The organism is Vibrio echinoideorum, assembly GCF_024347455.1.
In the GTDB taxonomy this organism is placed as follows: domain Bacteria; phylum Pseudomonadota; class Gammaproteobacteria; order Enterobacterales; family Vibrionaceae; genus Vibrio; species Vibrio echinoideorum.
Map to the genome: position 1 here is coordinate 1,845,119 of NZ_AP025484.1, position 115,343 is coordinate 1,960,461.

The window sequence follows — 115,343 nt, forward strand, 5'->3', positions numbered from 1 at the left end:
GCGACTGCAAAATAAAGATTACCTCATTCAATCCATCAAGTTAGACGACCTCAATTGGCGTTTAACCTACCTCACGCCATTAACCAGCCTCAACCAAACCACTAACTGGATCAGCTGGAGTGTGGCGGTGGGCTGTCTTTTCATTCTGCTGTTGCTGGTTATTCTTTATCAAAGACGTCAGAAAAAGCTCAGTAATCTGCGAATTCAAAAGCTCATCGAAGAGTCGGAAAAACGACTGTCAGGAATGATTAATAAGACGCATGTCGGGTTGGTATTGATCGATAAACATGGTCATATCCACGATATTAATCTAATGGCGAAGAACTACTTTTGCCTTTCTGATTCGATGATCAGCAACATCAAGGCGTGGCAATTATTTGAAGCAGGTAACCCAAACTCAACCACCTTACAATTGCTCAAAAACTTAGAACAACACCAAGAATTGGCCGAGATCACCAGCGTCGAAACCATGGCAAGACGCAGTGATGGCAGCTACTTCCCAGTGTTATTTTCTATTAGCTCGTTCCCTTGGCATTCAACGCCTTATTATCTGTGCACAGTGATCGACATCAGCAAGCGTAAGAAAGCAGAAATTGCGGTACAAAACGCCAATAAGACGCTTCAACTGCGGGTAGAAGAGCGAACACAAGATCTCAAAGATGCGCAGCAAGAACTGGTGGAATCAAGCAAACTTGCCGCATTAGGGCGGATGTCGAGTGCGATCACTCATGAGTTGAATCAACCGCTTACTGGTCTAAAAACCCTGCTTTCAAGTAACCAGTTACTGATGGAAAGAGGCGAGACCAAGATGTTGAAAGCGAACATGAACTTAGTCATGAGCCTGATCGACAGAATGGCCAACATGACCAGTCAATTGAAGTCGTTCGCCTTTAAAAGACTTGAGAAGCCCTATCCAGTTTCACTCACCGAAGCACTGCAAGAAACCCTACGAATTCACCAAGCCGAATTAGACAACGTCGATATTCGCATACGTATCGCCTCTAATATTTCGATGGTGATGGGAGAAGAGGCACGACTTCGTCAAGTGCTTGGCAACCTAATCAGAAACGCTGTAGATGCAACTCAAAATCAAACACCCGCGACCATTGTTGTCAGCGCACATACCGATCAACAACGCGTGATCATCAAGGTGCAAGATAATGGCTGTGGCGTTTCAGAAGACCAACTCGAGACCATTTTCGAACCGTTTCATACCAACAAAAAAATGGGCGAAGGTTTAGGTCTCGGCTTGGCTATCACAGCAAATAATGTGCGGGATATGCAAGGCACCTTGATAGCGAAGAACAACCCAGATCAAGGCATGACATTCACGTTAACTCTACAGAATAGTGATAGTGATAGTGATAGTGATTGTAAGTAATCGCTTACATAGAATTTAGAAATCACACTCTATTGAGACGCTAAAACTAAAAAACCGCCCACAGAGGGCGGTTTTGATTCAGTTATTGGCGTGTGACTTATCAGCTAATCAGTTAAAGACTTACTCAGCTATCTGCTTCAAGAGTAACTCTGTTGGGCGAACAATCGCGATGATCGATTCATCGTAGATCTTCGCTGAATCAGACAATATCGCTTGGTAGGCATTCGCATCTGATGCTCGAACCTTTTCACCTGCTTGTGCTTTAGCAATCAAGGTTAACGCCAAGTCTGCGACTTCAACGGTTTTCTCTGCAACCACCACAGTCTCTACCGAAGATAAATTTCCGGCGAAGACAGTTTCAGCAGCGAGTGCAGCCGCTTTTACTTGTTGATAATGCTCTGCAAGTTGCTCAAGCGCTTGTTGATTATCCGTCGCGACTTCATTGACCAAATCTTGCATCTCGTACACAGCGTAACTTTCCACTGGTAGCGCATCAACGAAGCGATTTAGACGCTCGTACTGGCTGTATAAAGTGCCCTTAGGTTCAGTTGAGTTCCACTTCTCCCAGTTGCGCGCATAGTACTGTGCTGGTTCTGTGTATTTCGCAAGCACGCGCAGGTCGTGAATATCCTGCCCTTTCGCAATACGTTTTAACAGCATGTCAGCGTCCGCATGATGACGTAGCCCAACCGACACATCAGACCATGTATCCATCGCTTTCATACGCTTGTACATGCTGCGTTCGTCCGTCAACTCCGCATCAGACCAGAAGCGCTCTGCAATCGCATAGCTGCGCGGCCATAGGTAGTTTTCAACCGTGAGGCTGTCTTTGTTCTCTAGCCACATGGTGATCTCGCCGCCCAAGATAAGCTCTTTTTCTTTATCCGTTAATTCTGCTGGGTAACCACCATTCGGTTCAGGAATCACGCTGCCTTCAACATCACTGCTCGCAATCACTTCACCAGTGGTTGGCCAGCGCACATTACCGACCAACTGGTAACTGCCTTCTGCAAAACCCTTTGGATTTAGGTTTAAGTTGAACTCGGTGTACGACATGAAGTTATCGAAGTGGCCAACAAAGGTTTTGCCCGGCACATAATCAAGGATAAAGATCTCTTCGCGAGACTTACCGTTGTAATCACTGAAGGCACGGAAAGTACCGTCTTTCGCTTCAATGATGGTCAGTGTTCCCTTACGTGGGCCGCCTTTTGAACGTGGCTTTTCCCATTGATACGTCACGAATTTCTCGCCACTGTGCAGCTTATCGTCAACAGTGATACCGCTTGGCATTGGGTCATTGCGATAATGGTAGCTCGTCGGCTGAGGTTGATCTAGGTAGTAACCCGTAGAAAGAATACCTGGGTAGCCCTCTTTCGCCGCACGACCAATACTGTCGTGCCCTTGCCAGCTTTGAATCACGATTGAAGTCGGCAGATCTTTATGCCAAATTTCATCCCAACCGGTCATCTTCTTACCGCGCTCTTCGAGCATCTTCTCAACTTTTACATTGAGGTAAGACTGCAGACCACGCTCGCCATCGATATTGTTCTCTTCAATGAACTGTTGGTGCTTTTCGCTGTTTTTCCACTGCGCATAATTTGGCTCATCGCCACCAATGTGGAAGTACTCATCAGGGAACAGCTCGGTCACTTCATCAAACACATCACCCAGCATCTCATAGACTTCTGGGTTCAATGGGTCCATTAATGGTTCAAACACACCCCAGCCACGTTCTTGTTCGTAGCTTTGACCTTCACCACCCGACATCAAGCGTGGGTAAGCGTGAGCAACCGCAGAAGAGTGACCCGGAAGAGACACCTCTGGAATCACACGAATACCAAGGTTACGCGCGTATTCAACTAGGTAGCGCACTTGGTCTTTGGTGTAGTAATTACCATCGGCGGTTTCAGACCAAAGACGCGGCCAAGATTCAGTTTGAATACGAATGCCTTGGTCGTCCCAGAAATGCCAATGGAACACGTTCATTTTCGCCGACGCCATCGCATCTAACTGACGAATCAACACATCGAATTCAATAAAGTGACGTGACGTGTCGTAAGAAACACCACGCCAGCGGAAACGAGGCTCATCGACAATCGTAACAGCAGGAATATGGTAGCCAGTCGCAGTGGTTTCAACGAGCTGTAAAAGGGTTTCGATGCCGTGAATAGTGCCGTATGGGCTTGGTGAACTCAGCGTGATTTGTTCACCCTGAGTGGTAATTTTGTAGGACTCTACAGAGTCGATATTTTGTACTTCAGACTTTGGCGCCGCGTCGATATCAATGATCAGGTTCGCTTCGTCTGCACTACCAACCTGCCAATTTAGAATCGGCACACCCGTCTGACGCTCAAGGCGATCAATAAAGCGTTTCGCCGTGTACTCAACGCGATCAGAATTAAAGCCTTTGATGTAAACCTTGAAGTTACCGTCGACCTTAACTTGCCCAGCTTTCAGCTCGACCGTTTGTGGGTACGGCATTAAATTTAGATCGGTATTTGGAGCCATTGCTAACGCCATTGGGGACACTACTGAACCTGAAATCAATAGGGATAATATAGTTTTTTTCATTATTAGTTTTCCTATATAAATACGGTTCTGTTTTGTTTATCGGAGGCGATTCACAAAACAGAACCATCAGCCACTGCTGTTGCTCGTTATCGCTAATTCGAAAGCTTGTTATCGCTAGTTCAAAAGCTTATTGCTCGTTAACAAGAGCGACCGCTTCACGAACCAATACTGCAATCTCGTCCCATTGCTCATTCTCGATCATTTTCGGCGACACCATCCAAGTACCACCACAGCACACCACGCGATCCACTGCTAAGTAGTCATTCACGTTGTGTTTACCGATACCGCCCGTTGGCATTAAAGACACATCAACATATGGCGCTAACAGAGACTTCACCATGTTGATGCCGCCAGACGCTTCTGCCGGGAAGAACTTCAAGAAGTTAAGGCCAAGCTCTAACGCTTGCTCTACTTGGCTTGGGTTGTTTACGCCCGGAACGATTGGCATACCGATTTCTTGGCAACGTTTTACGGTGTTTGGGTTCAGGCCCGGAGCTACGATGAATTCGCTGCCTAACTCTTTCGCAAGGTCGATCTGCGCTGGCGTTAATACTGTGCCAGCACCGATACACATCTCTGGGTACGCATCGCGCATCGCACGAATCGCGTCTGCTGCCGCTTCAGTACGGAATGTCACTTCAGCAACTGGCAGGCCGTTTTCTACCAACACTTTTGCCAGTGGAATCGCGTGTTCAACCTTGTTAATTTGGATAACAGGGATAACTTTGAATTGCTTAAGTTTGTTGATCATTTCTTGAGACATAATAATTCCGCTTTTTATTTTATTTTTTAATCAGTTGGCTCATAGCGCTCACGGGGATGATTGCGCCAGAGTATTGAATAACGATGGAAGCCAGTTGGTGGCCAAGTTCGGCTGCGTCGGTGGCGCTCTCGCCAGTAAGACGCGCAGCTAAATAACCCGCGGCGAATGAATCGCCCGCAGCACAGGTATCAACCACGTTAGAAACACGAGTTGCTGAGACATAATTCTCAATAATGTTGCCCTGTTCAACTTGAACAATCTTGCATGGCTCGCAGCCACGTTTGATAACGATCTCTTGGCAACCCAAACGAAGGCAGCGTTGTTGAACGCTCTCTGAGTTACCCCATACAAGCAGATCGTCGTCTTCGGTAATCAAGGCGATGTCTACCAATGGCAGTAACTTGGCGTACCAATGTCGAGCTTGCTCAGTGCTCCAAAGTTGCGGGCGATAGTTATTATCAAAAATCACCTTGCCGCCTTGGTTTGAGAACACGCTAATGGCTTTGAATAAACGCTCGCGAGAGGCATCATCCAAGATCGCGATACTGATACCGCTGATGTAAATCGCACCGACTTGTTTCTCGGTCAGGGCAATTTCAAGCTTGTTTAAGTTATCGATTTGAAAGTAGAACTTTACTGCCGCATCGTTGCGCCAGTAGTGAAAATGTCGCTCACCCGTTTCATCGGTTTCTACCATGTATAAGCCAGGTAACTTGTTTGGAATGCGTTCAACGAAATTGGTTTGAATGCCCTCTAACTGCCAGCTATCAATCATATTTTGAGACAGTTCATCGCTACCAAGGCCCGTCGCGTAATGAACAAAGAGGTTTTGATGTTGGGTTAAGCGAGAAAGGTAAAGCGCGGTATTGAGCGTGTCACCGCCGAATTTTTTGGTTAATGGAGAGCCGCTGATTTCGACCATGCACTCGCCAAAGAAAGCAATATTGAAGTTAGAAGATGCAGGCATAGCCGATCCTAAAATAGAGATATAAATGGGGAAGAAGGCCCTACCGAGAAGCAGAGCCTGAGCTAGCTAAACCACTCCACAACTTGTTGTACTGAATTTGTTGTACTAACTAGCTGTGGAGCGTTTAGATTAGCTTGTTTGATTTGCTGGACGTTGAGAAGACGCGTCTTCTTCAAGCACACCTGAATCTGACAATTCCATTTCCATCAGAGCGCGCTCGTCATCAAGAATTGCTTTTGCCATTTCAGGTGTCACTTGGTTAGCCGGAGTACATAGGCTTACCAGCACACCAGCCGTTAGAGCCACTAGACAAGAAGGAATCACAGGGTTACCCCAGAAAGCCGTGTAGTCTGCGTTTAGCATTACAACAAATGAAGCCACAGATGCACCCGCTAGCGTAGCAAGCGCACCCTGCCAGTTGTAACGTTTCCAGAATCGACCCAACATACCGCACACAAACATGCCCGACATTACGGTTGAAATCATTTTCGTGATGTAGCCAATGATGTCGTTTGACGTCAGTGCGAACAACAGTGCAAAACCAATCACCACAATCAATGCCAAGCGAGAATAGTTCACCATTGACTCTTTGTTTGGTACGCGGCCAGTGAACATCACGTAAACATCACGCAGTAAGATAGACACACCAGCTATCGCATCTGAACTTGCGCTCGACATGGTTGCAGAAAGACCCGCGATAAGAACAATCATGCCAACGCCAACCGGAAGAACCGTTGCTGCAACATAAGGGAACGAGTAGTTCGGATTATCCAATGATGGATCAATGGCATGTGCTGCCATACCAATGATTGCAGGGATGATTGAGAAGAAAAGATACAACACACCCGATGCAACAAATGAGCGACGAACGGTTGATACATCTTTACCCGAGTAGATACGTTGACGGAATGAAGGCGTAGCTAGTACACCAACACCAATAACCACAGCCAGAGACACAGCAGGAAGAAGACCCAGTTTATCGATTGCTAAAAAGCTCGTAGCAGCAGGCTCCATGGCAGCGTAAAGGTTATCCATGCCGCCGATGTAATCGACTGACATAACCGCCATCAAGATGAAGCCAGCAAAAAGAATGACAGCTTGAATGGTATCGGTCCACACAACGGCTGTGTAACCACCGATCACCACGTAAATAGTGAATGCCGCTGCAATAATGATTTTCGCTAGGTTGAGGTCGATGTCTGCAATCCACGCTAAGTACATGCCACCACCCAGAATGTGAGCGCCTAACCAACCAATTGAAGCGACAAAGATCAGTACACCTACAACGTTTTTCACGATGCGGTTAGCGCCAACATAGTAAGCCAGCTCTTCACTCATGGTCATGAAGTTCAATTTACGAACCGGAGCAAACCAAAGCGCAAGTAATAGGATGCCTATCGCACCACCAATACCGTACAGAGCACCTGCCCAGCCATTTGCGTAGCCGAAGCCAACCGCACCCATACTAGAACCCGTACCAACCATCGTCGCTACTGTTGTACCAAGTACTAAGAACATAGGTAGGCCACGGCCACCTAATAAGAAATCTTCGCCAGATTTTTGATTACGCGAGACAAACCAGCCTAACCAAATTAAAAAACATACGTACACGCCGAAGCCTGTAAGAAAAAGTGTGCTGTTCATTTGACACCTCTCAGTGAAATATTGAGTTCATTCTTGAACTTTATTTATGATTCATTCATTTTATATTTCATATGATTACTTTATTGATTTTATCTTTTTTAATTAAAGTAATTTTTATAAATGTAGGGTGAGAGTATTAAAGGATAATAACAGGGATAACTAACCCCTAATACTCTCTAAGTAGGTAATTGTGATTAGGTTATTACTATCCGCGATCGGCGCGGTAGCAAGTCACATCCACTTCAACCTTCACGTCTACAACTAAGTCGCAAACCATGCAGATACGAGCCGGTGGGTTAGCACCGAAGAACTCTTTGAATACTTTATTAAAAGATTGGAAGTAACGAGAATCCGTTAGCACAACCTTTACGTGCATTACGTCTTCTAGGCCGTAACCCGCTTCAGTCATGATATCGACACAGTTTTGGATCGCTAGGCGAGACTGGTCAACAATTCCACCCTCAACCACTTCACCATCTGTCATCGGTGTCTGGCCAGAAACGTATAGGAAACCACCTGCTTCAGTTGCACGTGCAAATGGTAAATGTTGTCCGCCTGTACCTGTACCGCCTTCAACACCGTAACGTTTAATAGTCATTTTTTAACTCCACTTATTTATAGATAATATTGGCTTTCCAGATAAAACAATTTCTATTCCAATATATTTAAATTAATTCGCCATTTTTATAGCCATCTGAATTTAATAAATAATTTAAATTCTAGTTTCGGTAAATAAAAACGCCTGAACGATTATTTCTTACTTTTCCTTGCTGGTAAGTTAACTCACCATTTACAAATACACTTTCTATTCCTTGTGCAACTGAAATAGGATTTTCAAATGTTGCTGTGTCTTTAATATTCTTTGGATCAAATAAAACTAAATCGGCAAAAGCACCACAGCGAACTTCGCCTCGGCCGGCTAAGTTGTAACGCTGAGCCGACATTCCGGTCATCTTGTGAATCGCTTCTGGCAACGAGAACAATTTTTCATCTCGGCAGTAGTGACCTAGCACTTTCGGGAAGGTGCCCCACAATCTTGGGTGTGGATGCGGGTCATTGGGTAAACCGTCTGAGCCGACCATGGTCAGTTTGTATTTCAATACACGCTTTACGTCGTTCTCATCCATGCAGTGATAGACCGCGCCCGCTGGTTGAAGCGCTTTTGCTGCGTCCATCAGGGGTAGATTCATTTCATCAGCAATCTGCTTCAGCGTTTTGCCTGCGTGTTCTGGTTTTGATTCAGACCAAGTGATGAAGATGTCGAAATCGTCGGTCACTTGTTTCAAATCTAATGTCGAAGAGCTCGCTGAGTATGGGTAGCAGTCGCAAGACACATCTTGGTGCTCAGAAACCTTGTCCATCAAATCAAGAACTTCAACAGTTCTGCCCCAATTGCCCGCACCTGCACATTTAAGGTGTGAAATAACAACAGGCACTTTCGCGTATTGTCCTGTCTCAAACGCCTCTTCCATCGCGCTTAAGATCTCTTCAAATTCGGTACGCATATGCGTGGTATAGATGCCGCCATGGCCAGAAAGCACTTTCGCTAACTGCATCACTTCGTTAGCATTCGCTTGTTTCGCGCTTGCGTAAGCCAAACCCGAGCTCAAACCTAATGCGCCTTGCGCCATCGCCAAATCAAGATTGGTCTGCATCGCTGCAATTTCGTCTTCGTTTGCTGTGCGTTGTAAGTCGTCCATCACTTGGTTACGCAATGTCGTATGGCCGACTAACGCTGCGACGTTTACTGCTGGTTGAGCTTGCTCTACCGCTTGTGCATACGCTGAAAAAGTTGGGTATTTGAAATCAGCCTGAGCGCCTAAAAGATTCATTGGGTCAGGTGGGTCACCAGCCAAAATGGTTGGCGATGCGCTGATACCGCAGTTGCCAACAATCACGGTTGTGACACCTTGGCTGATCTTAGGCAGGCAGTCTGGGTAACGAATTACATTGGTATCGTCATGTGTGTGTACATCGATAAAACCAGGAGCCAATGCTAAGCCTGCTCCCTCAACCAACTGGCCACAATCTTCATGATCGATTTGACCAATTTCGGCTATTTTTCCATCTCGGATTGCTACATCGGCACAAAACGATTGTTCGCCGGTGCCGTCAAACACCTCTACATTTTTAATTATCGTATCGAACAACATTTTTCACTCTCTCAATCCACTGTGTTGATGGAGCTATATTAGAAATTCAGCCGATTATTTTCAGTGACAAAACACACATAATATTTTAATTTGTGTGATAGTTTCTACCACAAAACAGATTATGGATATATTTAAATATTAAATAACAACAACTTAAATCATGTTAGGAATCAGCAATGAAACATAACTCGGCACAAAAAGATGTTATAAAGTATCAAAACGATAGTTTTATCTTGACTGAAAAAGGCCAAAAAGGGAGAGCAATATCACAATCTGAGAACGGTATTTATCGACTGGTTGATGAAGATGTTTCACTTCCGGTTGCAGTTATCAAACAATCGGCATTGACCAATAACCTGAATTGGATGCAATCATTCGCCGATCATCATCAGGTTAAATTGTCGCCACACGGCAAAACCTCCATGACTCCTGCTTTTTTCCGCCAACAGCTAGAAAATGGCGCTTGGGGCATAACAGTAGCAACGCCTGCACAGGCAGAAGTTGCCGCAATGGCGGGTGCGAAACGAATCATCATGGCCAACCAATTGGTAGGTAAAACCAACATGGCGGTCATCGAACAACTTATTCGCGAGTTTGATGTCGATTTCTATTGTTGTGTGGATTCATCAGTAAACGTGCAGCAACTTAACCAATATTTCGCCAATACAAAGCAGACGCTAAAAGTACTGATCGAGTTTGGTGTACCGGGTGGTCGTTGTGGGTGTCGTTCACCACAAGAAGTTCTAGAACTGGCTCAAACCATCCAAGACACACCAGCCCTTTCGCTGGCAGGTATTGAGGTGTACGAGGGTGTAATTCACGGTGACAATGCAGAACAAGACATTCGTACCTTCTTAAATCAGGCGCTCACTTCGGTCGAAAGCCTCGCATCAGATGGCCTAATTGCAGGGCAACCTATCATCACTGGTGCAGGATCTGCTTGGTACGATGTAGTCGCAGAATGTTTGGCGAACCTAACCGATTATTTGGCGATCATCCGTCCGGGTTGTTATGCCATTCACGACACAGGCATTTACCTAGACGCACAAAGCAAGGTGTTGCAACGTGCCCAAGTCAACCAAGGCTACGCGTGCGAATTGGGAGGTGATTTAGAATCGGCACTTGAGGTATGGGCTTATGTAATCTCTCGTCCGGAACCAACGAAGTTAGTGGTTGGGCTAGGCAAGCGTGATGTGGCCTTTGATGCGGGTTTACCGATTGCCGAGCGCGGCTATCGCAATGGCAAAGCTATATCAGTGAAAGGCTTAACCTCTACTGCGGTGATGGATCAACATACCTTTGTGGAAACCGACGGTTCTTCTGAGATTGAAGTGGGCGACATGATTGCTTTCTCCACCTCACATCCGTGTTTAACCTTCGACAAATGGCGCTACATTGCCATCAGCGATGACGAACATCAGGTGACCAAATGGGTGGAAACCTGTTTCTAGGTCGATTTTTCAATAAGCTAGAATCAACGAAGCAATAAGATATACTAACGGGGCTAAGGCTTAGTTTTAAATGGATTAGTGCTAAATGGCTTGGTTCTTAAGAGCTAGGTTCTTAAAAACTAAGCAATACGATTAGCCCCATCAACAAAGGATCAGGATTCTTGAGTTTAGAAGTAGATATCATTTCACAGATAACAGAGCGTTTTCCTGTTCTTCGTGATGCAGAAAAGAAAGTCGCCAAGCTGATCATGGACGACATTGATTTTGCTGCCAATGCCAGCATTACAGAACTTGCTGAAGGTGCTCAAGTGAGCGAAGCCACCATTACGCGTTTTGCTAAGGCGATCGGCTGCAGCAACGTACGTGATATGAAGATTAAGTTGGCTCAGACACTAACCGTTGGCCAGCGCTTTATCCTTGAGCCTGTTGACCAAACGGGTTATCAAGGTATCTACGAATCGATCAAGCAGAGCCTAGACATCAACCGCACTCTGTTCAAAGAACAAGACGTTGAAACCGCAGTCAGCTGGCTGCATAACGCCAGGCAGATCATTGCTATCGGCATGGGTGGCGGCTCGACTATCGCCTCACAAGAACTGCAACACCGGCTGTTCCGATTGGGCTACCCAGTGGTGTCGTACAACGATGGCTTGATGTCACGTATGGTTGCCGCTACAGCCGATGCCAATGACGTGATGGTGATGATTTCAGCGACAGGCTTTACGCCCGTGATCACTGAAACCGCAGAGCTAGCTAAACAGTATGGACTTAAGATCATCGCGATTACGCCACAAGATACACCGCTAGCAAAAATTGCCGATATCTTGTTACCCATCAAGCATATGGAAACCGACTTCATCTACAAACCATCGGCTTCTCGCTACGCTATGTTGGCATTAGTGGATGTGCTTTCTATGGGAATCGCAGTCAATCACAAGAACCGATCGCGCGACAAACTGCGTCGCTTGAAGGTTGCGCTCGATTCCTACCGAGGCGGTGGCGACCGACAGCCTCTCGGTGATTAGCGAATCAAGGACAAGATGGGCTTAAAATCTGGGGCGCGACAATCTTTCACTAGCTCGTATAAGCTCATTTCCAATCCTGTAATTTGAATACCAGCATCCATTAGTCGACGGATTGCCAGATCCTTGTTGAGTGCCGTTCGCGAGCTAATACAGTCGCCAACTACCTGAACCTTGTACCCAAGAGCTAACAACCCCATTGCTGTTTGATAAACACAAATATGAGCTTCGATGCCGCACACTAACCACGTATCCACACCTTTGGCTTGCACTGCCTCAACAAACTGGGGCTCGTTACACGCGTTAAACGTAAATTTCGGTATCGGCTTAGCATCGCTCAGCAGGTCATTCAGCTCGTCGACCGTAGCACCTAACTTCTCAGGATTCTGCTCCAAGCTAACAATTGGCAACCCCAAAACCTGTACACCCTTAATCAACTTTCCACAGTTAGAGATCAGTGTATCGCTCTCATCAACAAGGCGTGCGAGCTTGCCTTGTACGTCCACAACCACCAAACCTGTGTTTGCTCTGTTTAACATCCAACTCTCCTTGTTATCACTAGAATCAACTCTCTAACTCAAACCAATAAATACTACAATACGATGTTAAGCTCATTGATTGAGCCTTATTTATCAATAGGTTAGATAAATGAAATTCCACCCAGACCATAAAAAACATCGTTTTATTTAGCAAATTTAACTATTTGTCAATATATGAATTTTATTTATAAACGATATAACCAACAAAAACCCCGTTAATGCTTGAAAACTCTAGGAGTACATACAATCGCACTATCAATGAAAAGATAGGTTTCATTTGTGAGGGTTTTATAAATCAAAAATCAGCGATACCGTGATTTGCATCACAGGATGAATTAACAAGGTATCATCATGAAAAAATCAGCATTAGCACTCGGATTAATCGGTTTAGTTTCACTTCCAACTTTTGCAGCAGGCACAGATGGCGGTGCGTATGTAGGTGGCGGACTTAGTGTTTATCAAGGTTCGGATACAGATGGCGCGCCAAGCTTAGATTCTAGCGGCATGGGCTATAACCTATACGGCGGTTACCAATTCAACCGTATCGTTGGCGTGGAACTTGGCTATAACGATTATGCAGACTACAAAAACAGCACAGACAAACTTTCACCAACGTCTATTTCTGTATCAGCAAACCTCGGTTATACGTTCGATAACACTATTCGCCCATTTGTGTTAGCAGGTTTAAGCTCTGTCGACCTTCACGCAAATAGCGCAGCAAATTATGATGACGATAGCGGTACTGGCTTCCACTTCGGTGTCGGTGTTGAATACACTCCTATCGAACACCTAACATTGCGCCTGATTTCTCAAGCAGATGCAGTAAGTGTAGAAGACAACTATTCCTACAGTAACGGTTCACTCAAAAGCGACGACCATACACTAGCATTCAACAGTGTTAGCTTCGGTGGTTCATACGACTTCTAATGTAATTGAACCACATAGAATAAGCTGAATATACTCATTCACTTTGCTGTACCACCTTGTCTTAAAGGTAACTCAGTAAAGTGAATTTTTTTATCTATGTAACGATTCAACTTACAAAGCCATACAGTAATACATACAAGACTACGGAATAATGGTCATCAACGGTCGAAAGGTCGCAAAACAAAAATAATTGATACTGGCATGACATTAAAGAGTGAGTAGGAAAAATGAACAAGATAACGAAATCAGCATTAGCACTGGGTTTAATCAGCGCAGTTTCTCTTCCAGCTTTAGCAGCAGGTACTGACGGCGGTGCTTACATTGGTGGTGGTCTTAGTATCTACCAAGATTCTGATACAGATGGTCAAGGCAGTTTAGATTCAGACGGTATGGGCTACAACCTATATGGCGGCTACCAATTTAACCGTATCGTGGGTGTTGAACTTGGCTACAACGATTACGCTGACTACAAAAAAGGGGCTGCAAAACTGGCACCGACGTCTATTTCTGTGTCAGCAAACCTAGGTTACACATTCGACAACACAATCCGCCCATTCGTATTGGCTGGTTTAAGCTCTGTTGACCTAAACGCAAACAAGAGCGCGGGTTACGATGACGATAGCGGTACTGGTTTCCACTTTGGTGTTGGTGTTGAATACACGCCAATCGAACATCTAACATTGCGCCTAATTTCTCAAGCAGACGCTGTGAGTGTTGAGAACTACTACATTGGCAACAACAGTTCATTGAAAACTGAAGACAAAACACTTGCCTTCAACAGCATTAGCTTCGGTGGTTCATACAACTTCTAATGTGATTGAACCACATAGAATAAGCTGAACATACTAATTCACTTTGCTGTTCCACCTTGTCATGAAGGTCACTCAGTAAAGTGAATTTTTTGTTTCTACACGCCCTACCGCGTCATTTCACTTTAACCAGTTTATCGCTCGTCACGCCTAATTGAGATTTATGCGTTGATATTAGAGCTTTCTTGGTAGCGAGACTAAAATAAAGGAATAAGAGACGCAGGAACTCAACTACGATGAATCTACCACGCTTAAATATGTCGATAAACAAACTCCCTTTCGTGCTGGCTGTGTATTACCTACTTGTCATTAACCTACCTATTGCGCGCGAGCTATTCAACATTCTGAGCGCCTCAAAAGCGGAGAGTATTGGGTTCATAATCTCAATTCCCTTTTTCTTTCTCGCTGCATTCAACTTTATCTTTCAAGTTTTTAACTGGCCGATATTCGCCAAAGCCTTTTTCATCTTATTACTGCTTACTTCCTCCTTGGTCAGCTATAGCATGTTCAGCTATGGCATTTTTGTTGACTATGGAATGATAGAAAACGTTTTTGAAACCAACAGCGGAGAAGCAGCAAGTTATCTAAGTCTGTATTCGATTTTATGGTTTGTTCTAATGGGTGGTCTCCCATCACTTATGCTTTTATTCACAAACCTTAAGAGGGAATCTTGGAAAGATTTTGCTATTTGGAAAAGTATCGGTCTGTTAAGTTCATTGATCGTAATCGCGATTATTGCAGGGTTATTTTACAAAGATTATGTCTCGATTGGTCGTAACAACTCTCACCTTAAAAAGATGATCATTCCGACCGAATACGTCGCTTCAACTGCAAAATACATTAACAATACTTACATAAAAAAACCGATTCCTTACCAAGAGATCGGCTTAGACGCGCAGCTAAAACCGGAAGCTAAACAAGCAACTAAACCAACGCTATTGGTGTTTGTTCTTGGAGAAACAGCGCGTGTGTATAACTACCAATATTATGGCTATGAGAAAGAAACCAATGCTCATACCAAGCCTTACAACCCGATATTTTTCTCTGATGTTCAGTCTTGCGGGACAGCCACCGCAGTTTCTGTTCCGTGTATGTTTTCTAACATGAATCGCAGCAACTACGACCGAGACAGAGCTTATAACCAAGATAACGTAGTCGACATTATGAATCGCGCGGGGATTCACTCTATCTGGCGAGAGCACGATGGTGGGGATAAAGCAGTCGCACACCGAATCAAAGAAATGACACTGGTTGCCAAAGACAGCGACCCTTTGTGTAATAAAGAAGTGTGTTACGACACAGCCATGCTAGAGAACTTCGGACAAGATACCCAAGATCTAACTGAAAATAACATCCTTTTCTATCATATTTCCGGTTCTCACGGGCCAGCTTATTATGAACGTTACCCTGAAGAACATAGGAAGTTCATGCCCGATTGCCCACGTTCTGACATCGAAAACTGTACCAAAGAGCAAGTCGTCAACACCTACGACAACACTATTTTGTACACGGATTTCTTTCTCTCACAGGCTATTCAAAAACTTGAAAAACTCACCGATAAATACAACGTGGCGTTAATGTATATCTCCGATCATGGAGAGTCTTTAGGAGAAAACGGCGTCTACTTGCATGGCATGCCCTACTCACTGGCACCGAAAGAGCAAACCCACGTACCAATGATTCTATGGATGTCTGATGGCTTTGCTACAGAGAAAGGGATCAATGAAACGTGCTTGCGTAAAGAAGGAAAGGAACAGAGCTTTTCGCACGACAACCTGTTCGATTCCTTACTTGGCTTGATGGACGTACAAACCAAAGAATACCGAGAGGAACAAGATATCTTCGCACCATGTCGGTAGTGCTTTTTTCTTGAACTTAAGTGCGAACTTGAATTTGAACTTGAATGAGTAACGGGTAAGCTCCTCTTGCCTTAACCAATAATTCATCACCTCTAAAAAGAAAAGGCCTCGGTCTTTTCTTTTTTTATCCATCGCTAGCGTGACGCTAGAGTGCTAATTTATAATCACGACACAATGAGCGATATTTGTTAGAAAAAACAAAGAGAGAGTCCATACTAGTCACAAAGACAATAAACTATCTCCTCATTAAACTGACTCAAGATGACTCTTAAATCGCGTCTTCATTGCAATCGTTAATTTAATAAAATCAAATGTTTATATCATTTAGAAGTTCAGCGATATCACTAAGGACAGCGAATGGACGCTTTCATAATTTCAAGCTGGCAATTTTCTGAGGGTGTGGCACATGAACACACCACCAGCCCAGCCCCATTCGAGCAATCAACTTGGTACCACTGCCAAAGAGATGCTGAAGGGTTGAGAGAATGGCTCCACAGTAATACGGTTCCAAATGCCATCATCGATTCATTACTCACAGACGACACTCGTCCTCAATTTGAGCAGTTTGGTCACGACTGCTTTTTGATGATCTTGCGAGGCATTAACCTAAACGAAGGTGCGAACCCTGACGATATGTTGAGCTTACGCATCTTATGGTACAAAGGCACTTTAATATCGACACGTAAAGTTCCTTCGAAAGCGGTCAGTAATCTAATATCCGATCTAAAACAAAACCAAGGTCCAACATCATTACCTGATGTCTTACTGGGAATGATCCGTGGAATTAACCATTACATATCAAGCTTCTTGACTCCCGTCGAACAACTGATTGATGAGCTAGAGTCTGAATCTCATATCGATATTAAGTCCATCAATGCTCTGCATTCAAGGCTACTTAGACTAAGGCGCTATTTGAAGCCACAGAAATACGTTTTTGAGGATTTAATGAGTGAACTGCCAACTCCATTGAGTAAGCACAACAGTCATATAAAGAACAGCCTTGATACCATCCTGAGAATTAATGAGTCTGTTGAGTTTTACATCGAACAAATTAATGTATTTTTAGCGAGCCTAAGTCAGCAACAAGCTGAGAAAATGAATAGAAATACATACCTATTTTCTATTATTGCGGGTATTTTCCTCCCTGCCGGATTTTTTACCGGTTTACTCGGGGTCAATATTGCTGGTATCCCAGGAACAGACAACCCCATGGCGTTTCCACTATTTTGTGTTGGACTGCTCGCGGTCGTAGCGATTGAAGTCATTATTTTGAAAAAATTGAGGTTTATTTAATGGTTGAGTTTTTGCAATCCAATATGTGGCTTAAGCAAGTAAGTTTAGGTTTACTGCTTATCGTTGTGTATTGGGTGATAAAACGCTTGGGGAAGAACTGGATAGAAACATTAGCGGAAAATAAGCGGGTCGAGTTGAAGCGGAAGCAGTTCGTGATTAAGTGTTTCAATATCGTTCTATTTCTACTCTTCATCGCTGTGTTTACGATTGTTCTTAACTTGGGCTTTGGTGATATTTCGCTGTTCTTGTCATCCATATTCGCGGTGTTGGGTGTCGCTTTATTCGCGCAATGGTCGATTCTAAGTAACCTCACAGCCAGCGTACTAATATTTTTTGTATTCCCTTATCGCATTGGCGACAGAGTAAGAGTCGCGGAGAAAGACGAAGACATCAGCGGTGTGATCATCGATATCACCATGTTCCACGTTATTCTTCGACACAGTTCGGGCAACATCATCACCTACCCTAATAACCTGATCCTACAAAAGGGCGTGATAAAGGTATTAGTTGATCCTGAGTTAAAGAGTGAAACTGTCGATACAAAACTCATCAAAGCTGAAGACTCAGGAAAGTAATGCGCCCTATTCAGCGTCCCAATCAATAAGTTCAGCAGAGGGCAAAATATCTTGCCCTCTTTCAATTAACATCAGCTCTTCTGTTAACACCCACACACCTTTCAAAACTGTCGTTTTTATTCAATACCTGCCTCAAGCAGTCGCCTACAATTGCTGTCATTGAAACGTGGTTCAGCTAATCAATTTATCTCATCGTCTATCGACGGACCTGAGAACCAGACCGCAACCACGCACTCTACCGAATCGAAACAACAGGAATTCAAACGATGTTAGGCATCAAAAAAATCTCCGCACTTAGCGACTTAAACGAACTTAAAACCGCTTACTTTACTGAATCAACAGCACCACTCGATGGTATGTGGCACTTTGGTTTTGTTCCTATGTCTGATCATTACGGCTTTTACGAAAACAACTCACTTGTGGGCTACTGTGCGGTCAATGGTGAAGGCTACTTGCTTCAGTTTTTCCTAGCACCAACAGCAAACCACAGTATTGAAGATTTATTCGCCCTAATCGTAGAAAATAACAGTTCTGTTATTAGTGAAATGAAGGGCGCATTCGTGAGCACAGCTGAGCCACAATATTTATCACTGTGTGTCGACAACACAGAGTCATTTAAAGTGAATGCGATGATGTACCGCCAAAACTTTCTAGCCAACTCTGATTGTGATTCAGGCCGAATTGAAGAGATAGAGATGAGCCTCGCGACGGAAGAACAACTCGATCAGTTAGTTGAATTTTCTTCAACAACAATCGGCGCGCCAAAAGAGTGGCTAACCGGTTACTATAGCAATTTGATTGCTCGTCAGGAGCTATGGGGCTACTGGGAAAATAACAATGTTCTGGCTACGGGAGAGTGCCGTAAGTTCGATGAGCATCAAACGCAGTTTGCCGACTTAGGTATGATTGTTTCTCAAGCAGAACGCGGTAAAGGCTTAGCAACGCGTGTTATTCACTTTCTAAAGCAACACGCTAATAGCCAAGGGTTAGAAGCTATGTGCTCTACGGAAAGCAGTAATATTGGCGCACAAAAGGCCATCACACGCGCGGGGTTATCATCAAAGCATCGCATCTTGCAGTTTGATTTTAGCGAGTTAAAGAAATAGCTTAGCCTTGATATTGGCTAAATATCAGGACTAAGCTGAAGGTTCAGTTCTGATAATAGAAGCTCTTAAAAACTGTCACCTCCAACGATACCCACATATAGTTGTGAGTGACAGTCATCTGAAACAGAAGGTCTAATGATCAATTGGTTACAGTCTCCAAAATCCCCTGTAGTTGCTCAGTTCATTGATTGCTACTGGCTGATTGAAAAGACGCCCGACGCTCAAACTCATCAATTTCCGATACTCAATCCCGATCCATCAGCGCACCTGATCTTATCGCCAAGCGAGCAGGCATATCACTACACGATTGAGCAACAGGTCGATCAAGGCTTTGGTTGCCATCTGCTGCTGCCACACCATAAAGCCATCGAATTGGACCACTCGAAGCCGTTTATTCATTTGGGCATCAAGTTCCATGTGGGCGCACTGTACTCTCTGGCTATCCCAGATTGCCCTCATCCTAGCCTAGGCCGCGTTAACTCTATCGACCTTTCAGGTTTGCTTAGCAGCTCAAATGCCGATGCTATATCATTGATTAAGCTTGCTAAAATCGATGTTGAAGCCTGTTGTCAGCAGTTAGATGATTTGCTGCTGCCTTGGCTATCGACAGGTAAATCCGATAGACACAGTCAACTCACGCACAAGGTATTAGGAGTGCTTGGCACAACACCGATTGCAGAGCTCGGCGACACACTGTTCTGCTCGCAACGCACTTTAGAAAGAAGCTTCAATAAGGTCACAGGACTGACACTAAAACAGTGCCAATCGATGAACAAACTCGAATCAATGTTGGAATACTTGTATAAGCGAAATCTTGATGACATTGATTGGATAGACGTCGCCTATCAGTTTGGGTTTAGCGACCAGCCACACCTGATTCGCTACCTTAAGAAAACCATCGGTCTAACACCCAATAATTACGCTAAACAAGGCGGCTTAACCATTGATGTGTATGGTGGCGTGAGATCGGAGTAACCACTCTTTGTCCATCAAGCACTCTTTATCTATAACGAGCACTCTGTCTATAACGTACACCTCTGTCTTTTGTGTCCCATTAGTAGCAAGTTTTATTGAGTTTAGATTTGCGACTAAATATACTGGAGATACCATCACACGGAGGATAAAAATGAATAATAAAAACAAACATATAGTTTTAATTCATGGTCTATATATGCCTGCGTTGATCATGCAGTATCTGGATAGGAACTTCAAAAAACGTGGCTTTACAACGCACAAATTTGCCTACAACTCTCTGCGTTTCCCCTCTGCTGCAAAGCGCCTTAATCGCTTTATAAATGCTCGGTTTGATGAGCATGATGAAGTCTACTTCTTTGGCCATTCACTCGGTGGCTTACTGATTCGTCATTACTTTAAATTCTACCAACCCAACTTTGCAGACACCTGCATTATTACCGCTGGTACACCTCACAATGGGGCAACCATCGCTAAAACGCTTTCTAACCATGGGCTTGGGTTTATATTTGGTTCGAGCAAAATGATCTTAAGTGATGGCTTAGGTGACTATGATATCGACGTGCCGATTGGTGTAATCACTGGCACCTACGACGCGGGAGTCGGACGCATTGTATTGGGCAAGAATCCAGGCGATGGCACGGTCACACTAGAAGATGCGAACCTGAGAGGCGCTACAGACACTTGTGCTCTCAAACTCAACCACACAGCGCTCGTATATTCGAAAGAAGTGGTCACTCTCTCTGCCCAGTTCATCGAACATAGAGCTTTCAAAGCCGCCTGATTACCTGATTTTCGTGTTCTTATGTTCTTATGTTCTTATAGCTAAAGAGGCCAACAGCCTAAAACTAAATACACTCTCTTCTAAAACAAAAATACCACCCTACAGATAGAGTGGTATTTAGAGATTCATTACTGAAAACCAGTAGCCAACTACAAAAGATTGACTCGTGTTGGCAAGAACACCTCACCCAACATGCATCGCACCGAACCACCACCAATGTCTTCTATGGTTTTTACATTGAATGGCAGTAGTTTTCCGTGTGTCGAAAGCTGAGCTAACTGCGCTGGAGAGAACGCATCGTAAGCCGATTGAGACATTGCGATCACCTTGTCGCCATTCACCGTTTCCAGTTGCAGGATGTTGCCACAGAAGCGGTTCATCTGATCGATTGAGATCGAGATAACCTGCTTATCCTTTGCAAGAGACTTTACGACAAAGCGACGCTCAAACTCAGGAATTACTTCATCACAAATCACGCAGAAGTTATCACCAATCGCCATCATTACATTGGTGTGATAAATCGGCTGACCCGATGGCAATGCCGTTTGAAAAGAGACAACTCGAGAATAACCTATGCGCTTTGCATAATCTTCTAGCACTTCACGGTCACAACGTTGAGAAAGCGCCGCATAAATCGTCTTATTAATATGGTCGATAACCATGACGCCTGTGCTCTCCAAATAAGAGCCTTGAGCAACATAAGACTCTAACGACTCATTGTGATTAACAATGCGACCAGAGGCTTCTAACGCTTCAATAAGAGCATGTGGCTTAACTTCATGTTGGCGGTTTTCACACGCCATAGGGAAGGTAAACAAACTACCGTCACTGCAAGTACTGAACCAGTTATTAGGGAAAACCGCATCAGGGGTTTCGACACCCAATTCCGGGTAATCAAACTCTACAACTTGCACACCTTCTTTGCGCAATGAAGCAACCATGGCTTTAAATTCGGCCATCGTCTCTAGCTTCACCTCAGCTTCGGTTAAATCCACTCGGTGTTGAAACTCGTTATCACGCGCAGTTTCTTCGTTAAAACGAAATTCTTTTGGTGGCACCATAACAACGCAATTAGCGTTTTGAACATTAGTAATGTGAAGTGATTTCTTGTGTAGGTTTAACATCTCAATCGTCCCTATCTTTTATTTACCTCAGAATTGTAAACAACTTGTTACGAAAAGATTCACTGAAAATAATAATGATTTGAATATTTATCCCAAACAATTACTGCAAAAATCAGTTTAATCGGTAATTTTTACTGCAAGATAACAGCGCATCAGAAAGAACCAACTGTTTGCATATTAGTTAAGGAAATTGCCGCATAAATATCCTGCCTTCATTCTCTAGCTAACAGCGAGTTTAGGTTACAATTTAATCCATTTAACGTTAGGATTATCACCGTTGCATAACCATCAATTACGTTTGAAATAAGTCTAACTTTTCCAGTCCAATTCAATCTAAAATGAACGTCATGAAAGACACTCTTTGAACCTTTCCTGCATCGCTTAACTAAAAGTTAAAACAAAAAATCCATCGAATGACTTAATGCTTATAAGAACTCATTAACACCGATAAAATTTCAAACCGAATTTATAAAAACAAAGCTGCGCTTACGATGCACTAACTCATAGATGCAGCAGCTTATAAAGGGAAATCTATGTACAAGAAATTTGAAGGCTTTACCGAAGCCTTTCCAAAGGGAGAGCCGATACAACCTCCTACTGGGATACTGGCGTTCTGTCGCCATTACACTCGAGGCTTTGAAAAACCGTTGATCGTACTCGGACTGATGAGCATGACCATCGCGATCATCGAAGTCGCGCTATTTGGTTACATGGGACAACTGGTTGATTGGCTATCAACAAGTAATCCAGAAACCTTCCTCGCGGACAACAAATCTACGCTGATGGGGTTGGGCGTTTTACTTCTGGTCGTGATGCCAATATTGATCAGTGCTTACTCACTATTGCTTCATCAAACTTTACTCGGCAACTACCCAATGTCTATCCGTTGGTTAGCCCACCGTTACCTTTTGAAGCAGAGCCTGTCGTTCTATCAAGATGATTTTGCAGGACGTGTCGCAACCAAAGTGATGCAAACCTCACTTGCGGTGCGTGAAACCGTGACCAAAATGGTCGATGTGTTCGTGTACGTCACCGTATATTTTACTGCGATGTTGTTCATGCTCGCAGAATCAGACTGGCGCTTAATGGCTCCGATGTTGGTGTGGCTGTTCATTTACGTCGGTATCCAACTGCACTTTGTACCCAAACTTAAAGACGTTTCTTCAGAGCAAGCTGACGCGCGATCGCTAATGACAGGTCGTATTGTTGATAGCTACACCAATATCGCAACCGTAAAGCTGTTCTCGCATAGCAAAAGAGAAACTGAATACGCCGAAGAAGGCATGGAAGGTTTTTTGGATACTGTACATCGCCAAATGCGCTTAGTGACCGGCTTCAACATCTGCGTTGAATTCGCTAACTACTTATTAGTGTTCAGCATTGCCGGTATTTCTATTTACCTATGGTTAGATAACGCGATCACCGTGGGTGCGATTGCGATTGCCGTCAGCTTGGCTTTGCGTATTAACGGTATGTCAAAATGGATCATGTGGGAAATTGGTGGCTTGTTTGAAAACCTAGGTACAGTGATTGATGGCATTAAAACGCTATCTAAGCCTATCGCTATTGAAGACAAAAAAGACGCTAAGCCTTTGGATGTGCCACAGGGTGGCATCAACTTCGATAACGTGAGCTTTAACTACGGCGAGAATAAGGGTGTGATTAATAACCTAAACCTCAACATCAAACCGGGTGAAAAAGTCGGCTTGGTTGGCCGTTCAGGAGCGGGAAAATCGACTTTAGTTAACTTGCTACTGCGTTTCCATGATGTAGAAAGTGGCCGCATCTTGATTGATGGCCAAGAGATCTCTTCGGTCACACAAGACTCGTTGCGTAGCAACATTGGCATGGTGACTCAAGATACTTCACTGCTGCACCGTTCGATCAAAGAAAACATTCTTTACGGCCGTCCTGAGGCATCAGATGAAGATGTGTATGCCGCAACCAAACAAGCGCACGCGCACGAGTTCATTGAAACGCTCACTGACCCGTTTGGTAACATTGGCTACGATGCTCAAGTTGGTGAACGAGGCGTTAAGCTTTCGGGTGGTCAGCGCCAACGTGTGGCTATCTCACGCGTACTTCTGAAGAATGCGCCGCTGTTGGTTCTGGATGAAGCAACATCAGCTCTCGATTCAGAAGTTGAAGCGGCTATTCAGGAAAGCTTAATAGAGTTGATGGAAGGTAAAACGGTTATTGCAATTGCACACCGTTTATCGACGATTGCTGCTATGGATCGCCTTATCGTACTTGATGCAGGTAATATCGTAGAAGAAGGGACGCACCAAGAGTTGATCCAGCAAAAAGGCATTTATGCTCAATTATGGAATCATCAAACGGGTGGCTTCATCGCAGATGAACTTGAGCATGCAACCAACACCTAATGCATGTGCTACTTTAAAAGTGCGGCGTGTTTCACACCAATTTGTTAATTAACGGTAAATTACACGTAGCAGAATGTTATGTCGTAATTATATAATACTATTAACGGGACAAAGACGCTTCGCTTGCGCGTTCTGGAATAAGGCTAGACTTCGGGGGGAGGCTAGCCTTTTTTATGCCTGCTATTTAGCACCCTTTCCTGCCTATCGAATAAACTTCATCGATCCTTTTGTTTTTTTCTTGGCGTTTTTTTCTTAAAATGCGCGCAGTATTCTTTCTAGAGATCAACCATGAACAAAAGTGTCTTAACTAACGTAATAGCCTTAGCACTGCTTGCTGCTGGCTATGCGACAGCAAACCAATACTTGCTTTACGCAGGTCTATTCGCATTTTCTGGTGCCATCACCAATTGGCTTGCGATTCACATGTTGTTCGAGAAAGTACCTGGCCTATATGGTTCTGGTGTTATTCCAGCACGCTTTGAAGAGTTCAAAGCAGCAATCAAACAACTGATGATGGAACAATTTTTTACTGAAGGTAACATCGACCGCTTCCTAAGCAGTGAGATGACCGGAAAGTCGCTGAATCTAGAACCTGTGATTAAGAAGATCGACTTTAACCCTGCATTCGATTCACTGGTGCATGTTATCGAGAACTCACAGTTTGGTGGCATGTTAGCAATGGTGGGTGGTACAGAAGCACTACAACCGATGAAAGCGCCATTTGTTGAGAAAATGCAAGAGTCTGTGATTGAAATCAGTAAGAGTGACTCTGTAAAAAATGCCATCAAGGAAGAACTTGAATCACCCGCAATGATGGATGAAATCAAAGAGAACATTGAAGCGATCATCGACCAGCGTTTGAATGAACTGACACCAAAACTCGTTAAAGAAATGGTTCAAACCATGATCAAGAAGCACCTTGGTTGGCTAGTCGTTTGGGGTGGCGTGTTCGGTGGTGTTATCGGTTTAATTTCTGCGGCAATCACACTGTAAACTGCCATCCGTTCTAACTTTATCTGATTTTCGGTGTATCTGGCACCCAATAAAAATGGAAGCTCATTAGCTTCCATTTTTTGTGTCTGGTCAGCGTTCCTTACAGCTAACAAGTAGCTTAGAAACAACTAAGAATCTGCTCTACTTTAAGGTTGCCAACAGCTCAGGGTTTACACCAAAGCCCTTCTTATGTTCTTCAATCACGACTTCACTACGAGTCTGAATCACTCCGGGTAACGTCCCCAGCTTAGTAGCCATAAACGCCTGGTACGCTTTCATGTCTTTTACTCGCACCTTAATCATGGTGTCAAAATCACCAGACAACGAATAGCACTCTTCCACCTCAGGCATCAGTTCAACCGCTTGGCCAAATTTATCAAAAATGGAAAAGCTGGTCTGGTCGAGGCGAATATGGATAAAGACTTGTACATCGAGTCCCAACTTTTCTGAACACAACTCAGCATGATAACCAGTAATGTAACCTTCTTTCTCTAATCGTTTCAGTCTATCAGAGCAAGGAGAAGTGGTTAGATTGACCTGTTTTGCCAATTCAACAACTGGCAAACGCCCTTTCATATGCAGAATTCTTAGTATCTCTTTATCGATACGATCGAGTTGATGCTGAGACATAACATTCCTTAAACATTCTAAATTCGGCTCAGTATATTCCATAGTGAGAACAATCAGGCAAAACCCCGCTCACACATTTAAAAAACTAAACACACCATTACCATTCGCGATAAATATAAATAAACACCAACCCATAACAACCCTTATAAATCAGTTGTCGACCATTAACAAATTATTATAGAAATGACCTTAAAAACAAATAAGTTGAGCTAGAAACGAAAGAAAGGATATAGGCCAAAGTGAATAATAGAATCTTCAAAGAGAAAGGATAACTCTATTATGAAAACGCAAGAACTCGCATACAAGCCATACAGCATTGGCTCATGGACACACGTAACGGTTTCAAAAGATGTTGCTCAAGCACTAGCAAATGAGTACTCAAACTATGGATGGGAAGTGAAAATTGATGGCAATGCCATTGAAACCGAGCTTGCACTCAAAGCCGCATAGAAATGCAAAAACCTCCCGAGCGGAGGTTTTTTCGATCTAAGTTAGTAAGCACTTACTATAAACTAAGCCAAACCAACTTGGGGAACATGACTTCCCGTTTCACAACGACAATTACACGTTCGGCAAAAGTGTTGTGTTTCCATATCGTAATACAGGTTTCCACTAAATAGCTTTGACGTCCATTGCATCATGCGGCCAGATGTTGTCTCAGGCTCTGATTCACAACGTTTCATTATAGACTTATGTAGTGTTGTTTTTTTACATCCTTTGCAATAGAGATCAGGCATACCTTTGTCCTATAGGTCTTTAGTGGTTACTGACAATTGACACATCATGTACAATTCAGTTCAACAATTCATCGAGCTAATTACAAAAGTGAGCGCTAAGTTCAAAAAATAGCCATTTTTCTCTCCCATTTTAGATCTCAAGCGCCTTACAGATCCCTCCACTTTCCTTTATTACCCACGATCACACCGTTTCGATTTACATTGTAAAACCCCTAAACGACAGTACCTCGCCTGAATCCCCCTACAAATTTATAAATAATAAAGCGGTACTTCCTCTATGAAAGCACCGCTTTAAAAAGCATTTCAGGTTCCATTTAACTCAAATTTAAAAGCCAAATTTACCATTATCATTTTTCCACTCTGAGCGAGCAGGGATCGTTTCAATAGTGTCCCAGTGCTCAACAATTTTGCCGTTATCAACGCGGAATAGATCATAAAATGCGACATGGTTGTTCATGAACTGGCCTTCGCTGATAGATAACACAAAGTTACCTTGGCCCAATATCTTATGGTTGGCGGTATAAACCATTGGCATACCGGCTTCCGCTAATGCGCCCAAGGCCTCTCCCAAACCGCTTAAACCATCAGCCACTCCTGGGTTGTGCTGTAAGTAAGCACTATCTTCATTATCGATATAGTTATTAATCTTCGCCATATCACCGCCGATCAGGATGTCTTTAACGAAACCACTGACCAACTGCTTATTTTTGTCCGTTTGATCGAGATTTACGACTTTAGTCGCGCCATCTAATTGAGTTCGTCCACTTGCGTTTGGCTTGGCAAATTCTTGCAGGTTGTCCCAATGCTCAACTATCTGTCCGTCTTCAAAGCGGAACACATCGAAGCCAACTTTGGGGCCGAAGAAGTTGTATTCAGTGTGCGTTACGACGAAGTCACCATCTTGAAATGAGCGCTTAACTTGCGCTTTCGCAGAACCTTCAGGGAGCATTTGTAGCACTTCACCAAAGCCTGCTAAGCCATCGCCTACCGCTAGGTTATGTTGAATGTACTTTTCAGGGTTAATGTAGCTCACTGCTTGCGCATCGCCTGTTTCAATGCTTGAAATGACCGCCACGCCTTTCTCTTGAATAGACAACTCTTGAGCCGAAACCGTTCCAGTCACAACAGAGGCTGCGAGTACGCTTGCCATTAATAGTGTTGAGTTGAATTTATTCGTTTTGGATTCAGCGGCTTTAAATGTTGTTGCTTGGAATGCGTTAGTTATTGTTTTCATTATTGAGTCCTCTCGTTGGCTTGGAAACTATATTAATCAACAAGAGAAGCTCGCGGCAGAGTGTATTTAGGCAGAAAAATGGTAGATATCGAACCTTGAGTTATCAATGAACACTCAGTCGCTATTCAGAAAGGGATGGCTTTGAATACTTCTTTTGAAATTCACTAGGGGTCATTTGAGTATGATTTTTAAAGTACTTTACGAAGTTACTCGCATCTTCAAACCCAAAATCAGACGCCATTTTTTGTGAGGTAATATTGGTAATAACTAACTGGCGCTTCATCTCTAACACGGTAAAAGAATCAATGATCTGTTTTGCGGTTAGCCCGGTTGCAACCTTGCACACTTGATTCAGCGTCTTGTAGGTCGTGTTAATTTGATTCGCATACCAGTTTGCGTCACGAACACGTAGATAGTTATTTCGAAGAAGCTCAAAGTAGCGAGCGAATTTAATATTCTGTTGCAGGCTCAAGGCATCTTGCTTTACTTCAGGTCGTAGACGATGAAGAACCAGCGCTAAAGCCGAGAAAAGGTACATCACGATCAAGGGATCAGAATCTTTTTGATTCAGTTCAGTCGTTATTTGTTGCAGCAGGCTCTGCGTTCGATCTTGGTGAAGTTCATCTAATAACAGTAACGCAGAGTGTGCCTTGTTCAAGTGGGTTGGTGTGTAGTTTGGCAAGCGCATGTTGGCGTGAATACTGTCGAGGAATGCCTGAGTAAACACAACGGCAGTACCTTGTGGCTCATTACTAAAATCAAAAGCGTGCACTTGCTCTCTTTGAATGAACAATACGCTCCCTTGGCTAAAAGGATAGTCCTGGAAGTCGACCATGTGCGTACCAGATCCTTGCTCGATAAACAGAATCAAGAAGAAGCTAACACGATGTGGCAGTCGAGGGTCGTGGTTAATGTTTCTTTCTGAATAGAGTCGAGACAGCGGAATCAACTCCAACTCAGCCTGCGCTGTTTTCTCATGGTTAAAGCCAATATTCGGGATTGCTTGAGACACTGTCACCTTCCTACTCGTTTACTCGGTTCCCCTTAGCAACTCTAATGTATCCCTACGCAAACTGAAATATTCCGAGTCTAGAAATTTGACTTCAACAATCTCAATGATCAGCTTCGGGGACGATGCCCTATACACTTCAATCAAGTTGAACGGACTCACTGTGACTTAAATTGCCAAAGTCTACAATATCTCTCGCACCACCATTCTTTACTATGAACGAGCGGGACTACTTCTGCCTCACTGACATTCAGTTAAATGGTTATCGTTGGTATGGTGAGAAAGAACGTTGGGTCCGTGTGATGGAAAACACAGGGTTTAACGAAGAAGACATGCAGAACTGGTACAAGCAGTTTGAGAAGATGGAGTCGAATGTTCATCAAGAGTCTTTTGAGCTTTGGAGCTTTGGAGCTTTTGAGCTTTTGAGCTTTGGAATATCGATCAACAAGAGGTCGAAAGCATTAGAGAGTAGTCAAAAAATAGAGCCACCGAAGTGACTCTATTATTCGTTCTAATTTGTCTATCTTTTACAATGTAAATTCGTCTAGTTTTTCATCTAGAATCGTTAGCATTGAATTAGTCTAGCTCAACTAGGTTCTTCTTAAATTCAGCGTGTTGCTTCTTAACTTCGTCTTCTGGTTCGCCAGTAATTAGGCTCACAATAACGATAGAAAGAGTCGATAGGATGATTCCCGGTACGATTTCGTAAACATCGAACCAACCGCCCGTGAACTGTTTCCAAAGAACAATCGTAACACCACCAACCACGATACCCGCTAGAGCGCCGTTACGGTTCATACGAGACCAGTACAGGCTCAACACGATAGCTGGACCAAACGCAGCGCCAAAACCAGCCCATGCGTAAGATACAAGGCCAAGTACTGAACTGTCTGGTGTCATCGCTAGAACAAGTGCAATCAGAGAGATTAGGATAACCGCGAAACGGCCTACACGAACAATCTCTTCCGACGTTGCGTCTTTCTTCAGAATTTGCTTGTACAGATCTTCTGCCATTGCAGATGAAGAAACAAGAAGTTGTGAATCTGCAGTACTCATGATTGCCGCTAGGATTGCAGCAAGTAGAATACCTGCGATTACTGGGTGGAACATCGCGTTAACAAGAAGCATGAAGATCTTCTCGCCATCGTCTAGCGTAGGCGCGCCAGAGTTAGTCACGTAAATTAGACCAACAAGACCCACTAGCATTGCACCAACCATAGACAGTGCAGTCCAGATAACCGCAATGCGGCGTGCTGTCACAAGATCTTTGTTTGAACGAGTTGCTTTAAAACGCGCAAGGATATGTGGCTGACCGAAGTAACCCAAGCCCCATGCCGCTAGCGAGATGATCGCAATAGCAGAAAGCGGCTCACCCTTCGCATCATTCCAAAGCGTTAGAAGCTCTGGGTTGATGTTGTGTAGGTCGCTAGATAGCTGACCAAGGCCACCATTCATTGCAGCAATTGGTACAATCAATAGCGCTGCAGACATCAGTAAACCTTGTACCAAATCCGTCCAAGATACCGCAAGGAAACCACCAAACAGGGTGTAAGAAACCACACATACTGTGCCGATAATTACCGCTGTTGTGTAATCTAGGCCGAATACCGTTTCAAACAATTTACCACCTGCTACCAAGCCTGAACTTGTGTAGAAAAGGAAGAATAAAAGGATAAAGAAAGCAGAGATTGTTTGAATCAGCTTAGAGTTATCATTGAAGCGACGAGATAAGAACTCAGGCAACGTCAGTGATTCAGTTGTAATACTGTAAGTACGTAGGCGTTTAGCACTGATTAACCAGTTAGCCCAAGTACCAATAAGTAGGCCACCAGCAAGCCAAAATGCTTCAAAGCCAGCAGCGTAAGCGTAACCAGGCAGGCCAAGTAGCAACCAACCACTCATGTCTGATGCACCAGCAGAAAGTGCAGCAGGCCATGGGCCTAACGAACGACCACCTAGGAAGTAGTCAGTTGAGTTAGATGTACGTTTGTAAGCAATAACACCGATCGCTAGCATCATAATTAGATACGCAATGAACGTCGTCGTTATTGCAAAACTGTTTTCTATCATTTGATAGTCCTCATTTTGTAGAAAGCCTTCCATGCCTAATTCAATGCAAGGTACTCACCGTAAGGGCAAGCAAATGCATTGAGTTAGGGATTTAGGCTCCAAAGCACTATGAGTTAAATCCAAAGACGGTGAAACCAAAAATGGAAAAACCAACAATGGAGAAAACCAAAAGTGCTTAGAGCCAATATTACTGAAGGTTAGTGAGCTTCGCTTCCAAGTTCGAGCAAGGTAGCGTTACCGCCCACGGCTGTTATATTTATAGTTCGCGTACGCTCGGTAATGAAACGCAGCGATAGGTGTGGATCATTAGCAACATTCATTGTCGCCAGATCCGTTTCAGCCACTAAACCGACGATTGCACCGTCACGCTTAGCAAGCTGTAAATTGATAGCTTGTGCCGTTTGTGAATTACCCACGTAACCCGCGCTTCGTACATCGCAAGACAGCAGCTGTTGAGCAGAGTCATACGAGGCAACCTGCACCAAGTTAGTTGGCAGACTCGCTTGTTTCGCGGCATCTGCAATTAGGGTATTGAACTGCACGTCATCACTGCACAATTGAACGCTGTTACCCGCCAAAAGTGCCGCAGTAATCATCGCCATTGCCGTTTGCAGTGCTGGCAGTTTATCTTGGCAATCATCAACAATTACCAACGCCACACCTCGGCCCGCAGCATACAACTCATTGGTTTCGCCCGTAGGACCAGCCATAAGGTGATGCTCAGCAAGCAGTGCTGACGCTTGTTCTAGATGATAAGTTGCCACTGCAGCCAAAGGCGCAGATTGACTTTCGATCTCTGATTTCAATGAAAGTACCTGAGCACTCTTATGATCAAAATCAGTAAGATTCCATTGTTCCCACGCAAGCAATGCATCAGAAAAACCTGTCACTTGATGAACCATGATACTGCTCCTTATGCCTTGTCTTGTGATTGAGAAAAATGAACATCAGTAAAGCGATATAGGTAGTGAGGACCACCCGCTTTAGGGCCTGTACCCGACAAACCTTGACCGCCAAATGGCTGCACGCCAACCACTGCGCCTACTTGGTCACGGTTGATGTAGCAGTTACCCACGCGCACGTGTTTTTCGATCCAACGGTAAGTTGTCTCGTTACGGCTGTGAATCCCCATGGTCAAGCCAAAACCGGTTTGGTTAATTTGGTCTACCACTTGCGCTAACTCACTCGCCTTGAAGCGAACGATGTGCAGCACAGGGCCAAACTGTTCTTCTTTCAAGCAACTGATGTCATCGATTTCAAACGCACTTGGTGGAACAAAATCACCATGTTCACAATCAGAACCCAAAGTAAGTTGAGCGACTTTCTTCTGTGTCTGGGTCATATTTTCCAAGTGAGCTAACAGCTTTTGCTTCGCTGTTTGATCAATAACCGGGCCAACATCCGTTTTATGAAGGTATGGAATACCAACACTCAATTCGTCCATTGCACCGTGAATCAATCCAACCACGCGGTCTGCGATGTCTTCCTGAATGTAAAGCACACGCAATGCAGAACAACGCTGGCCTGCTGAAGCAAATGCCGAACGAATCACATCACGAACCACCTGTTCAGGTAGTGCGGTACTGTCGACGATCATCGCGTTCTGGCCGCCAGTTTCTGCGATAAATGGAACAGGCTTAGCGTTACGGCTTGCCAGTGACACGTTAATACGTTGTGCTGTCGGTGTTGAACCCGTAAAGGCAACGCCAGCAATGGCGTCATGGCTAGTAAGCGCACTGCCGATTTCAGCACCGCGACCTGGTAGTAGCTGAATCGTGCCAGCAGGGAAACCCGCTTCATTCATCAGTTCAACCGCGCGAGCTGCAATCAAGCTTGTTTGCTCGGCAGGCTTAGCCACAACCGTGTTACCCGCAACTAGTGCCGCAGTAATTTGGCCAAGGAAGATCGCTAGAGGGAAGTTCCAAGGGCTGATACAAACGAACACACCACGACCTTGTCGCGAAGCGATTCGTGTTTGGCCATCAAAACCTTTTAGTTCGAAACCTTGTAGGTTGTCAGCTTGTTTTGCGTAGTAACGACAGAAGTCGACCGCTTCACGTACTTCATCAACGCTATCGTGAATTGTTTTACCTGCTTCTTGGTGACAAATCGCTACCAATTCAGCTAGGTTGTCTTCCATCAGATCAGCCAGTTTATCAAGTGCCGCCGACTTGGTTTCAACCGAAGTTGCGTTCCAATCAGCGAATGCTGCGTCTGCGCCAGTGATCGCTGCGGAAACATGATCAAGGTTAGCGAAAGCCACCTGACCCACATTGATACGACGATCGTAAGGTGCCGTTACTTGCTCAACGTTCTGATCAGCCTTGATCATGCTTTCGGCAAGAGATTCACCGTTGATCACAGGGCCAGCAGTCCATTGATTATTAAGGAACGCTTTTACTTGCTCTTCAAACTGATGCGCTTCACTTTCGATATCGATGTTCACACCGTAAGAGTTTTTACGCTCTGGGAATACCGCCGGTGGCAATGGAATCTTAGTGTTATGCAGTGTATCGAATGCAAGAAGCATATCGACAGGGTGTTGGGTCAGCTCTGCCACAGGGCAACGAGCATCAACTAAACGGTGTACAAACGAGCTGTTTGCGCCGTTTTCTAGCAAGCGACGTACTAGGTATGGCAGTAGATCTTTATGGCTGCCAACCGGTGCGTAGATACGTACCGACTGTTGGTAAGCTTCCATCGCATGGTTATAAAGAGAATCACCCATGCCGTGTAAGCGTTGGAATTCAAAATCTTTATGTTCAGTCATCACTGCGATTGCAGAAACCGTATGAGCATTGTGGCTCGCAAACTGCGGGAAGATATTGCCACGAACACTTGGGCTCAGTAGGTAACGTGCACATGCAAGGTAAGCTACATCTGTCGCTTCTTTACGTGTGTAAACTGGGTAATCAGTAAAGCCAGCTTGCTGTGACCATTTGATTTCGCTGTCCCAGTACGCGCCTTTCACTAAGCGAAGCGGTATTAAATCACCCTGCTCTTTCGCCAAGCGGTTTAGCCATACTAGAACCGGTAGTGCGCGCTTTGAGTAAGCTTGAATAACCAGACCAAATTTACCCCAACCTTTTACAAGATCGGTACGGTACAGTTTTTCGAATAACTTAAGAGAAAGCTCTAGGCGATCCGCTTCTTCAGCATCAATCGTAATCGCAACATCAAGCTCTACTGCTCGGCGCAATAACTGCTCTAGCGTGTCGCAAAGTTCAGTCAGTACGCGGTCTTCGTTCGCCACTTCATAACGTGGGTGAAGCGCAGAAAGCTTAATAGAAACAGACGGTGCTGGGCTTAATTTTGAAGAAACATAGGTGTCTCGACCTACGGCTTCAATCGCCATTAGGTAATCTTTGTAGTATTTATTGGCGTCTGCAGTAGTCAGTGCCGCTTCACCTAACATGTCGTATGAATAGGTAAAACCTTTGTCACGCATAGACTTACCGTTCTTTTGCGCTTCAGCAATACTGCGGCCAAGAACAAATTGGTGACCCATCACCTTCATCGCTTGGTGCATCGCTTTACGAATCACCGGCTCAGAAAGCTTGTTGACTAAACGGTTAACCGCTTGGCCAGCGCTCTGTTCATTTGATGAAAGTCCAACAACCTTGCCTGTTAACATTAGGCCCCAAGTCGATGCGTTAACAAATACTGAATCAGAGTTCTTTAAGTGAGATTTCCAATCCGCAACGCTTAGTTTGTCGCGAATCAGCGCATCAGCCGTTGCTGAATCAGGAATACGCATCAAGGCTTCCGCCAGACACATCAGCAAGATGCCCTCTTGAGTATCTAAACTGTATTCAAGCAACAGCGCATCGATCATCTGAATTGAAGTTTTATCCGCACGGATAGCTTCGATCAATGATGTCGTTTTGTCTGTGATTTGCTGCTTTTCAGACTCAGAAGGGGTAGCTAGCGGCAGAAGTTGCTCTAGCCATTGGGTTTCATCCACCATATATAATGGTGAGATAAGCGTCCAAAGATCAGCAAGCGACTGCTCATTGAATTCTGGCTTTAACACATCAGTAGCTGTAAACATGCGTTTTCCTTAATCTCACACCCGAAAAGAGTTCGGGATCTCTACAATGGCTGCAGTGTATTTAGAGTATATAAGGATTACTTGTCAAAAACTCCGAGTTTTTTGCTAAAAACTCGCTTTATTAACAAAACAAACACAAGGTCACATATGAAACTTTAAAATAATATGCCGTTTTGTTTTTTTATTTAACAGAAATTTGCTTTTTGTATTGAGATGGTGACATGCCTTGAAGGCGAGAAAAGGTGTGAGTAAAGGAGGATTGACCGGAAAAACCAGCAAGTTCTGCAACCTGTCCAAGGCTTAGATTACCTTGTTCAATAAGGCGTCGAGAGCGATCGATACGCTTTCCTAAAACATATTGGTGAGGGGTAATGCCCATTTGATCTTTAAATAGCATGTGGAATTGGCTTTCGCCCAAGAACACACTGCCTGCAAGCTGCGCGACTGAGATCTTATTAGCCAAGTGTTGTTCGATGTAGCGATCCAACGACTCAAGATCGAAACGCGAATCTTTAATCGAGGTTTCAAATGCCGAGATGTGTCTTTGCATCAATGCAATCACCGTGTCATTACAAGCTCGACTCAACAACAGATCATCAGGACTGGCCTGCATCTCTTGCACCAACATATGGATAAGCTTTTGAATTTGCGCATCTAATTGGAAGTAGACGTTCGATGATTCTAACTGGTTAATCTTCTCTAGCATCAGAGGGTCATCACCGGTTGGCATAGGCATGTTGAGTACGAGAATATCCGACTGACCAACCACGCCACCGAAAGCATGATCAGAGCGAGCCGTGACTACACAGCCTTGCCCTGGACCGACAAGATTACCTTTACCGCTCACTTCAAATTCCGCCTGACCTTTTAAACCAATGACTACCTGCGAATAATGGTGATCATGACAATCCATATGCGAAGGCAAAGTAATGATCTCCGCAGGGCGAGGGCCAGTAAGGCTTAGCGGGGACAAGTCAAAGTTCGGAAAGGGCAACGGTTTAGGCATAACATCAAAATACTCAGGTCGACATAGTAAGAATAATACTCTGAAATCTGCATAAGATGAATTTGTAAATGATCATGAGAGTCATTTCCTCGCCTTAAACAAAAGATCATTATCGAGATCGTCTTGATCATGCCTCCGGAAAGATGATCAAGTGTGTACAAACTACGGCAGTTGTAAAACCAATCTTTCCGGCAAATTCAAGCGGCTAAAAATAACGATATGCAACGAGTTGAAATTCATATAATAAATAGATGCTTCGTTACCGCTATATACGAAAAAAATTTTCTTATATAGCTCAAATAATCAAGCCTCAACTTGTAAAAAGTGTATCCGAAGTACCGAAACTGGGCTTTTGAGTAGATTGGATGGCAATAAAACGGTATAAAGACGGGTACTGTGTTAATTGCTAATAACTAGTGACTCACAACTAGGAAGTAGACACTTTATTAACGAGCCAATTTCAATCTATAAGTTGCAGGGACCTATGACTAACTTTCGAATTTCAGCGCTTTTACTCGCGCTATCCCCACTTTGGGTATCTGCATCGGTATCAGCTGAAGAACTGAATCAAGTCGATCCCGTTTCAGCTATCGATGCAAAGCTAACAGAGAAAAACTCAGATATTGAGCGTATTTCAGCAACTCAAGTATCGGCGTCTGAAAACCTAAAACAACTACAAAACCAAAACAGTAAGTTGTTACGCGAAGGTGAAGAACTTAAGGCAAAACGTAACAGAGCCAAGTCTGTACTCGACAAACAGTACAGCCGCTTACTGGAAGACCCAGAAACTGATTTAGTTTCTTTCCAGAAAAGCTACCAAGACACTTGGGCTGCCGTTAAAGAGAACCAATCGTCTCAGCTAGATAACCAACAAGCGATGAACGAGAGCGAAATTCACCTTTCTCAAATCAAGCAAAAGCAAGCTCGCCTGAATAATGAGTTGGCTAACTTGAGAGAGTCAAAAGTTGAAGCTCGTGTTAAACGAATTGCAACAGAACTTCGTGAAAGTGCTGTTCTTGAAACCAGCTACACCACGACATGTGCATCAACAATGACACTGGGTGAGTGTACTGCTCAAGGTAAACAACTTACCAATCAAAAAGCAGTACAAACGTTCAAGGCTCAATTACTTGAGCAGCTCACAGAAAGCACTCTGGCTAAGCAAAACTTACAAGGTGTTCAACTGAATATCCATGTTCAAGACAGCCAAGCAATTAAGAGCGGTTTCTCAGGTAACAACGCTTACTTCATGCAGATGCAAGCTCAGCTTCAAGCAAAACCTGAAGCGGTTGCAGCTTGTAACTTATTGAACGTTTCAACACGCTACTGTTTAACCGGCAGTGATGCTGCTGTGGTTAAAAAGCGCGATAAGCAATGGGCTAACGTGATGGTACGTTCTGATCAATATAATGATTCAGTCACTATCAACGGTATTAAGTATGGCAGCACACCTCTTGAGGTTGCATTGCCGAGCGGTCGTCACCAAGTAACCATTTCAAAGCAAGGTTACGAGTCTTACAACCGCACGGTCACCATCAACGGCAGCGATACTATTTGGGTGAAACTTCTTCCTAGCAAAGAAAGTTAATACCTACATAGAGGCTAAGCCTAAGCAATATAAAAGCTAAGCCAAAACAGAAAGCTAAGCCCGAATAAATAGCCGTGCCGATTTCGCAAAGCTGAATGAATACTCGCCATTTTGTTGATAGTTATAACCTTGTTTGATCGTTATAAACAGTAGCTGCAGACAAAATGGCGTGTTCGCTTAGATTATTCGATTAACCTAACTTACGATTGAAGTAGCCCAACATGCGCCAAGGTTTTCCCACTCTACTATTTGCACTTGCTCCCTGCTTAATGACGCCCGCTGTTTTCGCTGAGGCAACACCACCAGCGATCACAACATCTGTCACCGACATTGAAAGTTCACTCTTCGAAATGCATGCGGCTTTAACGGCTGTTGATAAGAAGATGACGGACAAACAAAATCAAGTCGACAATCAGGTACAGCAAACGGCACGTCTAGCCAAGTTATCGGCTCAAGCTGAGCAAAAACTAGCAACAGCGAAAGCTAGCCTAGAGCAAGATTACACTCGTATGATTGATGAGCCAGATTTCGATATCTCGCCCGCTCAAAACAGGTTCCAAGACGCTTGGAAAACCGTAAAAGAGAGCAAGCTTGCGATTTCAGACTCAGAACAGACGCAGCAAGGCTTGGTGATGGAACTAGAAGCCATCCAAGCAGAAAAAGCGGCGGCTGAAGCTTCAATTGCAAATCTGAATCAACACAAGCTAAGAGCCAGAGCCGAGCGACTAAGAAACGAGATCACTCAAACGCAAGAGCAAACGGTCAGCTTTACGAACCGCTGTAGCAGTGACATGACACTGGCACAGTGTTCCGATCAAACCGTAACCTTAGCGCTGCAAAAAGCGGTAAAACAATTCCAAAACAGCCTTGTAGATAACGCGACTGAATCGAGAACCGTTAAAGAGCATCTAGCGTCTGCTTCGTTGAATATTCACGTTCTACAACACAAAGTGAAATCCTCAGGTTTCTCTGAAGATAACCGTTACCAAGCGGTGATTACTGCGAATCTAGAAACTCGCCCAGATAAGAACACGCCTTGCCGTCTGCTAGGTATTCAGTCGGCAAACTGTTTCACACAGAGCGATCAACAAGCCAATGATCAGCAAAAAGAGGTCGCTTGGGTTAACTTGGTGGTTCGTTCAAATCAGTACAACGACCATGTTTCGATTAATGGCGTGAACTATGGCAGCACACCGGTTGAGGTGATGTTACCAACGGGCCAACACATGGTCACAATTGAGAAAGAAGGTTACCTTTCTTTCCATCAAGAGTTGAAGGTCGCTCGCGATCACAACTTAAGAGCGGTGTTACAAGCCAAACAGAACTCATTGAATGTGGGTACTAAATTTGCCGACCCAATGGGAAGCAACATTCAAAGCCCAGAAATGATTGTGGTGGGTTCAGGCCGTTATCTATTGGGTGAAAACAACGCCAAGCAAGTAACGATCAAACAGCCATTTGCATTAGCAGCAACACCAACACGAGTTCAAGACTTTAGAGCATTCGTTGAAAGTACAGGCTATCAGACTGACGCAGAACTGATGAATACTTGCGACAAATTCGTCAATGCAGAGATCACCACCGTTTCAGACAATGACTGGCAGAACCCTGGCTTTAAGCAAGCGGATAACTCACCCGTTGTATGCGTAAGCCAAAATGACGCTAAGGCTTACACCCGTTGGCTATCTGACAACACAGGTTTTACCTACCGTTTACCAACACCACAAGAGTGGGAAGCCGCTGCAAGAGCAGGCCAAGAGACTAACTTCTGGTGGGGCAATGAATTCCGTTCAGGCAAAGCCAATACCGGTTGGGCTGGAACACCGTGGTCAAACGTCAGCACTTCTCCGGTTAAGTCATTCTTACCAACACCAACAGGCTTCTACGATATGGTCGGCAACGTTTGGGAATGGACAACCATTCAGAAAGGCTTGGCTAAAGGTGGCGCGTGGAGCTTTTCTCCAGAGGAAGCAAAAGTGTTTAACGAACTGTACGTCCCAACCTCAACGGCAGCAAACTATCTAGGGTTCCGAGTCGTACGAGAGCTGTAGGCTTTCAATCAGGGACTCAGGATCTCAAATATTTACTCTAAGTTCTCAATTATCACATTGAGCAGCATTTATAGGGGAATTCCCCCCTTATGCATAAGCACTCCTAGGAGTAGATTCGTCGATAGAGTAGTAAGTCACTCTGGGTATCAAATTGATGCCTCAGTTTAATTTGCACGACCCTCGTAAATTAAACTGAAAATCTTCTACATGTCGACAAGGCATATCTTGTCTTTAGCCAGCCCCTCTTCAGGCTGGCTTTTTTTTGTTTGTTTACTACCCTTTTCGATTACCTATTCCCCTTGTTAGAAACAGTTAATCAGCAATTCGTTTAACGGTTATCCAAAGCCTATTTCTTTCGCAGAATTCAGTCTGTAATTGCCATTGCAGCACTATAAGAAACTGATATCATCAATATACTTCTGCTTACGAGATAAAACCTTGCCAGAATCACTCAACTCCATACATCGTTCTTTATTTGAACAACTTCCAGGTTGCTGGGGCTGCAAAGATACTGAGTCGGTCTTCGTATACGCGAACCTCGCCTACAACCAATTGATTGGTTTAAAACCCAACGAGAGTTGCACTGGCTTGACCGATTTCGACATGCCTAGCCAAACCATTGAGTGCGCGCAAGATTTCAGAGCTCAAGACAAGCATGTGATGGATACACGCAGTACCCTTAAGATCCTCGATATTCACCCTTATCCAGACGGACGCTGGCACGCCCATATCTTTACCAAAACCCCTTGGCTTGATGATAACGACAATGTCCAAGGCACTATCTTTTATGGTCAAGAACTCACTGATACCGCGATTTTAGAGGTTGGCCATTGGGTATGTCAGGCAACAGGCGCCAAAGATGGTCAAGCATCCATTGCAGGTTCAACACCACGCACATCTAAACTCAAAAAACGACTGACTTCGCGAGAATCAGAAGTGCTATTTTTACTGCTGTTCGGTAAGAAACCGCAATACATCGCATTGACGCTAAATATTTCAATTAAGACCGTCGAAGGTCATGTCGCCAGATTGAAGCAAAAATTTGATGCCAGCAGTAAAAGCCAATTGATTGAGTATGCGTTGGGCTCGGGGTTAGGCTCAGTGATCCCTGAAACTCTGCTCAAAAAACAGATTTCCGTGGTTCTGCATAGTGATTGAGTAAAAATTAGACAAAAAAATACCGTTGATTTGATGAGTCTAAGCACCAAATCAACGGTATTTTTATATCTATTAATCCGACTATTATTAAGAAGAGTAGGATTAAGCAGACTATGGTGCTAGGCGATCAATATCCCAGCTGTTGTCTTTGCGAGAAAACAGGAAGCGGTCGTGCAAACGGTGTTCACCACCTTGCCAAAACTCGATGCTATCAACACGTACTCGGAAACCACCCCAAAAAGAAGGCACTGGGATCTCTCCTTTTTCGAACTTCTGCTTAAGCTCTAAATACTTACCTTCCAAAATCCCACGAGCAGAGATACGACTACTTTGCTTACTTGCAATAGCGGCCAGTTGGCTTTCTTTCGGGCGAGATGTGAAATACTTCATGTTTTCCAACGCTGTCAGCTTTTCAGCAGTACCCGTTACATGAACTTGTCGCTCTAAAGGATGCCAAGGGAAATGCAAACTGATTTTGCTATTGTGCTCAAGTTGATGCGCTTTTCGACTACCCAAATTGGTGTAAAAAACGAAACCATCTTTATCAACATTCTTCAGCAAAACAATTCGTTGGAATGGCTGACCATTTTCGTCAACTGTCGCGACTGTCATTGCAGTAGGATCAGTCATCTTAGCTTCAATCGCTTGCTCTAGCCATTGATTGAATTGGTCAATTGGGTCTGCGGCCAAGTCTTTACGTCTCAATCCACCCTGAGCGTATTCACGACGAATGTCTGTCAGTTCCATTTGGTTGCTCCTTATGATTTTTTGTGATTCTGCGCTGTAATCCTTTGAAACACAAGTCTAAGCCTTGGTTTTGTCTCACAGAAGCTGCTCTGTGTTAACGAGATCTCGGTACTCTAACGGCCATATTGATAGTCTATATGTAAACCGATTGTAACCTGAGTTTCTAGTGACTAAAAAACTGTCCAACCTAATCACACCTTTTGTTTTCCTCTCATTATTATTAGGGGTGGCGGGGTTAACCGCGACTCATTTTTTGGCCGTAAAATTTCAAGAAAAAATCGTTACCCAGCAACTTAACGAAGCCGCCAACAAAGCGAATCTGCAAATCGACTCTGAGCTAGATAAGTTCAAACAGATCCCGGATTTACTCAGCCACGACCCGCGTCTGCTCTCATATTTTGTCCCGTCATTACAATCGGACAAGGCCTCCGCAACGCAGCTCAATAAGTTGTTGTTCGAATGGTCGAATCAAAGTCAGGCCGACACCATCTATATTCACGACCGAAGTGGCACAGTGATAGCTTCCAGTAATTATCAACAACCGCGTACTTTTGTCGGCGAAAACTTCTCGTTTCGTCCCTACTTTGCCTCTGCAATGAAGGGCAACAACACACAATACGTAGCGCTCGGTGCTCGCTCCAATGTCAGAGGGTATTTTCTTTCCTCACCGCTCTACGTAGCAGGCCACATTGTTGGCGTCCTTACGGTTAAAGTGAGCTTGGAAAATCTTGAGAATATCTTAACCAGTGATGATTTTGAGATTGTGGTACTCGACTCGAACCAAGTCGTCTTTCTGTCGAACCAAGCTTCTTGGTTGTATCACTCCTTGCTGCCACTCAATCAACAGCAACAAACAGAAATATCGACCCAGCGACAATACGGCCAGAGTGAAATTTCGATCATCGAAGACTTTCGATCTTCAAACCTTCAACAAAAAACTAACGACGCGATTCAACCTAAAGGTCTTCAACCAAACCAAGTTCAAAAGGAACTCACAGCCAATCAGTTGTTTCAGCTTGGTACTTTTAATCTTTACCCCGCACCTATTAGCAATAATCAATACCAAGTCGTCGCGTTAAAAGAGACCAAAGCCGAACTGATTAAGGTGCTTCAGATCGACGTCATCTTCATTGTCATTTATAGCTTGGTGATGCTGATTGCTTGGTCGTGGCGTCAAACCTACATAGCGAAAGTAGCGTTAACCCGACTAAATCAAAACCTAGAACAGACCGTTGATAAACGTACCCACTATTTAAAGCAATCTAATCAACAGCTCCAGCAAACAATATTTCAGTATCAAGAATCACAACTGAAGTTAAAACAGACAGAACAAGAGTTGACTCAGACGGCTAAGCTAGCGGTGTTGGGTGAGCTGTCAGCCAGTATTAACCACGAAATAAACCAACCACTGGCTGCGCTCAGAACCTACAGCGAGAACAGCTTAAAGTTGCTTGAAATGGAACGGACAGATTTAGTCAAAAGCAACCTAGATAAAATGATTGCTTTAAATACATCGATTACCGAGATCATCGCTCGCCTAAAGGTTTTCACCCGTAAGGTCACCAAACAAGAACATCACGTGGCGAACTTGCATCAAGCGGTCAACAACGCCACCAGTATTCTCAGTGCATTAATGATCAAACAAGGTATTACGCTTAGGTTAAGCACAGTGCCGGATGACATAAATGTAGCGATTCATCCAACCGAACTAGAACAGGTGTTGGTTAATCTGATTCACAACGCGACTCAAGCACTTCAACAACAGGCCATAGAGCAGCCAGCCCCAAGACCACAAACCTCACGGCTACAAACTTCAGGGCAACAAATCTTAGAGCAACAAGCCTTAGGAGAACAAAACCTAGGACAACACGCTTTAGACCTACAAACGATTCCACAAATTGGGGTGGAATGGCAACGCAAGAACGATACCTGTCAGCTGATCATATGGGATAACGGAGTTGGCATACCTAAACATAAACTTGAACAGCTCTTCGACCCATTCTTCACCACCAAACCGGAAGGCTTAGGGCTTGGATTATCAATATCGAAACGGATCATTGAAGCGTATCACGGCACGATTACCGCAGCCCAGTTAGAGCCTTCAGGCATGGTATTCTCGCTAAATATTCCGCTCTATAAGAACAAGAACTAAATCGTCCATTTTGTTTACTCATGAGAACACCAATTTCACACCATTGTTAAGGACTCGACTTTTGCACTCCATGCCCAAACTCTATTTTGTCGACGACGAACCCGCCATTCGGGACTCCGTAGAACAAGCCATGCTCATAGAAGGCATCGACATTACCTGCTTCCCAAATGCCATTGAGGCGTTAAAGCAGATCAACGTTGCACAAGCAGGAATCGTGATCACCGACATTCACATGCCTGTGATGGATGGTATTCAATTTACTCAGAAGCTGTTGAGTCATAATCCTAACTTTCAAATCATCGTGCTGACAGGGCATGGTGATGTTCAAACGGCAGTGTCTGCAATGAAGTCTGGCGCTTATGATTTTTTGGAAAAACCGTTTGTTGTCGATGACCTACTAACAGCAGTAAAAAAAGCCGCAGATAAGCTCGCCTTGGTTGAAGAGAACAATCTATTAAGAAAAGAACTTGCGATGCAAAATCAGGTCGGGCCAAAACTGATCGGTCAATCGCTAGCCATGCAGGCCTTACGCCGTGAGTTAATCACTCTAAACTGCCAAGAAAACCCACTGCTGCTGTTTGTTGGAGATATCGGAACCGGAAAAAGGATCACCGCGCAATACACTCATGACTTACACAGTCATCACACCGCCGAGCTCTGCCCAATCGCCTCGTTCAATTTGCCACGCAGCGATGAAGCGGCATTTCAGCAATTTATTTTGCAACTGTTCCGCAAATATCAGGGCGGAACGATCTATATCCATGAAACAGAAGCACTAACACGGGAGCAGTGGCTATGGTTAGCGCGTCTAAAACCCATTCTACTTCGTGAAAACTCATGCAAGACCAATGCAACTTGTATCATTATCGCAACCACAATAGTTCCAACTACAATTACCAATGAACTGCGTCGATTTGATTTACTCCCCTTGGCACAAAGAACAGAAGATATAGGCTCTTTGTTCAAACACTTTGCTCGCGGTGCAGCAAGTCGATATCAGTTGCCGCCACCGGTTATCACAGAGAAAGAGATTCAACGGTTAATCAGCTCTAATTGGACCGATAACATTCGACAACTTCGTCAACATGCAGAGCTCAGAGTGTTGACGCAAATCAAGCAACCGTCGCTCGATCGCGATGAATACGATGAGCAAAATGATGAAGATCCGCTTGATGTTAGCATTGAGGAACAACAGCAATCACTGGGCCAACGTACCGATAGCTTTGAGCAAATCCTCTTGATTGAGGCGCTACATCGCCACCAAGGGCGCTTAAAAGAGGTGCAGCAAGAGCTGAAAGTGTCGCGAAAAACGCTTTATGACAAACTGAGAAAGCATCAACTCGATAAAACGGATTTCAAAAATCGATAAGAATTAAAAAATATATAAATTCAAAGATTTAAAGGAGCAAAATCTTAACATTTATCAAAAGTAAGAATACACTCATTAGGCTTGCACTTTTATTTAGCACACAAGGACTGTTATGAGTCAGAAGAATTTCAGCAAATTGAACGAAACCGAACTTGAGTATGTCGATGACAAAACAGCGGCGCTGCTACTCAATACACCCACCAGTGCGCGCATTATGCTGTGGGTGATCGTTCTATTTTTTATTGCTGCTATTGGGTGGTCCGCATGGGCAGAGATAGACAAAGTCACGGTTGGCCAAGGTAAAGTTATCCCTTCTTCCCAGATCCAAGTGGTGCAAAACCTTGAGGGCGGCCTAGTAAAAGAGATACTAGTCAGAGAAGGTCAACAAGTTCAAAAAGGTCAACAGTTGCTCTTGATCGATGACACTCGATTCCGTTCTGACTTTCGAGAACGAGAGCAACAAGTCGCCAACTTAACCGCTAGCGTGTTAATGCTTTCAGCTTCATTTAACAGTGTGGTCATCAACGAAGAGTTCTCGGTCGAGAACTGGAAGAAAAGTGTCCTACTAGACTACGGTAAACTCGCCTTCCCACCCGCGCTCTACGAGCTTCAGCCCAAACTGGTTAATCGCCAAAAGGCCGAATATCGCCAAGACTTGAACAATCTAAAAAACCAACTTTCTGTTTTTGATCAACAAGTTGAACAGAAGCAACAAGACCTTATTGAAATAAAAGCGCGCGTCAATAACTTAAGACAAAGTTACAAATTTGCCCGCCAAGAATTAGACATAACAAAACCTCTTGCCGATGAAGGGGTGGTACCAAGAATTGAACTACTCAAACTTCAAAGACAAGTGAACGACACTCGTCGAGAAATGACCTCCAGCGAACTCAAAATCCCTCTCCTTCGTTCCGCAATCAAAGAGTCTATGTTAAGCCGTATTGATGCCGCATTGAGCTTTCGTTCAGAACAACAAGAGAAGCTGAACGAAGCCCAAGACAAACTCTCAGCCATGACCGAATCTTCAATTGGCCTTGAAGACAGAGTAAATCGAACCATAGTGGTTTCTCCCGTAACCGGAACGGTAAAAACACTTGGCATTAATACCGTGGGCGGCGTAATTCAACCAGGTATGGACATTGTTGAGATAGTACCGACAGAAGACTCACTCTTGGTTGAGGCAAAAATCGCCCCACAAGACATCGCATTCCTTCGTCCTGAATTGACCGCTATTGTTAAATTTAGTGCCTATGACTTCACTAAATATGGTGGTCTTGAGGGCGTATTAGAGCACATCAGTGCCGATACAACCCAAGATGAAGAAGGCAACAGCTATTACATCGTGCGTGTGCGCACTGACAAATACAGCTTTGGCCACAATGAAGAGCTACCGATCATTCCCGGTATGACGGCTTCTGTCGATATCATCACAGGCAAGAGAACCGTGCTTGAGTACATGTTGAAACCCATTCTCAGCGCTCAAAACAACGCGCTGAAAGAGTAAGGACGTTTGATGGTTAACAACGCCTTTCAATATGTAGCGAACAAACAAGAGCAGAGGCTATGAAGTCTCAGGTTTCGCTCTTGTTGCTAGTCCTCACCTCTTTTACCTCTATGGCGCTCAATAAGAGCGATCAACGATGGGTAGATGCGGTCTCCGAAACCTACGGAGAAAGAGCTGGGAAGCGAGTCGCAACATGGCGCTCAAATATGACGTCATATGATGGATTAAGTGAAAAAGAGAAGCTCGAATCTGTTAACCAATTCTTCAACCAAATGTACTTTGTTGACGACAACATACTTTGGGGAAAGAACGATTACTGGGCTACCCCACTGGAATTTTTAGGCAGTAACGCTGGTGACTGTGAAGATTTCACTATCGCGAAGTACTTCTCTTTACTTGAACTGGGCGTCCCAGATAAAAAATTACGATTGGTGTACGTAAAGGCTCTTGAACTAAACCAATTTCACATGGTGTTGGCTTACTACTCAACACCCAGTGCAGAACCACTAATTTTGGACAACTTAAACCCTGAGATAAAACGCGGTTCCAAGCGCGGCGATCTACGACCGATATACAGTTTCAATGGTAAAAACCTTTGGTTAATCAAGTCGGCAGCAGGTAGCGGCAAGCTAGCAGGGAAATCTTCAAGATTGAGCTTATGGAACGACTTACGTTCTCGTGAGCGCTCTCTAAAATTAAACAAACCCATTATCAATTACGACGAGTAGGTACAATGACTTTATATAAACAGCTTGTGGTCGGGATGGTTGCAGTGTTCATATTGCTGATGACATCAGTTTTTATGATCGAATTCAATACGACCCGTGGATACTTAGAAGAGCAGCAACGCTCTGAGGTAAGTAATACCATTAATACTGTTGGACTGGCTCTCGCCCCTTACCTAGAAGAAAAGGACAAGGTGGCAGTGGAGTCTGTTATCAACGCCCTGTTTGATGGCAGTTCTTACTCCGTCGTGCGATTAATATTTCTCGACAGCGGCGATGATATTCTCCGCTCATACCCTGTGAAACCAACAGGCGTACCGCAATGGTTTACCAACCTTAATCTATTTGAACCCGTTCATGATCGCCGCGTGATTACCAGTGGCTGGATGCAACTGGCTGAAGTCGAGATAGTGAGCCACCCAGGCCCTGCCTATGATCAACTTTGGCAAGCATTTACACGCTTATTGACCTTATTCGGTGCGATCTTCTTACTGGGTTTGATTTCGATTTCATGGATCCTTAAACGAGCGCTGCGTCCGTTATCGTTGATCATTACCAAAATGGATCAGATCGCTAAGAACCAGTTCGGTGAACCTTTGATTCGTCCTAAAACAAAAGATCTGATCTTAGTCGTTGATGGCATCAACCACATGTCCACTCAAGTAGAGCTGGCTTTTAAAAACCAAGCTCAAGAAGCTCAACGACTTCGTGAGCGAGCGTATATTGATCCGGTATCTCAACTCGGTAACCGTGCTTACTACATGTCTCAACTCAACCAATGGCTGGAAGAGTCGAGTTTAGGCGGCCTTGCCGTATTGCAAGCACAGTTCATCAGCGAAGAATATGATGAAAAAGGCTACCAAGAAGGCGATGCGTTGGTGCACCAACTCGCAGACCTGCTACAAGCTTCGATTTCGTCGCCTGATATCACCATTGCACGTATCTCTACGGATGAATTTGGTTTCATTCTGCCAAACATTGACGAAAGCGAGCTTAAACTGATCGCAGATAGCATTGTTAACTGCGTTCAAAACCTAGGTTCAGATCCAACAGGGACTGCTGCTGCACACCTTGCTCTGGGTGTCACTTACAGTAATAAGACAAAAACCAGTACTGAGATTATGTCGCTGGTGGATAACGCGCTATCAAGTGCGAAAGCAAACCGTGAACTTACCTACGGTTACGTAACGGCTGACGACCACGGCGCAGTGATGGGTAAACAGCAATGGCGTATGTTGGTAGAAGAAGCCATCATCAACGATCTCGTCACCTTCCGCCTGCAAGCTGCGAATAACGCTTTTGGCAAAACCTACCACCAAGAAGTATTCTCTGCGATTGAGAAAGAAGGCGTTCGTTACGGAGCCAACCAGTATCTATATGCTCTAGAACAACTTGAAATGAGCCACATTCTCGACCAATACGTTATCGAGAAAATGATTGAAAAATTGAATGCAAAAGAGGTGACAAGCCCTATTGCTATCAACATCTCTCCGAGCAGTATTGCTCAACCAAGCTTTATCCGTTGGATCGGAAATACTCTGGATAAAAATGCGTCTATCGCACATCTACTGCACTTTGAGATTCCAGAAAACTGTTTCATCAATGTTCCTCACTACACTGCACTATTGTGTAACACCATCCGCAACGCTGATGCCGTGTTCGGTGTCGATAACTACGGACGTAATTTCCAATCATTGGATTACATCAACGAATACCGTCCAAGCTATGTGAAGCTCGATTACTTGTTCACACATAACCTTGATGATGAAAAGCAGAAATTCACCTTAACGTCGATCTCTAGAACCGCTCACAACCTAGGTGTGACCACTATTGCGTCTCGAATAGAAACTCAGACTCAATTAGATATCTTGTCTGATAACTACGTAGAAGTGTTCCAAGGCTTCATTGTTGATAAATAGTTGTAAGGGTTATATCGCATGCAAGATCCACTATTAAACTCACTGATCTACGTTAGTCGGTATTACGGGTTAGCTAACTCACCCGAAGCGTTGATCAATGGGCTACCACTATCAGATGGAAAGCTAACCCCTTTCCTATTCCCTCGTTCTGCTGAACGAGCGGGATTAGTGGCAAAAGAAAATCGTTCCGACTTAGAAAGCATTCCTCACCTGATTCTGCCTGCAGTTTTACTTCTCAAGCAAGGTGAGGCATGTGTTCTCAACAGTATTGATGTAGAAAAACAAGAAGCTGAAATCATCACAGCAGAGAGCGGAATGGTGCCAATCATCATTCCAATAGAAGAGCTGAAAGAACAATTCATTGGCCGTTACTTCTTAGTGAAGAAACAGTTCCGTTATGATGAGCGCTCGCCCGAGGTTCTAAAAACTCGCAAAGGCCACTGGTTTTGGGGCACCATTTGGGAATCTAAGAACATCTATCGTGATGTGTTGATTGCCTCAATTCTGATCAATATTTTCGCTATTGCCGCGCCAATGTTTACTCGTCTTGTGTATGACAAAGTAGTACCTAACCTCGCCTTCGAAACCCTATGGGTATTAGCGAGTGGTATTTTTGTAGTCTTCCTTTTCGACCTACTTTTAAAGTTAATGCGAAGCTACTTTATTGATGTCGCAGGTAAGAAGTCCGATATCCTGATTTCCTCTAAGCTGTTCAGTAAAGTATTGGGTATTCGTATGGAAGCAAAGCCAGCTTCTGTCGGAGCCTTTGCGAAAAACTTGCAAGAATTCGAATCAATCCGTGAATTCTTCACCTCAGCAACGATTGGTTCGTTAATTGACTTACCGTTCGCACTGATGTTCTTGGCCTTGATTTGGTTAATGGCGGGGAATCTTGTATTTGTTCCTATTGCTGGCGTGGTCGTTCTGATCATCTATGCATTATTAATCCAAGGTCCACTGCGTCGTGCTATTGAAGAAGGCTCTCGCCTTGCATCTCAAAAATACGCGAACTTGATCGAGAGTTTGGCTGGGTTAGAAACCGTTAAACTGTTCAGCGCTCAAAGTCAGTTCCAATTCCGTTGGGAAGAAGCCGTTGCTCACATGGCGAACTGGAATATCAAAAGTCGCCGTATTACCGATAGCATCCAAAACACAGCTGGATTCGTTCAACAAAGTACCAATGTTGGGATGATCATTTTTGGTGTGTATCTGATCGCTGAAGGCGAACTCACCATGGGTGGCTTGATTGCCGCGACCATGTTAAGTGGCCGTGCGATTGGGCCTCTTGTTCAGTTGTCACTGCTTTCGACTCGTTATAACCAAGCGAAATCGTCGATGACTTTGATTGAGCAAGTGATGTCGATGCCAGACGAGCAAGAAGAAGGTAAGCGCTACATTCACCGACCTATCATTCAAGGTCATATCGCGTTGGATAAAGTCACGTTCCACTACCCTGATTCTCCAGTTGCTTCAATACGCGACCTCACCCTAAACATCACTCCAGGTGAAAAAGTTGCCATCATCGGACGTATTGGGTCAGGTAAAACTACGCTAGAACGTCTAATTATGGGCCTATACAAGCCCACAGAGGGTCATGTACGCATAGATGACACAGATATGGAACAACTTCACCATGTTGACGTACGACGCAATATAGGCTGTGTACCGCAAGACAGTAACCTGTTCTACGGTTCAATAAGAGATAACATCACCTTAGGTCGCCCTTTGGTTGATGATCGCGATGTAATGGATGCAGCCAACCGCGCCGGAGTTACCGCTTTTACTCAGCAAGATCCTTCTGGCTTAGAGCGTCAAGTCGGCGAAGGAGGAGGTATGCTCTCTGGAGGCCAACGTCAATCTATCGCGATTGCGAGAGCCTTCTTAGGCCGTCCGCCGGTGTTATTGTTGGATGAGCCAACCAGTGCAATTGATAACCGCTCAGAGATGCACATCAAACATCAGCTTAACCAGTTACTGCCGAGCGAGACCTTAATTCTTATTACGCATAAAACGTCAATGTTAGACATAGTAGACCGAGTGATTGTAATGGAGAAAGGCAGCATTATTGCCGATGGTCCTAAAGCGCAAGTTCTGTCAGATCTGAAACAAGGTAAAGTAAGGGCAGTAAGCTAAGAGCGCTCAGACGTAGGCGAAATACAATTAGAGATGTTTAAAAATAAAAAGGGGAGCATTTGCTCCCCTTTTTTTGTCTGTCAAATTAGTCAGATAAACTCGTAAAGTGACTCAACTCAGTGTCGTTCAGTTATAGTTATAGTTGTCGCTGAAACTGAAACTGAAACTGAAACTGAGATTATAGAGAAATATCTTCTTGTTCCATTTTGAATGAACACTGGATCTCGTATTGGTTGAATGAGAAAACACTCCCACCATGAGTTCGCTTGGTCGTCACCGTCTCATCACCAAACTGAACAGTGACTCGGGTATAAACCTTTTCATGCGCTTCTACCGTGCACTCAGCAAGATTCGTTTCAAACTCCGCTTCGAGCGTATCTAACTGTGATTTAGTGCTTTCGATCGCTTGATTGTTTTTTTCTCGTTGTTGCTCAATTTCCAACGCCTGCGCTTCACCTCTCTCAGCTTTTGGTCGCTTCTTGAATTCGAGCTCTTGACGAATCACACCCATCGTTTGCTCTTGAGCGTGTTTATAAGTTTCCTTCACTTCGGCAATCTTTTGTCTGTATCCATCGTAGCGTGCAAATCCATGAACCTTGGTCGCTGTATCTCCCTCAACACCCAAAAACACACATTCGACTTTACCGCCGACTTTAGCTTCGCCACCACTGAGCGTTCCGTGTTTCTTCAAAGAATCCATCACGGTAAGGTTGTTACCACAGCGAATGTCGTTACCCATGCTGTGTACACCAAGTCGAATATCATTCGCTGTTTGCAACTCTGCATTCTGCGCATAGCTTGCTGTGATAGAACCTTTTGTGAAAACCTTACAACTTTTGGGTTCGCCTTCTTTGGCTGTGTGACCAATAATTCCTTTCGCGACTTTAATATCGCCCTGAGCCTGAACTTCTGCCGACTCAATAAAACCGCCAACAGTAATACTCCCTGTCGCCTTAACGATCATTCCCGGCTCGATGTTTCCAGAAACAAACACATTACCTTTAAATTTAACGTGGCCAGTAGATACATCAACATTGCTAACACACAACGCATCGTCGACTTCAATGGTACGGTCTTTAATGATGGGCAAACCAGGGTATGAGGCGAGTAGTAAGTTGGGGTCTTTAGGGGAAATGTAGGTACCTTTGCCAGGTTTGATTAAACTGTCCTGTCCAGGAAGCGGCGGGATAATTCGCCCTTGGACGGTAAAGCCAGCAATGCCTTTCGTAGCAGGGGTACGTTTCATTAACTGATCATTTTGACCAACAGTAATGGTTTCTCCCAAATCTCGCATATCGATCTTGCCTTCGTCTTTATTTCGGGGCTTCAAGACTTGGCGAGTAATATCTTCAACCAATGCTGCGAACTTTGCATCTTTTCCCTTTACGGGTTGCGTGCCTTTGGCAACTGGCTGAGTAAACTTTTCACCCGGTTTCAGTTTGCTGCTCATCATCAGTACTTTTCTGAGGGCTAACTTATTAATGCCTTTTGTTATCTGAGCCAAAGCTAAGCAGTGAATAATGTCACTACCGCGTAATGCTTTTCCACTATATGGCCCAGTCACGACGAGGCTGGCGAGCATCTCATCATCAGACAATTCGACGGCAACAGTTGCATCACGCACTTCAGCAATCAAAATACCGTCGTACGCTTCTCCCTTCCCCTCTTTAGCAAGAGTAACAAAACGCAACACCTCTTCTTCAAAAAGAAAATAGTTTGATACGCTTAATGCTTCCAAGGCTGGTGGTAGTGTCTTGTTGTCAAAGCTTGCGTCGACCACAATCCCCGACGGCAGACGTGCAATCACTTGTTGCTTGTCTTCTGACAATGTAACGATGTTATCCCACATTCGAATTGAGTATCCCTAATGACTCAGTTGTTATTCAGTCTATATAATTCGTTCTGACCTTAGAATCCCCGCATTTGAATAATCAGCGTCACATCACTTACTTTCGATTTTGCAAAGATGACTCATAAGTAAGACAGGTCCATTTTATGGTCCTCTTCACCTTTACAAATAGAAAGCAGATTTATTTAACAATTTTTCTAAGTCGAGATAATTCTGATTAGAGACAAATTCAAGATTTAGAAACCATCTATCGAGACTTGGTTCCTTCAATCAGAAGTTGCCTAAATAATTCTATGGCCATGAAAAATCAATAGAGGTATAAAAACACCAAATAAGATATTGGTTACAGCAGCGGAATGTAGATTGACAGAACACGTAGATCACAAGACCAAGCGGATGAGGTCAGCAGATTGTTTACGTTATAATAGAAGACAGAGAAGCCGACACGGAGACGAGTAGGTGGATGGTGAAGGAAGCGAAGATAACGATGTTGAGGTTCAGTTTCAGTTTCAGTTTACAGTGTAAATCCAACTTTCTAATTTACACTGTAAATCCAATTCAAAGCTAATCTATCTATTTACACTGTAAATTTGATAATAGGACATCGACATCTAATCGAAACTGAGCCTCTGCCTGTTTCCGTCCAACAAGGTTAAATTGTTCGACACAAGTCCCCCACCCTTTCTGTTGAACGACTTTTGCGATTAGCAGATCTGAAATACCAGAATCCAATACACTAGAACCAATAACACCAGATAACTTAGATTTAAGCTTTTTCCCGTCACGAACATTGTTGAGCAAGATTAGCTTCAACACACTAAAACCAATACTGTCGTAGCTATTACCACCATCGATATAATTTCTGATTAACTGTATTTCAAACTCACTCACAGACTCAGCATTGCTTGGCAGAAGCGCGCGCACCATATCAGTTTCAAGAGAAGTAAAAGAGCCTGACATCAGAAAACAGTAACTACGTTCAAAGTGACCTTGCAACTGACCAATCCAACCTTGAGCATTCTCGTTAAGCGACTTAACCATTAATACCGAGTGACATCCACTAGCCTGATCTCGTTGATGGCCAATATGAACAGGTACAAATTCGTTATGTCGCCAGAAAGAAATCAGTTCGCTAGTCGCACCAAAGCTTGTCGCCAAATAATCTGCTTGGTCAGTTTGCTCAGATAATTTCTCCAGCATCCAGCTACCTATACCCAAACTTTGATGACGGTTTGAAACAGCAATGCGCATCACTCGGACACAACGGCTCTTTGCCGCTTGTGTCGAACCAAGCTGGTTTGCTATTAGAATGGGAGCAAGATGACCGAGTGGTCTTCGGTTCCCAATCTGTATTTGAGTAATCAATTCAATATCCAACCCACCCTCTTCCGTAACCAACATACAACCCAAGCAATCGTCTTGTTGCCAAGCCGCGTATAAATGGATAGCCGGGTTATTAAGAAACTGAATTAAGTCATTTGGAGAAGTCTGATAGTGAGCATCAACCAAAAGCGCAAAACATTGTTGAAGCTTCTCAGGGTCAGCCAAACAATCTGCTTTTGATAACTCAACCAGTTCTAAATGATTCGTTGCATAAACAGAAACATCATCTTGTTCGATCGCATTGAGAGCAGGCAAATCACAAGGTGACAGGTCGTTATTAAGAAGAAAGCAATCAAACAACCAACGCTCTAGGGGATCATGATTATTCCAACGGATTGGTTGTTCCAGTTTGTAGCCTTTCCAACCCGGGCGATGCTCAGAAAGCCAAGCTTCAAATTTAAGCCCGAACCCTCGCCCACTTCCTTCGTATCCATGAACAGTGGTTGAAAAAACCATACGATGATAAACATCTACCATAGATTTAAGCATAGGGATTGGAGTAGCGGCCGCCTCGTCAACCAACAACAAGTCACAATTAGGCTTAGATTTGAGTAACTCATCTGGCGCGACGAATCTTAAGCTTCCGCCTTGATGGCGAATATGAGTCGCGTTAACGGCTTCGTAAGTTTCTAGCCGTTCGGTTGCATGAGAAAAGACCGGCTCAACCGCTTTAACAGAAGGTGCAGTAACAATAATATTTAACCCATTGCGCTCAGCCAAGAGCTGCGCAGCAGCAATTCCCAGTGTAGAGCTTTTACCGCGACCTCTATCGGCAGTCAGAATTAAAGGACGCTTTCTGTGTCCAGAGACAATCTTTTTTACTAATTCTATCGCTGTCTTTTGTTGTTCAAATCTATCAAAACAATCCGGTTGGGTTACTTTTTCAGGCAATGTATTGCGAGTATAAAGCTGCGCTAACTGTTCATCGTCTTGAGATATAGAAAACAGTTTAGCGAAATTGGACGCTAACCAACGTTTGCCAAAAGCAGAATCCATCCCCTCTTCAAACTCTTCCATTTTGGGCGGTATAACTAACAACAAACCGCCACCGATTAACGCACCAAGTGCAGCACTAAAACTGTTAGCATCAAACTGCTCTCTAAAATCACAAACAAGAATCTGGCATTCACGACCAAGAAGCTGTTGACCTTTCTTTACTTGAACATGAGTCACACCATCAAATGGAGCCCCACCAACCTGGAAAATGGTTTGAGAGTTCATATCTTGAAGGAAAATTAAAACAGAAGAGTTTTGCCAATCGCATTCGCCATTAAAGACCACCCCAAAACGGTGATCATTATGTTGGGCAATATTGGAGAGTGTATGTAGAAAAGTGTTGGTTGGGTTTGTCATAGTGAGCGTCCAGATTTATCTAAACACAGTTTATCACAGCCAAATAAAAAGCCGCATAATGCGGCTTTAGAGTTGTAATGGAAAGTCGTCGACTTAGTCGAGCTTCGATTGAACGAAGGCTAGAATCTCTTCCATTGTCGCATCATCAACTTTCTTAAGGTTCAACGCCAAGTTTGAACCCTTGCGGCTGTATGAAGCACGGCCTTTGATAAGCTCAACTTTTGGAGAAACTTTTTTAGCTGGCGCAGGTGCCAGTTCAAAAATCCAACCTTCTAAAGTCTCTGTAACGTCTTTTGTTAAACGAGTGACACCCTGAGCTTCACTACGTTGCCATACAAAACCTTCAGAAGCATCACACTTAGTCAGTAATGTTTGCTGCTGCTCGCCAGTCAAACCACCAAATTGTTTGTGCAGCTTAACAATAGTAGGACGGCCAAGATCGCTCACATTTGGGTAAGCTTGTAGCAATTCAAGAGGCAAAGCCGCCGCTTTCAACGCGCCACTCACCAAAGCTTCACTGCACTGGAACATTTTCGCTAGTGCTTTTTGATCTTCAGCTTCGCCTTTATCCAGTTTAGCTTGCATCTCTTTGCCCTTCTCATACAGAGAAAGTGGCTTATGAGCGTTGGCAACGTCTGATAAGAACTTAGCGTGTTCGCCGTTAATATTTTCAGCAACATAGATTAGGAACTCTTTGTCGGCCAAAATACATGACATGCGACGACGACTACCATCAAGAACTTCAATCTTGCCGTCTTTATTCTTACGACCAACCGCCGGATATTGTTGGCCGCGCTCTTTTAATGTTGTAAGAACATCAGAAAGCGCATGTTCATTTAAGAAAGATTGCTCACGAGCATTCTCTTCAAAAACAACTGTTCGAGTTGCAACATCAGCCGCGGGAATTCGAACCAATTCAAATGAAACCAGCTCTTCACCCGCAACAGAAAGCTCAATCACTTGAGCCTGTTCTTTTGCTGCCGTTTGCGCTTCTTGTGGTGTTGCTACGCGGCGTTTGTTTGCTTTACCAAATAGCTTTGCATTTAAGTCAGATGTTTTAATTGCCATTTTTGTTATCCCTGATTAAGTGAAGGCCAATTGCTATGTAATACTCGCTCTAATTCTAGAGCACTTTTTTGTACCGCGTCTTGAGCAACCGCCAGCGTTTTCTTACCGCCCTCAAAGTCGCTAACCGTTAGGTCGAAAACCGTGCTGTAAGTATCTGCACAAGTTTCAAAAGCACGGCTTCTTGGAATAGTTGCCATCATGACTTGGTCATTCAACAGGTAGTTCATCTCAGTTAATACTGATACCTGCTTCTTGTTATCATCTTCAAACATGGTTGGCATCAGGCGAACAAACTCAAGCCCTTTCCAATCTTCCGGGAACATCTCGTACACCGTAGGTAAATGCTGGAAGAAGTTAACCGTTGAAGCCCAGTCCAAACGCTTTGCTGCACATGGAATAAGAAGTGCGTTCGATGCGTACATCGCATTCCACACTAGCGGGTCAACGTGCGGACCGGTATCGATCATAATCACATCAAAATCATCAGCTATTTTGTCGATAAGCTTCTCTTTTAACAGACGAACGATATCAAGTGACTGATCTTGAGACAGGCTTTGCCACGCTTCAGCGTTAAACATCGCGTCTTCTGGGAACGCAGAAATCGTCTTCAGATTTGGATATTGTGTTGGCAATAGTACATTCTTGCGAAGGAATTCAAGATCAACATCTTGGCCTTCAGGCACATTGTCCAGCATGATATCGACGGCAGAATAAATGCTGTCGTGCTCTGCACCACTAATTTGTGGGTTTAAGAACAGACGCAAAGAACCTTGTGGGTCCAAGTCAATCAAACAGATACGGTAGCGCTTATCTAAATTCAGAGACAAGCAAGCCGCTAGATGAACCGCTGTCATTGATTTACCCGTACCACCCTTTTGGTTCTGTACGTTGATAACCCATGGCTTGTTGTCTACATGCTGTTTACGTTGGTGGAACTTTGGCACTTCAGCCGCGTCCATCAACATGTGAGCTTCCGTCAATGAAATCGAGTAATGATTGGCGTTGTTCTTTGTAAATTGATGACCATCCGCTTCAAGCTTGTTGATAGCCTCATCCAATTTTCGACGAGTTAAGCCTGACCGCGTCTCCATCATAGCTTTAGACATTGGAGGGAAATGTTCATCACTTCGCTCTTCCAGAATAATCTCAATTCGGTCAGCCTGAACTTGTTGAGTTTGTTCGGCCAGCTGATAGAGCTTATCAATCGTTTGTTCTCTTTTCATTGCCAGTTTCCGTAATGATTAACTAACCACAAATTGTACAGCGATCAACAGTAAACACAACAAAAACATGAACATTCATTTATGAGCAAAATCACATAAAATAGACATCGTTTTTACAATTCGATGAAACATTAGCTTAGATGAACACAAAAATTTCCGATTTTACCTCCTCTAACCATGTTATTTCTCCTCTACATTTAAAATGTCACAACGTCACCTATTTACAATGTAAATGTCATTTCAACAAAAAACTGTCGGAACGATTGAAATACAACCATAGATTACGGTTCGTGTGATTTGCATTCGAAATTAGCAGATTTTCAATTTTCACTTCATTACAAGAATAATAAAACCAGAAAGTGGGCTAGCAAACTAAAATAAAAATGAAGGAGGAGCGTAACTAGGCAAACAAAATGACGCCAGAATCGGAAGAATGATCAAGGAGTACATCTCTCATTAAAAAATTGATTAGGCCATATTACGAAGCATGATCAAGGTGTAGTCTTATTAATATTGATCCGAATGAATGACCGTTCTAAATGATCAACCTCCGGAAAAATGATCAAGTAGATATCATTCCGGAAGCATGTATTTTTGGTGCTAAGTTACGGACAAATGCTTTTGCAATGGGGATTCAGGGCCTGTAACGCCTAATTGGTTGAAAATTCAATCTGCACAGGGAGAGAATACTCGAACATGACAATTTCATGATCATGCTTCCTATATAATGCGTATCAATGAGAACCCAGGTTAAATACATCGAAGTAACCAACTAACACCAAATACAGACCAAATTTTGTACTAGAAAGATTCAGAACAATAAAAATAGCGATCTCTTGATCATTGTTCCGATGAATTTACAATAAAAAATATCCACATTCTCGGCTTAAAAGTAACTGAGAAGCGCATCGAAAATTTCGGGCTGTGGATAAGCTGTATAAGTATAATGATCATGCTTTCGACTCAATAATGATCATGCTTACAATGACTTAATGATCATAGTTCTGATGTTCTGTGATCATGCTTTCCCTGTAATAATGATCATCGTTTCGTGTTTCTTATGATCATGCTTTCCACGCAACTTTTTTTTTACTGTTTAAATTCAGCCACTTAAAAGGCAATCAACGCCCAGATCATTAGATCACTTAATCATTTAAGATCATATTAATCAAAAAGATCAGTTATTTAAAAGCCAATAAATTCTCTTTATTTATGATCATTCTTTCTTTATCATTCAGGAACTATAGTGAAATTACGGTTAGTGTGATACGGATCAAAAATGAAACCAGAAGAGAAATTGTTAATTAAGGCACGAAGCCACAAAGATGGTCATTTATTTGAGGTATCTGAAACAGCTGTTGAATGGATAGAACAATATCAACACTTCAAAGGTGTCACCAAAAGCATAATAGAACTTCTTAACCTAATTTCACTTCGTGGGTTTAGCAGCAGAGACGGATATGTTTCTACCACTGAAATTATCGAATCAACCGATGGTCAAGTGACTCGTGCGGCCTTGCAACAAAGGCTGAGAGCGGCTGTAAGTATTGGTCTTTTCAAACAACTTCCTGTTCGATTTGAAGAGGGCCTTGCTGGTAAAACCATGCTACATCGCTTTGTTAACCCGAACCAATTGATATCGGTATTAGGTGCGACCAGCTTAGTAACGGAAAGCGTAAAGCAAAATGAAAAGCAAAAACGTTCTAAGGCTCTAGCTCAAACTAAAGTAAACAAACGTTTATTGAATGAACATGGCCTCAATACCCCACCGACGATGAAAGATGAAGCAGATCAATTCATTGTTTCGCCAACCAATTGGGCTGGGATTATTGATCAAGCGTTAGCACCACCAAGAACGCGTAAAAGTTACCAGAAATCTATGGTTTCGATCTCTGGCACTCGAGCGGTGATCGAGACACGATCTTCTAAAAATATTATGACGGTTGATGATCTGATGACGCTATTCGCGTTATTCACGCTAACCGTTCAATATCATGATCATCACCAAGATGATTATCATCTAGACGCGAAACACACGCCCAACAAAACACCACTCTACATCACTGATATTTTGTCTTTACGAGGCAAAAAAGACAGTGGCCCAGCTCGTGATTCGATCCGCGATAGTATTGATCGTATCGAGTTTACGGATTTTCAACTTCACGAGCTTACAGGCCGCTGGCTCAGTGAGAACATGCCAGAAGGCTTTAAGAGTGATCGTTTCCGATTCTTAGCTAGAACCATTACCGCATCAGAAGAAGCGCCTACAGAGGGCTCTGACGGCGAAATTCGTATCAAACCGAACTTATACATCCTTGTCTGGGAACCTTCGTTTTACGAAGAGCTACTTACTCGCGATTATTTCTTCCTGTTCCCGCCTGAAATTCTAAAGCAACATACCTTGGTATTCCAAATGTATTCCTATTTCAGAAGCCGAATGGCACGTCGTCATACGGACTGCATGTTACTGAGCGAACTGAATCAGAAATTGGCTCGCAATATCGATTGGCGTCGTTTCTCTATGGATCTGGTTCGCGAACTCAGGAAGCTCGGAGAAGTTGGGGATCAAGAAGATACTTTCTTAGTTAACTTGTGGGGTTATCACCTAACGATCACGTCGTTGATCGAAAAAGGTAAGACAACCGATTATCAGGTCGATATCAAATGTAATGTGGAAGAGGTGTTGCGTTACTCAAGAGCACGTACCACCAACGCCGGAAAGCGTAATATGGCGCCAACGCTCCCGAACCCACTTCGTAATGAGATGGTTTCTAAGCAGAAATTGGAAGAGCTGTCTGAGATTATTGATGGTGAATTTGAGCCCATTCAACGTAAAGCGCCGTCACCAAGAGGCAAATTGGGACGTCGAGTTAAGCAACGTAAACACTCTGTCGAGATCAATGCTGACGAGATCATGATAACTCTATCCAAATATACCTCAGCAGAGGCTCTAGAACGCAGCATAACGGCTTTATCAGCAATGACAGGGCACTCACATGCCTCAATCAAAGAAGAGTGCTCAGAGCTTATTGAGAAGCTTGATTGGCTAAGAGTAGGGGAGGACGTTATCCCATACGAAACACTGAGTAGGTTGATTGAGCTGTACAACGACCGCGACAGCACGAGCAATCGACATTTGTCCATTGAGCGTCTTATCTCGGGTTTGGCTGTGCGTCGTAAAGTATGTAAACAAGTTCACGAAGGTCATCTCGACGAGAATGTGTTCTTAGCGCTCGATGAAATGGCGGTTGGCCATTAGCCATTCACCGGTACCAATAAGCCTGTATTGACGGTCGATGAATGGATAGTTTAAACACATTAGGTGCTGATTAAAACCGCACTTAACGCTGACAAAGCGATGACAATGTAACGCATCCAGTTGATTATTATTTATCCCGAATAGACAACCTTTTGTCCTTTCTTATGATTAATAGATTGGCTCATATTTTGTTACATCATACTGAATAGATTTTTGCGAGTTCCCAAGGGACTCGCTTTTTTTTGCCTAAAATTCACCTCACCATTTAATATAGCTATTAAAATTCAACATCTTACAGAATTAACCCTTGAAGCATGATCAAGGTTAGAGCATGCTTTCTGTAGATCGGGTCTTTTTAAGAGGAGTGGGTGTCACTCAAGGTCTTAGGTCTGATGCGACAGTCTTTGATCGCGAAGGGGTGATCAATGAAGCTGATGTTTAACTCTACCTTGATCATCGTTCTGGTTTTGGCTCGCCATAAATCGTACATGCGACTCGATCAACTTTTCTGACTCTTCTTGCCAACGTGTTTCATGTTGCTGATTCGCAAACTCCAGAGCCAGCACACACAAGTGTTGCACTCGCTGTGTACACCACTCTTGCAAGCCAGGTTCTGCTCTAGGATCACATGAAACGGCCTGCAGTTTGCTGTAACCAAACATCAGGTACTGATAGGCCTTTTCTTGATGGTGCGAGTTGCTAGCCCCGTGCGGAGCCACTTCTGGATTCAATGACAAGCTCAATGATGTTTGTGCTTCGCTTCTGTACCGATAAAACGTAAAGATTCTCAGGCATCCGTCTAACCAACATGCGATACCCTTGCTCTGTTTATCTGTGATCAAAGGCCCCCAGAGTGCATCTGGAGGCGTTAAGATCAAAGGTTCTAACCTTTCCACTTGATCATGCTTTCGGTCTTTGTACCAATCTTCGATGCGCTCTAACCAAGTGTCTAGTTCATTCATGCAACATTATCCCACTGTTTTACAAAGTGATTATCAGCAACTTGCTTTACTTCATGCTGTATTTCACTGCTTTGCTCTCGAATACGATCAGCGTCTATTGAATAGTTTGGCTCATTTTTGACCAGTTCGCCAAATGGTAGATCGGGATCCGGCACCGCGGAGATCAACAATTTAGTGTACGGGTGTTGGGGGTTGGTTAAGATCGACTGTGTTGATCCCCACTCGACGATCTGGCCTTTGTACATCACTGCTGTCTCTTCAGCTATGTAATGTGCCGTGGCAAGATCGTGGGTAATGTACAAAAAGCCAATTCCTAACTCTTGCTTCATTCGTTGCATTAGGTTTAACACGCCAAGGCGAATCGAGACATCTAACATCGAGGTCGGTTCATCGGCGAGGATAACCTCGGCCCCAACCGCAAGCGCTCTTGCCAGGTTAACCCTCTGTCTTTGGCCTCCACTGAGCTCGTGTGGGTATTTGGCGAGAGTTTCTATGGGTAACTCCACCAGCGTTAATAACTCCTTGAGACGCTCTGCTAGTGCCTTTTTGTTGGCGACTTGCTTATGGATTTTAAGAGGGCGCGTTAAATGGTGCTCAATGGTGTGGGTTGGATTGAGTGAACTAAACGGGTCTTGGAACACCATTTGTACGCGGCTGCGGTAATCCAAGATATCTTTACGGCTGTTTAGCGTGGAGATGTCTTTGCCTTTGAATAATATCTCTCCCTCTGTCGCCGGGTAAACCTTGGTCATCAATCGGGCACAGGTGCTTTTTCCGCAACCCGATTCACCAACCAGTGCCAGTGTTTTCCCTGCATACAAGTCAAAGCTCACGCCATGCAGTGCTCTGAAAATTTCTTCTTTGCCCAATCCACCACCAACAGTGAACTCTTTAATGAGGTTTTTTACTTGAAAAATAGGTTGTGACATTGAGCTCTCCTAGCACGCGGTCGCGTGAGCATGTTGGTGAATATTAGGGAATGAACTCCAAAGCTTTTGGGTGTAGGAGTGCTGCGGATTGTTACGAATTTCATAAGCTTGGTTAATTTCAACAATCTGACCGTGACGCATGATGGCAATGCGATCGCACAGTTGACTCATAAGAGCCAGGTCGTGGGTGATAAAGAGTATCGAGAAACCAAACTCCTCTCTGAGCTGGTGTATTTGTTGTAGTATCTCGCGCTGTACAACTACGTCCAGTGCGGTGGTCGGTTCGTCCATGATGATCAGCTTAGGGTTTAGAGCGAGAGCAATGGCAATCACCAAACGCTGGCGCATGCCGCCACTGAATTGGTGAGGGTACTCTGTGAGTCGGTGGCGTGGAATATTCACCAGATCGAGTAACTTCTCGGCGCGATCTTTGGCTTGTTCGTTGGTCATGCCTTTGTGATGACGTAAAACATCAGCGAACTGCTCTTGAATGGTTAAGACAGGGTTGAGCGAGTTCATTGCGCTCTGGAAGACCATAGCAATCTCACTCCAACGCAACGTATTTAAATGGTTATCAGATAAGCTCAACAGGTCTTGTCCGTTAAACAGTATCTTTCCCCCTGAGATAAAAGCCGGTGGCTTATGCAGGCGGTTAATGGCAAAAGCGATGGTACTTTTACCACAGCCTGATTCCCCGGCTAAGCCAAAGATTTCTCCTTGACCTATGCTAAAGCTCACGGATTTTACCGCATTAAAATCGCCGTCATCGGTGATGTAATCGACACACAAGTTCTTCACTTCGAGAAGAGGTGTATCTGAATTTTCCATAGACATGATAAATACTCAGTTATGATATTGATAACTATTATCATTAACATGTGTTGGATTTAGTGAAAGCGATGAGCACAAAAAGAATGAAGTGCCTCGAAAATTATCTTGGGTTATTTCACGAATTTTCAGTGGAAAAGAATAAATGAGAAAGGGGAAAATGAGAGTTAGATCAAACCACATTTATTATGGGGAATCTTGTAAATGTAATCCCAGAAAATGGCTTTGGCAAAGTTTAAATGAGCCATTTATTAATTAGCTTTGTGAAGCGTCGGAATCATCACATTTCAGTACAGAATCTCTTAACAAGCTAAATTGTATTTGCTACAGATTACCTGTCCATTACATGGTGCTTTTCGGAGGAAAACATGTCCATTAATTCTATCAACCATGATGAAATGACAAATATCGCAAACAAGTGGGATGCTGAAGAAGAAGTATCTTTTAAACCAGAAAAGAAAATGAAATCTGCTGAAGCTCGTCGTCGTATTGAGGTTCTAAGAGAAATTAGAGAAAGCGGTTTTAGTCTGGAAGAAGCGAGGGAGCTAGGTCTGATTCACTAATCAGTCTGATTGAACGTAAGAGGGTAGCGCAATGCTACCCTTTGATTAATAAGAAACTTTCTTTGTTTTTTCTAGTTGAAACAAATGATAACGATTATTCTATCCTGCCAATTAGTTGAGTAAATTCTTTTCAATGTCACTTCTTTCCAACTAAAAACATGTTGATGGCTTACTCTTGAACTAAGTTGTTTGACAGCAATATTCAACGCCACTAATTTTAAGGTTAAAGCAAAAATATGCGATGTCGTTGGTAAGGAGAAGGCTATGTCTAGTTCTGTGGCTAAAGCCAAAGAAGTATTGTTTTATGAACCCGAAGATCCAAATGGATACCTCTCAAATTTCGCGGCGTGTCCTATTCGGGTTGACGATCAAATCTGGGCAACCAGCGAGCATTATTATCAAGCGATGAAATTTGCCTCTGAAGCGCTACGTGTTTCTATCCTAGAAGCCAGAACACCCGCAGAAGCCTTCTCTTTAAGTCGAGATTACCAAGACCAAGTTCGTGAAGATTGGTATGACATTCGTGTTGAAGTGATGGAATTTATTGTGACTGAGAAGTTTAAACAGAATCCACAGTTTGCTCTGTTTCTCGCTAATACTGGAGACTCGGTTATCAAGGAGCATTCCCACAAAGACCATTTCTGGGGAGATGGTGGTGATGGAACTGGCGAGAATCGTTTAGGTGAGATCTTGATGGTGGTACGTCAACAACTTCGATCTCAACAATTGCATTCGAACGCGTCGCATTAACTAACTCGCGAATGAATCTATCCGGATTCTAGTTAAACGTTTGTTTACCTAAAAATGAATTTAAAAGGCCGCTCTGCAATTTAGTATTAAGCTAGTCTAGTCTAAGCAGAGCGGCCTTTTTGTTGCAAGTCGAGCTAAGGTGACTAAGAGTAGAAAAGTGCTCTATAACGTCAGCTAGGCGCTAATACAAATAAATGAAGGGGCTATAAATACCCTTGTACGATGTCATCTAGTTGTCCATCGTCTTTCATTTGGTCGAGACGCTGGTCGATGAAGCTTTGCAGCTTAGGATCCATTTCAGGGTCAAATGCTAAATGAATAGGGTAGTTATTGATCACTGAACCAAATTCTTGCATCTGGTAATCATCAATACTTAACTTCTGCTCGTTTAGGTTGTATTTGATTCTCGATTCCATCTCAACAAAAACGGTATCACCCGGAGTTCGGTTTAATACACGAAAAGCCGCGCTGTAATCTTTAACTCGAATCTCGTTGAGCTTGCCTTGTTTGATGTAAGGCTCTAGGTTTGGATATTCAAACCCCACCAGCAAGACCACCGCTTTTCCGTTTAAGTCGTCGATAGTATTGAACTCAAATGGTTCCTTGCCACTACTGAGCAATACGTGTTTTACATTGTAAATCGGATCTTTAGACAGGTTTACAGATTGGATGTTTCCCCAACTAGGGCTGCCGTAGGTTACCCAATTTGGATTCTCTCGAGCATCTAGCTTGTCTATCATGCGGTTGAAAGGGTAGGTGTGGTAATCGATCTCGTATTGACTGTCATCGAATACTGCCTGAACAATATCGGAAACAATTCCTCTGTGAGATGACCCGTCAGTTTCGATCTGAAAAGGTTGCGCTTGGCTCGCAATAATGTAGTAGTGAACAGGCTCGCTTGAAAAAGCATAACTGCTTGAAAACAAACTGACTATGGATGCAACGATAAGATGTTTTTTCATAACCTTCCCTAGTTATTTGATGAATGACTACTATTATACTAGTTGAGTAATTGTAGTTTGCTAGGATAACAATAATGGTAATTTTTGTATGGTGAAAAAAGGAAAACGCTATATTGGACTCTCTCGACAATTGATCGGGACAATCATTGCAATCAGCACCTTATTCACAGTCATAGTGACAGGTCTGGGATTGTATGTGGAGTACCAAAATCGAGTTTCTTTTATCAGTTCTCAGATCGAACAGGTTAAAGCAGGATACCTTTCCGGCTTAACTGCGAGCTTGTGGGTTGAAGATCGTGCTCAATTACTCGTACAAGCTGAAGGCATTTCTCGCTTACCCTCCGTGAGCTACTTGCTTATTGAAAGTCCCGATGAAAAAATCTTAGAATTGGGGCAACTCACCTCTGGGCAGTCTTATTCTCAGTCTTGGGAAATGGTGCACCAAATGGGAGGTAAAGATTACCCCCTTGCGACGTTAACGGTGCAGTCCGATTTAAGCATGATCCTCAATGATTTCGAAGAACGAGTCCTCTTATTGCTTGCCTTTGAAGCCGTGAAAATTTTCTTGCTGTCTGTGGTGTGTTTAACCATTGTCTATCGTCTCGTGGTTAAGCGGTTAATGGTCATGTCTTCTCAGATCAATGAGCAGCAAGTCGATGACAACAAGCCACGCTTTCTTATCCCTACAGCGTGTACTTATCAAGATGAGATATCGACACTAGAGAGCAGTTATAACCAGTCTATTGAACGAATTCGTCAACAATACCTCGAATTGGAAAAAGCCAAAGATGTCGCTGAGATTGCTAACCGCAACAAGAGTGAATTCCTTGCCAACATGAGCCACGAGATCCGTACCCCAATGAATGGGATTATCGGGTTGTCGTCTCTGCTTTCTGAAATGGACATGCCGAAAGAGCAAAAAGAGTATGTCAATATGCTCAATACCTCTTCGCTTACACTCCTTGATTTAATCAATGACATTCTTGACTACTCGAAGATCGAAGCGGGTCGTCTAGAACTGCAACAAGAACCGATGAAAATGATGGGCATCGCAGCCGATGTTGAGTCGACCTTTAGAGTCAAAGCTGAGCAAAAAGGACTCAGATTCCAATTAGCTATCGACCCTAAAATCCCAACTATGGTCATTGGCGACGGCACTCAACTACGACAAGTGTTGAACAATTTAGTCGGCAACGCGATCAAATTTACCGAGCATGGCCATGTCACGCTCTCGCTTCATTTAGATCAAGTGATAGAGCCAGAGCAAAAACTCAGAGTGAGATTCGAGGTTGCTGATAGCGGTATCGGTATTGCAGAAGACAAGCAACAATCGGTGTTCGATAAGTTTCAACAAGCCGACGGTAGCACCACTCGTATTTACGGAGGCACCGGGCTCGGTCTAACGATATGCGATAAGATCGTGACCTTAATGGGCAGTAAGCTTGAGCTAACCAGTGTCATAGGCAAGGGAAGTACATTCTATTTTACGGCTGACTTTGATCCGTGTTTGGATACCGATGAAAGCAACATCGATTTCAACAAAATCTCGGTGTTATTGGTGGATGACAGCCAACTGAACATGCGTATCACGTCAACACAGCTACAGTCATTCGGTGTTGCCTCTGAGTGTTGCGAGACAGCAAGCCAAGCGATAGAGCTGGTTTCAGATTCGATGGCTAAATCGTCGCCTTATGATCTCGTACTGATTGATAAGGTGATGCCAACCGTTGACGGATTCCAGCTAGCAAGAAGCTTGATTGAGCGTTTCGGTAAAGCGTGTCCTAAATTGGTGATGATATCGGCTGACCCACGAAAACAAGATGAGGTTCGAGCTAAACAAGTGGGTTTTGTTGCCTACATTGCTCGCCCTTATCAAGACAACCAGCTTAAATGGACGCTCAGTGAAGTCCTTGCGAGAGCCGCTGATACTGAAATCTTTACCTATCCAAATCGAGGTGAGGTCGCGTTCAAGGACAATGAGCCAGAATCAACAAAGCCAACAGTCTTTGTCACAGCAGCCGAATCAAATAAACAAGATTCAAGTAAAGACCAACCGAAACCAGAGCCAGTCAAAGCTGAATTTAGTGGCAAAGTCTTGGTTGTTGAAGATTCTAGAGTGAACCAACAAGTCGCTAAGATGATGCTTAAGAAGCTCGGATTCGAGGTCGACATCGCAGACAACGGTGAGATTGGTGTCGAGCAATTTAAAGCCAATGACTATGTGATGATTTTTATGGATTGTCAGATGCCTGTTCTCGATGGTTTCGAAGCGACGAAGCAGATCCGAGTACTCGAAGAGGGGTCTTCAAAACACATCCCAATCGTTGCGCTGACAGCCAACGTTGTGCAGAGAGATAAGCATTTATGTTTTGATGTCGGTATGGATGAGTTTTTACCCAAGCCGGTAAATCAAGGCAAACTGAGAGAAATTGTCGAAGGGTTCTTATCTAAAGATAGTGAATCCACGAATAAAAATGAGCAGAAGATTGTTTAGGTTAAATGACTTTGAATACTGAGTATTGGGTTAAAATGCAATAAAAAAGGTGGTCAGCATAGACCACCTTTTTTGCTTTAGAGTGTTTGAAACTAGTCTCTGTCGATGGCGAACGGCGACCATGCTTGGCGAGTCGGCATCACTTCAACGCGGTTGATGTTGATGTGATCAGGCAGCGTTGCGATATAGAACATCTGCTCTGCGATGTCTTCTGCCGAAAGTGGTGTGGTACCTTGGTAAAGGTTGTCTGATGCCATTTGGTTACCCTTAGTTCTCACTAGAGTAAATTCTGTTTCTGCGATGCCAGGGGAAAGGTCAGTCACACGCACACCAGTACCTTGAAGGTCGCAGCGTAGGTTATAACTAAACTGTTTTACAAACGCTTTACTTGCGCCATATACATGGCTTCCTGGATACGGCCATTGCCCAGCAATTGAGCCTACGTTGATGATTGAGCTGCCCGCACCGCTTTCAATTAACTTCGGAAGCAGAGCATGCGTGACATTGACTAATCCAGTGACATTCGTGTCGATCATAGTGTGCCAATCTTTTAAATCCACATCAGGTGCGCCTTCCGGTGCCAAGGCTAAGCCTGCATTGTTAACTAACGCTGTAATCGATGAAAACTCAGCGGGTAGCGAATCAACTGCTTTTTTTACGGCGTCTGCGTCTCGAACGTCGAGTTGAATCACATGTACAGGCACCGTCAATTCTTCCTTTAAGTCGAGCAATCTTTCGATACGACGACCCGACAATACGAGCGACCAATTGTCTTCTGCAAAGCGTTTTGCCGTTGCTTTACCAAATCCGGACGTCGCCCCTGTAATGAACGCTATCTTATCCATAAGTAAATCCTTCTAATTTGAAATTAACATAAGTAGTGCCATGCCGATAAGGATCGGCGCGGTCGTTGTTTTTGCAGGCAAGTGAGGTATTGATGTATACAGTTTCTGGCCTAATAAATTGCCAATCACAGCAGCCGGAAGTAACCATAAGCCTGTGGTAAACGTGTCTTGGTCGAATGCACCTATCCAAATAAATCCGCTTAATGAAACAGCAGAACTCAACAAGAAAAATACAATGGCGGTCGCTCTCTGCTCTTTGGCTTCAATAGTGAGATTCATTAAATACGTCACTAATGGAGGCCCGCCAGAAGAGGCTGCGGTCATACTGAAACCGGATATAGCTCCTGCCCAAAATGCGTGCCGCTGGTGTAACCATGTCAGGCGAAAATCCAAAATAATCAGTGCACCAGCGACCAAAGACATCATCGCGATAAAGGCCTTCAAGCCTGATTCCGATATCGTGCTAATGAAATACAGCGAGAAAGGCACCGCAACCAACATGCCAATACACAGCGGCGCAATAAGCCGGATATTGATGGTGGTTTTACTTCGCTTGAGTAGAGGAAAGGTACTTAAAAAGTCCAATAGGATAGCGATGATTACTGCTTGCAATGATGGAACGATAAAGCTGAGGGAGAGCGCTGCGATAATCGCAAACCCAAACCCTGAATAGCCTCGAACTACTCCTGCAAACAGAATCAATGTCATCGCTAATCCCACTTCCACTCTTGCTCACCTCTTTGCTTTTGATATTGCTGCTGCGTTAATTAGCGTTCGATGAGACTTGTCTCGTCTGCCTTTTAATCTATTAACACCTAAGAATTTTGAATAGAGCCAGATCGACGATTGGATTGGGTCAGGCTGTTGATTGGATCGGGGATGAGGTTTGAGCTGATTCACTGGCCCAAGATTTTGTTGAAACTGACACTATGAGTTGGGCTCTGTTTGGGACGAAGATTATTCCATCCGATAGCGCAGCCTTTTCAATCTCGTATTTCGCGCTTTGATAGACGAGAAAGACTGAAGCGAGAGGGTTGTGAATCTAGTTTTGTTTATGGAGACGATGAAATGGAAGTATCAACAGAACAGCTTGTAAACCAAGATATTATCGACCTCGACAAGAGCGTATTTCATTCTTGGTCGATTCAAGAAGCGGCAGAACCTATCGCTATCGCTGGTGGGCAAGGATGCAAAATGTGGGACTACGAAGGTAAGGAATACCTTGATTTTAGTAGCCAATTGGTTAACACCAACATTGGTCATCAGCATCCACAAGTGATTAAAGCCATTAAAGATCAGGCTGATTCATTGGTGACCGTTGCCCCTGCGACAGCAAACCTCACTCGTGGTTTGGCCGCTAAACGTATTTTGTCTAAAGCACCAAGCAAGTTTAAGAAGGTGTTCTTTACCAACGCAGGCGCAGATGCCAACGAAAATGCAATTCGTATGGCAAGACAGTTCACAGGACGCGATAAGGTGCTTTCTGCTTATCGCTCTTACCACGGAAATACCGGTACAGCGATTGCGGCGACGGGCGATTTTCGCCGTATTCCAAACGAGTATAGCCGTGGGCACGTTCACTTCTTCAATCCATTTCTCTATCGAAGCGAATTCAACGCGGCGACTGAGGCAGAAGAGAGTGAGCGTGCCCTACAGCATTTAGAGCGAGTGATTGAATGCGAAGGGCCAACAGCGATTGCGGCGATTATTCTAGAGACGATTCCGGGAACGGCGGGTTTCCTAATTCCACCGAAAGGCTACCTTATTGGCGTGCGTGAGCTTGCAACTAAATACGGTATTCAATTGATCTTTGATGAAGTCATGGTCGGTTTTGGTCGAACGGGTAAGTGGTTTGCGTTTGAGCACTTTAATGTCGTGCCGGATCTTATTACTTTCGCTAAAGGGGTTAACTCTGGTTATGTTCCGGCTGGTGGTGTGGTGGTCAGCGAACCGATCGTTGAGTACTTTAAGTCGAACTTCTTTATGGGTGGCTTAACGTATTCTGGTCACCCTCTAGCGATGGCTTCGATCGTTGCAACGCTCGATGTGATGGATCAAGAGGGCATTGTTACGCATGCAGATAATATCGGAAATAGCGTTCTTGGGCCGCTTCTGCTCAGCCTTCAAGAGCTGCATCCTATGATTGGTGATGTGCGCGGTAAAGGGATGTTCTGGGCGGTTGAATTGGTCGAAGATCGAGAAAGTAAAACGCCATTGAGCAATGAGAAAATGGGTCAATTGAAAGCGGAGCTAACGAAACGAGGCCTGCTAACCTTTATTGTTAATAATCGTATTCATGTAACTCCTCCTTTGGTTATCCAACCAAGCGAGATAAAGAAAGGCGTTAAGATCATTGATGATGTTTTGTGTGAGCTTGCATCTTAATTCTTCAACCAGATAACCAATAAAGAAACCAAGGCACTTTGATAAGGACTCCCCATTCTTGTTTAAGCGTCTGGCTTTTAGATTGTTATGTCGGTCTTAAAAAGAGCATCAATTGATGCTCTTTTTTACGTCATTATCTTTTTAATTCATGCTCATGGAGAGCGTCGGTAAAACAGCCCAAGTGATGCTAAATCTTCATTACCTCAGACAGCTCTTTAATGCCGGGAGCGATCAGATCTTTATCGATGGCGTGAAATCCTAATCGGAAATAAGAGTTGGGATCATATTCTGACAATGATTCACAGTCCGATTCCGTTTCGGTATTAGTCATAAAGTGTGAATACCCGGTTTCAATCAGTATCCCTTTCTGTGCGGCTCGTGAAGCCAGTCGCTGGCTATTAATGTGGCTCGGTGTTTGTAGCCATAATGAGTTGGCTTGCTCGCTTTGTGCGAGTCGTTTGCAATCAGGTAAATACTTTAAGACGGCATCATTGAGCAGCTTCCAACGTTGACGCGTGTTCTCTCTGAAGCGCCTCACAAAGCTGTCGTAATAGCCTTGTTCAATAAAATGTGCCACTTCCATTTGAATACGGCTTGGTGCATGTCGATACATTAATCGGCGCAAGATTCTTAAGTCATAAATCAGCTCTTCGGGTGCCACGATGTAGCCTAATCTCAAGCCGGGTGCCAATAGTTTGGAAAAGCTGCTGACGTAAATGACTCGGCCATCTTTATCATTAGCTTTAAGTGCCGGTTTTGGATTCCACTCAACATTGCACTCGGCATCGTAGTCATCTTCGATAATGATGGCATCATTGGCCTTTGCTATCTCAAGCAACTGAGTTCGACGTTCGTCACTCATGGTAACCCCAGTTGGCGCCTGATGGCTCGGAGTGACGTAGAAATGGTCACACAGCTATGAGTGTTCATTGAGTTTTAACCCCTGCTCATCTACTTGATGAGGGTGTAACTGCGCACCTGAGAGATTAAAAATGTGGTTTGCTTCTTTATAGCCGGGGTTCTCGACGCCGACTCGGCTTTGATCATTCATCAGTAAAGTTGAAAGCAGATAGAGCGCATTCTGTGAGCCCAACGTAATTAGGATTTCATCACTTTGAGCGTGGATGCCTCGTTGTGGTAGCACCCGTGTACGTATTTGTTCCACCAGCATATCGACGTCTTTATCTACTTTGTCGCACAGCCAGCGGTGGTCATGAGGATCTGAGGTCACTTTTCTTGTCGCTTCTCGCCATTGAGCCAATGGAAAGTCATTGATTGAAGGCTGGCCAAAAATAAACGGGTATTGATAGCAACTCCAGTGCGACGGTTTGACTATTCGTGGGTATTGACTTAATTGCAGCTTCACTCGTTTGCTCCAATCCGGTGCATTGTTGCTGTCTGTTGATTCAAAATGATCCAAGCTAGAGTCAATTTCATCGCTCGGATTTTGATACTTTTTTGATAAGTAATAACCACTGCGAGGTTTACTTATCAGGTAGCCATCGTCGAGTAAACTGTCGTACACCAAGGACACAGTATTGCGTGAAACACCTAATTGGCTAGAGAGCTTACGACAAGATGGGAGCGCTTGTTCAGCCGGAAAAATACCATTCAATATCGCTGTCACCAAATAGCTACGTACTTGTTCTTGCAGGCTTCTTTTGGAATCAAACTCGATGAAACAATTGTGATTTATCGCCATGAGATACAGTCCTTATTCTCAATGAACCTCAGTCCAATCTGTATAAAAGAGCAAGAAATGAGCCAGAATTTATATCAACTATCAACGGTGATTTTTTACTCTGTCTCGAACCCGAAAATTGCTCTGTCTCTTATATGAAAATGGCTCTGTCCCAATCTGAAAATTAAATTGGCTCTACGTCTTAGATGCATTCCGTTCATAAAGTAAAGGCAGGCAAATAATCTCGATAAGGAAAGCACATGAGACATGGAATGACGATGAAGGCATGGGTTTCAACAGCGGCTGCAACCGTCGTGCTGGGTTGTTTTGGTGTTGCACAAGCATCAGAACTTTCAGCCATCGAAAAGCAAGGCTTTATGAAAGTGGCGACAGAAGATAACTACTCACCATTCAACTACATTGACCGAGGCAAGCCTGCGGGGATCAATAAAGATCTACTTGATGAGCTGCGTGAATATTCAAAGTTCGATATTGAACAAGAGATTTTACCTTGGACAGGGTTGCTCGCCTCGGTATCTGCGGGTCAGTACGATGTGGCGCTAACGGGCGCAATCGTGACAGACGCCCGATTGAAGGTGTTTGACTTTACGCCGCCTATCGCTTCAGCACAGCACTATTTCTTAACCAGAGCGGATGCTGACGACATCAATACGGTGACGGATCTAGACGGTAAAACTGTTGGCTTGCAAGCGGGTAGTGCTTTGTTAGAACGACTGCCAGAGCTTGAAGAAATGCTCGAAGCACAGGGTAAATCTTTAGGTAAGGTCGTTCAGTACCAATCGTACCCAGAAGCGTATTCAGATTTAGCTATTGGCCGAATCGACTACGTCATCAATAGTGTGGTTTCGGTTAATGAGGTGGTGAAATCTAAGTCTAACTTCTTTAAAAAAGGTGAGGCGGTATCTGGCCCTGGCTTCGTAAGCTGGCCTGTTCCAAAAGAGAGTCCTGAGCTGTTGGCTTATCTCACTGAGTTTTTCATTCACCTAGAGCAAACAGGGAAAATGGCAGAGCTGCAGAAGAAGTGGTTCGGTGAATCGTTCGAGCATCTTCCTTCGGAAGCCATCACTTCAGTAGATCAGTATCACAAGCTAACAGCGGTCCAGTAGATCAGTAAGCACGTGCTGGCACAAACAGTTAACCGCTGTTTGTGCCGATGACAAAAGGGTCAGAGCGATTTAACCCATTTGTCATTCGCGCAAAAGCCTATTGCAAGAAGTCGCTTTTTAAAGAGGTCGTTTATGGATTATTACGCTTGGGAACAGCTGCTACGGGGCGCGTGGGCTACAACATGGATATCGGCAGTCTCGATTGTATTGGGTGTGGTGATCGGGCTAGCGATTGCCTTAATTCGAATGATGAAAATCCCGTTTGTCGATCAAATGTTGGGCATCTATGTCAGTTGGGCACGAGCAACACCTCTGGTGACTTTGGCTCTATTTATCTTTCTTTCGTTTCCCTCATTTGGCATCAATTTAGACAAACACGTTTCTGCCATTTTAGCGCTCACACTCAACACCTCAGCATTTAATGCGGAAATTTGGCGCAATGCCTTTCTCAACTTTTCAAAAGGGCAAATGGAAGCAGCCGAGGCTATTGGCATGAGGCGGCTGACTTATTTTCGCCGAATCATGTTCCCACAAATGGTGATCATGAGCCTACCTGCACTGGTCAATGAGATGTCGTTCTTAATCAAAGGCAGCCCTGCCATCGCGGTGATTGGTATTGTTGATTTAACCCGAGTAACGAATCGAATTTCAGCTGTGACCTATGAGCCTTTGGGACCAATTTTGTGTGCGGGTGTCTTGTACATGTTGATCATCGGGGTATTGGTGAAATTGCAATCTGTGGCTGAGAACAGAGCCAACTATCTTCAGCCGTAATCAGTCGCAGCAGTAATCAGTTTCCGCCGTCATTGTTTGAATCATTCATCGTCTGAAGCGGTAAAGGTTGAGTCGCTATCACTACTTGAACCGTGAGTACTGCTTGATCCGAGACTACTGCTTGTTCAATGGCGACTATTTGGTCAGAAACACGATTTATCTGCGTATTGAAGTGTTGTCTCGTAGGTAAATTTAAGGAGTAAATATGGAAGAATGGAATATTATCTGGCAACAAAAAGAGCTGTTTGCTTCTGGTTTTGTGACCACGTTTTATCTTTTTGTCTCGTCTTCAATCTTGAGTTTCGTCATAGGTATTGGTTTGTTGTACTGTCTCGAAAACTCGAGACTCGGTGTTAAGTACACCATCAACAGTTTGATCGGCATGATGCGTACTTTACCGTTTCTGATCTTAGCCTACCTGCTCTATTACGGTTTGCCTCAGGTTGGTATTCGATTGGACGCAGTGACAGCGGGAATCATAGCGCTCAGTCTCTATCATGGTACGTATTTCTGTGAGATTTTCCGCGGTGTGCGTAAAGGTTTAGAGCCTGGTTACATCGAAGCAGCGCACGCTTATGGCTTTTCTAAGCTGAAAACCTTCACCCGAGTTATTGCTCCTAATGTCTTGTTCAAGTCGGTTCCTCTGATCACTAACCAACTCATCATCTGCTTAAAAGACACCGCATTTCTCAGCATTATTACGGTCGCTGAAATTACTGCGGCAGCTAACAGTATTCAATCCACATATTTTATCCCATTGAATGCGTTCATCATTGCTATCGCGCTCTACTGGGCTGTGAGTATTGCACTTGAAACCATCACCAAACGAATCCAAACCAAAGTTGAACTTAGAGGGCTTAGCCATGCTTAAACAATCAGAGATTATTGAAACAGAAGCACCGATTAACCCCTCTTTGGGAGTGAGTTTGGAAGTGATTGAGTGCGAGCCACTGTTGGAAGAGCGTGAGACGATCATCAACATTGAAAACTTGTCGAAACAGTTTGATGGCATCGAAGTATTACGAGACATCAACCTCACTATCAACAAAGGCGATGTGGTCAGTATTCTCGGTTCGTCAGGGTCGGGCAAATCGACGTTATTGCGCTGCATGAATTGGCTAGAGCAGCCAGAGCGCGGCACGATTTTTATGGGTGATGAACGCATTGGGATCAACTCTGAAACGGGTAAACCTCTCAAATACAAAGAGTTAGCGAAACTCAGAGAGCGCCTTGGCATGGTATTTCAAAGCTTCAACTTATGGCCGCATCTCACCGTGTTGCAAAACGTGATGGAAGCGCTGGTTCATGTTAAGAAGATAGCGAAATCTGACGCAGAGGAGATGGCTCGTAAGCAACTTGATAAGGTTGGCATGTCTCACAAGCTAGAGAGTTATCCAAGTATGTTATCGGGTGGACAAAAGCAACGTGTCGCTATTGCTAGGGCGCTCGCGATGGAGCCGGATGTGTTGCTGTTTGATGAGCCAACCTCCGCGCTCGACCCTGAATTGGTCGAAGAGGTGTTACTGGTAATGAAGAAGCTATCGCAAGAGGGTTACACCATGGTAGTGGTGACTCATGAGATGGAATTCGCGCGTCAGGTGTCGGATCAAGTGGTGTTTCTTGAGAAGGGTATATTGATTGAAAAATCCAACCCAGAGAAGTTTTTCACTAACCCAGATTCATCAAGGGTAAGACAGTTCCTTAAGCTCGATTCATGAGCTAGATGGCTTGCACAACTTCAAGGCTCGACCGTTAAAAACTCCGACCTAATCAGTCGGAGTTTTTGTATGTGTGGGGTTCTTCTCTCAAGCAGGCACAGCATTACCCAATGCTATCAATATGGATCACCACAGAATCGGGTCGCCAGTATTCCAGTTCGCAGTCCATTAACTCACCATCTTGTTTGTAGTTCACTCGGCAGATCTTAAGAACAGACTGGCCCTCTGCCAAATTCAATGCCTTGGCGACATGGGCAGGGGCAGAAGTGGGAATCACATCAAAGCGAGAGCGTTGGGTCTCGTAGCCGTATTTTTCTCGGTAGATACCTGTCAGCGACATAGTGAGGTTTTCTGACAACACCTTTTCAAACAGTGGCGCTTTCAAGACGTTTTCAACGAACAGTACCGCTCTGCCATCAATAAATCGCAATCGCTCAATCACGTGTATCGGGGTGATCTGTTCTATTTCTAATGCTTTGGCGTAAGCGCCAGCGGCCATCTCTGTACGGGTGCTCAGCAGTCTGGTTTCTGCGATACGGTGTTGTTCACGAATCATTTGATGAAAGTGAGAACGCGACAATGGGTTATAGCGAATTCGTTCGGGCGACACATACCAACCTCGGCGCTCTTCTCGGTATATGAGGCCTTCAGTTTCTAACGACACCAACGCATCTTTGAGTGTGATTCGTGTGGTGGAAAATAGCTCGCTGAGCTCTCTTTCGGATGGCAGCTTTTGCCCTTCGGTGAAGATGCCAGATTGAAGTTGTTCTCTGATGCTCGCCTTAATTCTGCCTAGCTGTGTCCCTGATTGCCCTGTACCCAATGTTCTCATTACTGATCTAGTCCATAAGTTCGTGTGCTCAATAAGGTAAACCACGGAGTTAACAGGAATGTGACAGTAAACAAAGGCTTACTGTCATATAAGTGAAATATAACTGCCACACAAATGCATCCTAACTGTCAAATAACTTGCGCGAAAGCGTCACACTCCGGCGATAGCATACAAAACGAACTTACTGATCTAGTCCAGAGGGATAGAGACAATGAAAACTTTGCTTAGCCGTTCAACTGTATCGCCAAGAAAACTGATGGGTTCACCTACAAAGCTAATAGGTGCGACGCTAATAACGGCAACACTTTCAATGCCAGCGATGGCAAAGGATGCCGATCTTGAATCACTGGTAAAAGCCGCTCAAAAAGAAGGTGCGGTTTACAGTGTGGGTATGCCAGACAGTTGGGCAAACTGGAAAGGCACATGGGCAGACCTGAAAGCAAACTACGGTTTGAAGCATCAGGATACTGACATGAGCTCAGCGCAAGAGATCTCGAAATTTGAAGCAGAGAAGAAAAACGCAACCGCTGATATTGGTGATGTGGGTTTCGCATTTGCACGTGTGGCAGTGAAGAAAAACGTCACTCAGCCATACAAACCAACCACTTGGAATGATATTCCAGACTGGGCGAAAGACAAAGATGGTCACTGGGCTCTGGCTTACACCGGTACTATCTCGTTCATCTCAAACAATAACCTTGTTGAAGATGCGCCGAAAACTTGGAGTGATCTACTAGAAGGTGACTACAAAGTAACAGTGGGCGATGTTGGCGTAGCAGCGCAAGCAAACAACGCGATTCTAGCGGCTGCGTTTGCTAACGGTGGTGACGAGTCAAATCTAAAGCCGGCGATTAAATTCTTTGGCGAGCTAGCGAAGCAAGGCCGTCTGTCTTACACAGACCCAAGCATCGCGAACCTTGAAAAAGGTGAAGTGGAAGTGGCAATCATGTGGGACTTCAATGCACTGAACTACCGCGACACGATTGACCGTGAGCGTTTCACGGTGAGTATTCCACAAGATGGTTCGGTGATCTCTGGTTACACCACCATCATCAACAAATACGCGCAAAACCCGAATGCGGCGAAGTTGGCTCGTGAATATATCTTTAGCGACCAAGGCCAAATCAACCTAGCAGAAGGTTACGCACGTCCAATCCGTAGCAACATTACGCTGCCTAAATCAGTACAAGACAAGCTGATCTCAAACGATGAATACAGCAACGTTCACCCAGTGACTGACTTCTCAGCATGGGAAAAATCAGCACGTCGCCTGCCACGTCAATGGCAAGAAAGTGTATTGATTCACCAGCAATAATCCGTATTCAAAACAAGCAATAGAGAATAGACCATGAGCAATAAGGTTATCCTTGTTGTTCTAGATGGACTGAACTATCAGGTAGCCCGTGATTGCATGGGCTACCTGAACGGTCTTCTAGAACTAAGTGATATGCAGACAAAACAGGGCGATTCGCAAAGCAACCAAGGCGATTTGCACAATAAACAGAGCAACTTGCAAAACATGAGCACGCAAAAAAATAAGCTGCGTGCCACGCTTTATCCTGTGCAATGTGAACTGCCATCTATGTCACGCCCACTGTATGAGTGCATTTTAACGGGAGTTCGCCCTGTTGATAGTGGCATCGTTAACAATCAAATCGTGCGCTTGTCGAATCACGAGTCGATCTTTAGCTTGGCTAAATCGCAAGGCAAAGTGACGGCTGCAGCGGCCTATCACTGGGTGAGCGAGCTTTATAATCGAGCGCCATTTGATGCCGTACGCGACCGTTTCACCAACGATGAAAGCATGAACATCCAACATGGTTGTTTCTACCATTGGGACCACTACCCAGATGAAGCCTTGTTCTTGGATGCAGAGCATCTGCGCGTCACTCATCAACCTGATTTCTTACTGATTCACCCAATGAACATTGACGACATGGGGCACAAGTATGGGCTGGATTCTCGCCAGTACCGTAACAGTGCTCGTGGCGCGGATATCTACCTGTCGAATTACCTTGAGAAGTGGGTAGATGATGGCTATCAGGTGATCATCACCAGTGACCACGGCATGAACAATGACTTGTCTCACGGTGGCATTTTTCCTGAAGAACGCGAAGTACCCTTCTTTGTGATTGGCGATAAGTTCACACACCAAGAATGTTCAGTGAAACAGACCGACATCTGCGGCAGCGTGTGTCAGTTACTCAACCTTGAACACGATAAATCTTACACTCAGGAATTGTTGGCCCTATGAGCAGTTCTGTAATCATGCAGAGCGATGGCGCTGCGCTTAAACCCAAAACCAAATCTTTGTTTCAACGCTTCAAGCCCGCTTTGTGGCTTGCGCCTTTCGCACTGTTTTTCTACCTGTTCCAACTGGCACCTATGGTTTGGGTGCTGATTAATAGCTTCTTCTATGACGACGAGCTCTCTCTCGAAAACTACGCCGAAGTCTTCGATTCTGCTTTCATGATGCAGGCCTTCGGCAACAGTTTGTGGCTGTCGATTTGGTCGAGCATTGTTGGCTTGGCGATTGCGACTCTGTTGGTCTCTTCACTGCGCCGTGTTGATTCTAAAATCCGCGATGCGGTGATTGCCTTCACCAACATGAGCAGTAATTTTTCTGGTGTTCCGTTGTCTTTCGCTTTCATCATCATCCTTGGCACAAACGGTGCAATCACCTTGCTGCTAAAGCAGTACGGGCTATTGGGCGATTTTGACTTGTATGGAAAGTGGGGCTTGCTGGCGATTTACATCTACTTCCAGATCCCATTGGCGGTGTTGTTGCTTTATCCAGCGTTCGATGCCTTGAGTGATGACTGGCAAGCGGCCTCGGCACTACTTGGCGCGAGAACCTGGCAATACTGGACCAAAATAGCGCTTCCTGTGTTGTCGCCTGCCCTGCTTGGCACCTTTATCATCTTGATTGCTAACGCGATTGGCGCGTATGCGAGCGTGTATGCGTTAACCTCGGGCAACTACAATGTGATTACGATTCGTATCGCGAGCTTGGTATCGGGCGACTTGTTCTTAGAGCCTAACCTAGCCGCAGCAATCTCCGTAATTCTGATGGCGATGCTGGCCTTTATTACCGTGATTAACCAATGGCTGATCAGCAAAAGCTACGCAGGGAAGAGAAAGTAATGAACACCGTCAATACTCGCTTTCACAAAACGGTTGTCTATTCGATTGTCGGCATCATGATGATCCCGATCTTAGCGACCTTTATCTACTCGATCTCTTCTCGATGGGGCGCAACGATCCTGCCGGATGGCTTCACGTTGGATTGGTACATCAACCTGTTGACGGATCCTCGCTTCTTGCAAGCCTTTGGTCGTTCACTGTTTATCTGCGTGGCGGCACTGTCATTGAGTGTGGTGTTGGTTCTACCTGCAATTTTCGTGGTGTTTTACTATTTCCCGAAGCTCGACAAGGTAATGAATATCCTTATCTTACTGCCGTTCGCGGTGCCGCCTGTGGTGTCATCGGTTGGTTTACTTCAATTGTATGCAGACAGCGAAATCTCACTGATAGGCACGCCGTGGATTTTGATTGGCACCTATTTCACCATCGCGCTGCCATTCATGTATCGCGCGATTGCCAACAGCTTTGAAGCGATTAACTTGCATGACTTGATGGACGCAGCACACCTATTAGGTGCAAGCACCACCAAGGCATTCTTGTTGATTATTCTGCCAAACCTTAAGAAAGGCTTAATGGCGTCACTGTTCTTGTCGTTCTCGTTCCTATTGGGCGAGTTCGTGTTCGCCAACATTTTAGTAGGAACACGCTATGAGACACTGCAAATTTACCTATACAACATGCGTCAAACCAGTGGTCACTTTACGTCAGCCCTTGTGATGACGTACTTCCTGTTTATTTTCTTACTGACTTGGTTGGCAAGTCGTTTCAGCCAGGGAACCAAATAATGAGTTATGTAAATGCGAAAAACCTCACCAAGCGCTTTGGTGATAATACGGTGTTTGAAGACATTGAATTTTCCATCGATAAGGGTGAGTTCATTACTCTGCTTGGCCCGAGTGGCTGCGGTAAATCAACGCTGCTGCGCAGTTTGGCGGGCTTAAATCCTGTGGATGGTGGCGAGATCTGGGTTAACGGCGAAGAGATTACTCACCAAGTCCCGCAACAACGAGGCATCGGCATGGTGTTTCAATCTTATGCGCTGTTCCCGAACATGACGGTTGAAGGCAACATTGCGTTTGGCCTCAAGATGAAAAAGCTTGCTGCTGACGAGATTAAGCGCGAAGTCGCGAAAGTGATTGGGCTGGTGGATTTAACGGGCAAAGAGAAGTTCTACCCGCATCAGCTATCAGGCGGTCAGCGTCAGCGTGTGGCTTTGGCAAGAGCCTTGGTGGTCAAACCGCGTATTTTGTTGTTGGATGAGCCGCTTTCAGCGTTGGATGCGAAGATCCGCAAACACCTACGCCAACAGATCCGAGATATTCAAAAAGAGATGAACCTGACCACGATCTTCGTGACCCACGATCAAGAAGAGGCGATGATCATGTCTGACCGTATCTTCTTGATGAATAAAGGCGAGATCGTGCAAGCCGGCACACCCGAAGAGATCTACACTCAACCTGCCAATGAATTCGTGGCGGGGTTCATGGGGCACTACAATCTGGTGCAAGCGAACAAAGCCAAACAACTATTCAATATTGAAACCGAATGGAAAGTGGCGATTCGTCCTGAGTCTATCTATGTGAAAGAGCAAGGCCGACAATATGGCGAACATATCTCTGCGCCGAAAACGGGCACTATTCGCAACCACCAGCTGCTGGGTAACGTGATTCGCTACCAAGTGGACGTTGATGAGTGCGAATTAACGGTCGACCTACTTAACCGTTCCTCTGAACGACTGTTGGCCAATGGCAGCCAACTTGAACTCCTGTTTAACCTTAACGAAATTCAACCCGTGAGAGCCTAAGATGTTCAAACCTTTGTATGTATTTGATATGGATGAAACCCTGATCAATGCTGACGCAGCGATGCTTTGGAATGAGTTCTTGGTTGAAAAGGGCATTGCCACAGCGCCTAACTTTATCGAAGAAGATAAGCGCTTAATGGGCCTGTATTCGGAAGGTAAACTGAACATGGAAGATTACCTAACATTCTCCATGCAGCCTTTAGCCGATATGCCAACAGAGCAAGTTACAGCATTGGTCGAAGAGTGTGTCGAGCACTATATTTTGCCTAGACAGTTCAAGCAGTCGAAACCCTTGATTGAGCAGCTAGATCGCGACAACATCGATATGTTGATCATCTCTGCTAGCGTGACTTTCTTAGTAGAAGCCGTGGGTCGTAAGGTGGGTATCGAGAATGCACTCGGTATCGACTTAGTAGAAAGCCAAGGTCGTTTTACGTCTGAAATCTTAGGTGTGCCAAGTTACCGAGAAGGTAAAGTGACTCGCTTAAAAGAGTGGTTAGATAAGCAAGAAACCAATTACTCAGACATCCACTTTTATACCGATTCAATCAATGACTTACCTTTGTGTGAACACGCTGATTTTGCCTATCTGGTGAATCCGTGTCCGCGTTTAAAAGCAATAGCCGATCAACCGAATTGGTCGATTGTCGACTGGGATTAACGCTGATCCCATCTTTGAGTTATGTTCGCTTTAGAACGAAAAAAGTCGCTGATGAAAGCGGCTTTTTGATTCGTATTATTCTATTTCTAGTTTGTAACCTATCCCGTAAATGGATTTGATGTAGTCACATTTTTCATTTATCGAGACCATTTTTTTGCGTAAGTTTTTAATATGGCTATCGATAGTGCGATCACTGACTATTCTTCTATCGTCGTAGATTTTATCAATCAATTGATCGCGACTATAAATGCGGCCAACATTTTGATAGAGAAGGTGCAAAAGCCGAAACTCAGCTGGCGTTAAACTTAGCTTAATACCACATAGGACGGCGGTCATACTCAATTCATCAATATCAATGGCGTTCGTTGTTGACGTGGTTTGGGGCTTGTTGGAACGGCGCAAAATATTTTTCACCCTCACGACCACTTCTCTCGGGCTGTACGGCTTACATATATAATCATCTGCACCCAATTCAAGCCCAACGAGTCGGTCAATCTCTTCGACCTTAGCTGTCGCCATAACCACAGGGATGTCACTGAACGTTCTCAGCTCTCGATAAATATCCAACCCGTCTCTGTTGGGTAGCATTAGGTCGAGAATAATGAGTTTAGGCGATGCTTGTTTTACCCAGTCAATGACAAGGTTACCATCGATAATATGATGACTTTCAAGGCCAGAGTGCTCTAAGTACTCACACAGTACACTTGCTAATGCAGGCTCATCTTCGACGACTAAAATCACGATTTTATTTCCTTTGGTAACGCTATGATGATTCGTAGTCCACCCAATTCTGAGTGGTCGGCAGTAATGTGTCCTTGGTGCGCTTCAACGATATTTTTACAGATAGATAAGCCAAGCCCAGAACCGCCACTTGAGCGACTGCGCGATTTATCAACGCGGTAAAGCCTCTCAAACAAACGCGGAAGTGATGCATCAGGTACACCTGGATCACTGTCTTCAACGTTGATAATAATACTATCACTAATGTCGGTAACATCTATCGATACATGCCCATTATCGCCAGTGTATCGCGCGCTATTTTCTAACAGATTCACAAACAGTTGTGTCAGTAATCTCTCATCACACGAGGTAAACAGTTGGACCGAATGGTCATAGTGCTTTGTTAATGTGATGTTTTTCTGTTCTAAACGGATCGAGTTTTGAACGATCACAGAATCAATCAGTTTATGTATATCAACGTTGTTTTTAACATTAAGGTTAAATCCGATGTCATACAGGGAGAGTTGGTGAAGATCCTCAACGAGTTGACCCAACGTGATGATTTGTTGATGTAACGAGTCGATGTATTTTGGCTCAGGTGATCGAATACCGTCTTGTAGCGCTTCTAGTTCACTTCTCAGCACGGTGATAGGCGTTCTAAGTTCATGTGAAATATCCGATAACCACTGTTCTCTAAGTGTTTTCTGTTTTCTTAGTGTCTCGACAACACCGTTGAATATTCCGATGAGATCGGACAATTCATCATTGCCGCTTTTTTCAATGTAGAAATCGAGATCGCCATTTTCGATAGATTTGGCACCTTTCGACAAAGCACGCAATGGTTTCAAAAATCGCCTAACAAGAAACAAAGAGATAAGGAATGAAAGCAACACAGTAATCGATGCGATAGTGCTTACATGCGTCGTTTGTTGTTTGAAAAAGCTTTCTGCCAAAGGCCCTGATATTTCATCCATCTGAACGATGGAGATATACCCAATAACTTGATCATCCCGTGTTATTTCGACTAGCGCTTGATGCTGACCATCTTCAAGGTGATGTAGGTTTTCAGGCGGTCCAATTATGGCTCGCCCGTTTTGATCTAAAATGTTGAGTCGTTGCCAAATAGGTTGAAGGTCTGGCGCTTCCGGCTCTCTTAATGGTGGTGGCGATGGGTGTCTGTCACGAGGATGTGGTCGTGAGGGGCCGCCAATGCTACTGGCGATTAAATGTGGTTCACGCTCTAGCCGCCTCCATTTTTCGGAAGGTGAGTAATATTGCTTTAAGTTATTGGCGAGTTCTTGAGCTAGGGCAATCTCATTATTATTTGTGAAATCTTGGAGCCCTCTTTGAAAACTGGAGTTAATAAAATAGGTCAGTACAAAGAGCATGGTCACGCACACCATTAGTATTGAAACAAACAGTTTGGTGAAAATTGATATGCGCACGTTCTCTCCAGAAATTAAAGTGAATTAAGACGATAGAGTGAGTTAAGACAATAAAATGAGATAAACCGATATTAGTCCCCGATCGTGTGGGAAATATGGACATTGATTTCTTTATTCATCTTAGGCCATCTATAAGCACTCTTTTGTTAGAAACGAATAGCGAGCTGACAGGGTGCTATACCCCACCAGCTCGCGTTGAATTATCACTACTTAGGATAACCCTCTAACAGTTATTGACGTCTTGGTGGTGGTGGCGGAACTTCCTCTTCCGATAGGCCACCGCTTCCATCTGCGTCTAGTTTATCAAAGTCATCGGCGAGTGGACCTCTGAGCTCTTCTAATTGTAATTCGCCATCACCGTTTGCATCCATTTCTTCAAAGCTTGGCATTTCTCTTGGGCCTTCTCGGCTTTCAGCGCACGCTTGAAGCGCGAATGTCGATGTCAGTAAAAGTAATGCTGTCGTGATTTTGTTCATAATTTAATTCCTATTCGTAACCAAATATAAGTGTATTTCTTTGACGCAAATAGGTTAGCGATCAAATTAGCAGAGAAAATGGATAAATCTAGGAGATGAAAGTTAGCGCTTAACTTTAAAAGAGCATCCGATCATCAAGTCAGGTTGTTTAAACCTCCATTGTTTCTACATAGTTCCCACATTTTCTATTTTTATCCTAGTCCACTATTGAACTCATGAATTTAATGCCTTTAGCAATAAAGGCAGAAAGCTATCGTTGGTATTGAAATGGATTATTTTTTAGGAGCCGTAGAATGAAGGCAATGGTAAAAAAATCAGTCGTTGTCTCTTCTACGTTGTTGGTTGCTTCTTATAGTAACGCTGCGCTTTATAGGGTGGTTTTAGAGGAATCACCAGTAGAAACGGAATCGGTGTATGGGGTCGCAGTTGAACCAGAGCTTGGTACAACGGATTGCTTTAGTACCAGTTGTGGTGACACCGATTACGCATTCGCAGGGGAAGCTCAGAACGCAGAACCAGGTTTTTCCTTTAAAGAGGAGGTCTCCTTTGGTATCGATAACACGTTCTACTATTTAGATTATGACGATATCTATAGCTACTGCACGAGCGAACTTGGCTACGCGACTTGTGAAGCTTGGAGTTCTTTGTTGTGGTATGGCGATGAGGATGCTGGTATTGGAGGCTTGAAAAATGAGCGTGATGCATATTACGAGCTGAGCTATCAGACGAATTCCACGGCTTTTTATGACTCTTACTCGTTAAGTGAGATCCCGGATGTCGGTAGTAACCCACCTGATGTGAGCAGTTATAGTTATTCCTTTGTTGATGGAACAGAGGAGAAGGTCATCACTAAAGTTGACGAGAATGGTTTTGTTCTTGGTAACACCAGCAGTGGTTACTACAGCTATAACAACCAATATATTCAGTTGTATAGGCAGCGTGGTTACTACGATACAGGCACTGAATTTACGGTTCTCCAACCTGAAGCCGATACCAGTATTACGATCAGCGATGCTGACAGCGAAGCGAATATAATCTCCCAAATGGGACGAACGATGGCTTTTGATTCTTTCAGTTATGGAGGGGAAAGCTATGTGGTCGGAAGTGCGTCCGTTGCGACTTTTTATTACAGTGATGAGTATAAAGATTATGATTCTCCGTACACATCCGACAGTGATGCAGAGGATCTAGATAATTGTATCGATGAAGATATTGAGCCTGCTTTATATCCAGAGTGTCAGAACTTTGCTTTTGCTAATCGAGCTTTTGTCTGGAATATAACCGATGCGAATGGCCCCAATGATGATGGAAACCGTTTTGCAGTATCTGATTGGGAAACCAGTTCGAGCTATTACTCTTACAACGATGATGAAGCTTCAGCACAGGCGAGTGTGAGGGCTGCAACGATTTCATCTAGAGGGACATATAGCTCTTATCCTGTTTTAGTTGGTTACAATACAGAGCTAGATGATTCCGATAACTTTCTTATGCAGGCAGCTGTGTTTAGGCCAAGCAGTACGTCAAATTTCAGCGTTTCGGAAAATGCTTGGACGACTACATTTATCGCTAATGCGACGGTAGAAGTGAGTGATTCATACATTCACAGTAATTCTGTCGCAACAGATATTAATGAAAACATGGTGGTTATTGGTTATGCAAAACGAGATGGTGATTATCCGTCGGATCGTGTGTCAGACAATCGTATGTTTGTCGCTGATGCGAATGACACAACGCCAACAGCCACATTCTTCGCAAGTTTAGGTGAAGACATTTTCTTTGACAGTGCAGAGGGAAAAGCAAGTGAGATCAATAACTACAATGAAATCGTTGGCTATGTTGATGCGGAAACTCACTCTGAAGTAGACGGCCATGAAAGAAGGCATCGCGGCTTCATTTTTCCTTATAACGACACCGGAACCGATGCCGATAAACGTGCAAGATATAATGATCAAGCTTGGTGGTTAGACGATCTGACCAATGGCGGAGACTACAGTGATGCCAACAACCACTTTAGAATATTGGACGCAACCGACATTAATGACGCGGGCGTTATCTCCGGGACGGCAATACAATGTTTTGCGAGTGAAAGTAGCTCCTCTTCTATGGCTTATGATTCAACCGCGCACTTTGCTTATTGTAATGATGGAGTGGGTGACGAGAGGGTGGTGGCAGTGAAACTTATCCCGATATCTGGAGCAACAAGTGAGGACATCGCTGAAAGAAGTGATGATAGCGCTGAAGATGTTGAACGTAGTGGTGCCGGTACCGGGTTATTGGTGCTTATCAGTTTAATTTCCGTGCTTTCATTTCGTTTGAAAAAATCTCGTTCTATGATTGCTTGAATTGATGACGTGCTCACAAGAGAAACAACCTCCATTTGATCCCCAACCATTAAAGTAATGGGTTAGGTTTGATATCTCATCCCATGAGAATACCGTTGGGATATGAAGCTTTTTAAAAGAGCATCACCTGTTTTGTGATGCTCTTTTTGCGTTCAACATACACTTATCTCTTTCTGTTTTAGCTGATAAAGCTCTAATGTAACAATTCAATAACATCTATTCCTCTGCTGTAAATCAAACCACCACTCTTCAATCCCTTGATAGCACTCACTTTCTTGTTTTAGCAATTCGCGTGTAACAAATATTTTACAAATTGACGGGGTTTTAGCGTTATTGCCCATTTCCTTCCATCCATTCCAATCTGTCGGCTTGTAGGCCAAATTTAATTAAGGACAAAAAACACACAACATCTATTTACGTAATAGAAAGCACGTAACAAAAAGTCACGTAATAGAAAGTACGTAATAAAAAACCACGTAATACAAACCAATAGGTACAAGGAGAAAGTTCATGGTGGATACATACAACCCGCTTGGCACGGATGGATTCGAGTTTGTTGAATACACGGCCGTTGACCACAAGGGAATTGAGCAACTTAAAGCGTTGTTTGTGTCACTTGGTTTTGCTGAGGTCGCCAAGCACCGCTCAAAAGAGGCTTGGCTGTATCGACAAGGTGACATCAACTTTATCGTCAATGAACAGCCACACAGCCAAGCAGAAGCGTTCGCCAAGGTACATGGTCCATCGGTATGTGGCATGGCTTTTCGTGTCAACGAAGCAACGGCTGCAATGGAGCAAGCTTTCAAGGGCGGTGGTGAAGAGTACAAAACAGAAATAGGGCCGATGGAACTGAGCATTCCGGCTATTTACGGCATCGGTGAGAGCCTGCTCTATTTTGTGGATCGCTATGGCAAGCAGAGTATCTATGACGTCGATTTCCGATTCTATGACGATGCGGAAGAGCGTATGGCCGAAGCCAATGTTGGTTTGTTCGAAATCGACCACCTCACGCACAACGTTAAACAAGGCAACATGGACGTGTGGTCTGGGTTCTATGAGCGCCTTGGTAACTTCCGCGAGATTCGCTACTTCGACATTGAAGGCAAACTGACGGGCCTTGTGAGCCGCGCCATGACCTCTCCGTGTGGCAAGATCCGTATCCCAATCAATGAGTCTTCCGACGACAAATCACAAATCGAAGAGTTCATCCGTGAATACAACGGCGAAGGTATCCAACACATCGCGTTATCCACGGATGACATCTACAAAACCGTGAAAACTCTGCGCGATCGCGGCATGGACTTTATGCCAACCCCTGACACCTACTACGATAAAGTCGATCAGCGCGTTAAAGGCCACGGCGAAGACACCGATCTGCTGCGCGACCTACGTGTTTTGATTGATGGTGCGCCGACCAAAGATGGCATCTTGCTGCAAATTTTCACGCAGACGGTAATCGGGCCTGTGTTCTTTGAAATCATTCAGCGTAAAGGCAACGAAGGCTTTGGCGAAGGTAACTTCAAGGCGTTGTTTGAATCGATTGAAGAGGACCAGATTCGTCGAGGAGTATTAGACGATGCATAAATGGATCTCGTTTCCTCATCGGGAGGGGGTGTGCTCTAAACAAGCGCACGCCGATTTTCCCGAAGAGGCAATTTATGAGCGAGAAGCGGGTCGGAGTGGTTTCTTCGGCCCTGCGGCTCACTTTCATCACCAGCATGCCCCAACAGGTTGGTCGGAGTGGGAGGGCGATTTACGCCCTCGCGCTTTTGATTTTACGCTGGTGGAAAAAGCCAGCCAGATAACCCCTTGGGCGGTGCCTCATCTTTTGCACAACGCGGACTGCAAAATCCGTGTATGGCGCATGGATGAGAAGATGGATTTCTTAGTGCGTAACTCTGATGGCGATGAGCTGCTGTTCATTCACCAAGGCAGCGCCGATCTCTATTGTGACTATGGTCATCTAGCGGTGAGTGAAGGGGATTACGTGATGATCCCGCGCTCGACCAACTGGCGTTTAGAGCCAAGTGAGCCTATGTTCATCTTGATGATCGAGAACACAGATGCGGCTTACTCCCTGCCAGAGAAAGGCATGGTCGGTAATCACGCGGTGTTTGACCCTGCGGTGCTCGACATCCCTTCAATCAATGATCAATTCCGCGCTCAGTATTCAGAAAACCAGACTCAGGTTCAGGTGAAGCGTCACGACAAAGTCAGCGTGATCACCTATCCATTCAATCCATTGGATGCAATTGGTTGGCATGGTGATTTGGCCGTGGTGAAAGTGAATTGGCGCGATATCAGACCGCTGATGTCGCATCGCTACCACTTGCCACCCTCAGCGCACACGACGTTTGTTGGCGCAGGATTTGTGGTGTGTACCTTTGTGCCACGTCCGATTGAGAGCGATCCTGGGGCGTTGAAAGTGCCGTTCTACCACAACAATGATGACTACGACGAAGTATTGTTCTATCACGCTGGTGACTTCTTCAGTCGCGACAACATTGAAGCGGGCATGGTGACCTTCCATCCGGCGGGCTTCACTCATGGGCCTCACCCAAAGGCGTTCAAGGCTGGGCAAGCGCACAAGAAGAAGTTTACCGATGAAGTGGCGGTGATGATCGATACTCGCCATGCGCTGCAGTTCTCTGACGAACTCGACAGTGTTGAGAACAAAGAATATGTCTACAGTTGGCAAGACACTGGTTTGCAAGAGACAGGTTCTCAAACCATGGCTGACGATAAGAAGTAAGGGACAAGGATGAAATTAGCAACCAAGAAAAATGGCACTCGCGATGGTCTATTGATGATCGTGAGCAAAGATCTCAAACAGTGTGTACCTGCCACTGAAATCTTCCATGCGATGCATCTGGCGCCAACCATGCAGGTAGCATTGGATAACTGGGACAGCGTTGCTCCTCAGTTAGAAGAGTTATACACCTCGTTAAATAATGGGCATGTGACAGGCAGTGAAGTCTTTGCACCTCAGTATTGTGAATCACCTCTGCCACGCGCATATCAATGGGCTGATGGCAGTGCATATGTCAACCACGTTGAACTGGTGCGTAAAGCGCGTGGTGCTGAAATGCCAGAAAGTTTCTGGGTCGATCCATTAATGTATCAAGGCGGCTCAGATGCCTTTATCGGCCCTCGTGACAACATCGAATTTGCCAGCGATGAGTGGGGTATAGATTTCGAAGGAGAAGTCGCGATTGTAACTGGTGACGTACCAATGGGTGCTAGCGCTAAACAAGCGCATGATTCGATTCGTTTACTGATGTTGGTGAACGACGTGTCACTGCGTGGCTTGATTCCCGCTGAGCTTGCGAAGGGCTTTGGCTTCTTCCAGTCTAAACCGTCTTCGGCGTTTTCTCCGGTTGCCGTCACACCTGATGAACTTGGCGATCAATGGAAAGGTAGCAAGGTGCATCTACCGTTGATATCGACCTACAACGACCAGCCTTTTGGTTGTCCGAATGCGGGCGTGGATATGACCTTCAATTTTGCAGAGTTGGTCGTGCATGCCGCGAAGACTCGCCCACTGTCGGCAGGCGCGATTATCGGTTCAGGCACGGTTTCCAATAAGCAGGGCACTGACCACGGCACTTCAATTGCCGAAGGCGGTGTGGGTTATTCATGCATTGCCGAAGTGCGAATGATTGAGACGATTCGAGATGGTAAACCGTCGACTCAATTCATGTCGTTTGGTGACTCGATCAAGCTTGAGATGTTTGATGCGGCGGGTGATTCTATTTTTGGCGCGATAGACCAAAAAGTGAGCCAGTATCGAGCGCTGTAATCCACATAATAGGATTGCTGTATGAGCGAGAGCATCGTGAACAAGAACATTATACTTTACGGTTACTGGCGCTCGTCCGCAGCCTATCGAGTGCGTATTGGATTGAACCTAAAGCAACTCAACTATGAGTCGAAATCGGTGCATTTGGTGCGTAATGGCGGCGAGCAACATGATCCACAATATCGCGAGCTCAATGCCAGCCAATTAGTGCCAGTGCTGGTGGATGGTGACGTTCAACTCAATCAGTCGCTGGCTATTCTTCAATATCTCGATGAACACTATTTGTGTGAGAGCAGCCGAGAAGCCTCGATAATCCCTGAGCAAACACCACTGCGCTATCAAGCGCTAGCGATGGCTCAGGACATTGCGATGGAAATTCACCCTCTTAATAATCTGCGTGTGTTGCAGTATTTGGAGCGAGGATTATCATGCGGGCAAGAGGTGAAAATGGATTGGATTCACTATTGGATGAGCCAAGGGTTTTCAGCGTTAGAAGAGAAGCTGGCCAAACACCGAAAAACACATGGCGATTCAGTGTATAGCCTCACTGACTCCCCTTGTATTGTTGATATTTGCTTAGTGCCGCAAGCCTATAACGCGTTGCGCTTTGATGTTGATATGTCGCCTTATCCGCTGATTAACTCGATTGTTGAGGAGTGTAACCAGTTACCCGCCTTTATTGATGCGATGCCAGAGAGTCAAGCGGATGCGAATGCACCGATGTGAACGTATTGAATTGTTTTTTAATGAACTGGAAACGTTATTTAGATTAAATTACGTTATAATTACGATTGGGTATATTTAAAGATATTATGTATTCATTATTTTTAGGTTTAATTTCCAATTTTATGAATATTTATCTCATCTAGCATTAAACGGTCCTAATAAAATAAGCCTCATTATAATTAAATAAGAGGCTTGTAATATAATTTATATTAGTGGTATTTATCACTCGATAATATTAGTAATAAACAATACCTTCGCCTTTCGTTATCAGAGTGCCAGCTTCATTGGTGATTATTTTATCTAAATCAAATAATGAACCAATCGCCGCATTACCCAAGCCAGCTTCAACGAATTTACAAACGGCATCAATTTTTGGCCCCATAGAACCAGCAGGGAATGAAAATTCTGCTAAACCAGCAGGCGTTGCTTGCTTCATTTCTGCTTGGTCTTCTTTACCATAGTTACGGAAAATCGAACCATCCGTTAAGATAATAAATAAGTCGGCATGGATTTTTTCAGCCAGTAGTTCAGCCGTAAGATCTTTGTCAATTACGCACTCTACGCCACTACTCTTACCTTGCTCAATACTCACGGGAACACCGCCGCCGCCACAAGCGATAACAAGGTTTTCTGTATCTAGAAGAGTTTCAATTTGCTGAATTTCAACAATGCTTTTTGGCATAGGAGAAGGCACAACGCGTCGGTAGTACTCGCCATCAGCTTTAAACTGCATTGTGCTTTGAGCCATTAATTCTTTAGCTCGTTGCTCTGTATATACAGGGCCAACAAATTTAGTCGGGTTAGCAAACGCAGGGTCTTTTTTGCATACTTCAGTTTGCGTGACTAGCGTCGCTACGTCTAATTCAGGGTCAATGTTTCTTAGCTCTTGTTGTAACATGTAGCCCACCATGCCACAGGTTTGGGAGCCGAGTACATCCATTGGGTACGGGGTCGTCTCAGGCGAATATTCGTTATAAGCCGCGTTTTGTTCCATCAACAAACCTACTTGTGGGCCATTACCATGAACGATAACAATCTCATGCTCGCGTGCGATTGCAGCAATACTCGCCGCTGATTTGATTATATTTTCACGTTGGTTCTCAGCCGTTAATGCTTGGCCTCTTGCTAAAAGAGCGTTACCGCCTAAAGCTAATACTATCCGCATGATAATGTCTCCGATCATTTAATAATGATTTTATTTTACGTAGGGATTAACCGATTGTTTCTAATTAAATTCAAGCTTATTAATAACAATGACTAGTTTTTTTAATTACCCTTAAGTAATTAACATGCCGAGATAGTATTGGAAAATAACTGTTCTAAATGTGATAGCTATCAAATTATCATTTCACTAGAAATAAAGCTGTGGAAACGAGAATTATTATAATTCGATTAAATATCCATAAGCTGGGATACAATCCAGTGGTGGACTCTTTTTTTGTATAAATGATTCGTCTTTAGTGAATATTATCTCAGCCCAAAAAATGAATAATTTAACATTTTTGTTTTAAATATGACGTTCAGATCTCATTAAGAACTTTAGAAACGGTACGGGGCAAAACTGAGGCGAGGGTTCACGAGCTTAAAGAGTGGTTTCGATTCGGTTTTTATTAGCCAATCAAGGGCTGCTTAAAGTGTTCAGTGTTTAATGCTTCTCCCGTTGCTTGCTTCACTCAGTCATCGGTTTTCAATCGGCTGCCTTTACTCTAGATGTTATCTGACAGCCAAGTGAAAATTGGAGATAGCTCGCCACGTTCTTGGTCTAAATACTAAAGCGAAACAACGTGCTTTATCTCTTCCAAAACTTCGGCGTTTGCAATGGCTCCGAGGTTTTCTACATCCTTGCCATTTACCACCTGTTTCACCGCCAATTCCACCAGTTTGCCTGAGCGTGTTTTTGGCACGTCGCTGATCGCAAATATCTGGCTTGGCACGTGCCTTGGTGAACAAGAGGATTTGAGTTTGCTTTTGATGGCGGCCAATAGCGTTTCATTTAGAGCCACACCTTGCTGCAGTTGAACGAACAACCAAATTTGCTCATTGCGGTCGACATCTTTACCGACGGCGATGGAGTCGATGATGCCCTCAATGGTGTTCACTTGCTGGTAGATCTCGGCAGTACCAATTCGCACACCACCGGGGTTAAGTGTGGTGTCGCCTCGCCCATAGAACAGATAGCCGCCATGCACGCTCTGTGCGACTTCATCACCGTGATGCCACACATTATCGAACCTGTCCCAATAGGTGCTGTGGTAGCGCTCTCCGGTGTCATTCCAGAAGCCAACAGGGAAGTTGGGGAGGGAATTTGTACACACCAGTTCGCCACGTTCATGATTAACCTTGTGACCCGACGAATTGAACACCTTGATGTCGACTCCGAGCCCTGCCTGTTGGCACTCACCGCGATACACAGGCGAGATTGGGTTACCCAAAACAAAGCAGCCACAAATATCCGTACCGCCAGAAATTGAGGCTAAATGCAGGTCTTGTTTGATGTGTTTGTAAACGTAATCAAACTGCTCTGGGTAAAGCACTGATCCCGTCGAGCACAGTGTTCTTAATTTAGGAAGGTTGTGACTGTCGATAGGCGAGAGTTCTGCCTTCTCAATCGCTTCTAGATATTTGGCTGAGGTGCCAAATGTCGATACGTCAGTACGCTGCGCTAAATCCCACAGAACGTTAGGTTGTGGGTAAACCGGGCTACCATCAAAGATCACCAAACACGCACCGCTCGCGAGCGCAGAGACGTGCCAGTTCCACATCATCCAACCACAAGTGGTGTAGTAGAACACGCGATCGTTTGGCTTTATATCACAGTGAAGTTGATGCTCTTTTAGGTGATTGATGGTAGTGCCGCCGACAGAATGCACAATACACTTTGGCTTGCCTGTTGTGCCGGAAGAGTAGAGCACAAACAGTGGTTCATTGAAGTTCACACGAGTAAATCGAAGAGGTTTTGGCTGATAGTGACTAAGGATGCTGTGCCAACTTTGGGGCGATACATCATGTTCAACTTGGTTTTTCTTTAAATCGTTCTTCTCTAAATCGCTCTTCTCTATATCACGAGTCGGTTTCAAGTAACCGATCTGACACACCTGTTTTAGTGCGTTTAAGTGTTCAATGATTTCACGGTTCTTGTCCGTCATATCGAACGTCTTGCCATTGAAGGTGTAACCGTCACAGGTGAACAGCACCTTAGGTTTCACTTGGCCAAATCGCTCAATCACACTCTCGACGCCAAAGTCAGGCGAGGTTGACGTCCAAATAGCGCCTAAGCTGGTGGTTGCTAACATCGCTATTACGGTTTGTGGTAGGTAGGGCGTATAAGCGGCAACCACATCACCTTGTTGAACGCCACAATCCACGAGCCATTGTTGAACGCTAGAGACTGATTCACACAGGGTTTTCCATGTATAACTCTGTTGTTCGCCACGCTCGTTCTCAAACCAAATCGCACGCTCGTCAGGCATTATTTGCGCTAAACGCAGTAAGTTCTCGGCGTAGTTTACTTGCGTATTCGGGAACCATACTGCATCGCGATTCGATTTTGGTTGCTGCCAGCGGCTCTCGCCTTGATTTTTGATGAGCTCTCTTTGTGCGTTATCAATACTGTTCTGCGAGCCCACCATTCCACAAAACTGCCATACGTTCTGCCAAAACGACTCGGGATGTTCCACAGACCATTGATGGAGATCCGTGTAGTTTTTCAATTCCCGTTCGAGTACGCCCTGTTGAACGAGGTTATCCATAAATCGGGTTGCGTTGGCGTGTGCGATGCGCTGCTCGCTGGGCTGCCAAACTGGCTTATTGCTTTCGTGCATTCCTTTACCTTTAACAAAAAGTTAACGATTTCAGTCTGGTATTTAGGTTTTACAAAGTCAAAAGATCAGCAAAATAAGGGGTTGTCGGAATTGTGTAAATAAAATGTTACACGATCGCCTATTTCGAAAAGTCGCGCAAATTGGCGGATATAACGAGTGGAGATAGGCTTAAAGTGAGACATTCGAAAGGAGGTGTGTAATGACTCAATATCATTCTAAGCCCGTGAGCCAAGAGGGATGGGTTGAGTGGAGCCTCGAAGAAGACGCCATTTGGCACGACTTAGTGAAAAGGCAACTGGACGTCATTAATGACCGCGCATGCGATGCCTATTTGCACGGTTTGACCCTGCTGGATCTGCCATTAGACCGGGTTCCCCAGCTTCCAGAGATAAATAAAGTCCTAATGGAAACAACAGGTTGGCAGGTTCACCCTGTGCCTGCGTTGATCGATTTCGACCGTTTCTTTGATTTGCTCGCCAACAAGAAATTCCCAGTCGCGACATTTCTGAGAACGCGAGATGAGTTCGATTATTTGCAAGAGCCCGATTTCTTCCATGAAATTTTTGGCCACTGTGCCATGCTCACCAATGCCGATTTTGCGATATTCACTGAGCATTACGGAAAACTTGGCCAAGCAGCCACACCTAAACAGCGTGCGTATCTTGCCCGTTTGTATTGGTTTACGGTTGAATTCGGTTTAGTAAAAGAAGGTCATAGGCTGAAAATATATGGCGGTGGCATTCTTTCGTCTCCGGCGGAAACCATGTATGCGTTGGGAGGGGACTTGGCCGTTCGTGAGCGGTTTGACCTGCAAACCGTGCTAAGAACGCCTTATCGTATCGATATTATACAACCGAAATATTACGTGATTGATGAGTTGTCTGAGCTCTTCAAAATCAGCCAGGAAAACCTATTGCAGCAAGCAGATCTCGCGATAGACGAGGGATTACTACCACCACTTTTTGAACCTAAGGAACCAACACATGTTGAATGAACAAAAATGCGAAGCCTGCAGTATCGACGCGATTGCCCTCAATAAAGATGACCAACAATCTTTACTGTTGGAGTTGTCTGATTGGCAGATCATCGAAAGAGACGGTATCCCACAACTTGAGAAGGTGTTTAAGTTTAAGAACTACAAACAAGCATGGGCATTCAGCAATAAAGTGTCAGAGTTAGCAGAAGAAGAATTCCATCACCCTTCGATCTTATTGGAGTGGGGCAAAGTGACCGTAACGTGGTGGAGCCACTCAATCAAAGGCCTACACAAGAATGACTTCATCTGCGCCTCACGCTGCGATGTGTTCGCCGTGAGTGAATAGTATCTGACTAGATAAGTTGAATCGAGAAAGTTGATACGAAAAACTGCCATGTTCGAGTCGAATATCGGCAGTTTCAGGCTTTAAAGGTTTTTAAAGTTCTATGCTCATTGGTTGAACTAACTAAAAAGGTCGCTGTTATGAAATTTACTACAGATATGGGATTTTAACTCGGTGCCATTTCCCCAAAGTGGCTCAATTGGAAATTGTTTGTCAAAAACGGTAATTGCTAACTTATCATCGAAAGATTCCGCATCATTTTCTTGAGCTGTAATTACGGCGACACACATTCCCGTTATGTACCCGATAGGCAAGTTCCATTTGTCGGAACCAATTTCAATTGACCCATTTAAATTAAATTCTAATCTAGGATCAAGTTCGCCTTCATGTGCGATGGAAGTTCGGCCAAATTTGTAGAGTGCATCTGTAATGCTAGTGCCATCACACACAATATTGGATAAGCAATTTCCAGTAGCTACTGTAGAAATCAGCTTCTCTTCATCTTCTAAAAATGCTTTTATCCTCTTTCCCACACCGTCTTTTGGTCTTCGGCGTTTTGCCGTTTGATCTATTGCAGGGAACAAATTCACTAATGCCCCTTCATGATCGTTAGTTTGCATATGTTTAATAGCTTGCAATATACGCCTGCTTACGCCTGTAGGTTTTTTATTTTTCTTCATATATTTTCCTAACCTAAAAGTTGTTCATTATCATTAATTTATTTTTAATTGTATGGATTAAAGCTATTAGGGACATTGTTTTTATTTAAGTTTTGTTATGGATAATGCAAATTTAAATATATACGCCGAGTGCTTATACCAGTTCAAATTATGCAATACATGAACTACGTGAGCGACTCTCCAAAACTTTGTTTGTCAGCTTATAGCGGCTCTTCAACCAAACGCACTTTCCCAAAGTAGCTTGACCTGCATCAGCGACTTGCTGGTTTCTTGCCCCACAACCCCCTCTATTGCTCATAGTATTGGTTTTATGAGGCTGCTCTATGATATATTTCTCGGCCAAGTGTATTACAGACGAAGGCTAATAATGTCTATCAACCTTTCACTCCTTCCACCCAGTGAGAAAAATAAAATCGAACTGGATAAGCAGGCATCGTTTCTTGTATGGAAATTGAAGCATGCGAAATGTGGCCCTGAAGCCATTGTTGAAGAAGCAATGAAGCTAGGTGATCCAGAAGAAAAGGCTTGGTTTGATCAGTCTGTAGAAAAATACAAACGGGTAATGGGTGTCGCATAAACGCACATAAACCTTACCCAGCAAAGCTGTAGAATTGAAATGACACAGTAATTTGCTAGAATTTGCTCCGTTAATTGAATCAGAGAGAAGATCCCGATGGGAAGAAGTTTTGAAGTGCGCAAGGCCTCAATGGCGAAAACTGCAGGCGCAAAAATTAAAGTTTATTCTAAATACGGTAAAGAGATTTACGTACTGGCTAAGAACGGCAGCTCTGACCCAGACATGAACTTACCTCTTAAGCACCTGATTGCTAAAGCTAAGAAAGACCAAGTACCCGCTCACGTTATCGACAAAGCGATCGATAAAGCGAACGGCGGCGGCGGTGAAGACTTCCAACCAGCTCGTTACGAAGGTTTCGGCCCTGGTGGCACAAGCGTAATCGTTGACTGTCTAACTGACAACGGCAACCGTACTTTCCAAGACGTTCGCCAATGTTTCGTTAAGACTGGTGCGAAAATCGGTGTTGAAGGTACTGTTTCTCACATGTTCGCTCACCAAGCTGTATTCCAGTTTGCTGGCGAAGATGACGAGATCATCCTAGAAACGCTAATGATGGAAGACGTAGACGTGACTGACGTTGAGCTAGAAGACGGTGTTATCACTGTATTCGCTCCAACGACTGAGTTCTTCAAAACGAAGACTGCACTACACACTGCGTTCCCAGAGCTAACTCTGGACGTTGAGGAAATCACTTTCGTTCCTCAAACGACTACGCCAGTAGCTGAAGAAGATTCTGAGAAGTTCCAGAAGTTCTTAGACATGCTTGACGACTGTGATGACGTTCAGCAGGTTTACCACAACGCTGAGCTATAATATCAATCTATAATTGATAGCTTTGCTCTTGTGAGTAGAATGTAGAATACAAAAAACCGAGCCTAGTGCTCGGTTTTTTTATGCCGTTTATTCAGAGATAGAAGAACTTAAAAGTGTGCCTCTGAGTGTTGGCTGTTTTCTTTGGTCTGCTTCTGTGATTGCTTACTGTTTTTACTCACTGTACCCGTTCGCAGTATCTGTTCGGAACCGCTGATCGAATTCCCCTTGATCATCGTTCCATGATAGCGACATGATCCGCCTATCCTCGTGATCGACTTAGTTAATCGTTTCAGGTGCAATTAATGGGTTAGGCATCGTTTTAGTTCTTGGCTTACATATCCACGCTGCTAATTTTCGAATCAATGGCAGTACGGTTAGGTTGAGTGTTAATGCGCAAGGCCAAGCAATAAAGAAGCTTTGTAGCCAAATAGGCGGCCATTCGTGGCTGAACCCTATTTTGTAGCCTGAGATAACCCCAGACATAATCATTGCCATGGTCAGGGAAGATAAAATAGAAGTTACCCAAAATTGTTTATTGTATGTTTCTCCCGTGATTTTCTGTTGTTGATGAGATAAGGTTACATCTATCCATTAATGAGAAAAATAGGCACATATAGAAGTATGAATTCCATATTTGGAAACATTGATGATCTGTTTTTATTCTGTGCAGTGGTTGAAGAGGGTTCTTTGCTTTCGGCATCGAAACGCCTGCAATTACCTGTGTCGACCATGTCGCGTCGATTAACCGCATTGGAAGATCGCCTGAGTATCCGACTTTTAGAAAAGAAAGGTCGTGAGTTGGTGGCCACTAAAGATGGCGAAGCGGCCTTTGCTGCGCTGAGCAGCGGTATGGAATCGCTGCATCAAGGCTTCAGTAGCTTGCTTGAGGAGCGCGATGCGATTCAAGGTAAGATAAAGCTCGCAGTGCCTCATAACTTCTACAGTGGCTTTCTACGTTCGACCATTGAGCAATATCTTGTTGAGTATCCCAATGTGCAGCTTGATTTAACTCTGAGTCAGCAGCAGGTGGTTCCTCAAACTGATCGTGATTTGTTGATTACGTTTAAGATTTCCGACATGGAAGGCATGATTGCTCGACCACTGTTTAAAGCCAAGCACGGTTTCTTTGCGAGCCCAGATTATTTGGATTCCCACAGTGCGATTAAAAATCCAGGTGATCTAGAGCACCACGACTGGATTAATGTCGATGATGTTTTTGATATGCCGCTCTACAAATCCGGCCGCTTAGAGCAGATGGTGACGATTAAACCGAAGTTTATTGTTAATGACATCAATGCTGTGGCCGCCGCAGCGCTGAAGGGGCTGGGGCTTGCTTCACTGCCTTTTCGCCATGTATCTCCAGATATGAATCTGATTCAAGTGCTCCCTGAGTATCATCGGGGTGATCGCCAAGCGTATTTAGTGTACAAAGAAAGAAAATATCAGCCAAAGGCTTTGACCCTGCTTATCGATGCATTGATTGAGAGTGTTCGATCTTTCCATAGTGATGGTTTGGTCAAATAAAAGGAGAAAGGAATGAAAGTAAGTTTTATCGGGCTAGGCGTTATGGGTTTTCCAATGGCAGGCCACCTAGTCAAAGCCGGTTTTGAAGTAACGGTATTTAACCGCACTCACAGTAAAGCGCTAGACTGGGCTGATAAACACCAAGGTAAAGCCGCAGAAAGCGTAGCTGAATGTGTAGCAGATGCAGATGTTGTACTTGTCTGTGTTGGCAACGATGACGACGTACGCAGCATGACGACCAGCGAAACAGGCGCACTAGCAGCAATGAAGCCTAACGCGATTCTTGTCGATCACACCACAACGTCTGCAGTACTGTCTGAAGAGCTTGAAGTGGCCGCGAAGCAATCGGGTATTCGCTTTATGGATGCACCAGTGTCTGGTGGCCAAGCGGGCGCAGAAAACGGCGTGTTAACCATCATGTGTGGCGGCGAACAAGCGCTTTTCAACGACCTTCAACCTGTGTTCGAAGCTTACGGTAAGTCGTCGGTTCTGATGGGTAAAGTAGGTCAAGGCCAACGTGCGAAAATGGTCAATCAGATCTGCATCGCAGGTGTATTGAATGGCCTTTCTGAAGGCTTGGTACTTGCTGAGAAATCAGGTTTAGACATCCCAACTCTGGTTGATTGCCTTAAAAACGGCGCAGCTGGTTCATGGCAGATGGAAAACCGCGCCACCACAATGGCGCAAGATAAGTTCGATTTCGGCTTCGCAATTGATTGGATGATCAAAGACTTAGGATTCTGCTTAGATGAAGCAGAGCGTCAAGGTATCCAACTTCCATTGACTGAAAAAACCAACAACGCATACAAGGCACTGTCTGCCGAAGGACAAGGCCGCATGGATACATCAGTATTGATGAAAGCCGTGGTTGAAGAGACGAAGAAGTAGAAGAAACAGTCGCAGCGAAGAAGCCGTAAAAGCTTTGCTTAGATAACTAAAAATAGCCGCAGATTAGCGGCTATTTTTTTGCCTAAGATAACTTAGAAATACAGAGAAGCATTTGTTCTGAAACTCACCATTGAACAAAATTTTGTTACGAATTTAATGCCACAGAGTGATTTCGGATCATTTTCGCGACTGTAAAAACCTTCCTCCCCTAGAAAGTCATGCTCGATTTACTCATCCACTACAAAGATTTTACTCATCCACTACAAGTTGTTACCAACGTCTTCTGATGGGTTGAGTCCTTCGCTAGAGATTGGTTTGGTCAGTATTGTTCATTAATAATTGCCGCATAAACCAAAAACACAGATTTACTTTCTACCTAATTAAGGCGTCAAATCATGACAAAACCATCAAAACTCTTTACCAGTATCGCTTCTGCTTTGGCATTGACCGCTAGTGTTTCAGTATGGGCTGATGAGCAAGACTTTAGTTCGATGCAAATGCAAGGCGTCGAAAAAGTGGATATTCAAGTTGATATAGAAGGCGCTGCGCAACGCTTATCGCAAGCGGTTCAGTTTCAAACTATCTCTAACCAAGATCGCAGTGATTTTGATGAACAGGCTTTTCGTGACTACCACCAATTTCTTGAAGAATCGTACCCATTAGTGCACAAAACACTCAAGCGAGAAGAAGTCGGTGACCCGCGCCCTTTCAGCTTGATTTACACTTGGGAAGGTAAAGACCTATCACTCGCTCCCGCTATTTTTATGGCGCACCAAGATGTGGTACCAATTGCAAAAGAGTCTCGTGATGAGTGGAAAGAAGATCCGTTTTCAGGTGCGATTAAAGACGGTTATATCTGGGGCCGTGGTTCATTAGATGACAAAAACCAACTTCAAGCACTGTTAGAAGCCACTGAAATGAAGCTAAAAGAAGGTTTCCAGCCTGAACGTACCATTTTGTTTGTATTCGGCCACGACGAAGAAGTTGGTGGGCCAGAAGGTGCTAAGCACGCCGCTGACATCATTGAACAACGCTATGAGAAAATTGCGTTTGTTATGGATGAATCTGCTCCTCTTGTCCCTGGTATATTCCCTGGCATCCGTGAAAACACGGCACTAATCGGTATTGCTCAAAAAGGATTCGTTAGTCTAGAGATTGCCATCAATGGTGTTGGTGGTCACTCATCACAACCGGGTGAAGAATCGAATATTGTCGCGTTAGCAAAAGCCGTTGAGAAAGTTGAAGCAGCGCAATTCCCTTACAAAATTCATGATGCGGTGAGATATCAATACCGATACATGGGGCCGGAACTTCCAGAAGCGCAGCAACCACTTTACAAGGCCGTAGCCTATGGCGAAAACGACACGGTGACGGACTTAGAGAAAAAATTTATTGATGTAATGTCTAAAAATGAGGTTACTCGCGCCATGCTTCATACCACAACGGCAGTTACTATGTTTAATGCTGGTATTAAAGACAACGTATTACCGCCAGCAGCTACTGCAGTTGTAAACTTTAGACCAATGCCAGGTGACACTCCTGAGGTGATTATTGAGCATGTGAAGAAAGCGATCGGCGACGAAAGAATGACCATTCGTGATATCTCAGCATCAACGCCTGCAACTAATGTTGCGGATCCTAGCGGTCCTGGTTATGCCATGTTGGAGAAAACGATTCGCCAAACTTGGGGAAATGACCTGATTGTCTCGCCGTTCTTTGTTATTGGTGGTTCAGATTCTAAGCACTTTCAAGCACGAGATTTTGCCCCTGATGTATATACAATGACGGCGATACAATTAGAAAGCGTAAAAGAATTCGAAGGCTTCCACGGTGTGAACGAGCGTATCTTAGTTGAAGAATACGGTCGCTCTATTGGGTTCTTCTACCAACTAATGGATAACCTCGAAAGTCTGTAATTCAAATATTATTGACTGATATAAAATGAGACGATGGCTAAGACTTTCTTAGCCATTTTTTCATTAGCCCTTGTTCTAATTAGAAAACATTGACATGAAAAATACATTATTAATGGTTATGGCTTGTTGTTTTAGTTTGTTCACACAAGCTGCTGAAACGATATCTTGGGAGTCATTAAGACCTGTGCAAAATCAGTATCAGGTTCTTTCTCCTGGGAATAAGGCGCTACTTTCTGAGATTTACGCCTACGAAGCCGTTCAAAAAACGCGTCAGTTAAGTCCAATGGAAAACGATGGATACAATCAACGTGTGGTATTGGCTGAAAAGTTTGGCTTAAACGTACGTGAGCTGCTTTTACAAAGAACACAACAAGCGAACGATATAGTTCCCGAGCTTAGTATTAACGATATGAAACTGGCCGGGTTTTTAGTACCGCTCGAAATGGAAGGTTTAATAGGAAAGCAGTTCATTTTGGTGCCAACTGCAGGGGCTTGCATTCACACTCCTCCCCCACCTGTAAACCAAACGATTTTAGTCGAATTTCCTGAAGGCCATGAATTACAAAGTTTATACACACCAGTATGGGTGACAGGGAACATTAAAACAGGGGCGGTTGATACGTCGATTGCACTTTCTGATGGCAATCAAGATATTGAAACTGGATATGTCATTGACGCGTCGGATATTGAGCTTTATCACTAAATCTGATCAACGAACTTAGAATTGAAAAGGTGACTAACGGGGAACAGTTAGACTAAATTTGATCGCTATGTGCCGTTTAATTCACTTCTCTTCATGCTCTACACATAGCAGCGCTAAATATAGTAAATATTAGAATCACTTGGGGTAGGTAAACCACCGAGAAAACAATATTCATGTTTCCAGCTTCAATGTTTGATGGAAGCAATCCATCGGAGGCGATGAGGCGTTATTCCGTTTTCCTTGTAACGTGTCTGTATTAACAAAGGCAACTGGCTCGCAGCTTTTGCATACAGTTCGCACTACAGCACTTATATACCAATAGGAAAACCAATATGAAAAGCTTAATCGCTATATCCATAGTAACGGCTCTATCTGCAGGCTCTGCGTTTGCTAATGAGATCGTTAATGAATCATCCACAAATGTAGATGTTTACAACACTCATGACTTCTTCTTGCAAAAAGGCAATCGCGTTAAACTTCAGTTTCCTATTGAACAGTCTAAGTTTGCTTGGCAGAACCTAAGCCGTTTCTATCCTACCGCTCAAATTGAACGTGATGGACCTGTCTACCAATTCCCATATCAGATTGACCAAGAAATTGGTGAAATATCAGCGACTGTGCACGGTGAAAGCAAGACATTAAATGAACACCTAGATTCTTACCCTGTCGATGCTTTTCTTGTTGTTAAGAGTGGAGAGGTTGTCTTTGAACGTTACAACACGATGCGAAAAACAGATAAGCATAATTGGTTTTCAAACTCGAAAATTACAGCAGGTATAGAGCTGGCTAAGTTGGTCAATGAGGGCAAAGTTAACCCTAATGACCCTATTTCTAAATACATTCCTGAATTAAAGGGATCTGACTGGGATACAGTATCTGTTTCTGATACTGCAAATATGGCAACGGGCTTGAACGCAACAGAGCACGATGAGCCAGAGGCAGACTCACGTATAAACCCAGAACAACCTTGGTTTAAATGGGCGGTTTCCATTGGCGTGTTTGAGGGTGAAGGCAACCAAAGCCCACTTGAAGTGCTGGCCGAAATGAAGCGAAGAGCACCGGGCGGAAAAACATTCGAATACAATTCAATTAATACGTTTGTTCTGGCTCGACTTATTGAGAATGTTCGTAACTTACCCATGAATGAGATTGTCAGTCGTGATATGTGGCAGAAAATGGGGGCAAATAATGACGCTTACACTGTTGTTTCTCCACAAGGGGGATACCCTTTAATGTTTTTCTCAATGAATACCACAATTGAAGATATGACTAAATTCGGTATGTTACTTACTCCGTCAGCCACAAAGTTGGGTAATGGTGGTGTTAGCAAAGAAGTCATTACGTTAATTCAAGACTCTGGTAACCCAGAAGCTTACGGTGGTGGTTATGTTGGTAAGATGATGGAAAACTCTTTCTACAACGACACAAACATCAAGAATGGTTATCAATTTGATGCAATCTTTGAGGATGGCGACTTATTCAAGGCCGGTGTTGGCGGTCAAGGTGTGTATATTTCACCAGAAAAAGACTTAGTTATATCTTTCTTTTCAACCAGTAATGGCAAAAACCAAGAAGAAACTTATGCTCGTGAGATTGCGAAATATTTTAGCCGCTAATTATGCAATCGGTGATTGCTACTTGATGTGATCAATCATTGATAGATTTGATCATTGAATAGAGTTTTATCTTTTTGTAACGCCAGTCGCCTGACTGGCGTTTTTTTGTTTGTTGAGCTTGGTTATTGATTCCCTGCGAGCGGGTGATTAAGTACCACGATATCTTTGGGTCATCTCAACACAGCTATCCATTATCGCTTGTGTTAACGCTTTTATGCGCTTTAGGCTCGTGGTTACACACCAATGCCATGGCGTAAAGAAGTTCACATTATATAGATACGATTGTTTGAGCTTCTTCCCGTTACTCATTGTGTTCAGACGATACATTCGATCTCCTTACCCTCTACTCATTGGCAATGCGCGTAGTGTTGGGATGCTATGTAAGCTCAAGAGTGGCTTCGTTTGAATTCACTTATCTTGATGGGGTTAGGTATGCACTAGCAAACGTAAACAGTTAAATATCAATCAATAACGGCATTGAAATAGGCCGCTAGAATAAGGTTTTGAGTGTTGAATCAATATGGGATGCAGGCGTAACTTGATAGAGAGAGAGAGAGTCAGTTCAAAGTAAGGCCGAACTGAATAGTAAATAGTGGCTATTTTAATAAAGAAGAGTGAGAGGGGGTAAGGAAAATAAAACTAAAAAAGGCGAATCTCTCGATCCACCTTTTAACGTATTATGGCTATTGGTCGTTTTAGAAGAAGACTTTGTATTGGAACCAAACCACGGTGTCGTCAATGTCTAGTTTTTGATTGGTTGATTCCATGCTTCCATAAGTATTTTCAACCTTGACTTGTCCCCAGCGTGTTTTGTCTGCCGAAAAAGGAGTCGCTGCGAGTAGAGTGGTTTTAACGGTACTCGTTTCAATATCACCATCCATGTACGTAAACTCTGGGTAGGCTGCAAAATAAGTACCATCGGCGCCCGGCTTCCAAACCGCATAAGCAGCGGCCATACCACCTACGATACTATTGTCTGTAACACCAAAGGCACTTGTTGTGCTGTCTGAGTACTCACCGCCCATCACTGCCGCGCGGCCAAAAAAGGTCAGAGAGTCGATTGGAGTTCTAAAAATAGCGACACCACCTACAGCTGCAGTAGTAAAGCTTGCATTATCAATGATGTCTAATGACGCGGCTACACGAGGTGTAATGGCATTATTTATATTGAATACATGGAAATATTGAGCTCGGCTGTCTTTATATTTCCCTTCATTATCCATCGAACCTTCCAATGTGACCATAGACATCTGTCCGTTGTCATAAGTATATGATAGAGCTCCCGATAGCTTTAGATCACCTATGTTGTTGGTTGCCACATACATATTGGTACTGGCACGAGTCATATCGGACGGGTCAACTTTTTGGGTGTCATCAGCAAATGCTGAAATAGAAATGGTAGCAAGTAAAGCCGTAGACAAAGCGGTCATTTTGAGTCTGGTCATGAGACGTTCCCGAGTTATTTAAGTTAAGTAGCCGAAGCAATAACGCAACTTTACATAAGGTTTTTATACTCATTAACTCTCTAGCGATGGGCTCGATCCATCGCTGTCATCCAAACATTTGCGGTAAAGGGGGATTTCGGTTTTTTTGGTAAGAAATATTTTAATCCATCTGTTTAAAGTGTATTCGATGAGAGATTTTTAATTGATGTCAGAGCGTGGTGATAGGGATGTGTTGTTTGATAAGAGAAACGGGCTCTGTGTTGGTTAATGTAGACTCTGGTGGTAAAATTTATTAACGAATATGAGGACTCGCAGGACATGATATGAACTTTAGTCTTGAACAATTAAATACTTTCGTTGCGGTATATGAGCAGGAAGCTTTTAGTAAAGCGGCGATAAAATTAAATAAGCATCGAACAACGGTTGCACAAGTCATCACGAGTTTAGAAGACCAGTTAGCGATCACTTTATTCGATAGGTTGAGCCGCAGTGTAGAACCCACTGAAGATGCAGTACTTCTTTATCATTACGCAAAGCAAATACTAGAGCAGGCTAAAACGCTTGATAGATTTGCATTAAGTCTTTCATTTGGCGGGCTAGAATCGGTGACGATAGCCTATGCGAGCTTTTTACCTCATCATGTTGTTTCTAAAATTCGTCGACAGCTCGATGAAGACTTTCCATCCATGCGTGTTAATTTTTTGGTCAGAACGAAACCAGAAATAAAAACAGGGATTGAAGATGGAAGCATTCACTTTGGTATTGTGAACATATACGAAAGCAAAGTGATTAATAGTATTGATTTTACTTTTTTGGGGAATATGCCTTTTGTTCCATTTGCTAATGCAGAAAGTGAACTATCAGCTAAGCCAACAAACGAGACACTCTCAACGATGAAATCTTTACGACAGTTTGTTCTCAAATCTATGGTCGAAGATAAAATGACGGAGAAGGTTGTTGTTTCTTCAAAACATGAATATGTTGATCAATTAGCAGTCATTGTTAAGCTTGTCCAAGATGATTTTGGCTGGGCTCTTTTACCAAAATCGATAATTGACTCTGAATATGTGACTGAGAATTTGGTAGAGATAAAATGTGACGAGATCAAACAAGAAATAATGGTTCCCATATCCCTTTGGTGTCCACATTCAAAACAGATTGCTCAGGTAAAAAAATCGATCATCAAGGTCGCTGATTATTATATAAATAAATCAGCGTACTAAAAAACGGACACTGTATTGGGACGATTTCATCAGGCTATAGAAAGTATTGAGCTTGATGAGCTATCTATTATGAACTCGTTTAGGGCACTTTGAGTTATAAACTGCCACGAGTTAAAAATTGGACTATCCAAGTTCAGGACATTTCTGAGTTGGCAACCAAACTATGCGAGGCAGGAAGACTTCAAGTATTGAAAGCTGCACATAATTCGTTAACTTATGATTAAAAAGTAACTTCAATATTCTCATACCTATATATGTTGCAACCAAAAGAACAAACGCGAGATCTATTGGTTCTCGCGTAATCTTTTACCTTACTGGTGCGCCTTCTTGCTTATCGGCTTTAATACTTTCATAACTGACGACTGTTTCCACATACCAATACCTGTTAAAGCAAGAGCTGGTATTAAGCCCCATAGCGTAGCGGTAAGATATGCTTCATTGCTTCCTAAGGGTGAATAGAACGCTGCACCAACAAATAGCGCTAAAGTTATGTGTATCCATCTCAAAATTATTCTTATGTTCTTACCATTCATGACGCTTTCCTTGTGCTGTTGTTTTAAGCTCTATGGTAAGGCTGTTTTATCTACAGTTCTTATTATTGCGACAAGCGGTGTTTCTAGAGCGTGAGTTGCTTTACCTTAAGATAAATGGGAAAAATTCATTGCAATTTCCAATATAGACACTCAAACACTTAGAAAATAATAATCAGGTAAGTAAGTCTAATTGAGGAGGTCGAAATCAAGTTTAATCCCGCTTTGATCCATCCATTTTATTCTTTCGCTACTCTTTCTTTTTTGAATTTTCCACTCACACCTCAACTCAACCATTCACTCCTCGCTATTACCATTCGTCGCATTGATAAAACTGCACGACAAATTCTAGTTAACCTTTCAACGTCAACATTTGAAAGGGATTAGAAATCATGACTACTTCACACTCATTTAATTCAGGCTCTACCACTTCTCTGCTTAAGCGTTCATTACTGATTGCACTTGTTTCATTCGCACCCACTTTGGCGCAGGCTAACCCAAGCTCTGACGTGCTCGATATCTACAATCAAGCCGCGCAAGGCAATGAAGACTTGGTTGAGGTGGCTTACGAACGTCTGAACGACACGCTGCAACAAGACGGTGCGACACCACTGACCTTGGTTTACCTCGGAAGCACAGAAACCCTGATGGGGCGTGATGCGCTCTTACCTTGGAACAAGATGAAGTATGTGGAAAAGGGTTTGTCGACCATTGATAAATCACTGGTGCTGCTTAAAGACGAAGACCAACCGATTCATGAGCAACTTCGTGTTCAAGGGCTACCAGATTCTTACCTAACTCGCGCCATGGCTGCGGTGACTTACACCTCTCTGCCAGACATGTTTAACCATTTTGATCGTGGTTATGACCTGTTCCTCTCGTTACTCGCGGAAGATGATTTCCAACAACAGCATTTCGCTGCGACCTCGTGGATTTACCGTTACGCCATTACCGCTTCGATTCGTGCTGAAGACTTCAAGCAAGCACAGGTGTGGTTAGAACAAATGGAAACTGCTGATGCTGGCAACATCGAAACTATGACGGCGAAGGCCCTAATAGCGAAAGCCAAGTAACAGTTGCCAAAGCCAAATAACAGCTGTGGAAGCTCAATTGCGGCTTGCGAGAGCTTGAGAATGGATTGGTAGTAAGAGGACAGCGAAATGATTGAATTTAAAGATATCGGCAAAGCATATGTCACGGGCGGTCAACGTGTTGATGCATTAAACGGGGTCGACGGGCACATCCAGCGCGGTGAAATGGTGGCGTTATGTGGGCCATCAGGTTCTGGCAAAAGCACACTTTTGAATATTCTTGGATTGTTGGATATGGATTACCGAGGCGAGATCAATATTGATGGAAAAGCGTATCCGACAGAGCAAATAGCCGCTGCACGTTTTCGTCGTCAGTCGTTGGGTTTTGTGTTTCAGCGCTTCAATCTGGTTCCTGTGATGACCGCGCTTGAAAACGTCGCTTATCCATTGATGTTGAACCAATGCTCAAAACACGAACAACAGACCAGAGCACAACATATGCTGGAGCGTGTTGGATTGGGGGATTATGTTCATCATCGCCCAGATAATCTTTCTGGAGGCCAGCAACAACGTGTCGCGATAGCCAGAGCGCTGATTCATAACCCAAGCTTGGTGATTGCTGATGAGCCGACAGCCAGCTTAGACAGTCACACTGCGAACCTTGTGATCGATATCATGAAAGAGCTCGGCCATGAAATGGGCACGACTTTTATCGTCGCAACGCATGACCCAAGAATGGCGCAGCGTTGTGACAGAGTGATTGAGTTAATCGATGGAAAACTCGCTCCACAAGCCGCAACCGCGGAGGCGATCTCATGGGCAAGTTAACACAAAGAATGAGCACGTTTTTACTTCCAACTTCGATGCGTTTAGCTTGGCTTAACTTATTAAGAAACGGTCGTCGTAGTTTGCTTTCTGTGTTGATCATCGCGATTGCGGTTTTCGCACTCACCAGTGCCGGTGGTTACGGACTTTATACCTACGAATCTTTGAGAGAATCGACCGCGCGCGATACTGGTCATCTTACTTTGAGCACGCCGGGATACTTTGAACAAGATGAAGAAATGCCGATGAGCAATGGTCTAGACAACGTTCAAGCGCTAACCAAGAGTATCATCGGTGACAGTGACGTGCGTGGTGTGCAGCCGCGAGTCTACTTTAGTGGCTTAGTTTCTAACGGCAGTAAGTCGACCATCTTTATGGGAACGGGCGTGAATGAGCGTGAGTTCGATATGAAAGGGCCTTTTCTTGATGTGCGCAGCGGGCAAACCCTGTCGGATGTGAAATCTCCAAGATACGACAGCCAAGAGCCTCAAGTGATGCTGGGAACTGACCTTGCTCGTAACCTCAAAGTGGCCGTTGGCGATTGGGTAACACTGCTCGCCACCACCAGTGACGGCGCTTTGAATGCCTTTGATTTTAAGGTGCAGGGCATTTACTCGACAGGCGTGCCTGAGCTAGACAAACGCCAGTTGTATGTTCATATCACGACCGCTCAAGAGCTTTTGGCCTCAGACAAAGTCAGTACCTTATCGGTGTTCCTCTTTGAAACAAGCATGACTTCAATCGTTCAACAGCGTATCCAAACGGCTTTAGATCGAAATAGCGCGAGCCAAAGCGATCAAGGCACAGAGATCACCCCATGGCAAGATCGTGCGTTTTTCTACACCAAGGTTAAAGATCTTTACGACCGGATCTTCGGCATCATGGGTGCAGTGATGGCATTAGTGGTATTCGTGTCGCTGTTTAACACCATGACTATGTCGGTGACCGAACGCACTCGTGAAATTGGCACCTTGTCGGCTCTTGGTAGTTACCCATCTGAAATCGTCGCGGGTTTCTTAAAAGAGGCGGGACTACTGGCGGTGATTGGCAGTGCGATCGGTGCGTTAGTGAGTGGTTTAGTGTCGGTGTTGCTACTGGTGGTTGATATACAAATGCCACCACCTCCGGGTCGAACCGAAGGTTACCCACTCAACATTTACTTCTCATTAGAATTGGTTAGTTACGCCACTTTAGGTGTGCTGACGATATGTTTGCTGGCTGCTTATTTCTCTGCTCGCAAAGGCGTGAATAAGCCAATCACGGAGGCGCTGGTTTATGTATAAATTTACTCGTTCACTCACTGTTTTAGGTTCTGTATTGGTTCTAGCATCGACACCAAGCTGGGCAGTCGATTCACAACAAGTCACAGAGATGATCGCCAAGGCGGATAGTTACCGATTGAACAGCGCACAAGCCTCTAAGGTGGTTTCTCTGGTGGCGCTATACCAAGACGAGCAACTGGACAAAACCCGTGAATACAACGTATACACAAGGCCAAACCGAGAGTCATTAGTCGTCTTTAAATCAGCCGTCGAGGCTGGGCAAAAGATGCTGATGATTGAAGATAACTATTGGCTACTGATGCCGAAATCACGCCGTCCCATTCGTATCACACCGATGCAAAAGCTATTGGGCGAAGCCTCGGTAGGCGATATTTCAACGCTCACTTGGAGTGAAGATTACCAAGGTGAGTGGGTTGCTGAGCAACGAGTTGAGATGCCAAGTGGCGAGACGCTCGATACCCATCACCTAAAGCTAATGGCGAAAACCAAGGGTGCCAGCTATCAATCGATTGATCTGTGGTTAACGACAGACCGAGCGTTTCCAGTTAAAGCGGATCTGTATCTGCGTTCTGGAAAACTGGCGAAACAAGCTTGGTTTACTGAAGGCGTGCGTGATGGATTACCAACAGTGGTGTCGATGACCTTGCTCGATAAGATACAGCCAAGTAAGAAAACCGTGATTGAGTATCGCGAAGTGATTGAACAAAGCTTGGCAGACAAATACTACAACCCTGCTTACTTATCGCGTAACAGCGTGTCTGGGCTGTAGGTGAGCGTCATGAAAGCTTCCAATCGCCGATTCCACATCAAGTCTTCAATCGCTACTTTGCTTGCTTTGTCTTGTGTGAGTAACACGATTCAAGCGGACGATCTGAGCTTGGCGTGGGATTGGCAATTGAGCGTTGAGTCGGTTGAATCGAGAGAGTCACCATTTAGCCCTTTAGCACCTGACAATCGTCAGTCACTCAATGGTTTGTTGGATCTAGAGGTTGGCTATGGGAATTGGCTTGGCCTGTTTGCAGTGAAAGCCAACGATATTCTGAGCAACAACCCTCAAGGGCAAGAGGCGAGCTTTGAATCGGAATTTATTGTGCGTGAGTTGTTCTGGCAAGGTGGGGTTGAGCTGTCGAATTCAGCGTTCGGTGACCATTATCTTGATGTCACGCTGGGCAAGGTTCGCCTCGATTGGGGCGTAGGCTATGGCTACCGACCTTTAGACATCATCAAGCCTTATCGACAAAATCCAGTGGGCATTGTCGCAGAAGAGGGCGCAGGTGTTGCCTCGGCGTCACTGTTTGATATGACGGGCGAATGGACACTGCTTTACAGCGATTCGTCATGGACTTCTCAAGACGTAAATGAATTCGAAAAGCAGAACCAACAACAAGGGGTTGGCTTGCGTCGTTACAATCTTGTAGGTGATCACGAAGTTCAATGGGTCGCTTATTATGACGATGTACGCCACGGCTTGCTTGGGGCGAGTTTGGTTTCGGTGTTGAACCTCGCTTGGGAGTTTCATGGCTCGGTGGTTTATCAGCGACAAAGCCTTGGCTACAGTCAGCCCAACTCACAGCTTAAACCGGTTTATCTTGAAGAGCAGGGCGAGGCTTATCAAGCGTTAGCCGGATTAACATGGGCCAATGACAC

93 protein-coding genes and 4 pseudogenes (2 of these 97 running past the window's edge) are annotated in these 115,343 nt (G+C 44.2%); 59 read left to right on the forward strand and 38 right to left on the reverse strand.

Annotated elements, in window-relative coordinates; genetic code table 11:
* On the forward strand, window positions 1-1,381 hold the 3' portion of the coding sequence (locus OCV36_RS24155) for an ATP-binding protein (RefSeq protein ID WP_135454151.1). Its footprint begins 701 nt before the window's first position; 1,381 of the gene's 2,082 nt are visible here — the last part of the coding sequence; its start codon lies off the left edge, out of view; its stop codon occupies window positions 1,379-1,381.
* A gap of 120 nt (window positions 1,382-1,501) precedes the next feature.
* Here OCV36_RS24155 and OCV36_RS24160 read toward each other — a convergent pair whose 3' ends face one another.
* The 6 genes from OCV36_RS24160 to OCV36_RS24185 all read right to left on the reverse strand — a co-directional run bounded on the left by OCV36_RS24160 (window position 1,502) and on the right by OCV36_RS24185 (window position 9,479).
* Entirely contained in the window at window positions 1,502-3,952 is a 2,451-nt protein-coding gene (locus tag OCV36_RS24160) for a family 20 glycosylhydrolase (protein WP_135454149.1), read from the reverse strand.
* A gap of 127 nt (window positions 3,953-4,079) precedes the next feature.
* Window positions 4,080-4,715, reverse strand: coding sequence for a bifunctional 4-hydroxy-2-oxoglutarate aldolase/2-dehydro-3-deoxy-phosphogluconate aldolase (locus OCV36_RS24165; RefSeq protein ID WP_135454147.1), 636 nt, complete (start codon window positions 4,713-4,715; stop codon window positions 4,080-4,082).
* 19 nt (window positions 4,716-4,734) lie between these two features.
* Window positions 4,735-5,682, reverse strand: a complete 948-nt coding sequence (locus OCV36_RS24170) for a sugar kinase (protein ID WP_135454145.1) — start codon at window positions 5,680-5,682, stop codon at window positions 4,735-4,737.
* 129 nt (window positions 5,683-5,811) lie between these two features.
* Window positions 5,812-7,326 (reverse strand): sodium:solute symporter family protein, encoded by a 1,515-nt coding sequence (locus tag OCV36_RS24175; protein ID WP_135454143.1) that lies wholly within the window; start codon window positions 7,324-7,326, stop codon window positions 5,812-5,814.
* A 205-nt stretch (window positions 7,327-7,531) separates the two neighbouring features.
* On the reverse strand, window positions 7,532-7,924 hold the full coding sequence (locus OCV36_RS24180) for a RidA family protein (RefSeq protein WP_004732497.1): 393 nt from the start codon (window positions 7,922-7,924) through the stop codon (window positions 7,532-7,534).
* Between the two features lie 121 nt (window positions 7,925-8,045).
* On the reverse strand, window positions 8,046-9,479 hold the full coding sequence (locus tag OCV36_RS24185; protein WP_135454141.1) for an N-acyl-D-amino-acid deacylase family protein: 1,434 nt from the start codon (window positions 9,477-9,479) through the stop codon (window positions 8,046-8,048).
* Window positions 9,480-9,655: 176 nt separating this feature from the next.
* Here OCV36_RS24185 and OCV36_RS24190 point away from each other — a divergent pair, with 176 nt between their 5' ends.
* Together OCV36_RS24190 and OCV36_RS24195 are read left to right on the forward strand one after the other, a co-directional pair.
* Window positions 9,656-10,930: an amino acid deaminase gene (locus OCV36_RS24190; protein WP_135454138.1), complete on the forward strand. Its 1,275-nt coding sequence runs from the start codon at window positions 9,656-9,658 to the stop codon at window positions 10,928-10,930.
* Between the two features lie 161 nt (window positions 10,931-11,091).
* Window positions 11,092-11,955, forward strand: coding sequence for a MurR/RpiR family transcriptional regulator (locus OCV36_RS24195; protein ID WP_017082877.1), 864 nt, complete (start codon window positions 11,092-11,094; stop codon window positions 11,953-11,955).
* Here the strand turns inward: OCV36_RS24195 and OCV36_RS24200 are convergent.
* Window positions 11,952-12,491, reverse strand: a complete 540-nt coding sequence (locus OCV36_RS24200) for a hydrolase (protein WP_135454136.1) — start codon at window positions 12,489-12,491, stop codon at window positions 11,952-11,954. The two genes, OCV36_RS24195 and OCV36_RS24200, sit on opposite strands and share 4 nt — an antisense overlap.
* Window positions 12,492-12,842: 351 nt before the next feature.
* On the opposite strand from OCV36_RS24200, the gene OCV36_RS24205 reads away from it, so the two are divergent.
* From OCV36_RS24205 to OCV36_RS24240, 8 genes are all read left to right on the forward strand, one after another.
* Window positions 12,843-13,418: a porin family protein gene (locus tag OCV36_RS24205; RefSeq protein ID WP_135454134.1), complete on the forward strand. Its 576-nt coding sequence runs from the start codon at window positions 12,843-12,845 to the stop codon at window positions 13,416-13,418.
* A 227-nt stretch (window positions 13,419-13,645) separates the two neighbouring features.
* Window positions 13,646-14,230: a porin family protein gene (locus OCV36_RS24210; protein ID WP_017075654.1), complete on the forward strand. Its 585-nt coding sequence runs from the start codon at window positions 13,646-13,648 to the stop codon at window positions 14,228-14,230.
* Between the two features lie 233 nt (window positions 14,231-14,463).
* Window positions 14,464-16,086, forward strand: a complete 1,623-nt coding sequence (locus tag OCV36_RS24215; RefSeq protein ID WP_135454132.1) for a phosphoethanolamine transferase — start codon at window positions 14,464-14,466, stop codon at window positions 16,084-16,086.
* A gap of 357 nt (window positions 16,087-16,443) precedes the next feature.
* Window positions 16,444-17,379, forward strand: a complete 936-nt coding sequence (locus tag OCV36_RS24220) for a CorA family divalent cation transporter (RefSeq protein WP_135454131.1) — start codon at window positions 16,444-16,446, stop codon at window positions 17,377-17,379.
* Window positions 17,379-17,954 (forward strand): mechanosensitive ion channel family protein, encoded by a 576-nt coding sequence (locus OCV36_RS24225; protein ID WP_135454129.1) that lies wholly within the window; start codon window positions 17,379-17,381, stop codon window positions 17,952-17,954. The genes OCV36_RS24220 and OCV36_RS24225 overlap by 1 nt, the downstream gene beginning before the upstream one ends.
* Before the next feature lie 266 nt (window positions 17,955-18,220).
* Complete coding sequence (locus OCV36_RS24230) at window positions 18,221-19,060, forward strand: GNAT family N-acetyltransferase (protein ID WP_135454127.1); 840 nt, start codon at window positions 18,221-18,223, stop codon at window positions 19,058-19,060.
* 135 nt (window positions 19,061-19,195) lie between these two features.
* Window positions 19,196-20,035 carry a helix-turn-helix domain-containing protein gene (locus OCV36_RS24235; RefSeq protein WP_135454125.1) on the forward strand — a complete coding sequence of 280 codons (840 nt, stop codon included), beginning with the start codon at window positions 19,196-19,198 and terminating at the stop codon, window positions 20,033-20,035.
* 151 nt (window positions 20,036-20,186) lie between these two features.
* Complete coding sequence (locus OCV36_RS24240) at window positions 20,187-20,816, forward strand: esterase/lipase family protein (protein WP_010432104.1); 630 nt, start codon at window positions 20,187-20,189, stop codon at window positions 20,814-20,816.
* Window positions 20,817-20,965: 149 nt separating this feature from the next.
* On the opposite strand, the gene OCV36_RS24245 is transcribed toward OCV36_RS24240, so the two are convergent.
* On the reverse strand, window positions 20,966-21,940 hold the full coding sequence (locus tag OCV36_RS24245) for an arginine deiminase-related protein (protein WP_135454123.1): 975 nt from the start codon (window positions 21,938-21,940) through the stop codon (window positions 20,966-20,968).
* 533 nt (window positions 21,941-22,473) lie between these two features.
* On the opposite strand from OCV36_RS24245, the gene OCV36_RS24250 reads away from it, so the two are divergent.
* On the forward strand, window positions 22,474-24,324 hold the full coding sequence (locus tag OCV36_RS24250; RefSeq protein ID WP_135454121.1) for an ABC transporter ATP-binding protein: 1,851 nt from the start codon (window positions 22,474-22,476) through the stop codon (window positions 24,322-24,324).
* 288 nt (window positions 24,325-24,612) lie between these two features.
* Window positions 24,613-25,317: a DUF445 family protein gene (locus tag OCV36_RS24255; RefSeq protein WP_135454119.1), complete on the forward strand. Its 705-nt coding sequence runs from the start codon at window positions 24,613-24,615 to the stop codon at window positions 25,315-25,317.
* 141 nt (window positions 25,318-25,458) lie between these two features.
* Here the strand turns inward: OCV36_RS24255 and OCV36_RS24260 are convergent, their stop codons facing one another.
* On the reverse strand, window positions 25,459-25,947 hold the full coding sequence (locus tag OCV36_RS24260; RefSeq protein ID WP_135454117.1) for an Lrp/AsnC family transcriptional regulator: 489 nt from the start codon (window positions 25,945-25,947) through the stop codon (window positions 25,459-25,461).
* A gap of 279 nt (window positions 25,948-26,226) precedes the next feature.
* Here OCV36_RS24260 and OCV36_RS24265 point away from each other — a divergent pair, with 279 nt between their 5' ends.
* Window positions 26,227-26,397 (forward strand): hypothetical protein, encoded by a 171-nt coding sequence (locus OCV36_RS24265; RefSeq protein ID WP_017075644.1) that lies wholly within the window; start codon window positions 26,227-26,229, stop codon window positions 26,395-26,397.
* A gap of 612 nt (window positions 26,398-27,009) precedes the next feature.
* Here OCV36_RS24265 and OCV36_RS24275 read toward each other — a convergent pair.
* Together OCV36_RS24275 and OCV36_RS24280 are read right to left on the reverse strand one after the other, a co-directional pair.
* Complete coding sequence (locus OCV36_RS24275; protein WP_135454460.1) at window positions 27,010-27,834, reverse strand: nuclear transport factor 2 family protein; 825 nt, start codon at window positions 27,832-27,834, stop codon at window positions 27,010-27,012.
* A gap of 205 nt (window positions 27,835-28,039) precedes the next feature.
* Entirely contained in the window at window positions 28,040-28,930 is an 891-nt protein-coding gene (locus OCV36_RS24280; protein WP_135454115.1) for a helix-turn-helix domain-containing protein, read from the reverse strand.
* A 169-nt stretch (window positions 28,931-29,099) separates the two neighbouring features.
* On the opposite strand from OCV36_RS24280, the pseudogene OCV36_RS24285 reads away from it, so the two are divergent.
* Window positions 29,100-29,424, forward strand: a pseudogene (locus tag OCV36_RS24285) (MerR family DNA-binding transcriptional regulator).
* A gap of 79 nt (window positions 29,425-29,503) precedes the next feature.
* On the opposite strand, the gene putP reads toward OCV36_RS24285, so the two are convergent.
* The 4 genes from putP to OCV36_RS24305 all read right to left on the reverse strand — a co-directional run bounded on the left by putP (window position 29,504) and on the right by OCV36_RS24305 (window position 36,054).
* Window positions 29,504-30,994, reverse strand: a complete 1,491-nt coding sequence (putP, locus tag OCV36_RS24290) for a sodium/proline symporter PutP (RefSeq protein ID WP_102551899.1) — start codon at window positions 30,992-30,994, stop codon at window positions 29,504-29,506.
* 200 nt (window positions 30,995-31,194) lie between these two features.
* The gene (locus OCV36_RS24295; RefSeq protein ID WP_135454113.1) at window positions 31,195-31,899 is read right to left on the reverse strand and encodes a 1-pyrroline-5-carboxylate dehydrogenase; all 705 of its coding nucleotides are present in this window, start codon (window positions 31,897-31,899) and stop codon (window positions 31,195-31,197) included.
* Window positions 31,900-31,910: 11 nt separating this feature from the next.
* Window positions 31,911-35,048, reverse strand: a complete 3,138-nt coding sequence (gene putA, locus OCV36_RS24300; RefSeq protein ID WP_135454111.1) for a bifunctional proline dehydrogenase/L-glutamate gamma-semialdehyde dehydrogenase PutA — start codon at window positions 35,046-35,048, stop codon at window positions 31,911-31,913.
* Window positions 35,049-35,229: 181 nt separating this feature from the next.
* Window positions 35,230-36,054, reverse strand: a complete 825-nt coding sequence (locus OCV36_RS24305) for an AraC family transcriptional regulator (RefSeq protein WP_135454109.1) — start codon at window positions 36,052-36,054, stop codon at window positions 35,230-35,232.
* A 484-nt stretch (window positions 36,055-36,538) separates the two neighbouring features.
* Between OCV36_RS24305 and OCV36_RS24310 the strand changes: the two genes are divergently transcribed.
* From OCV36_RS24310 to OCV36_RS24320, 3 genes are all read left to right on the forward strand, one after another.
* Complete coding sequence (locus OCV36_RS24310) at window positions 36,539-37,642, forward strand: PEGA domain-containing protein (protein WP_029225131.1); 1,104 nt, start codon at window positions 36,539-36,541, stop codon at window positions 37,640-37,642.
* A 221-nt stretch (window positions 37,643-37,863) separates the two neighbouring features.
* Entirely contained in the window at window positions 37,864-39,693 is a 1,830-nt protein-coding gene (locus OCV36_RS24315; protein WP_135454107.1) for an SUMF1/EgtB/PvdO family nonheme iron enzyme, read from the forward strand.
* Between the two features lie 438 nt (window positions 39,694-40,131).
* Window positions 40,132-40,851, forward strand: a complete 720-nt coding sequence (locus OCV36_RS24320) for a helix-turn-helix transcriptional regulator (protein ID WP_135454105.1) — start codon at window positions 40,132-40,134, stop codon at window positions 40,849-40,851.
* A 111-nt stretch (window positions 40,852-40,962) separates the two neighbouring features.
* On the opposite strand, the gene pdxH is transcribed toward OCV36_RS24320, so the two are convergent.
* Window positions 40,963-41,598: a pyridoxamine 5'-phosphate oxidase gene (gene pdxH, locus OCV36_RS24325; RefSeq protein WP_017075633.1), complete on the reverse strand. Its 636-nt coding sequence runs from the start codon at window positions 41,596-41,598 to the stop codon at window positions 40,963-40,965.
* A gap of 166 nt (window positions 41,599-41,764) precedes the next feature.
* Between pdxH and OCV36_RS24330 the strand changes: the two genes are divergently transcribed.
* From OCV36_RS24330 to OCV36_RS24355, 6 genes are all read left to right on the forward strand, one after another.
* Complete coding sequence (locus OCV36_RS24330) at window positions 41,765-43,750, forward strand: ATP-binding protein (RefSeq protein ID WP_135454103.1); 1,986 nt, start codon at window positions 41,765-41,767, stop codon at window positions 43,748-43,750.
* 70 nt (window positions 43,751-43,820) lie between these two features.
* On the forward strand, window positions 43,821-45,119 hold the full coding sequence (locus OCV36_RS24335) for a sigma-54-dependent transcriptional regulator (RefSeq protein WP_135454458.1): 1,299 nt from the start codon (window positions 43,821-43,823) through the stop codon (window positions 45,117-45,119).
* Between the two features lie 112 nt (window positions 45,120-45,231).
* Entirely contained in the window at window positions 45,232-46,623 is a 1,392-nt protein-coding gene (locus OCV36_RS24340) for an HlyD family type I secretion periplasmic adaptor subunit (protein ID WP_017075630.1), read from the forward strand.
* Window positions 46,624-46,682: 59 nt separating this feature from the next.
* Window positions 46,683-47,351 (forward strand): transglutaminase-like cysteine peptidase, encoded by a 669-nt coding sequence (locus tag OCV36_RS24345; RefSeq protein WP_102551853.1) that lies wholly within the window; start codon window positions 46,683-46,685, stop codon window positions 47,349-47,351.
* A gap of 5 nt (window positions 47,352-47,356) precedes the next feature.
* Window positions 47,357-49,267 carry a bifunctional diguanylate cyclase/phosphodiesterase gene (locus tag OCV36_RS24350; protein WP_135454101.1) on the forward strand — a complete coding sequence of 637 codons (1,911 nt, stop codon included), beginning with the start codon at window positions 47,357-47,359 and terminating at the stop codon, window positions 49,265-49,267.
* Window positions 49,268-49,285: 18 nt separating this feature from the next.
* Window positions 49,286-51,400, forward strand: a complete 2,115-nt coding sequence (locus OCV36_RS24355) for a type I secretion system permease/ATPase (protein WP_135454099.1) — start codon at window positions 49,286-49,288, stop codon at window positions 51,398-51,400.
* Between the two features lie 178 nt (window positions 51,401-51,578).
* Here the strand turns inward: OCV36_RS24355 and OCV36_RS24360 are convergent, their stop codons facing one another.
* The 5 genes and pseudogenes from OCV36_RS24360 to OCV36_RS24375 all read right to left on the reverse strand — a co-directional run bounded on the left by OCV36_RS24360 (window position 51,579) and on the right by OCV36_RS24375 (window position 58,276).
* Complete coding sequence (locus OCV36_RS24360; protein WP_135454097.1) at window positions 51,579-53,249, reverse strand: DUF342 domain-containing protein; 1,671 nt, start codon at window positions 53,247-53,249, stop codon at window positions 51,579-51,581.
* 573 nt (window positions 53,250-53,822) lie between these two features.
* A pseudogene (locus OCV36_RS24365) lies at window positions 53,823-55,487 on the reverse strand (GNAT family N-acetyltransferase); the annotation flags it as partial.
* A 168-nt stretch (window positions 55,488-55,655) separates the two neighbouring features.
* Window positions 55,656-55,985 (reverse strand): annotated as a pseudogene (locus OCV36_RS25575) (tRNA(Met) cytidine acetyltransferase TmcA domain-containing protein); the annotation flags it as partial.
* A 93-nt stretch (window positions 55,986-56,078) separates the two neighbouring features.
* Window positions 56,079-57,053 carry a ParB/RepB/Spo0J family partition protein gene (locus OCV36_RS24370; protein ID WP_135454094.1) on the reverse strand — a complete coding sequence of 325 codons (975 nt, stop codon included), beginning with the start codon at window positions 57,051-57,053 and terminating at the stop codon, window positions 56,079-56,081.
* A gap of 5 nt (window positions 57,054-57,058) precedes the next feature.
* Window positions 57,059-58,276 carry a ParA family protein gene (locus OCV36_RS24375; protein WP_017075623.1) on the reverse strand — a complete coding sequence of 406 codons (1,218 nt, stop codon included), beginning with the start codon at window positions 58,274-58,276 and terminating at the stop codon, window positions 57,059-57,061.
* A gap of 1,279 nt (window positions 58,277-59,555) precedes the next feature.
* Here OCV36_RS24375 and OCV36_RS24380 point away from each other — a divergent pair.
* Complete coding sequence (locus tag OCV36_RS24380; protein WP_017075622.1) at window positions 59,556-61,535, forward strand: replication initiator protein RctB domain-containing protein; 1,980 nt, start codon at window positions 59,556-59,558, stop codon at window positions 61,533-61,535.
* A 422-nt stretch (window positions 61,536-61,957) separates the two neighbouring features.
* Here the strand turns inward: OCV36_RS24380 and OCV36_RS24385 are convergent, their stop codons facing one another.
* The 3 genes from OCV36_RS24385 to OCV36_RS24395 are packed head-to-tail and all read right to left on the reverse strand — an operon-like array spanning window position 61,958 to window position 64,260.
* Window positions 61,958-62,497, reverse strand: a complete 540-nt coding sequence (locus tag OCV36_RS24385) for a transcriptional regulator (protein WP_135454093.1) — start codon at window positions 62,495-62,497, stop codon at window positions 61,958-61,960.
* On the reverse strand, window positions 62,494-63,426 hold the full coding sequence (locus OCV36_RS24390; protein WP_135454091.1) for an ATP-binding cassette domain-containing protein: 933 nt from the start codon (window positions 63,424-63,426) through the stop codon (window positions 62,494-62,496). The genes OCV36_RS24385 and OCV36_RS24390 overlap by 4 nt, the downstream gene beginning before the upstream one ends.
* A 9-nt stretch (window positions 63,427-63,435) precedes the next feature.
* Window positions 63,436-64,260 (reverse strand): ABC transporter ATP-binding protein, encoded by an 825-nt coding sequence (locus tag OCV36_RS24395; protein ID WP_135454089.1) that lies wholly within the window; start codon window positions 64,258-64,260, stop codon window positions 63,436-63,438.
* Between the two features lie 362 nt (window positions 64,261-64,622).
* On the opposite strand from OCV36_RS24395, the gene OCV36_RS24400 reads away from it, so the two are divergent.
* Both OCV36_RS24400 and OCV36_RS24405 read left to right on the forward strand, forming a co-directional pair.
* Window positions 64,623-64,817: a hypothetical protein gene (locus OCV36_RS24400; protein ID WP_017075617.1), complete on the forward strand. Its 195-nt coding sequence runs from the start codon at window positions 64,623-64,625 to the stop codon at window positions 64,815-64,817.
* Between the two features lie 264 nt (window positions 64,818-65,081).
* The gene (locus OCV36_RS24405; RefSeq protein ID WP_029225126.1) at window positions 65,082-65,567 is read left to right on the forward strand and encodes an NADAR family protein; all 486 of its coding nucleotides are present in this window, start codon (window positions 65,082-65,084) and stop codon (window positions 65,565-65,567) included.
* 203 nt (window positions 65,568-65,770) lie between these two features.
* On the opposite strand, the gene OCV36_RS24410 is transcribed toward OCV36_RS24405, so the two are convergent.
* On the reverse strand, window positions 65,771-66,529 hold the full coding sequence (locus OCV36_RS24410) for a substrate-binding periplasmic protein (RefSeq protein ID WP_135454087.1): 759 nt from the start codon (window positions 66,527-66,529) through the stop codon (window positions 65,771-65,773).
* Window positions 66,530-66,617: 88 nt separating this feature from the next.
* Here OCV36_RS24410 and OCV36_RS24415 point away from each other — a divergent pair, with 88 nt between their 5' ends.
* Window positions 66,618-69,023, forward strand: coding sequence for a response regulator (locus OCV36_RS24415; RefSeq protein ID WP_135454085.1), 2,406 nt, complete (start codon window positions 66,618-66,620; stop codon window positions 69,021-69,023).
* Window positions 69,024-69,115: 92 nt separating this feature from the next.
* On the opposite strand, the gene OCV36_RS24420 is transcribed toward OCV36_RS24415, so the two are convergent.
* Complete coding sequence (locus tag OCV36_RS24420; protein ID WP_135454083.1) at window positions 69,116-69,868, reverse strand: SDR family NAD(P)-dependent oxidoreductase; 753 nt, start codon at window positions 69,866-69,868, stop codon at window positions 69,116-69,118.
* A gap of 12 nt (window positions 69,869-69,880) precedes the next feature.
* Window positions 69,881-70,576 carry a sulfite exporter TauE/SafE family protein gene (locus OCV36_RS24425; RefSeq protein ID WP_135454456.1) on the reverse strand — a complete coding sequence of 232 codons (696 nt, stop codon included), beginning with the start codon at window positions 70,574-70,576 and terminating at the stop codon, window positions 69,881-69,883.
* A 360-nt stretch (window positions 70,577-70,936) separates the two neighbouring features.
* On the opposite strand from OCV36_RS24425, the gene OCV36_RS24430 reads away from it, so the two are divergent.
* On the forward strand, window positions 70,937-72,253 hold the full coding sequence (locus OCV36_RS24430; RefSeq protein WP_135454081.1) for an aspartate aminotransferase family protein: 1,317 nt from the start codon (window positions 70,937-70,939) through the stop codon (window positions 72,251-72,253).
* 187 nt (window positions 72,254-72,440) lie between these two features.
* Here the strand turns inward: OCV36_RS24430 and pdxR are convergent.
* A pseudogene (pdxR, locus tag OCV36_RS24435) lies at window positions 72,441-73,955 on the reverse strand (MocR-like pyridoxine biosynthesis transcription factor PdxR).
* 239 nt (window positions 73,956-74,194) lie between these two features.
* Between pdxR and OCV36_RS24440 the strand changes: the two are divergent.
* From OCV36_RS24440 to OCV36_RS24455, 4 genes are all read left to right on the forward strand, one after another.
* Entirely contained in the window at window positions 74,195-75,061 is an 867-nt protein-coding gene (locus OCV36_RS24440; protein WP_135454079.1) for a transporter substrate-binding domain-containing protein, read from the forward strand.
* 132 nt (window positions 75,062-75,193) lie between these two features.
* Entirely contained in the window at window positions 75,194-75,835 is a 642-nt protein-coding gene (locus tag OCV36_RS24445) for an amino acid ABC transporter permease (RefSeq protein ID WP_135454077.1), read from the forward strand.
* A 205-nt stretch (window positions 75,836-76,040) separates the two neighbouring features.
* Window positions 76,041-76,706 (forward strand): amino acid ABC transporter permease, encoded by a 666-nt coding sequence (locus OCV36_RS24450; RefSeq protein ID WP_135454075.1) that lies wholly within the window; start codon window positions 76,041-76,043, stop codon window positions 76,704-76,706.
* Window positions 76,699-77,553 (forward strand): amino acid ABC transporter ATP-binding protein, encoded by an 855-nt coding sequence (locus tag OCV36_RS24455; protein ID WP_135454073.1) that lies wholly within the window; start codon window positions 76,699-76,701, stop codon window positions 77,551-77,553. Before OCV36_RS24450 ends, OCV36_RS24455 begins: the two co-directional genes overlap by 8 nt.
* Window positions 77,554-77,656: 103 nt before the next feature.
* Here OCV36_RS24455 and OCV36_RS24460 read toward each other — a convergent pair whose 3' ends face one another.
* On the reverse strand, window positions 77,657-78,385 hold the full coding sequence (locus tag OCV36_RS24460) for a UTRA domain-containing protein (protein ID WP_135454071.1): 729 nt from the start codon (window positions 78,383-78,385) through the stop codon (window positions 77,657-77,659).
* Between the two features lie 211 nt (window positions 78,386-78,596).
* On the opposite strand from OCV36_RS24460, the gene OCV36_RS24465 reads away from it, so the two are divergent.
* Genes OCV36_RS24465 through OCV36_RS24490 form a run of 6 tightly spaced genes read left to right on the forward strand, consistent with a single transcriptional unit; the run spans window position 78,597 to window position 83,994 of the window.
* Window positions 78,597-79,700, forward strand: a complete 1,104-nt coding sequence (locus tag OCV36_RS24465; protein ID WP_017075612.1) for an ABC transporter substrate-binding protein — start codon at window positions 78,597-78,599, stop codon at window positions 79,698-79,700.
* A 33-nt stretch (window positions 79,701-79,733) separates the two neighbouring features.
* Entirely contained in the window at window positions 79,734-80,639 is a 906-nt protein-coding gene (locus OCV36_RS24470; RefSeq protein ID WP_135454069.1) for an alkaline phosphatase family protein, read from the forward strand.
* Window positions 80,636-81,529, forward strand: coding sequence for an ABC transporter permease (locus OCV36_RS24475; RefSeq protein WP_065206520.1), 894 nt, complete (start codon window positions 80,636-80,638; stop codon window positions 81,527-81,529). The genes OCV36_RS24470 and OCV36_RS24475 overlap by 4 nt, the downstream gene beginning before the upstream one ends.
* Window positions 81,529-82,314 (forward strand): ABC transporter permease, encoded by a 786-nt coding sequence (locus tag OCV36_RS24480; RefSeq protein WP_004732591.1) that lies wholly within the window; start codon window positions 81,529-81,531, stop codon window positions 82,312-82,314. Before OCV36_RS24475 ends, OCV36_RS24480 begins: the two co-directional genes overlap by 1 nt.
* Window positions 82,314-83,333 (forward strand): ABC transporter ATP-binding protein, encoded by a 1,020-nt coding sequence (locus tag OCV36_RS24485; protein WP_135454067.1) that lies wholly within the window; start codon window positions 82,314-82,316, stop codon window positions 83,331-83,333. Before OCV36_RS24480 ends, OCV36_RS24485 begins: the two co-directional genes overlap by 1 nt.
* 1 nt (window position 83,334) lies before the next feature.
* Window positions 83,335-83,994, forward strand: coding sequence for an HAD family hydrolase (locus tag OCV36_RS24490; protein WP_017075608.1), 660 nt, complete (start codon window positions 83,335-83,337; stop codon window positions 83,992-83,994).
* A gap of 75 nt (window positions 83,995-84,069) precedes the next feature.
* Here OCV36_RS24490 and OCV36_RS24495 read toward each other — a convergent pair whose 3' ends face one another.
* From OCV36_RS24495 to OCV36_RS24505, 3 genes are all read right to left on the reverse strand, one after another.
* A complete protein-coding gene (locus tag OCV36_RS24495) occupies window positions 84,070-84,735 on the reverse strand; it encodes a response regulator (RefSeq protein WP_135454065.1) in 666 nt (221 codons plus the stop codon).
* The gene (locus OCV36_RS24500) at window positions 84,732-86,102 is read right to left on the reverse strand and encodes an ATP-binding protein (protein WP_135454454.1); all 1,371 of its coding nucleotides are present in this window, start codon (window positions 86,100-86,102) and stop codon (window positions 84,732-84,734) included. The genes OCV36_RS24495 and OCV36_RS24500 overlap by 4 nt, the downstream gene beginning before the upstream one ends.
* Window positions 86,103-86,389: 287 nt before the next feature.
* Complete coding sequence (locus OCV36_RS24505) at window positions 86,390-86,635, reverse strand: hypothetical protein (protein ID WP_017072318.1); 246 nt, start codon at window positions 86,633-86,635, stop codon at window positions 86,390-86,392.
* A 293-nt stretch (window positions 86,636-86,928) separates the two neighbouring features.
* Here OCV36_RS24505 and OCV36_RS24510 point away from each other — a divergent pair, with 293 nt between their 5' ends.
* The 5 genes from OCV36_RS24510 to maiA all read left to right on the forward strand — a co-directional run bounded on the left by OCV36_RS24510 (window position 86,929) and on the right by maiA (window position 93,502).
* Complete coding sequence (locus tag OCV36_RS24510; RefSeq protein ID WP_135454063.1) at window positions 86,929-88,977, forward strand: DUF3466 family protein; 2,049 nt, start codon at window positions 86,929-86,931, stop codon at window positions 88,975-88,977.
* A gap of 510 nt (window positions 88,978-89,487) precedes the next feature.
* Complete coding sequence (gene hppD, locus OCV36_RS24515; RefSeq protein ID WP_017090454.1) at window positions 89,488-90,561, forward strand: 4-hydroxyphenylpyruvate dioxygenase; 1,074 nt, start codon at window positions 89,488-89,490, stop codon at window positions 90,559-90,561.
* A complete protein-coding gene (locus OCV36_RS24520) occupies window positions 90,554-91,729 on the forward strand; it encodes a homogentisate 1,2-dioxygenase (RefSeq protein ID WP_102482409.1) in 1,176 nt (391 codons plus the stop codon). Before hppD ends, OCV36_RS24520 begins: the two co-directional genes overlap by 8 nt.
* A 9-nt stretch (window positions 91,730-91,738) precedes the next feature.
* A complete protein-coding gene (locus OCV36_RS24525) occupies window positions 91,739-92,776 on the forward strand; it encodes a fumarylacetoacetate hydrolase family protein (protein WP_135454061.1) in 1,038 nt (345 codons plus the stop codon).
* A gap of 21 nt (window positions 92,777-92,797) precedes the next feature.
* Complete coding sequence (maiA, locus tag OCV36_RS24530) at window positions 92,798-93,502, forward strand: maleylacetoacetate isomerase (RefSeq protein WP_135454059.1); 705 nt, start codon at window positions 92,798-92,800, stop codon at window positions 93,500-93,502.
* A gap of 235 nt (window positions 93,503-93,737) precedes the next feature.
* Here maiA and OCV36_RS24535 read toward each other — a convergent pair whose 3' ends face one another.
* Together OCV36_RS24535 and OCV36_RS24540 are read right to left on the reverse strand one after the other, a co-directional pair.
* On the reverse strand, window positions 93,738-94,667 hold the full coding sequence (locus tag OCV36_RS24535) for a carbamate kinase (RefSeq protein WP_135454057.1): 930 nt from the start codon (window positions 94,665-94,667) through the stop codon (window positions 93,738-93,740).
* Between the two features lie 604 nt (window positions 94,668-95,271).
* On the reverse strand, window positions 95,272-97,323 hold the full coding sequence (locus tag OCV36_RS24540; protein WP_135454055.1) for an acetoacetate--CoA ligase: 2,052 nt from the start codon (window positions 97,321-97,323) through the stop codon (window positions 95,272-95,274).
* Between the two features lie 199 nt (window positions 97,324-97,522).
* On the opposite strand from OCV36_RS24540, the gene phhA reads away from it, so the two are divergent.
* Both phhA and OCV36_RS24550 read left to right on the forward strand, forming a co-directional pair.
* Window positions 97,523-98,317, forward strand: coding sequence for a phenylalanine 4-monooxygenase (gene phhA / locus OCV36_RS24545; protein ID WP_135454053.1), 795 nt, complete (start codon window positions 97,523-97,525; stop codon window positions 98,315-98,317).
* A complete protein-coding gene (locus OCV36_RS24550) occupies window positions 98,307-98,645 on the forward strand; it encodes a 4a-hydroxytetrahydrobiopterin dehydratase (RefSeq protein ID WP_054546061.1) in 339 nt (112 codons plus the stop codon). Before phhA ends, OCV36_RS24550 begins: the two co-directional genes overlap by 11 nt.
* A 116-nt stretch (window positions 98,646-98,761) precedes the next feature.
* On the opposite strand, the gene OCV36_RS24555 is transcribed toward OCV36_RS24550, so the two are convergent.
* Window positions 98,762-99,322 carry a hypothetical protein gene (locus OCV36_RS24555; RefSeq protein WP_210114700.1) on the reverse strand — a complete coding sequence of 187 codons (561 nt, stop codon included), beginning with the start codon at window positions 99,320-99,322 and terminating at the stop codon, window positions 98,762-98,764.
* Between the two features lie 367 nt (window positions 99,323-99,689).
* On the opposite strand from OCV36_RS24555, the gene OCV36_RS24560 reads away from it, so the two are divergent.
* Together OCV36_RS24560 and OCV36_RS24565 are read left to right on the forward strand one after the other, a co-directional pair.
* Window positions 99,690-99,899, forward strand: coding sequence for a DUF3283 family protein (locus tag OCV36_RS24560; RefSeq protein ID WP_102551420.1), 210 nt, complete (start codon window positions 99,690-99,692; stop codon window positions 99,897-99,899).
* 96 nt (window positions 99,900-99,995) lie between these two features.
* Window positions 99,996-100,712, forward strand: coding sequence for a YebC/PmpR family DNA-binding transcriptional regulator (locus OCV36_RS24565; protein WP_004732617.1), 717 nt, complete (start codon window positions 99,996-99,998; stop codon window positions 100,710-100,712).
* Between the two features lie 276 nt (window positions 100,713-100,988).
* On the opposite strand, the gene OCV36_RS24570 is transcribed toward OCV36_RS24565, so the two are convergent.
* A complete protein-coding gene (locus tag OCV36_RS24570) occupies window positions 100,989-101,207 on the reverse strand; it encodes a DUF2798 domain-containing protein (protein WP_135454051.1) in 219 nt (72 codons plus the stop codon).
* 126 nt (window positions 101,208-101,333) lie between these two features.
* Between OCV36_RS24570 and OCV36_RS24575 the strand changes: the two genes are divergently transcribed.
* The 5 genes from OCV36_RS24575 to OCV36_RS24595 all read left to right on the forward strand — a co-directional run bounded on the left by OCV36_RS24575 (window position 101,334) and on the right by OCV36_RS24595 (window position 107,359).
* Window positions 101,334-102,236, forward strand: coding sequence for a LysR family transcriptional regulator (locus OCV36_RS24575; RefSeq protein ID WP_135454049.1), 903 nt, complete (start codon window positions 101,334-101,336; stop codon window positions 102,234-102,236).
* 12 nt (window positions 102,237-102,248) lie between these two features.
* A complete protein-coding gene (locus tag OCV36_RS24580) occupies window positions 102,249-103,124 on the forward strand; it encodes an NAD(P)-dependent oxidoreductase (RefSeq protein WP_135454047.1) in 876 nt (291 codons plus the stop codon).
* A 395-nt stretch (window positions 103,125-103,519) separates the two neighbouring features.
* Complete coding sequence (locus OCV36_RS24585; RefSeq protein WP_135454045.1) at window positions 103,520-105,040, forward strand: M20 family peptidase; 1,521 nt, start codon at window positions 103,520-103,522, stop codon at window positions 105,038-105,040.
* A 94-nt stretch (window positions 105,041-105,134) separates the two neighbouring features.
* Complete coding sequence (locus OCV36_RS24590) at window positions 105,135-105,743, forward strand: DUF3299 domain-containing protein (RefSeq protein WP_017075586.1); 609 nt, start codon at window positions 105,135-105,137, stop codon at window positions 105,741-105,743.
* Between the two features lie 332 nt (window positions 105,744-106,075).
* Window positions 106,076-107,359 (forward strand): serine hydrolase domain-containing protein, encoded by a 1,284-nt coding sequence (locus OCV36_RS24595; RefSeq protein ID WP_054546068.1) that lies wholly within the window; start codon window positions 106,076-106,078, stop codon window positions 107,357-107,359.
* Window positions 107,360-108,054: 695 nt separating this feature from the next.
* Here OCV36_RS24595 and OCV36_RS24600 read toward each other — a convergent pair.
* The gene (locus tag OCV36_RS24600; protein WP_017090363.1) at window positions 108,055-108,804 is read right to left on the reverse strand and encodes a hypothetical protein; all 750 of its coding nucleotides are present in this window, start codon (window positions 108,802-108,804) and stop codon (window positions 108,055-108,057) included.
* Between the two features lie 323 nt (window positions 108,805-109,127).
* On the opposite strand from OCV36_RS24600, the gene OCV36_RS24605 reads away from it, so the two are divergent.
* Complete coding sequence (locus OCV36_RS24605; protein WP_135454043.1) at window positions 109,128-110,027, forward strand: LysR family transcriptional regulator; 900 nt, start codon at window positions 109,128-109,130, stop codon at window positions 110,025-110,027.
* 311 nt (window positions 110,028-110,338) lie between these two features.
* On the opposite strand, the gene OCV36_RS24610 is transcribed toward OCV36_RS24605, so the two are convergent.
* Complete coding sequence (locus tag OCV36_RS24610; protein WP_054546072.1) at window positions 110,339-110,560, reverse strand: hypothetical protein; 222 nt, start codon at window positions 110,558-110,560, stop codon at window positions 110,339-110,341.
* A gap of 389 nt (window positions 110,561-110,949) precedes the next feature.
* Here OCV36_RS24610 and OCV36_RS24615 point away from each other — a divergent pair, with 389 nt between their 5' ends.
* From OCV36_RS24615 to OCV36_RS24635, 5 genes are all read left to right on the forward strand, one after another.
* Entirely contained in the window at window positions 110,950-111,630 is a 681-nt protein-coding gene (locus OCV36_RS24615) for a hypothetical protein (RefSeq protein WP_135454041.1), read from the forward strand.
* Window positions 111,631-111,717: 87 nt separating this feature from the next.
* Window positions 111,718-112,416, forward strand: a complete 699-nt coding sequence (locus OCV36_RS24620; protein WP_135454038.1) for an ABC transporter ATP-binding protein — start codon at window positions 111,718-111,720, stop codon at window positions 112,414-112,416.
* Window positions 112,404-113,696 (forward strand): ABC transporter permease, encoded by a 1,293-nt coding sequence (locus OCV36_RS24625; protein WP_135454036.1) that lies wholly within the window; start codon window positions 112,404-112,406, stop codon window positions 113,694-113,696. Before OCV36_RS24620 ends, OCV36_RS24625 begins: the two co-directional genes overlap by 13 nt.
* Complete coding sequence (locus tag OCV36_RS24630; RefSeq protein ID WP_135454034.1) at window positions 113,689-114,465, forward strand: outer membrane lipoprotein-sorting protein; 777 nt, start codon at window positions 113,689-113,691, stop codon at window positions 114,463-114,465. The genes OCV36_RS24625 and OCV36_RS24630 overlap by 8 nt, the downstream gene beginning before the upstream one ends.
* 9 nt (window positions 114,466-114,474) lie before the next feature.
* Window positions 114,475-115,343, forward strand: the 5' portion of a protein-coding gene (locus tag OCV36_RS24635) for a hypothetical protein (RefSeq protein ID WP_135454031.1). The gene runs 424 nt beyond the window's last position; 869 of the gene's 1,293 nt are visible here — the first part of the coding sequence; it begins with the start codon at window positions 114,475-114,477; its stop codon lies off the right edge, out of view.

Bases quoted from the DNA above. Each gene is read 5' to 3' on its own strand.
- OCV36_RS24160 (WP_135454149.1), bottom strand. From the start codon at position 3,952: ATGAAAAAAACTATATTATCCCTATTGATTTCAGGTTCAGTAGTGTCC.
- OCV36_RS24165 (WP_135454147.1), bottom strand. From the start codon at position 4,715: ATGTCTCAAGAAATGATCAACAAACTTAAGCAATTCAAAGTTATCCCT.
- OCV36_RS24170 (WP_135454145.1), bottom strand. From the start codon at position 5,682: ATGCCTGCATCTTCTAACTTCAATATTGCTTTCTTTGGCGAGTGCATG.
- OCV36_RS24175 (WP_135454143.1), bottom strand. From the start codon at position 7,326: ATGAACAGCACACTTTTTCTTACAGGCTTCGGCGTGTACGTATGTTTT.
- OCV36_RS24180 (WP_004732497.1), bottom strand. From the start codon at position 7,924: ATGACTATTAAACGTTACGGTGTTGAAGGCGGTACAGGTACAGGCGGA.
- OCV36_RS24185 (WP_135454141.1), bottom strand. From the start codon at position 9,479: ATGTTGTTCGATACGATAATTAAAAATGTAGAGGTGTTTGACGGCACC.
- OCV36_RS24190 (WP_135454138.1), top strand. From the start codon at position 9,656: ATGAAACATAACTCGGCACAAAAAGATGTTATAAAGTATCAAAACGAT.
- OCV36_RS24200 (WP_135454136.1), bottom strand. From the start codon at position 12,491: ATGTTAAACAGAGCAAACACAGGTTTGGTGGTTGTGGACGTACAAGGC.
- OCV36_RS24205 (WP_135454134.1), top strand. From the start codon at position 12,843: ATGAAAAAATCAGCATTAGCACTCGGATTAATCGGTTTAGTTTCACTT.
- OCV36_RS24210 (WP_017075654.1), top strand. From the start codon at position 13,646: ATGAACAAGATAACGAAATCAGCATTAGCACTGGGTTTAATCAGCGCA.
- OCV36_RS24215 (WP_135454132.1), top strand. From the start codon at position 14,464: ATGAATCTACCACGCTTAAATATGTCGATAAACAAACTCCCTTTCGTG.
- OCV36_RS24220 (WP_135454131.1), top strand. From the start codon at position 16,444: ATGGACGCTTTCATAATTTCAAGCTGGCAATTTTCTGAGGGTGTGGCA.
- OCV36_RS24225 (WP_135454129.1), top strand. From the start codon at position 17,379: ATGGTTGAGTTTTTGCAATCCAATATGTGGCTTAAGCAAGTAAGTTTA.
- OCV36_RS24230 (WP_135454127.1), top strand. From the start codon at position 18,221: ATGTTAGGCATCAAAAAAATCTCCGCACTTAGCGACTTAAACGAACTT.
- OCV36_RS24235 (WP_135454125.1), top strand. From the start codon at position 19,196: ATGATCAATTGGTTACAGTCTCCAAAATCCCCTGTAGTTGCTCAGTTC.
- OCV36_RS24240 (WP_010432104.1), top strand. From the start codon at position 20,187: ATGAATAATAAAAACAAACATATAGTTTTAATTCATGGTCTATATATG.
- OCV36_RS24245 (WP_135454123.1), bottom strand. From the start codon at position 21,940: ATGTTAAACCTACACAAGAAATCACTTCACATTACTAATGTTCAAAAC.
- OCV36_RS24250 (WP_135454121.1), top strand. From the start codon at position 22,474: ATGTACAAGAAATTTGAAGGCTTTACCGAAGCCTTTCCAAAGGGAGAG.
- OCV36_RS24255 (WP_135454119.1), top strand. From the start codon at position 24,613: ATGAACAAAAGTGTCTTAACTAACGTAATAGCCTTAGCACTGCTTGCT.
- OCV36_RS24260 (WP_135454117.1), bottom strand. From the start codon at position 25,947: ATGTCTCAGCATCAACTCGATCGTATCGATAAAGAGATACTAAGAATT.
- OCV36_RS24265 (WP_017075644.1), top strand. From the start codon at position 26,227: ATGAAAACGCAAGAACTCGCATACAAGCCATACAGCATTGGCTCATGG.
- OCV36_RS24275 (WP_135454460.1), bottom strand. From the start codon at position 27,834: ATGGCAAGCGTACTCGCAGCCTCTGTTGTGACTGGAACGGTTTCGGCT.
- OCV36_RS24295 (WP_135454113.1), bottom strand. From the start codon at position 31,899: ATGGTTCATCAAGTGACAGGTTTTTCTGATGCATTGCTTGCGTGGGAA.
- putA (WP_135454111.1), bottom strand. From the start codon at position 35,048: ATGTTTACAGCTACTGATGTGTTAAAGCCAGAATTCAATGAGCAGTCG.
- OCV36_RS24305 (WP_135454109.1), bottom strand. From the start codon at position 36,054: ATGCCTAAACCGTTGCCCTTTCCGAACTTTGACTTGTCCCCGCTAAGC.
- OCV36_RS24310 (WP_029225131.1), top strand. From the start codon at position 36,539: ATGACTAACTTTCGAATTTCAGCGCTTTTACTCGCGCTATCCCCACTT.
- OCV36_RS24315 (WP_135454107.1), top strand. From the start codon at position 37,864: ATGCGCCAAGGTTTTCCCACTCTACTATTTGCACTTGCTCCCTGCTTA.
- pdxH (WP_017075633.1), bottom strand. From the start codon at position 41,598: ATGGAACTGACAGACATTCGTCGTGAATACGCTCAGGGTGGATTGAGA.
- OCV36_RS24335 (WP_135454458.1), top strand. From the start codon at position 43,821: ATGCCCAAACTCTATTTTGTCGACGACGAACCCGCCATTCGGGACTCC.
- OCV36_RS24340 (WP_017075630.1), top strand. From the start codon at position 45,232: ATGAGTCAGAAGAATTTCAGCAAATTGAACGAAACCGAACTTGAGTAT.
- OCV36_RS24345 (WP_102551853.1), top strand. From the start codon at position 46,683: ATGAAGTCTCAGGTTTCGCTCTTGTTGCTAGTCCTCACCTCTTTTACC.
- OCV36_RS24350 (WP_135454101.1), top strand. From the start codon at position 47,357: ATGACTTTATATAAACAGCTTGTGGTCGGGATGGTTGCAGTGTTCATA.
- OCV36_RS24355 (WP_135454099.1), top strand. From the start codon at position 49,286: ATGCAAGATCCACTATTAAACTCACTGATCTACGTTAGTCGGTATTAC.
- OCV36_RS24360 (WP_135454097.1), bottom strand. From the start codon at position 53,249: ATGTGGGATAACATCGTTACATTGTCAGAAGACAAGCAACAAGTGATT.
- OCV36_RS24370 (WP_135454094.1), bottom strand. From the start codon at position 57,053: ATGGCAATTAAAACATCTGACTTAAATGCAAAGCTATTTGGTAAAGCA.
- OCV36_RS24375 (WP_017075623.1), bottom strand. From the start codon at position 58,276: ATGAAAAGAGAACAAACGATTGATAAGCTCTATCAGCTGGCCGAACAA.
- OCV36_RS24380 (WP_017075622.1), top strand. From the start codon at position 59,556: ATGAAACCAGAAGAGAAATTGTTAATTAAGGCACGAAGCCACAAAGAT.
- OCV36_RS24385 (WP_135454093.1), bottom strand. From the start codon at position 62,497: ATGAATGAACTAGACACTTGGTTAGAGCGCATCGAAGATTGGTACAAA.
- OCV36_RS24390 (WP_135454091.1), bottom strand. From the start codon at position 63,426: ATGTCACAACCTATTTTTCAAGTAAAAAACCTCATTAAAGAGTTCACT.
- OCV36_RS24395 (WP_135454089.1), bottom strand. From the start codon at position 64,260: ATGTCTATGGAAAATTCAGATACACCTCTTCTCGAAGTGAAGAACTTG.
- OCV36_RS24400 (WP_017075617.1), top strand. From the start codon at position 64,623: ATGTCCATTAATTCTATCAACCATGATGAAATGACAAATATCGCAAAC.
- OCV36_RS24405 (WP_029225126.1), top strand. From the start codon at position 65,082: ATGTCTAGTTCTGTGGCTAAAGCCAAAGAAGTATTGTTTTATGAACCC.
- OCV36_RS24410 (WP_135454087.1), bottom strand. From the start codon at position 66,529: ATGAAAAAACATCTTATCGTTGCATCCATAGTCAGTTTGTTTTCAAGC.
- OCV36_RS24415 (WP_135454085.1), top strand. From the start codon at position 66,618: ATGGTGAAAAAAGGAAAACGCTATATTGGACTCTCTCGACAATTGATC.
- OCV36_RS24420 (WP_135454083.1), bottom strand. From the start codon at position 69,868: ATGGATAAGATAGCGTTCATTACAGGGGCGACGTCCGGATTTGGTAAA.
- OCV36_RS24425 (WP_135454456.1), bottom strand. From the start codon at position 70,576: ATGACATTGATTCTGTTTGCAGGAGTAGTTCGAGGCTATTCAGGGTTT.
- OCV36_RS24430 (WP_135454081.1), top strand. From the start codon at position 70,937: ATGGAAGTATCAACAGAACAGCTTGTAAACCAAGATATTATCGACCTC.
- OCV36_RS24440 (WP_135454079.1), top strand. From the start codon at position 74,195: ATGAGACATGGAATGACGATGAAGGCATGGGTTTCAACAGCGGCTGCA.
- OCV36_RS24445 (WP_135454077.1), top strand. From the start codon at position 75,194: ATGGATTATTACGCTTGGGAACAGCTGCTACGGGGCGCGTGGGCTACA.
- OCV36_RS24450 (WP_135454075.1), top strand. From the start codon at position 76,041: ATGGAAGAATGGAATATTATCTGGCAACAAAAAGAGCTGTTTGCTTCT.
- OCV36_RS24455 (WP_135454073.1), top strand. From the start codon at position 76,699: ATGCTTAAACAATCAGAGATTATTGAAACAGAAGCACCGATTAACCCC.
- OCV36_RS24460 (WP_135454071.1), bottom strand. From the start codon at position 78,385: ATGAGAACATTGGGTACAGGGCAATCAGGGACACAGCTAGGCAGAATT.
- OCV36_RS24465 (WP_017075612.1), top strand. From the start codon at position 78,597: ATGAAAACTTTGCTTAGCCGTTCAACTGTATCGCCAAGAAAACTGATG.
- OCV36_RS24470 (WP_135454069.1), top strand. From the start codon at position 79,734: ATGAGCAATAAGGTTATCCTTGTTGTTCTAGATGGACTGAACTATCAG.
- OCV36_RS24475 (WP_065206520.1), top strand. From the start codon at position 80,636: ATGAGCAGTTCTGTAATCATGCAGAGCGATGGCGCTGCGCTTAAACCC.
- OCV36_RS24480 (WP_004732591.1), top strand. From the start codon at position 81,529: ATGAACACCGTCAATACTCGCTTTCACAAAACGGTTGTCTATTCGATT.
- OCV36_RS24485 (WP_135454067.1), top strand. From the start codon at position 82,314: ATGAGTTATGTAAATGCGAAAAACCTCACCAAGCGCTTTGGTGATAAT.
- OCV36_RS24490 (WP_017075608.1), top strand. From the start codon at position 83,335: ATGTTCAAACCTTTGTATGTATTTGATATGGATGAAACCCTGATCAAT.
- OCV36_RS24500 (WP_135454454.1), bottom strand. From the start codon at position 86,102: ATGCTCTTTGTACTGACCTATTTTATTAACTCCAGTTTTCAAAGAGGG.
- OCV36_RS24505 (WP_017072318.1), bottom strand. From the start codon at position 86,635: ATGAACAAAATCACGACAGCATTACTTTTACTGACATCGACATTCGCG.
- OCV36_RS24510 (WP_135454063.1), top strand. From the start codon at position 86,929: ATGAAGGCAATGGTAAAAAAATCAGTCGTTGTCTCTTCTACGTTGTTG.
- hppD (WP_017090454.1), top strand. From the start codon at position 89,488: ATGGTGGATACATACAACCCGCTTGGCACGGATGGATTCGAGTTTGTT.
- OCV36_RS24520 (WP_102482409.1), top strand. From the start codon at position 90,554: ATGCATAAATGGATCTCGTTTCCTCATCGGGAGGGGGTGTGCTCTAAA.
- OCV36_RS24525 (WP_135454061.1), top strand. From the start codon at position 91,739: ATGAAATTAGCAACCAAGAAAAATGGCACTCGCGATGGTCTATTGATG.
- maiA (WP_135454059.1), top strand. From the start codon at position 92,798: ATGAGCGAGAGCATCGTGAACAAGAACATTATACTTTACGGTTACTGG.
- OCV36_RS24535 (WP_135454057.1), bottom strand. From the start codon at position 94,667: ATGCGGATAGTATTAGCTTTAGGCGGTAACGCTCTTTTAGCAAGAGGC.
- OCV36_RS24540 (WP_135454055.1), bottom strand. From the start codon at position 97,323: ATGCACGAAAGCAATAAGCCAGTTTGGCAGCCCAGCGAGCAGCGCATC.
- phhA (WP_135454053.1), top strand. From the start codon at position 97,523: ATGACTCAATATCATTCTAAGCCCGTGAGCCAAGAGGGATGGGTTGAG.
- OCV36_RS24550 (WP_054546061.1), top strand. From the start codon at position 98,307: ATGTTGAATGAACAAAAATGCGAAGCCTGCAGTATCGACGCGATTGCC.
- OCV36_RS24555 (WP_210114700.1), bottom strand. From the start codon at position 99,322: ATGAAGAAAAATAAAAAACCTACAGGCGTAAGCAGGCGTATATTGCAA.
- OCV36_RS24560 (WP_102551420.1), top strand. From the start codon at position 99,690: ATGTCTATCAACCTTTCACTCCTTCCACCCAGTGAGAAAAATAAAATC.
- OCV36_RS24565 (WP_004732617.1), top strand. From the start codon at position 99,996: ATGGGAAGAAGTTTTGAAGTGCGCAAGGCCTCAATGGCGAAAACTGCA.
- OCV36_RS24570 (WP_135454051.1), bottom strand. From the start codon at position 101,207: ATGGCAATGATTATGTCTGGGGTTATCTCAGGCTACAAAATAGGGTTC.
- OCV36_RS24575 (WP_135454049.1), top strand. From the start codon at position 101,334: ATGAATTCCATATTTGGAAACATTGATGATCTGTTTTTATTCTGTGCA.
- OCV36_RS24580 (WP_135454047.1), top strand. From the start codon at position 102,249: ATGAAAGTAAGTTTTATCGGGCTAGGCGTTATGGGTTTTCCAATGGCA.
- OCV36_RS24585 (WP_135454045.1), top strand. From the start codon at position 103,520: ATGACAAAACCATCAAAACTCTTTACCAGTATCGCTTCTGCTTTGGCA.
- OCV36_RS24590 (WP_017075586.1), top strand. From the start codon at position 105,135: ATGAAAAATACATTATTAATGGTTATGGCTTGTTGTTTTAGTTTGTTC.
- OCV36_RS24595 (WP_054546068.1), top strand. From the start codon at position 106,076: ATGAAAAGCTTAATCGCTATATCCATAGTAACGGCTCTATCTGCAGGC.
- OCV36_RS24600 (WP_017090363.1), bottom strand. From the start codon at position 108,804: ATGACCAGACTCAAAATGACCGCTTTGTCTACGGCTTTACTTGCTACC.
- OCV36_RS24605 (WP_135454043.1), top strand. From the start codon at position 109,128: ATGAACTTTAGTCTTGAACAATTAAATACTTTCGTTGCGGTATATGAG.
- OCV36_RS24610 (WP_054546072.1), bottom strand. From the start codon at position 110,560: ATGAATGGTAAGAACATAAGAATAATTTTGAGATGGATACACATAACT.
- OCV36_RS24615 (WP_135454041.1), top strand. From the start codon at position 110,950: ATGACTACTTCACACTCATTTAATTCAGGCTCTACCACTTCTCTGCTT.
- OCV36_RS24620 (WP_135454038.1), top strand. From the start codon at position 111,718: ATGATTGAATTTAAAGATATCGGCAAAGCATATGTCACGGGCGGTCAA.
- OCV36_RS24625 (WP_135454036.1), top strand. From the start codon at position 112,404: ATGGGCAAGTTAACACAAAGAATGAGCACGTTTTTACTTCCAACTTCG.
- OCV36_RS24630 (WP_135454034.1), top strand. From the start codon at position 113,689: ATGTATAAATTTACTCGTTCACTCACTGTTTTAGGTTCTGTATTGGTT.